The following is a 115,343-nucleotide window of genomic DNA, read 5'->3' as shown; positions in this document are numbered from 1 at the left end:
AGAGTGCAATTAATCCCTCATTTTTCTTCTTTATAAATGTATTTATAGCAAATAATGCTATGTAACTAACTGATAAAAATATCCCTATACTTATCATTTCATCTCTTTCCGTAAGTAGAGAAAGAAGCAGAAGGAGAATGAAATCATGAACGTATTGTAGTCGCATTTTCAAATGGTTCCACCATCCCTTCATGATGAATGAGAAAAGTAGGCTGCATTGTGAGAGGTACATGTTCCTTAGGAATACCGAGATAAATCATTGTTGAAGAACGCTCTCTTTTTCGCAGTATATAGTGAAGAAATCCTTGCTGTGGTAGTAACGTACTGTCATCTGAAACACGAGCTAGCTCCTCTAATGCTTTTGCATAGTGCATATGCCCCTCATTTACTGGTAAATGTATAGGGCCACCTTCTACTAAAACACTAATAAATAATTCAAACGGAATTTGATGTTTTGTCGCGTATTGACAAATGTATGTTGCAAAAGATATGAGATCTTCAATATTATGTTTCCAGCCAATTCCTCGTTCGGCAGCTAACGAAAGACAAATTGTCCAGCTATAATTTTTAACAAGTTCATATTGTTTTGCTTGTAAACTTTGCATTTTTGCAGATGCCTTCCAATGGATGGAGCGAAAAGATTCGCGTTCGTATTGCTTTACTCCAATAATTGATGTTTCATCTTGAAAAAAGGAAAAGTTTGTTTTATAAGATCCCGTTAATAATTGTTGAATTTCTTGTAAACCAGCTACCTTTTTAGGAGTCGGGTAAACGATAATTTCCATTTTTAATTTATCTAAAATTGGTAAATGTACAGATATGATTTGAAACGGATCTCCAAGAACACATTCAAATTGTTCAATTTGAAAGACTCCTCTTTTTGTAGCTGTTAATGTTAACTCCCAATTTTGCTGCGAATGAGCAGGTTGGGAAAATAGAAAAGAAAACAATGTCTTCGATATTTTTGTAATCCCTTGGTCCGTATGCGGAAGTAAGGATGGGTTCAAATGAAAATAACATGCGCCATTGACAAGTGGTAATTTGGCTCCATTCTTCAAACGGATATGTAATGTACCGGTCTCATTTGGAAAGAGACGAGTAGTTTGCTTATCATTTATAATTTGGAACCGGTTCTCAATATAAGTGACATATCGATAAACAAAAAATGCAAACAAATAATAAAAGAAAAATAGAAACATGAAAAATCGTTGCGGTAGCACAAATGTAAATAGTAAAGCGATTGGAATGGTTAATTGAATAATATGAGTTTGGAAAAATAAAGGAACAGTTACAACGCGTTGTCCATTCATGATTGCTCAATCTCCACAGGAACGTCTACTTCAGTTAAAATACTTTCAATTAACTTCTGCTTTGTTGTTCGAAGTGTCCCCTCCATTGATAAAATGAGACGATGTTTCCACACGTAAGGAAGTAAGAATTGTATATCTTCAGGTGTACAGTATTCACGATTATGTAAAAATGCTAGTGCTTGTATTGCTCGTACTAAGGCAAGTGTTGCACGCGGACTAACACCGTTGGCGATATAATCATGATTACGCGAAGCGTTGGCAAGCTGAATGATATAGTGCTCTAACGGTTCGGATACATATATTTCTTTTACTTTTTGTTGTACTTGTAAAATATCTTCTAAAGTGATAACGGAACGAATGCTATCTAAAGGCTTATTATTGCGAAAACGGCGCATCATTTTTAATTCATCCTCTGGAGAAGGAGAGCCAATTGAAATGGTCATTAAAAAACGATCTAGCTGTGCATCAGGAAGCGGGAAAGTCCCTTGTGATTCAATTGGATTTTGCGTTGCAACAACAAAAAAAGGTTTAGGTAGAGGCGTAGACTGCTTTTCGAGTGTGACTTGGCGCTCTTCCATTGCTTCTAATAAACTGGATTGTGTTCTAGGCATCGCCCGATTTATCTCATCCGCTAACAATATATTTGTCATAACTGGTCCAAATCTTAATTCGAATTCACTCGTTTTAGGATTGAAATATTCAATCCCTGTCACGTCACTCGGAAGGACATCGGGAGTGAATTGAACACGAGAAAATCCGCCACCAATACTTTTTGCAATTGTTTTAGCGAGTAACGTCTTTCCAGTACCAGGTACATCCTCAAGCAATACATGACCATCTGCTAACAAGGAAACTAAAAGTAAATCAATCACATTTTCTTTTCCAACAAAAACGGAACTTATATTTTCTTTTAATTTATTTATCATGTGTATCATCCTTTCAAAAAGTAGGAAATTGTATTTGTTATATTTTAACAAATATTTCTGAAAATTAATATAATAATATTTTTGTATAGAATAAATATAGAATTCCTAAAAAAATTTCGTTTCCAGTTGTATTTATTTGGAATACGATATACAATATCGATATACGATGTATCGCTAGTCGATATATCATATATCGATGTATCGGAGGTAGTTATAATGAGTGTGAAAGCACAGAAATATATTCCATTAACAGAGGCGACGTATTATATTTTATTGTCATTAGTAAAGCCTATGCATGGCTATGGGATTATGCAGATGGTAGAAGAAATGACGAATGGAGAAGTAAAACTCGGGCCTGGTACGTTATATGGAAACACAACAAAGCTATTAAAAGAAAAGTTAATTGTTGAAGTAGCATCTACAGATAGAAAGAAATGTTACGTGTTAACTCCATTTGGGAGAGAAGTGTTAGAACTTGAATTTAAAAGGTTACAACGTTCTGTTCAAAATGGGAAAAATATTTTAGGGGAGTGAAGACAGTATGGAGATTAAGAAGACATTAAAATTTTTTGCGGCGTGGAACCTAGAAAAAGAAGAGGCGTATTTAAGAAAAATGCACCAAAAAGGCTGGGCATTTCAAAACTACAATTTTATGTATACATTCAAGAAAACGGAGCCGAAGGATGTTGTTTATAAAGCCGATTTCAAACTAGATAATCGAAACTCACAAATGAATCAAAAAGAATACATTGAAATATATGAAATGTCTGGCTGGAAGCATGTCACAAGCTTTACGAAGTGGCATTATTTTTGTAAAGAAGTAGATGATGATAATGACTTACCTGATATTTATTCTGAAAAAGAGACGAAGATTGAAAAAATGATGGATTTAATGAGATTCCTTGCACTTATCTTTGCCCTTATGATACCAGGGATGTATGTGAATTACTTAGGGCCTTCGGTCAATAGTCCTATTTGGATAAAACTTATTCTAGGGATTTGCGGGTGTATAGATGTATATGTATTAATAAGGTTATTTTGGAAGATACGAGAATTAAAAAAAGAAGTTTTGTAAATAACTTAGTTTGTTTCATTTCATTGAGTGTTACTTAGAACGGGGGGAATGAGTGTATGTGATCATAGGATCCATTCATGCCACTACATATCATAATTGATTTACTTGTTCTTGGGCAATTGCCTGTATTTAAGGGGAAAGTAAATTTTATAGTAAGTTGTAATAGTATATTGAGGATGAAAAACGTTGCTTAGAAAACAAGTGACGTTTTTTTATTGGTTTCAGAAAGAGTTGTAAAAGTTTCTTATGGGAGTATATGTAAAAATGTTTTATTTTCCGAAAAATAAGATTATTTTGTTATATTGATATATAAATGGGCTTTGGTGTATGTGAATATGATAGGGGGAAAAATATGAAAAAACTTCATAAACTGACATTGATATGTATCATTTTTATTTTTTGTAATGCTTGTAGTACACAAACAGAAACAACGAAAACAGAGAACAAGAATATAAATCAGAAAGAGAGTAAGAAAATAGATAATGAAAAACAAGTTGCTCATTCTATTCCTGTTACGTTTGAAGAAATCGTGAAATATCCGAATGGAAAATATAACAGGAAGTATAAAGTGGGATTATTAGACATATCGAAAGAATCGGAACCGATTATGAAAGAGGTGGCTCATGATACGGAATCAAATATAAAGTCTGCTGATTTGAAGAATAAATCAAATAGCGAGCAAGTAGAACTATATGTACATACGATGTATAGCTTATTAAAGCAGGATATCACACCCTTTGACAAAATACCGTTACAAATTTTAGAAATAGGCGGATTTGAGGAGAAAGAAAAGAGTAGCACTGGTACGAAGGGAGAGCAAAAAAACAAAGAGAATAGTGGAAACTATAACATTGAAATACTATTAGATGCGAGTGGGAGTATGGCTGGTAAAATTGGCGGGGAAATGAAGATGGATATTGCAAAAGAGGCAATTCAGCAGTTTGTCTCCGGTTTACTAGAGAATGTTCATGTTTCGTTGCGAGTATACGGACATAAAGGATCAAATGATGAAAAGGATAAGGCGGCCTCATGCGGAGCGATTGAAAATGTGTATACAATACAAAAGTATGATCAAACAACGTTCCGTCAATCATTAGATGGGTTTCAGCCTGTAGGATGGACACCGCTTGCTGAAGCAATTAAAAAATCAACAGAAACGTTTCAATCTGCAAAAGAAAATGATAAAAATATAATTTATATTGTAAGCGATGGAGTGGAAACATGTGGAGGAAATCCAGTTGAAGAGGCTCAGAAAGTTTCGAATTCAAACATAAAACCTATTATGAATATTATTGGATTTCAAGTAGATCATGAAGCAGAAAAACAATTAAAAGAGATCGCGGAAGTAAGTAAGGGGAAATACGTACTAGCAAATAGTGCAAAAGAGTTACAAGATCAGTTTAAAGAAACAGGAAAAGATATTACGAGTCGTAGATTAAAGGCTGGTGGAGCTCAAGTAGATTTAAATATGGCTAGCGTCAGTGATAAAATGAAACTTGATGAATATGAACGGAAAACGAAAGAAAATATAAGAAGCGTTCAGATTGCTATGAAGCATACGGTTACAATTCTACATAAAGACGAAAAAATGAGTCAACAACTAGCTGATGAAATAGAGAAAAAGATAAACGATTTAACCGAGAAGCAAGGGAAACAAGTGGAAATGGCATATAGTCACTTCCAAGAAAAAACAAAAAAGCATTATGAAGAGATGAGTAGGTCGATTAAAAGCGAGTAATTGCTAGATAATCCAAAAGGTAATGAGGGATTTTATGTTACCTTTTGGATTAGGAAATATGAATCAAGTTTTCAAGTGTTAGAATGATTGGTTTTGCGCAGGTTTAATAAATTGTTCTGGGTTCTCAACAAGCCCGCATACTGCACATTGGACACGATAGGAAGGTCCTTGATATGCCATATGAAAAGCATTCATTGTTTCGTTTGTATATTCTTCTTCAATTTGACCAGTTTGTGGATTTAATTTTACTGGCTTTATTTGCTGCTCAAGAATATTAAAGCGAGTGCGATTTGTTTTACAACTTGGGCAAAGCATTGGTTCCATATGTATACACCTCCATTTTTAGCATCTCTTTATATGAAGAAATTTATTCAAAAGCAAAAGTTATTGATGTACAAGCAATTATATTTAACCATCCCTGTAAAAAAAGTTTCTCAACATAAATCGTTGATTATTATATTTAAAATTCAGAAAAGATAAAATATAATAAAAGTATGAACTGGTTATGTCCAAACCAATCTCCTGTTTTATGCCAATATGTTTGAGACCGAGAAATCGGTCTTCTTTTTTTTGTTTATAATTATAAATACTGTCATATAAACAAGGTTTTCTACGTCCTTTGTCGAATTTTTAGAAGAGAATTTGAAAGGGGGATTACAATGAACTTAAAAATGAAATATGTCATTTTATATGTGGAGCGATATGAAGAATGTCTTCGGTTTTATAAAGATCTTTTATGCTTACCGATAAAAGGCGAACATGGTACATACATTGAGTTTGATACCGGAGCAACAATTTTAGCGATGAATAGTAGAGAGGATGTACGAGAGTTAACGGGATTATCAATTCCAAAGGGTGAATCAGAATCCTCTAATTTTGAAATTGGATTTGTTGTGGAGGATGTTAACGAAACGATTTCGGGATTAAGAGAAAAAGGTGTAAAGGTATTAGTGGAGCCAATAACGAAACCATGGGGGCAAACCATTGCTTATGTGTCTGATCCAGATGGTAATTACATAGAAATTTGTAACTCATTAGAGTAGAGGGAGAAAAGAGAATGGGATTTCCAATCTTAGAAACTGAGCGTTTAAAATTACGGGAATTAACATTATTAGACGCTGAAACAATGTTTTATTATTTTGAGAAGGCATCTGTTATCCGTTACTTTGGTATGGACTCTTTTCAAAATATGGAACAAGTGAAAAATACGATTCAAACTTTTAGAAAAAAGTATGAAGAGGGAAATGTTTTACGCTGGGGGATAGAGCTAAAAGGAACAAATCAATTAATTGGTACATTTGGATTTCATTTAATCAATCCAAATCATAAGAGAGCCGAAATTGGCTATGAATTAGATGATACGTATTGGGGAAAAGGGTATGCATCTGAGGCTTTACAGGCAATTCTTACATATGGATTTGAAACACTACAGCTAATAAGGATTGCAGCAGTTGTTTATACAGAAAATGAGGCTTCACATCGATTACTGAAAAGAGCTGGTTTTCAGGAAGAAGGATTACTTCGAAAATATATGATTCAAAATGGTGTAGCTCATGATACTGTAATCTATTCATTATTAGAAGAAGAGTGGAAAAGATAATGAATTCAAACGAATTAGTAAAAGTGATTGCTGAAAATACAAGTAATCGTTTTATTCTAGGTATAGATGGTCTGAGTCGTTCGGGAAAAACAACATTAGTCAAGCAGCTAGAAGACGAATTGAAACAAAAAGATATTCCATTTCATATTTTTCATATTGATGATCATATTGTGGAGCGCAATAAGCGCTATGATACTGGATATGAAGAGTGGTATGAGTATTATCAATTACAATGGAATGTTGAATGGTTGCGGCAATATTTTTTTCATAAATTAAGAATCGAAAATCAACTAAACCTTCCGTTCTATAATCATCAAACGGATTCCTATGAAATGAGAGAGGTAATTATACCTAAGCCTTGTGTAATCGTAATAGAAGGTGTCTTTATCCAGCGGAAAGAATGGCGAGCATACTTTGACTATATGGTATATTTGGATTGCCCAAGGGAACAAAGGTTTCTTCGTGAAAGTGAGGAGATACAAAAAAATCGTCCGAAGTTTGAACGAAGATATTGGAAAGCGGAAGATTTTTATTTGAGGACGGAATTTCCGAAGCGGAGGGCTGATCTAGTTTTAAATGGATAGAGCCATCAATCTAAAAATGAGAAATATCTTAAAACGGGAATTAGCACATTTTCAACCTAATAATTCCATTATGGTTATATATAGAATTATTCATTATGGAATTTAGTTTAAGTGAGGTTTATATTATATGATTCGATTAATTATGGAAAGAGATGCAGAATCCTTTTTAGAATTATGCGAAAAAATTGATGGAGAAACGGAATTTATGTTATTTGAGGAAGGGGAAAGAGCTACTACAATTGAACAACAACAAAATTTTATCAACAAAATATCTCAATCTCCTAATTCAGCTATTTTTGTTGCTGAGATTGAAGATAAATTAGTAGGATATTTGATGGCAATTGGTAGTAAGCCTAAAAGAATTAGACATAGTGTTTATATTGTTGCTGGTGTAGCACATGAAAATAGCGGAAAAGGAATTGGGACCCAGTTATTTAAAGAACTTGAAAACTGGGCAAAAACTATTGGTGTAATTAGATTAGAGTTGACGGTAAGGATAAATAATACATCAGCAATTTCTTTATATAAGAAACTGGGTTATGAGATTGAGGGGATAAAAAGAGCTTCTTGTATTATTGATGGAAACTTAGTTGATAGTTATTATATGTCTAAGATTTTGAAATACATGTAAAATGAGATTTTTCTAAACATTCATTTTTAAAAATGGGTTTATTTTAGAAGTTGTGCTATTAAACTAACGATGCAGGTTAGTAAATGAAGAGACAAAGAAGTTATTATGCTACTTTTTAAATAAAAGTGTTCTTGTAAATTGAGAGTGTAAGGGGAAAGCAGGATGCTAGAAAATCGTGTTAGGTTGAATGGAGGATTTAATAACGACGTTTTTTATATTAAAGAGAAAGAAAGGGTAGTTAGAATTTCTGATAAGAGTAAAACAAAGGAGATGGTTTTACAAGAAATAGAGTGGATGAATTTTTTATATAAAAAAGGTGTACTTGTACCTAAGCCAGTAATTCCTTTAGAGTGTGAGGAAGAACGGGTTAAAACATATTTTGAATTTATTAAGGGCAATCAAATTGATGTTACAAATAAATCCCACTGGAATGAAAAGATTTTTAAAAAACTCGGTAAAAATTTAGGAAGAATGCATGCGCTATCCAAAGAATTTAAATTACAAACAATACAACGTCCTGAATGGAAAGTTGAAAGTCCTGATGTCTTTAATCTTAGAAGAAAGTTAGATCCATGGATTAAGGAAAAATATGAAAAGTTGGTACACAGTCTAACTTCATATATTATTACGCCTGATACTTTCGGACTTATTCATAATGACTACCATCAAGGAAACTTAATTATTAATGAGGAAGGTTGTATAACCACAATTGACTTTGATGAATGCGCATTTAATTGGTACGCTCAAGATATTGCAGTAGCTTTCTATCATGCTTATTGGCAACATAGTTCCTTCAATGGCAATACACATTCCTTTTGTGATATATTTATGAGTAATTTTTTTGCAGGATATAAAACAGAAAATATGCTTCATAAGGATATAATTATACAAATTCCTATTTTCTTAAAAATAAGAGAGATTTATTTGTATCAATTATTCATACAAAAATGGGATATGAATAATTTAGAAGAATGGCAAGCATACACCTTACATAGCTTAGAAGACAAAATCAAGAATCAAGTGCCATATGCAGGTATTAATGATTTTTCTATTTTTTTATAGGATGTCTCAATATGTACATTACATTTTATTAATGCACTAACGGGTGCTTTTCTTGAATATGCGACAAATATTATTCATCACCCTAAGTCTATTAAAAATCAAAAATCCCAACTTTTTATCTAGAAAGTAGTTTTTTTGTAAAAGGATTTGCCTTTTTCTTAAAGCACTACACCAAATTAAAGAAGATGGTATAGTATTGGAATATCATCTTCTTTAATTTCTTTGTATAATAAAAGAATATTTCGAGATTTGATTAATTAATAAAAGGTAAGTGTTAAGGAGGAACTGGAAATGACGGATTCGTTTAGAATATATACTAGCATGTCACGCTGTTTAAACTTTATGATTTATATTCAAAATATTTATCTTAATCAAAAAGAGGAAAAAGAAAACATGAGGTTTCCTTATATAGCAAGAAAATTAAATTTCTCCAATGATTTTGAAGTGAACTTTAAAGAATTATGGAGCACGCTTCGTAAGCAAATCGCTAATGAAAAAAATGAAATGCAGACTTTTTACGAGGGGAATTATAGATTTTATGAACAGCTATTTGAAGCAGATTTATCTAATGAGGAATCATTTAAGGAAATTGTTCGTGGCTTTGAAGTATGGTGGACAAGCTTAGCAGATGGCTTCTCATTAGAACGTTCTGTCGATGAGTATGGACAACAGCTTTATAATGATTTGGTTTTGTATTTTGAACAAAACCAAATAGAGCCTTTAAAGCAATTGTATATTAGTTTAATTTATGACGAATGTGTACTAGTAGATGAAGAAAATATTTCTCCTTACTCTGCCATTTTACCTACTCAAAATTTTTTTATGAATTATAAAGATATGGTTATTAAATTATCGAAATGTTTTAATGAAGCTTAAAAAGGGTGATTATTAATTATTGGCTTTCCGAAAATGAAACAACTTTATTATCTCTGCACAATAAATAGAAAAGAGACGCATGAATTCATAAATTGCATCTATGCGTCTTTTTGTTTAAGAATTCGATAAAAACAGAAGATAAAATATGGTATTTATAGAATTTAATACGTAACAAAATAAGGAGAGATACAATGGACGTCTTACATGTAACAAGTAGAAGAAGGGAAACGTATGACGTTCAAGTAAAGCATTCGATACTTTTCGAATGCGTTCTTGGAATTGCAGCCATTACGAATGCTAGACTGATGGATACGTTAGAAAAATCTCAAAGTGAATGAGAAGAGATAAGACAATCAGTAATGGGGAAATCTTTATCTTTATAGAATAATTAGAAATTTATGTTATGGTATTATAAAAGTTTCGGAGGGGAAAAGGATGAAAGGAAATAAAAAGGAGATACAAATAAACGACAAAGTGATTCGTTATACACATATAGAAATGGGTTTCAAAAAGATTTGCTTTATGTTTTCAGGTTCAGGTTACAATTACGATAAACCCTTGTTTTATTATTCGACGATGTTAATGCTCCAAAACAAAATCGATATTGTCCATATCCATTACTCTTATGATGAGAAAACAATGAAAAAAACGATTGAAGAAATAACAAAAATAATGATGGATGATATTAATCCTGTGATTTTAGATGTTTTAAAAAATGGGCAATACAACAATTCGATTTTTTTAGGAAAATCACTCGGAACAATTCCAATTGCGAATGACTTAATGAAGAGAGATGAATTCTTAAAGTCAAAAATGATTTTATTCACCCCTCTAATAAATTTTGATTCGATTTTTGACTCAATCTTGAATAGTCATCATGAAGGGCTTTTAGTTATCGGGGATAAAGACCATTATTACAATGCAAATCAAATTGACCAATTAAGTAAGTCAAATGTAACGATTGATGTTATCCAAAATGCAAATCATTCCTTGAATGTTGGAGAATTTGAAACAAGAAATTCAATTTTAGCTTTATCAAGGGTAATGGAAAAACTCCAAGAAACCGTTAGGGCAAATTAGTGATAAATTGACATTATCAAAAGTTCACTAATTTGGGTGCTAATTTAATTGCTAAAATAAATGCAAGAGAGGTGCTAATTGCACCTCTTTTTACATGGACGTTTTTAATTTTCATTTCAAATCCGATCCCGTTATGGAAAAAAGTGGCGTTTTCTATTGGGTTAAGAAAGGTATTTAGAAAAAGATATGAAGAAGGAAGTGTTATTCGCTGGGGGATCGAATTAAAAGAAACGAATCCATTAATTGGTACATGTGGAGTTCATTTAATCAATCAAAATCATAAGCGGGCTGAGGTTGATTATGAACTAGATGATACATATTGGGGAAAAGGCTATGCATCTGAGGCATTGCAAGCAATTCTTACATATGGATTTGAAACAATGCAGTTCATAAGAATCGTCCGAAGTTTGAACGAAGATATTGGGAAGCGGAGGATTTATAATTGAAAAAGGAATGCCAAAGCAAAATGCTGATGTAGTTATAAAAGGATTGCTCTTAATAATGAATATAATAATAGTTTCTAAAAAGCTAGCAAATGCTAGCTTTTTTTGTATTTATGATATCTATACCTTTTTAATACGACGAGACATAATACCAATTTTTCTCGATTTTCGTGATTTCTTTAAATTCGCTATTAAAATCAGATTTGTTTGGTTTTACATCATTTGGTGCATAAATAAATCCTGAAAAATTATCCAATATACCTCGGTAAGTAAAAAAGAAAACTAAAATACCATTTTCGCCATGTTGTATTCGTACATCTCCACCGCCTTTTGAAGTAGTTGCAAATTGTTTAGGTAAGTGAATTTGTCTATTATCATGATTAACATTAGGAGTTAATTCTTTGTGATTGATAAGCTCTACAACTTCTGTACGGTTTTCTTTGTGGATTATAAAATCTAACTTTAGATAGATTAGTGTAAATGGCGTGCACAGCCAAAAAACTATTATTATTATTTGAATAACAAATGGTTTCCAATTTTTATATTTGATTACATGTATAATCGTAAGAATAAACATTACGAAAAACCATCCATGGATTGTTAATGATAAAAATGGCATAGCGAAAGGTGTAAGTAATTCTACTAAATACCATTGTAAAAAATGATAAAGGATAAGAATGAGACCGCTTGTTATTGTAATTTTTGTTAAGTTTTTATTCATATTCTGTATGCCCTTTCAATTCCGAAAAACATAACTTTAGTGGGAATCTTTTGAATTATTCTATTTCTATTGTATTATATTATAAATTAAATATACAGTAAAAAAAGATAGATAAGGAAGAAATACTTTCTGCCTTATCTATCTTTTTGTTTTTATATACAGTGTAATATCTTGAAAATAATGTCATTAGCAAATGGTTTATGAATTTTCTTGAACTGTAGTGCAAGAATTAAATTCATGCGTTTTTTTCTTGAATTACTTAAAATTCTGAAATTATAGAAGGATAAATTCGATATTTATAGAATTTAAAATAATAACAAAATAAGGAGGGATACAATGGAAGTATTGAATTTGACAAGTAGAAAAAAGGAGACATATGACGTTCAAATCAAGTATTCATTACTGTTTGAGTGTGCGCTCGGGATTGCGGCGATCACTCATAAAAGGCTGATTGATACGTTAGAAAAATCTCAAAGTGAGTGGGAGGAGATAAGACAATCATTATCAGCGGAAATGATAGAGCATTTACGTTTCGTAGAGAAACATAACACGTGGAAAGCGTTGTTACAGCTATTATATCGAGAGGATTTTATGAATTTATCTGAGTTTATTCAGTATATTAACTCGTTATCAGAGGAGGAACTAAAGTATATATGCATTCCATTTGTCGGCTATACATATCAAGAAAAAAGAAGGAAGGCAGCAAATGGAGAGATGAAAGCAGTTCAGGACTTAAAAGAGTTAACAAGTAGCAATCCATTTTTTCCTGCTTATATTGATTTCATCTGTAAAGCGGATATAGAAATGCTTAAAGAGCATTTCATTACAGTGATGACAGGCTGGTATGAAGCTATTATTGAACCGGAAGCAGAAAAGCTATCACTTATACTAAAACAAGACTATGAAACGAAATGTAAAATGAACGAAAAGATGAAGGCCGAAGAATTTGTTGAATGGGCAACAGGCGGTGTTACCTATTCTCCAGAGCCAAGTGTACATCATGTTCTTCTTATTCCACAATACACGTATCGACCTTGGAATATCGAAGCAGATATAGAAGATACAAAAATATTTCATTATCCAATCGTAAATGAAAGTATACATCCAGAAGATCCATATCAGCCAAGTTATTTTTTAGTTCATAAACATAAGGCTTTAGGTGATGAAGCAAGATTGAGAATTGTAAAATTGTTATTTGAAAAAGATCGTACATTGCAGGAGATAACGGAACAATTAAATCTTGGGAAGTCAACAATTCATCATCATTTGAAAATTTTAAGATCTGCGAAGTTAGTTGATATTCAAGATGCAAAGTATATTTTGAAAAAGAAAGCACTAGAGGCTATATCGAAAGAGTTGGAATTCTATTTAAATCATTAATTATAAATTTGTACATCCAAAGGTAAAAGATAAAATAATTTTACTTTTATAGAATATGCACAATAGGAGGAGAACTAAAAATAAAAGTTGGTGCAAAATGGGGAGAAATATTTTAAAAAATCGATCGTTTTTCTTTATGTGGATTGGTAGCGCGATTTCTGAATTAGGCGGTGCATTTGGTACCCTATGTAATTCCATTCTTATTTATCAATTAACGGGCTCGAAAATGGCCTTAGGAAGTATGTGGCTACTTTACTTTATCCCATCGCTTCTTTTACAGCTTGTCATTGGTCCTTTCATTGATAAGTGGAGCCGGAAATGGATTATGATTGTATCTCAGTGGACACGTGGGCTAGCTTTTTTACTCCCTTTATGTATGATAATCATTGGAAATATAGAAACATGGCATATTTTTGTTGTACAAATAATCGTGGGGCTTATCACCCCATTCAATGTACCAGCCAATCAAGCGATTACACCAATAATTGTATCAAGGGAAGAGCTACAAACAGCGAACGCTTATATTGATGGTATGGTTCGTCTTATGATGTTTTTAGCCCCTGTATTAGGGGGAATTGTTATTGAGTTTATAGGCGTAAAGCTAACTTTATTTTTCGTTTGTTTATTTCTATTTATAAGTGGTACTTTACTGTTATTTATACAGGAACATAGAGTAGCTCAAACTGTTCGTAAAAGTTGGTTAAAGCAATCTATTGAAGGATTTACCTATTATTTCAAACAACCCATTATCGTTTGGTTAGGTATTTTTCTCACATTTGTTCAATTTGGAGTCGGTGTAACGATGGTTATCAACCTTCCATATATAATAGATGAGCTTTCGGCAAGTTATGCTGATTATGGATATTTTATGGCAGGTTTTCCCCTTGGATATGTAATTGGCTCTATACTTGTTGGGAAAGTTCAGTATCATAGTCGACGTCTTCTCATGCTTGGGGCGCTATTGGTAGGAGGAATCACATATATTTCACTAGGCCTAAATCATAGCATCATTTTAGCAGTTATGATTGAAGTTGTAGCGGGCGTATGCATGGCGTTTTTTAATGTCCATAACACGACAATATGCCAGCAAACTGTGCCAAATGATATGATGGGGAAGGTATTTTCGGTACGCTTATTTTTAATAAGAGGTGCGATGCCACTAGGTGTTTTAGTTGGAGGAGTATTGAGTGAGATATGGGGAGTAAGAGCGTTGTATATATTCATTGGATCTATCATATGTCTGACTTCTTTAGCTGGAATACTGTTTCCATATTTTAAATTTCTTGATGAATCCATCCGAGAAAAATCAGCTTGAAACATTTTAATTGAAAATGATTATCGAAATCAATTATAATAAAACGATAATATATTTATTTGCATACAAAGGGAGTGGGATATATGTTTATCGAAACGAAAACAATTACAGTTAAAGAAGGAACTTCAGACCTTGTTGTTCAGCGTTTTTCTGGAGAAGGTATTATTGAAAAATTTGAAGGGTTTATCGACTTAAGTGTTCTTGTTAAAAAGGTGAGAAGAGGGGACGAAGAAGTCGTAGTTATGATTCGCTGGGAATCTGAAGATGCATGGAAAAACTGGGAGACAAGTGAAGAGCATTTAGCAGGGCATAGAGCAAGTCGCGGAAAACCAAAACCAGATCATATTTTGAAATCGGAGCATGCGGTTTATTATGTGAAATCATCGAAGTCTGCTTATCAGCAGTCTTAATCAAAAAAGGAAATAAATTTTGTGAAATATAAGACATGAAGTGTCATAAAGTTTTTTAATATCAATGTTTTGTTTATAATATATGAAAAAAGTACATCACGCATAGTGGTGTACTTTTTTATTCACTTGGTATGTGTAAATGTGTAAGCAAACACAAATAATATAAAACATGTTAATAACAAGAGAGAAAATCCTTTGGAGACTCAATCTTAACTTGCCGTTGATAGGGTATTACCAGTATTTTTGAAAAGATAAGTTAAGCTAAATAGACATGAAATGATAATTTTATCCACATATAGTGTGAATGTACATATCTCCACATGATACAACCTGTTGGACGGCAATGGTAGATTCTATACAAGGAATTGGATATATGAGCACTTGAAAAAGAGAAGCAATTCGTATGTCAAATGTTAAAAGATTGCATACAAGTATCTTGGGATTTTGATGACAGAACTCTTCCGTATGATTTTTAATAGAAAATGGAACAAAAGAAACTTTTATCTTGTCTATATAAAGGAGTCAATTATAAAACATGAGGAAAGGTGTTTATGCTTATGCAAATAAGCTTGAGGTGTTGAGATGGAACATAAGGTTATTGAAAATTGCAATCATGATGAAATTGATAATGTTATAAGAGAACATTGGCAAGACGTATGGAATTATTCATTCATTATTACAAAAGATACACATTTATCAGATGATATAACGCAAGAGGTGTTTATAAAAGTATTTAAAAAGTGGGATTCATTTCGGAATGAGTCCTCTGTTAAGACATGGTTATTAAAAATTACAAGGAATACAGCTTTAAATTATTTAAAGTCCTCCTATTTTAAGAGGATTTCTTTAGTAAGTTTTTTTCGACATGATAAGGAATATCCGTCAGCAGAAAAACAATTTTTACAAAAAGAAACTATGAATGAAGTTTGGGACACCGTATTAAATTTGCCCCAAAAACATCGTGAAGTATTAATACTAGATGCAAAATATGAATTATCTTATGATGAAATTGCTGAAACATTAGGCGTGTCTATTGGAACTGTGAAATCTAGGCTACATCGCGCTCGTGCACGAGTTTCAAAAATATTATCGGAGGATGAATTATGAACAATGATAGAAAGCCGGATTGGTATAAAGAATTAAAAGGTGGGCCTATGAAACAGCCTCAAGACGAAGAGGAATTTATTTATAAAATAAAACAATCTATATACCAAAATAGGGAGGAAGGTTTCCCTAAAATTAGAAGGCCATTTCGTATAAAGACATTCACTGTTGCAGCTGTTCTAGTTTTTACGGCTGTGCTGTTTAACTTTCAACAATTCTGGTTTGGAAAAAATGAACCACCTGTGCAAAGTAGCACTCAAATTGAAGTTAAGATGAAAGATGAATCTAATCAAGATCAATCACTAAAACAATTTATGGATGAATTAAATCAAAACACAAGCTTAAAAAATAAGAACGATTTATATAGAGTATTGGATGAAGAATTTGTTTTTAAGGGAGAAAAGTATAGTAAAAATGAATGGAAGTTCGATGATGATATTTTTCATGATTTACAAGTAGCTCTTGCAATGGGGGGAGAATTTGTGAATGATACGAAAACATTATATAAGATACCAAGTGGATTGGCAGAAAGTAACCAAACGAAGCAAGAACGTTATTTATATGCTACTGTTGTTGGGGAAGAAACAAAAATTTTAACTCAACCAAAACATGATTCACGCGTTTTATATCGGGTATCTAACGAAACTGTAAAAGCATGGATTCCGGAGAAAGTGAAGAATGATGGATATATAAAAATAACTACAATGAATGGTTATACTGGCTACGTAAAAGAAGACCATGTATCAATAGATATCCAGTATTCTTTCATTTTTGAAAAACAAAATGATGGTATGTGGAAAATAAAGAGTATAGATTCTATATGGTAAAAGAGAAAGGTTCACTTTATTGAACCTTTCTCTTTATTTTTTATTCTCTTTTTGGAGAGTATCCCACTCCTTTAAAATTTCCGCTGCAACAAGTGCTGCACTATTTCTTTCAGAATTACCACCAGGAATAATGACAGAAATAGCAATATGCGGATTTTTAGTAGGGGCATATGAAATAAATAGAGAATGATTTATAACTTTCTCTTGTTCATTCGGCGAACCTGTTATTCCCGTTTTACCAGCAACGTCAAAGGGTAAGTTTTTAATTTCTTGTATGTTTTGACTCATTCCACTTTGTAAAACATTCCAGAATCTTGAAGGATAACGATTTGAACTTTCTAAAATTGGTTTAAATTCTTTTGTTTTTTTATCACCGTTTTCCATAATTGCATTCACGATTTGAGGTTTGTATTTGTCACCTTTATTTGCAAGAGCAGCCGCATATTGGGCGAGTTGGAGAGTAGTGTGTACTTCATTTGCGCCCCAAGAAGCATTCAATAAAGCAGAAATCCCACTTTCGAAATTACTAGATGCATGTAACTTATATTGTCCTTCTTCTTCAAAGGGCAAATCAATCCCAGTTTTTGAGCGAAGACCGAATTGTTTTAAATAACTCGTCCACACGGTTGCCACTTTTTCTAAATTTCCATTATTTTGATTGAATAATGGAATTGCTACTTTTGCTGTCATAAATGTATTTGATGAGTTAATGATAGCTTGACTCGGTGTAATTTCACCAGTTGGAGTTCCAGCAGCATTGGTGATGTTATTTTGATTATTATACTGAAAGCGACCTTTATCTAAATACGTATCTTCAGGCTGAAAAAGTTTTTCGTTTAACCCAATTAATATAGTAAGCGGCTTTATAGTTGATGCCATATTTACATAGGAATCACCATACTTTAATTTTTGGATTGTTTTATTTTGAGCAAGTAATTGGATGTTTTCTTTTTCAGACGATGATAAAGGTGTATTGAATATATTTGGATCAAAAACTGGCGAGTTAGCCATAGTTAATATTTCTCCTGTTTTAACATCTATCACCACAGCATAACCAGCAGTAGCATCAGGGGTTTTCTGAATTTGGGATCTTAGTGCTTTTTCAGTTTTTTGCTGAAGTTTATAGTCTAGTGCTAGCTGAATATCTTTTCCTCTTTGAGGACTTTGTATGTTCCATAAGAACTTTTTATTTTTTATTTTAAAAGTGAGAGTTTTTCCTGGTTTCCCTTTTAAATCGTTTTCATATTGAAGTTCAATGCCGTTTTTACCAACAGGAACATAATTAGAATCCGAGTTATTTTTTTCATAGTCAACATACCCAATTACTTGTGAAGCAATTTCATGATGTGGATAAACACGTATCCACTCATTTTTTACTTTTATATTTTTGAAGTTGTTTTCGTTTATAAATGCGAATTCTTTATCATTTAAGTTTGCATGTAATCGTATTTCATTTTTATCATGATGTTTATAAGATTTTTGTAATTGTGAATTTATATCATCTACTGAAATCTTATGGTTAAACTTGGATGAAAACTGATTTAGAAAACTTGATATCTTCGCTACTTCTTGATCGGCTGGACAATCAATATTATAGACATAATACAAAGATTTTACTTTTTTATTTGTGGCTAGTATGACTCCATTTTGGTCAATAATTTTTCCTCTTTCAGCTGCAGAAGTTTTGATAGTAAACGAAATAAAACTCGTTTTGAATAAAAACATCAAAATAACTCCTAAAATGAATAAAACTGCTAAAATTATCCACCTCTTTGATTTTTTATGTAACATAAAATCCTCCCTTACCCAGATTCTATTCTATATTAAAATTTATTATTTTTTTTGTAAATGTGGGAACAACTTTATCATTTGGATTGTCTATTAAGTGTAGTAGCGCTTTTAGAGAAGTAAGCTGCTAGGAAAGGAGCAATGAAAATGAAAAAGAAACTGATATTAAAAGTAGGTCTATGCGCAAGTATATTAGGGATTAGCCAATTTGCCAGTTCAATATTTCCAGTACAAGCTGCCGAAAAAGTAGAGCAAATAAAAAATAAAGATCAAGAGAAAGATGTATCCATTTCACAATTGTATCCAAAGGTCTGGATGCATACAAGCATTGGAGTGGTAAATGGAACACGTATTCCTGCAAATGGTTTAATTCTTGAAACGTCTAAAGGACTAGTACTAATTGATACACCTTGGAATGATGATCTTACAGATCAACTGCTTCAAATACTAAAAAAGCAATTTCCTACAAAAGAGGTCACAGAAGCAATTGTGACTCATGCTCATGACGATCGTATAGGAGGAATTAAAACGCTGACTAAAAAAGGCGTCAAGGTACACAGTACGGCTTTAACTGCTGATTTAGCAGAGAAACAAGGTTTTGATAAGCCTCTTGGAGACTTGAAGAAACGCGATAATATGCGATTTGGTGATATAAACGTGGAAACATTTTATCCAGGAAAAGGACATACACAAGATAACATAACAGTATGGTTACCAAAGTATAAAATCCTATTTGGAGGATGTTTAATAAAATCACTAGATACGCAAGAGATTGTACAAACTCCAGGTTCATATGTATCTAATTGGTCAAAGGCAATTAAAAAAGTAGAAAAGAAATATAGCGATATAAATATTATTGTACCAGGACATGGAGATCCCGGAGATAGTCGTTTATTTACTCATACGTTGAACTTGTTAAAAAATAATGAAAATTAATAGGGTGTGACGGCCACGTAATATAGAGGAATAGCCTAATTTTTGTTTTAGATATATTAATAAAAAATAAGGAGAACTGCTTATGATTGAATGCAGTTTCTCTTATTCTTTATCCCGCATTAACGGGTAGTAAGTCCCCACCTTAAGGGTCAGAGAGAAACGAGGAAGAGAGGTTGGGGATAACTGCCCGTAAAAGCCCGGTTAGTGAGGGCTAACCATCAGTGAGGGATGAAGAAAACGCCCACTGATGGAAGTTTCACTTTATGTAAATAGAGGAACGATTCCATTTTCATCTATTCAATTCATTAATTGAATGAACCGCTACCTTTTAGTTTTCTTTGTATAAAGATCGAATAACACATATGCGTGAATTTGTATATGAAACTGTAATCTGAATGAAACTCATTAAAAAATGGAGGATATATGAAAAAGCAAACAGGAAAGAAGCAGAAGACATCGATATCTATCCGATTAAACATCCTATTTTTCTGCGTATTTATACTATTTTCGGCTATTATTTTTCAGCTAGGAAAAGTACAAATTGTTGATGGAGAGACCTATAAAAATCAAGTAGAAAAAAATGAAAATGCAACAACGAGTATACCAGTTCCCCGTGGGAAAATTTATGATCGAGAAGGGAAACAGGTTGTTGATAATAGAGCACTTCGTACGATTACGTATACAAGATTGAAGGGTGTAAGCTCTGAAGACATTTTAAAAACTGCAAAAGATATTGCAAATATACTTGAAATATCAGAAGAAGAAATAAATAAATTAACGGAAGTAGATAAAAAAGATTTTTGGATGCAATTAAATAAAAAGCGTGCTAAAGCAAAGATCACGAAGCAAGAAGAGGAAAAATTTAGAGAAAAGGGTATAGAAGGGAAAGAGTTAGACAAAAGAATCGAAGAGTTAAGACGAAAACGCATTACAGAAGAAGAATTAGGAGAGCTCACGCCACAAGACTTACAAGTATTAGTTATTAAAAGTAAAATGAGTTCTGGTTATCAAATGACACCACAAGTTATAAAAAAAGACGTGACAGAGCAAGAGTATACGAGGATAAGTGAAAATTTAGCGAAATTTCCAGGGATAGATGCGACAGTTGATTGGGAACGAAACTATGTAAATGGTGATTTATTCCGTTCGGTATTAGGTAATATAACAAGTGCTGAAGAAGGGTTGCCAAAAGAACACTTAGATTCTTATTTGGTCCGCGGATATAATCGGAACGATCGCGTGGGGAAAAGTTATATTGAACAGCGATATGAAGATGTATTACATGGAACAAAAGAAGAAGTTAAAAATAATATTGATAAAGCAGGAAATGTTGTTCAAACGGAAACAGTCTCTAAAGGAAAAAGTGGTAACAATTTAACTTTAACAATTGATATGGAGTTACAAAAGAAAGTAGAAGAAAGTATAGAAAAAAATTTAAAAGCTTTTAAGAGTTCTGAACCATTAATGGATCGTGCTTTTGTTGTCATGATGGATCCAAAAACGGGACAACTTTTATCTATGGCTGGTAAGAGATTTGTAGAAAAAGATGGGAAAGTAGAAGTAGAAGATTTTGCATTAGGTAACATGGTAACTTCTTATGAGTTAGGATCAGCTGTAAAAGGTGCTACTTTATTAACTGGATACCAAACAGGAGCTATACAACCAGGGACCCAATTTTATGATGCACCTATGAAGTTTAAAGGTACGAGAGTTAAAAAATCATGGAATGTATCTGGATTTGGGAATATTAATGATTTAAGAGCTTTACAAGTATCATCTAATGTATACATGTTTCATACAGCGTTACAAATAGCTGGAGTGAATTATGTACCAAATAGTTCATTGGATATTAAACAAGCAGCATTTGATACAATGCGTTATTATTTTAAACAATTTGGTTTAGGGGTTCCAACAGGAATTAATTTACCGAATGAAATAACTGGACAAACAAGACAAAAAGATAGCCAACCTGGATTTTTATTAGATTTTTCTATTGGACAGTATGATACGTATACACCACTACAATTGGCACAATATATTTCAACTATTGCAAATGATGGATACCGAATGCAACCTCAAATTGTCCAAGAGATTCGAGAACAAACAACAAAAAAAGAAGAAATTGGAAAAGTTGTACAATCTATAGAACCTGTTGTGTTAAATCGAGTGGATGTGAAATCGGAATATATTGATCGAGTAAAAGAAGGGTTTAGATGGGTATTTCAAGAAGGCGATGGAACTGGTGTGAAATATTTCCAAAAGGCTCCATATAAACCAGCTGGGAAAACAGGAACAGCTCAAACAGTATATGGAGGAGATAGTAAAATTGGAAGGAATGAGAAGGGAGAACGTATTGAGTGTTACAATTTAACATTAGTTGGATATGCTCCATATGATAATCCAGAAATAGCATTTTCTATAGTAGTCCCTTGGGTTCACAATGATAAAGGCGGTATTAATTCATTAATTGGAAAGGATATATTAGATATATACTTTGACTTGAAAAAGCAACGTATGAATGGTGAAGCTACTAATATAGTGAATCCTAATCAGTAATAGTGAAATTTCGTTCTCTGTAGGGAAGGTAATGATTACTAGGATCCAAGTTATATTGTTTATCCAGTTATTCGCGGGCAGTAAGACTCTCACCTCAAATTTCGGCGAAAGCAAACAAGTTTAGGTGGGACTCAATTGTCCGTAAAAGCCTGGTTAGAGCGGGCTTATTAAGGTTGTACTTTATATTAAGAAGCTTTTTGAATAAAAGAATTAAGGTGAATTTGTGGAATAGCAGCTAGTATAGTTGCTATTCCACAGGTTTTTAATAATAACTTTGTTACCAAGATATAGAACATTATTAAATCTCAGGTTCATATTAATCAGTAGAAAACGAGCGGATGTACACTATTTATAGCAAGTTACTCATGTAAAAAGGATTATAAGAATTATTTAAGCTATTTTGATTTATTTAAAGGAGAAGTTTGAATTGAAAAAAATATGGATACTACTTTTCTTTTGTTTCACATTTATATTGGTAGGATGCAATAAAGGCGAAACTTCAGAACAAGCATTTGAAGCATATGTAAAATTATGGAATGACAAAAAATTTGCAGATATGTATGATCAACTGTCAAAACACGCAAAAGAATCCATTTCAAAAAAAGAATTTACAGAGAAAAATGAAAAAATTTACGAAGGTATTGGAGTTGAGAATTTAAAAATTAAAAGAGAGAAAGTAAGTAAAGATAAAAAGGAAAGTAAGGTCATTCTTTTTACCGTAAGTATGGATACAGCAGGAGGAGAAATTTCTTTTTCACATGAAGCAACACTTGTGCAAGAAAAAGATGGAGATAAGAAGTCTTGGAAAATAAATTGGACCCCAGACTTTATCTTTCCAGGGATGAAAAAAAATTATAAAGTCCGTCTGCAGACAGAGCAAGGAAAACGCGGTGAAATATATGATCGAAATGGAAAAGGGCTTGTAGTGAATGGAAAGGCAACTGAGGTTGGAATTATTCCAGAAAAATTAGGAGATACTGCAACACAAACGAAAGAAATAATAGCGCAATTACTTAATATGTCTATCGAAGAAGTCGATCAGAAGCTTACAGCGAAATGGATTAAACCAGATTCCTATGTACCAATTGGTATTTTACCAGAAGGACGAACACAAAGTGATTATATTTCGTTGGAAGGTGTTTCGTCTCGTCCAGTAAAAGTCCGTACATATCCATTAGGAGAAGCGGCAGCACACTTAACGGGATATATAGGAGAAGTAAATGCAGAAGAGTTAAAATTGCTTCAGAAAAAAGGATATCAAACGGATGATTTAGTAGGTAAGACAGGATTAGAAAAAGTCTTAGAAAATAAATTGCGCGGTGAAAAGGGTGGACGCGTATTTATGGAAGATGAGAACGGAAAAGAGATTAAAAACTTAGCAAAAACAGAAGCAAGAGATGGAGAGAATGTTACATTAACAATCGATGCCTCAATTCAAGAAAAAATCTATAATGAAATGAAAAATGAAGCAGGATCTAGTGCAGCGATTAATCCAAAAACGGGTGAAACAATTGCCCTTGTAAGTAGTCCAGCTTATAATCCAAATATAATAGTTAGAGGGGCATCAAAAGCGCAACGTGAAGTATGGAATAATGATTTGAAAAATCCAATGATAAACCGTTTCACACAGGCAGTTGTACCAGGATCTGTATTTAAAACAATTACAGGGGCAATTGGTTTGGAAGCAAACGTTATAAATCCAACGGAAGAGTTTAAAATTGAAGGATTAAAGTGGACAAAAGATTCATCATGGGGAAATTATTATGTAACACGTGTGAAAGATGCTAGTCCGATTGATTTCGATAAGGCAATGAAGTACTCTGACAATATTTATTTTGCACAACAAGCTTTAAAAATAGGAAAAGATCAGTATGAAAGCATGCTTAAGAAGTTCGGATTTCATGAAAAATTGCCGATTGAATACGAATTTCCTATGTCAATCATTGCAAAAGATGGGATGAAAAACGATATTCAACTGGCAGATACAGGATACGGTCAAGGACAAGTATTAATGACACCTCTTCATTTAGCTTTAACATATGCACCGATTGTAAATGAAGGGAATATTCCATCTCCACATCTGATACAAAAAAAAGTGAAGAATTGGAAAGAGAATGTGATTTCTAAAGAAAGTCAAAGAATATTAAAAAGTGCGTTAATAAAAGTAATTAATGATTCCGATGGTGCCGGAAAAATTGCTAGGATTGATGATATGACTCTTGCTGGTAAAACAGGTACGGCAGAACTAAAAGAATCAAAAGAAGCAGATGGAAAAGAACTCGGATGGTTTGCAGCTTTCGATGCAAATGCGCCGGATATGATTGTTACAATGATGATTGAAGATGTGAAAGGAAGAGGGGGTAGTAATGTTCCAGGTGAAAAAATAAAACATATTTTTCAGAAGTGATACTTAGATTTTATCATTAAAAAAGAACCCTTTTAATAAAGAGGGTTCTTTTTTTAGTAAAAATACATTATTTAATCAACTAATTTAATTTTTTACTTCATCATACAACTCTAGCCCTTCTTTCACATTCAAGCCATTTTTGACGATGCCATGAATCGCTTGAATCATTGCAGCTGGATGTTCTGACTGCCAAATATTTCGTCCCATATCAACTCCAATCGCACCCTCTTGCAATGCTTGGTATGTAATTGTTAAAGCGTCTTCGATCGAATCTAATTTTGGGCCACCTGCAATGACGACTGGGGCAGGGCATGTGCTCGTAATTTTTTCAAATCCTTCGCAGTAATACGTTTTAATAATATCAGCACCCATCTCCACACATACACGCGATGCAAGTGCTAAAAAGCGTGCTTCTCGTTTTTGTAGTTCTTTTGCAACGGCCGTAATACCGAGAACAGGTAAACCGTAATCATGAGCCTCGGAAACTACGTTTGCTAGATTTGAAACAGTTTGTGTTTCATATTCTGAACCGACAAAAACAGATACACCAACTCCGACTACATTTTGCCGCAGTGCTTCTTTAATTGGTGTCACAATGGTCTCGTTTGCTAAATCTTTACCAACGACAGTTGGACCGCCTGAAACACGTAAAACCATTGGTGTTTTGCAGTCTTTAGGAATGCAGGAATTGAGTACACCCCTTGTTAAAAAGAGAGAATCTGTATAGGGAAGTAAGTTTTTTACTGTTTCTAATGGTTGTTCTAATCCATGAATTGGACCTAAAAAGTAACCGTGATCAATTGCTAACATAACTGCTTTTCCATCAGGCAGAATCGTATTTAATCGATTTTGAAATCCCCAAGTCATTGTGAATCACTCCTTCGTTAATTTTGGATTTTCTGTTTGCACAGTATCTTTTTCTTGTAAATGTGGTGACTTAATAAAAACAGCCTTAAAGATTTGATCTGAGTGGTTAATAAGATAGTGAGATTCATGAGGGCGAACTTGCAAGACGTCACCTTGTTTTACAGGAACTCTTTCATTATCAATATAGAAATCAATTTCGCCTTCTAAGGCATAAAAAATTTCTTCACATATGGTGTGATAATGATTTTGAAATTCCTGCCCAGGTTGAATCACTACAACCCCAAGGTCAATGTTAGGACCCTTTATTAAATATTTTGGGCCGTTGTTACCAAAGCGATAGGAGAAATCCTCTTCATTTACTTTGAGCATATTGTTCACTCCTTTATGTAATGTGTTACAGTGCACCTGGTGCAATCCACATATGTGATGTAAATCCTTCATCTGCTAGCGTGAGTTGTTTTTCATAAACTGATTTCCATGTTTGATAGAATTGTTGATAGAGTTTGTGATGTTCAGTATTCGGTTCATATGTGCTTTCCCACTTTACAAACTCCCGAGAAGTTGTTTCCATAGAGTCATATATTCCTGCACCAACTCCAGCTGCGATTGCTGTTCCTAAAGCAGCAGCTTCTTTCACAACTGGTACCTTGACAGGAACTCCGAGAACATCCGCAACAATTTGGGGCCAGAGCTTGCCTTTGGCAGCACCCCCAGCAAATATCACTTCAGAAGGGAACTTTCCTGTTAATGATTCTATTAATTTTAAATTTCCAAGTGTTATAAATGCAGCATTTTCTTCGAGTGCACGGAACAGTTCTTTCTTTCCGCATTTATTAGCATCTAAGCTTAAATTAATGAAAGAAGGTGCGGCATGGCGCCATGAAATGTAGTTCATTACATTTGAGAATATAGGAATAATGCCATATGATCCGACTGGCACATGTTTTGCTTGTTCCTCTAATAATTCATAAGCATCTACACCTAGTTCAGTAGCAAGTTCTTGTTCTTCTTGGCAAAAAACATCTCGAAACCATCTCATCACAAGCCCCGGGAAAAAAGCGATTGTTTCATATTGCCAAAGTGTAGGGATAGCGTGGCAATTGACGCGAATACGAGCATTTGAATCTGTTTTTGGACTTGTTATATTTACTTCTTGTTGCCAAAAGCTCCCTCCGCAAATAAATGTTTGTTCAGGATGTACGACTCCCGAACCGAGTGAAGCCATCTGGGCATCTCCGCCCCCAGCAACTATCGGTGTTCCTACATGTAAACCTGTCAGTTCTGCACTTTGTTTTGTGACATTACCAATAACTGTCCCCGCTTCATTTACATTTGGAGAAAATGATAAGTTTAGACGACATTGCTCAGCGATTGAATTATCCCAAGTTCTATTTTCTAAATCAAAAATACCAGATGTACATCCATTGGAAGGGTCTATTTGTAATACCCCGCACAATTTATATAAAATCCAATCGTTTAACATTGTAAAGGAATGGATTTTATCATATATATCAGGTTGATGTTTTTGAATCCAAAGTAGCCTAGGCAGAGCGCCAAGTGCAAAAGTTTGCCCTGATTTCATATATAAATCTTCTTCAAGATGGGAGCGGATCTGTTTTAATTGACTTACTTCAGAAGAAGCACGGCCATCAACGTTCGCACATGCCCATATTTCTTGCCCACTTTTATCATATAAAACAAATCCTTCGCGCATACTTGTTGCACTAATCCCTTTAATAGAAGAAGGGGATATGTTGCTTTTTTGAAGTACATCTTTTGTGCATTCTTGAACGAGTTTCCAATTCTCTATCACATCAAAATTCATAGAACCAGGATAACGAGAGTCGGGTTTATGAACCCACTCTTTTTGACTCACAGCAAGCTGATTTCCTTGTAAATCGAAAAGGACGGCCCTGATACTACCAGTACCCGCGTCATAAGCTAATAGAGAAGACATTATGATTCACCTTCCTTTCTTAATAGGGAGAGTGCTGTGTCCTCATCGGTAATTAATGTATGAATGAATCTACCTTTTAAGGCTCCATAAATTGCATCTATTTTTTCTTCACCGCCAGCTACACCGACTACGTGTTTCATCTTTTGAAGAGCTGAAAGAGGTGTACCAATTAGGCGGTCGTGATGGGGAAGTTCTAGTAATTCTCCATGCGTATTATAAAATTGTCCTAGAATATCTCCGGCACCATTTTGACTTCGTATATAGGTCATTTCACGAAGCGTTAATTTTTCTTCTTTTACAATGGTTGCATCATGAGATAAACCACCAATACCAACTATTGCTGTATTAGCAAGTGAAGCGACATGTAGCATATCTTTAACAGCTGGTTCGGAAAGGATACTTTGTGCCATTTCGGTTGTGGATGCTAAAAATGGCGTAGGAATGATATGAAGTTCGCCTTGCATGTGATTGAGATAGTTTTGTTTTCTAGGAAGGTAATGATTTACACCACCTGTAAGAGTAACGATTGAAAGTTGTATAGATGCTTCAAAATGGATGTTTTCTAACATTTTTGATATCGTTTCCCCCCAACCAATGCCGAGTAAATCTCCTTGTTGTAAATGTGTTTCTACATATTGCGCTGCAGCTTTCCCTAAAGAAGAAGGGGAATTTTCCATTAGCGTAGGGATAATAAAAGAGTCTTTTAAATGAAATCTTTTAATTAGTTCACGTTCAATGCTTAAGCAATGTAAACCCGTACCTTTTACATGAAATGTAACGACACCTTCAGCTCGAGCTTTATCTAATAACCGAACGACCTTATTTCGTGAAATGTGAAGCAAAGAAGCGATTTCCTGCTGCGTTAAATGATCTTTATAGTAATACCAGGCTACTTTTGTTAACAAATTTTCTTCAAAGTTCAACTGTGACATCCTCTTCATCCCTTTCAACAATTGACCGATGCTTAAACATATGTGCTTATTTTTTTGTTTATACCGATAGAAGTAGTAATTGTGTTCAAGAAAAATTTGTTCTAGATATGAAAAAAGGGATATACAATGCTACAAAACAAGTAGAACAAAAAATCATTTTCTCAAAAATTGTTCTGTATAAAGGCAGGTGACAAGATGTGGAGAATGCCCCCTTATTAAAAGTGAGGCAAATGAGTAAATCATTCTCAGAACAAAGGGTACTAAAAGAAGTGAATTTAGAATTAGACTATGGCGATGTATATGCTTTAGTTGGCGGAAACGGTGCTGGGAAATCAACATTGATGAAAATATTAACAGGTTTATACTCTTATGATGCTGGGGAGATGTATGTAAAGGGAGTAGTGCAAAGTTTTTCTAATCCAGCGGAAGCACATTTAAATGGTATTTATTTAATTCCACAAGAACCGTTAATTTTTTCTCATATGACAATTGAAGAAAATATATGTATCGGAATAAAAGCAAAGAAGAAGGAACTTCGTACAAAGATAAAAGATTTCATAAAAAGTTTAGGGTGGAACATAGAACTGAGTGCAATTGGAAGTTCATTATCAATTGCACAGCAACAATTAGTAGAAATATTAAGAGGATTAATAAGAGAAGTAGAGATTCTTATTTTAGATGAGCCAACATCGACATTAACAACTCATGAAATAAAGAGTCTTTTTGTGCTGATAAAAGACTTAAAAGAAAAGGGAATCGGAATGATTTATATTACGCATCGTTTTCCGGAAATCTTTGAGATTGCGAATAAAGTAGCTATTTTGCGTGATGGAATGATAGTGAGTCAAGGGGATGTATCAGATTATACATATGACATGCTAATGGAGGGATTATTGCCAAAAGATTATAAACAAGAGGAGAAAAAAGTGGCACCTCAAGAAACGATGAAACTTTCTCAACAAGTATTAGAGGTAACAAATCTGTCGAGTTATGTATTTCAGAATATATCACTAAATGTACATGCTGGAGAGATTGTAGGGATTGCTGGTGTTGTTGGATCGGGTAGAACGGAATTAGCAGAAGTGTTATATGGGATAAGGCCCATACGGTCAGGGGATATTTTATTAGAAGGGGAGTCAATTGCAAAGTGTTCTACGAGCAAACGATTAGATAAAGGGATGGTATATGTTCCAGAGGATAGGGCAGGGAATGGTATTTTTTCAATTCGGTCTGTTAAAGAAAATATAACGGCAGCTTCTTTACACCGAATGAGCCCATTCTTTTTAAAGTGTAAAAAAGAAAGCGCTTTAGCAGAGTTGTATATGAATAAGTTTCGGATAGTTGTTTCCAATGTAGATGAAAAAATGACATCTTTATCAGGTGGAAACCAACAAAAAGTTGTATTAGCAAAATATCTTGCTTGTGAACCTAAAGTAATTATTCTTGATGAACCAACGCGCGGGATTGATGCAAAAGCAAGATTAGAAGTATATGAGGCAATTCAAAGTTTAAAACAATCAGGGCTTGCGATTTTATTAATCTCCTCAGATGTAGAAGAAATTGTTCAATTAGCAAACCGGGTATATGTGATGAGGAATGGAAAACTTGTTTCTCATTTAGAGAAAGGAGAAGTTTGTATAGATGAAGTTACACGCCTTGCATATGTGGGAAGGGAAGGTGTAACGGAATGAAACGTTTTTCAAATATAGTTAAAATGCATGAAACATCCATTATTATTTTATTACTTATTTACATAGCCCTCGTAGGAATTATTAATCCTAGTTTTGTTCAGTTTAGTTCGCTTTCTTTAATTATGAAATCAAGTCTTATTTTAGTCATACTAGCTATTGGTCAATCATTCGTATTATTTACTAAAAATATTGATGTTTCAGTCGGTTCTATTATGGGATTAAGCGCAGCAATTTGTGGGATGTTTTTGACAAATGGTAATAGCATCTTAATTTCAATCATTGTTGCAATCTTGCTTGGAGCTGTGATTGGAATGATAAATGGCGTTGGGGTTACGAAGTTTCGTGTACCGGCAATTATTATGACATTAGGAATGTTAGGGATTATTAGAGGAGCGATGTTGATCTATACAGGTGGCAAATGGATTGAAGATATTCCTAAGTCTTATAAACAGATGTCTTCTGTCATGATACTAGGGCTTCCAGTTACAGTATGGATCATTTTGGCTATTTTACTATTATTATATATCTTTTTAACGAAAGCACCTTTTGGAAGATATTTTTATGCTGCCGGAGATAACGAAGACGGAGCACGCCTCATTGGAATACCGGTAGACAAGGTGAAAATATATGCATTTATTATTTCTGGGATGAGCGCAGGGGTTGCAGGATGCATATTTGTTATGAATATCGGCTTTGTGCCAAATCAAACTGGTACAGGAATTGAGTTACAAGTAATTGCTGCCGCTGTTCTCGGCGGAATTCATCTAAAAGGTGGAACAGGTTCTATATTTGGAGCAGCACTGGGAGCGATTTTTTTAGAAGTTATAAGTAGTTCACTAGTCTTTTTAAAAATACCTGCTTTTTGGAATAGTGCTATATCAGGATTCTTACTGTTACTTATTATTATATTAGACAGCATCTTAAAAAAATGGAGGGGAATAAGACAGTTGGAAGAAAGAAGGATGAATCTATGAAGTATGCACATGGATTTTTAAGATGGGAAGGAGTTCTTATTGTATTACTTATTATAGAGTTCATTCTCTTTGGTTTGTTAAACAGTGATTTTTTAAATATTAGTAATTTACTTTTCAGTATGAATGACTTCGTTTTTATTACGATTGCCGCAATTCCAATGACTTTTGTAATTATAACAGGTGGAATCGATGTATCTGTAGGATCGATTATGGGGCTTACTTCAATTCTTATTGGTGTACTCTGGATGAATGGAATTCCGGTTATTTTAGCTGTAATTATTGCCTTGCTTATCAGTTGTCTAGCGGGTTGTATCAACGGGGTGATTATTAAAACGACAGAGGTAGAACCTCTTGTTGTTACACTTGGAACGATGTTTTTATATTCAGGAATTGCACTTGTTATCTCGGGTGGCTCAAATGCCAGTGGATATGAAGGGATAAGTGGTTTATCGGATTCTTACGTGCAACTTGCAAATGGAAGTTTTATAGGAATTCCTAATTTAGTATGGTTACTTTTCGTTTTGACTGTTTTGTTTACACTCTTACTTCATCGAACAAGGTACGGACGTTATGTCTTGTTGACAGGTGCGAATGAAAAGGCAGCACAATATTCTGGTATCAAAACAAAAAAAGTAGTTATTCTTGCCTATATTCTTTCTGGGTTAGGAGGTGGATTAGGAGGAGCTTTTTTAACAGCATATTTTGGCTCAGCTCGAGCTGATATTGGAAGCGAGACAATTCTGCCGGTTATTACGGCAGTTGTATTAGGTGGGACACTCATCACTGGGGGAAAAGGAAGTATTCTTGGAACAGTACTAGCAAGTATATTTATTGGAATGATGCAGTACGGTTTACAAATGACAGGTTTAACGAACGAACAGTCAAATGTAGTTATTGGTATTATACTTATCCTCTCTGTTATTATTAGGCATTTCAAATTACAGCAACTTACTATGTGGAAAAGAAGGAAATTGCATAAGGGGGAAATGTCATGAAAAGAAAACTGGGGATTTTTATCATTACATGTGTTTGTATCATCGGTTTAATCGCATGTTCTAGCAAAACAGCAGACAAGAAAAAAGTAGATGATGTGAAATTTGCATTCATTCCGAAATTGACAGGGGTTGGCTTCTTTACATCAGGTGGTGAAGGGGCAAAAGAAATGGGAGATAAATTAGGGGTACAAGTGAAATATGATGGGCCGTCAGAGGCTAGTGTATCAGGGCAAGTGAAATATATAAATAATTTTATTAATCAAAACTATGATGCGTTAATGGTTTCATCTACATCGGTTGATGGTCTGTCGCAATCATTACAGAGAGCAAAGAAAAAGGGAATGACAGTTTTAACATGGGATTCTGATGTGAATCCGAAAGATCGTTCATTTTATATAAGCCAAGGAACGCCGGAGCAATTGGCAAATCTATTAATTCAAATGACTTCATCACAAATTGGAGATAAAGGAAAAATAGCTTTCTTTTATTCAAGTCCAACTGTAACAGATCAAAATCAATGGGTAACAAAAGCAAAAGAGATGATAAAAGAAAAGTACCCGAATTGGGAAATTGTAACGACGCAGTACGGAGAAAATAACGCACAAAAATCATTATCGGTTGGAGAAAGCATTTTAAAAACGTATCCAGATATTAATGCGGTCATTTGTCCTGATGCAACAGCACTTCCAGCAATGGCACAAGCTGCTGAAAACTTAAAAATGGATAAAAAGGTAGTTGTGACGGGATTTTCAACTCCAAATGTAATGCGTGATTATGTAAAACGTGGAACTGTTCAGCAATTTGGGCTATGGGATGTAAAACAACAAGGCGCACTTGCAACTTATGTTGCAAATGAAATTGTGGTAAAAGGAAAGAAATTAAAAGTTGGCGATAGCTTTGAAGTTCCGAATATAGGTAAAGTAAAGGTGGAACCGAATTCTATTCAAGGTTATGACTACGAAGCAGATGGAAATGGAATCATTGTATTACCAGAAAGAGTTGTATTTACGAAGGATAATATTGATAAGTATAATTTTTAATGTTGAAATGAAAAACGTCCGGTATTTTTATCGGACGTTTTTATTATGCCAATCTTTTAGAATCTCTTCATCAATTTGTCCAACTACTTCTTGTGTACCATCACTTTTTTTAATTTTAACCTCAGCCCATTCTGTATTACTAACGACATACCAAAACCTTTTTGTTCCTTCAACAGTAATGATTTTTGCATTTTTGTTCCCGACATAAACTTTAGTAATAGCGTTATCACGAATTGTTCCAGCATAAATGTAAGGGATTTGATGCATGGAAGTCCATCTTACAGGGCTATTCCATTCAGTTCCTGTAGTTCTTATCCAATTCCACTTGTCACTTTCCTTTTCAAAATAAGCAATGAATATTTGTTCTCCTTGCTGATTTTGTTCTGTAAATATTGCTACGGCATCATTTTCTTGTGAAACATTCATTTCTGTATGAATGAGAGTGTAGGAATTGTTCTTTTGTCCAAAATGCATTTTTTGCATCTTTTCATGGAAGTACATATAAAAAGATTGCTCTTTTGAACAGCTAATAAGAAATGTGATTAATATGAGGAAAGTATAGGTTATATTTCTATTCAACTTGCTACCTCCTTTTACCTTGAAGGATAAATCTTTTTAGCAAAATAAGTACAAATGTCCTAATAATTGTATTTATGTTAAAATTATTCTGAATATTAAATTATGTGATTGGAGGAATCGATTTGCTTACACAAGGACAAATCTTCAACTTATTTAGAAATTTTTCTATAAAAGAATGTAAAGGATCGAGCGATTTATACGAACATTTATCATTGGAAATTTCAGAAGATGAGGAAATCCTTGCATTAGCGTCACACGCACAACTTGGTCAGCCAACTCCTAACTTATTACTTGGTGCCGTTCACTATTTATTACTGAAAGGGAATAATCATGTATTAAAACAATACTATGGTAGCCTTGTTTCGGCTCCAGAAAAAAATCTAGAACATTCTTTTCAACATTTTAAAGATTTTTGTCAGATTCATAGGGAAGAGATAATCAATATTTTAAAAACAAAGCTAGTGCAGACGAACGAAGTAAGACGATGTACATATTTATATCCGAGTTTTTGTTATATGTTTAATAAAGTGAATAAGCCTTTAGCGCTAATTGAAATTGGGACAAGTGCGGGCCTGCAGCTGTTCTGGGATCAATATAGATATTCTTATGGAACAGGAGAGGTGTTTGGAAATAAAGACTCTAAAGTTCATTTGAAATCAGAAATAAAAGGGGAGAATCAGCCATTTTTCTTACAACAAAGTCCACCTGTCGTAGAAAGAATCGGACTTGATTTACATATAAATGATTTAAATAATGAGGAAGATTATTTATGGTTACGCTCACTTATTTGGCCTGAGCATAAAGAACGACTTGAAATGTTTGATCACGCAGCAGCTTGTTTAAAAGAACAATCTGTAAAATTAATAGAAGGGGATGGAGTAGCTCTTCTTTCAGACATTGCAGAACAAATTCCAGAGGATTCGGTGATTTGTGTTTTCCATACACATGTAGCGAATCAAATACCAGAGAGTGTAAAACATAAATTAGTAGAAAAAGTTAAAGAAATTGGTGCGAAACGGGATGTTTTCCATCTTTATAACAATATGTGGGATAGAGATCTTCATCTTGATTATTTTATGAATGGGAAAGAATGCAATGAAACTGTTGGAGAAACGGATGGCCATGCGCGTTGGTTTAGTTGGAGGTTGGGCGATAAATCGCTTTGTTAGATTGATATTTTAACGGTGTATAAAGAAGGGACAACTTACATGAGTTGTCCCTTCTTTATTGTAATACATAAATTTTCATGTAAAATGAACCTTTTGTGAGAAACGAGCGAATATAGTGTGAAAGATTGTTTAAAACATGAGAGGGGAACGAGAATTGGATGAAATTGAACTAAAGGAATGGCTACAGAGAATGACCTCTGGAGATCAACAAGCCTTTCAGGTTATTTATGAATTTACATGTAAAGATATTTATAGAACAGTAGCTTTTTTAGTAGTAGATAAGCAGGATGTAGAGGATATTGTGAATGAAGTGTATATTCAAATATGGAAATCTGTAGTTAATTATGATGTGAATCGGTCTTTCCGTTTTTGGTTACACGGATTAATTGTAAAGCAAGTACAGGATTGGCGGCGTAAATCATGGCGACGCTTTCGTATTTTTGAAAAAAAGAAAATGTATGCGCAAGATCAGTTTTACATAGTAGATGAAGATATTTTACATAAAGAAACACGTAATGAGTTAGGAGAACTTGTACAAAAGCTTTCATATAAGCACCGTGAAGTGATTATTATGCGTTATTTTCATGAATACAGTTTGGATGAAATTGCAACGCTTCTTAATAAACCTGTTGGTACAGTGAAATCTCGATTACATACAGCATTGAAGCGTTTACGAATAGAAATGGAGAATGTACCAGCTATACAGGAGGGCGAAGTGAATGGATTTTGAAAAGCATTTGAGGGATGAATTACAAAGGAAAGCCGAAGTAATGGAGCCATCTAGTAATCTGCGAAAAAGGGTAAAAAGCTCTTTTGATACATACTATCAAGAAAATGAGAAGGGGAGACGATCAATGAAGAAAAGGCTGTTAGTCGGATTAATAGCTGCTGCTGTTCTTATACCGACGGGTACTTTTGCAGGACCTACTTTGGTTAGTAAAGTTATTGGTACTCCAGAAGAGGCAAAGGAACAATTTGGTGCAGTTGAAGAAGAATATAAAGAATTCAACGAAATATTTGAGATAGCAAGTCAATTGTTCACTAAAGAGGAATTTGAAAAATTTTCTAAGCTGTGGAAAGAATCACAAGCATTAAATAAAAAGGCAATTGTAGTTGATGGGGAAAGAACAAGTCGAAGCACAGCTCGACTTAGTAAAGAAGAGTTAAAAAGATATGATGAAGTAAATGAAAAGTTACGACCTTATGAGGAAAAAATATATGGAAAGTTCAAATATACGATAAATGAAGCGCAAAAATTGGTTAACTTTCCTATAAAATATCCAGCCTACATACCAAAAAATTATAGATTATATGAAGAAGAGGCAAGAGCGGAAATTACTTCTGGGAAGCCGAAACCGTTCATAATGCTGACTTATGTGAAAGGTGAATTAAGTTCAAAAAGTGGTAGTTTTGAAGATGTAGTCCAAATCAAACAGTCTGAAATTTTTGAAGTGAAAAAGACACCACATGAACAAAATTCAGATGATTTCGATGAACAACCTTTCGATCGATTATCAAACTATACAATCGATGGGTGTAGGGTAACATTGGGAGAATATAAATTTGGAAATATAATTGGTATGAGAATAATTGTACCAGCAAAAAATGATAGAAGTGAGTATCGAATTTTTGTCACTGATAGCAAGTTATCAAAAAAGGAGCTTGAAAAAGTATTATTTTCAATGGTGAAATGAATAGATATTGCAAAGTAGCTATTCAAGAGTGAATGAATTAAGAGTTCTATATTATTTTGCTACATAGAAGTAAATAAACAAAAATGAAAGTAACTAGTTACTTTCATTTTTGTTTATGATAATATGTTAGTAATCACTTACTTATATATTGGATGGAGGAATTAGAATGGGAAAACCAACAGCGAGAGAAAAAGTTATGGAAGCAGCGACTGTATTATTTGGTGAAAAGGGATATACAGCCACGACAATTCGTGAAGTTGCAGAAAAAGCAGGGGTAAGCGAGTTGACAATTTTTCGTAATTTTAAAAACAAGGAAAATTTATTTCGGGAAAGTATTATTTTGCGAACAACCCCAGTTGCTTTATTAGAGGAATTAGAAGAACAGTTTACAGGTGATTTAAATAAAGACCTTACAAAGATTGCAGAAACATACATTCAGGTAAACTTACCAAAATTAAATTATATTTGGGCAGCATTACTAGAATCTAGACAAAATAGTGAAATGAAACGATTACTTCATGAATTAAATTCACATTTAGTTGACCATTTAGAAACATATTTACAGCTACTTGGAGAGAAGGGACATATTATTACATGTAACTATCGTTTAATAGCGAACATGTTTTATGGACAATTATTCCTATATATTATGAATGTTAGTATAACGGAAGAGGATATTCAATTAGAAGAGTACATAGAGACATGTGTAACTCTATTTATTAACGGGATTTCAAATAAGAAAAATTAAGAGAGAGGAAATGGAAACATGAGAAAATTATTTGCGCTATTTGCATTAGTTGCAGGATTCTTCATGGCAATTTTAGATTCAAATATTGTAAATATTGCATTGCCGGAAATGACAAAAACATTTCATACGTCTATTGATACAATTTCTTGGATTGCAAATGGATATAATGTCGCTTTTGTTACTTGTTTATTAATAGCAGCTCGTCTTGCGGATCAATTTGGCCGCAAGAAGCTGTATGTTATTGGTTTATTAGGATTTTCTATTAGCTCACTCATGTGCGGAATAGCATCATCTTTTTATACATTGGTAATTTTTCGTGTGTTGCAAGGAGTATCTGCCGCTATCATTGTTCCTGTTGCGATGCCGCTTGGACTTGAACTTGTGCCAAAAGAAAAACAAGGTATGATAGGGGGAATTATAGGGGCTTTTGGCGGATTAGCTGCAGCGATTGGTCCATCACTTGGAGGTGTTTTAACAGATAAACTAAGCTGGAACTGGGTATTTTTTATTAATGTTCCAGTTGGTATTCTATCCTTACTCTTCGTCTTGCTTTTTATTAAAGAATCATATGATTATACAGCTAGTTCTAAAATAGATTGGGCAGGTATGGTTACTTCATCATGTGCATTGTTTTTACTTGTATACGCTCTGATACAAGTAAATAAATCGAGTTTAAGTCCGCTAAGTATAAGTCTTCTCTTTGTTATTTCTTTTATAAGCTTTATATTGTTTATCTTTATTGAAAAGAAAAGTAAAAATCCGATGTTACCCCCATATTTATTCTCATATAAGGAGTTTTCGTTTTCAAATCTTTCATTATTTTTTGTAGGCATGGGTTTAATGAACTTTTTATTTGTTTTTGCATTTTACTTAGTTCAAGTAGATGGAATGAGCGAGCTTCAATCAGGGATGATTATTAGTACACTTGCGATAGTATCAATGGTAGTTACCGCGATTATGACACCCATTGCTGCAAAACATGGAAGTAGTGTTATCGGTATTATAGGAATTATCGCATTTATAATCGCTTCGTATTTATTTGGTCATATGGAATCAGGCTTTTCAAATTGGGATTATATTTGGCGACTCGTGGTTGTAGGTTTTGGTGCAGGGTGTACGCTTGCTCCATTTACAACAACTGCCGTTTTAAGTGTTCCAATCGAAAAATCAGGTATTGCGTCAAGTATATCTAATATTTCTAGAACAGTAGGAAGTATAGTAGGTGTAGCGATATTAGTTGTGATTTTAAATCATCAATTATCTATCGAAAAAGAAGAAATAAAGCAACAAGTGAAAGCGATGATTCAAAAAGGCGATCAAACAGACTTTGAAAAACAAAAAATACTACACGTAATAAAAGCAATTGATGAGAAGAAATATGTAAGCATGGAATCAGAGGAAGGAAATAAACTCTACGAACAAATTAAATGGAAATATAAATACGGGGTTATTCGTAGTTTTAATAAAACTTTTTTAATAGGAGCATTTATTTTCTTTTTGGCACTTATTTGTAGTGTGCTAGAAATATATATGAAGAGAAAGAGGGGGAATAAATTAAGAGCCACATGTTAAAAGGAAGATATAATACAATAACACTATTTACATAATATAATTATGGTTAAGATGTTTAAGGATGCTATTATTTAATTGATAACCCTCATCTCAAGATAGTAAGAAAGAGATAAAAACAGTGTGTGAAAATGTTTGAAGTGAAAGTTTACCATAAAAAAACTTTAAAAAGAACGCTAGTTCGTATATACTTAATACAGTTGAAGTTGAAGTTGAAGTTGAAGTTGAAGTTGAAGAAGGGAAGAGAAGATGATGATTCATAAAGTTGGTCAAATTATGCTATATGTAAATAATCAAGATGAGGCTGTGCAATTTTGGACAGAAAAAGTAGGTTTCCACTTAGTTGCTGATGAAGATAACGGTCAAGGATTTAGATGGATTGAAATCGCGCCAACAGAGAAAGCAGAAACGAGTATGGTTCTACATAATAAAGAATTAATTGCGAAGATGCAGCCAGAATTAAATCTTAGTACACCATCCATGTTGTTTTTCACTGAAGATATCGATAAATTATATAAAGAGTTTGTAGAGAAAGAAATTACAGTTGGAGAACTTGTAAATATGCCGTCTGGTAGAGCGTTTAATTTTGCTGATCATGAGAAAAATTACTTTGCAATTATGGAAAAGAAGTAAGTATAAAATTGACTAACTTGATCTTTAAACGAAACAACACCATTTTATAGATGGTGTTGTTTTATAGGTTTTGAGCAATTATTTATTACAAAATGCAAATGATTATTTACATTTTATTGGTAATCATTTACAATGAGAGTGTTTGAAAAGGAGGGAAGTGAAGTTAGGATGCTTGAAAACAGAGTTAGAGAATTACGGGCAAGATTTAGGTGGACTCAGCAAGACTTGGCTGATGCAATTGGAGTGACGAGGCAGACAATTGGGTTAATTGAAAAAGGTGATTATTCTCCCTCTGTCACCATGGCGTTAAAAATAGCTGCCGCGTTTCAACTTACAGTAGAAGATGTTTTTTATTTAAAGGGAAAGGAATGATTATAATGAAACAGGTTTTAAAATCTCCGCTTATAGGGTCCGGTATATTTGTTTTGATTATTGCATTTTTACTATTTTCTCTTATGAGTACACAGGTCGTTTTAGCTAGATTATGTTTTTGGATTCTAGTGACGGTTACTGTTTTCTGGTTCATTCTCACAAAGTTTTATAATCGAAAGAATTCGGATGATAAGATTAGATTATTTAGCTTTATACTATCCGAATTTCGTGAAATAGATGAAGGGCAGCAGTGGGTAACTTATAAGGCTTGCCGAAATGTATATATTTACTATAGCGTTGCACTTCCAGTAACGGCAGGGATCTTCTTCTTCTTTTCTCAACATAATTTTGTTCCATTACTGTGCATTGGTGTATTAGGTGCAGGCCAATACATGGTCTATTGGTTAACTACTATTCTTATTTTAAATCGTATTTAATTTAAAGAAAAAAGGGGATGAAACAATATGCTAGAGTGGGCTCAAAATGCAGGTGAAATGTGGCAATATGTCGTTTTATTTCTATTAGCTTTTGCTCCATGGATGGATGTATCAATCGTTGTACCACTTGGTATTGCATGGGGATTGCAACCATTTGCAGTAGGGGTGACTGCATTTGCAGGGAATCTTATCTTGGTTCTATTATTGGGATTCTTCTTTAAGCAGTATGCAAAATGGCAAGCGGCAAGAAAGTTAAAAAAAGGTATAACAACACCTTCTAAAAAAGAAACTAGATCAAGGCGAATATGGGAACGATATGGTATTCCTGGTTTGGCATTACTTGCTCCCATTCTCGTAGGAACTGATATTGCAGCCGTATTAGCTTTAACATTTGGATCTAACAAGACACACGTCATAAGTTGGATGACAGTCAGTCTAGCGGTATGGACAATCATTTTTGTAGTTGCTTCGATGTATGGATTTAGCCTTTTACATATTATTTAGGATAATATAAAACTGTCTATGAATATAGTAATGAAGTAAGAGGGATGAAGAAAAAACGTCGTAGATTGAATATGGAAGTCAAAATAAGAAGAAGTGTCCAAATTAAGGTTATTAAAGTATGAATTTTTCGATTTATTATTAGTATCTAATAGGAATGGATCTTGGTTCTTCTTCGATTACACTGATAGAAGTGATTAAGGGAGAATAATGAAATATGAAAAAAACTGTATATATTGCATTAGAAAAGATCGCGTTAAAATATAAAAATTCACTATATTGTAAGGAGAGAAAATAATTGAACCTAGGTAATCCGATAGCTATTGGGAATACAGCAAAGATATATCTTTATGATAATAAAATTGTGAAAGTGTTTAAAAAGCATTTTCCAAATACAGAATCTTTATATGAGGAAAAGAAACAAGAATACGCTTATTCATGTGGGATTCAAGTCCCAAAGGTATTAGAAGTCACAAAAATAAAGGGTAGGCAAGCAATTATAATGGAATATGTAAAAGGAAAAACAGTAGGTGATCTCTTAATTCATAATATGGAACGAGCGGAGCATTACATAAGTATTTGTGTTAATGCACAACAAAAGGTGCATGCTGTTGTTGTTGATTCGGATTTACTTGAACCGATGTCAGAAAAGCTACGTCGTCAAATTGAATCAGTACAGAATCTAGATGAGAAACAAAAGGGTAAATTGTTAAGAAAATTGGATTCAATGGTATTTGAACCTAGGCTATGTCATGGGGATTTTCATCCATTTAATTTGATTTTGAGTAATGATAATGTGAAAATTATTGATTGGGTGGATGCTAGCGCGGGAGATATTCGTGCCGATGTCTACCGAACATATTTGTTGTATGCCCAGGCTTCAGTAGAGTTGGCTGAAATGTATTTACGTATATATTGCAAAAATGCTGGTTTATCAAGGGATGAAGTTATAAAGTGGGCTCCTATTATTGCTGGGGCAAGATTGTCAGAAAAAGTATCTTCAGAAAACATAGAATATCTAAAGAAGTTAGTAGATCAGTATTGTCATTAAGGAACACGATAGAACTAGCATTTCTGTAATAATCAAATTTTTAAATGCGACAGAATTAGATAATAAAACCGTTCAAAATTTTCGAACGGTTTTTGGTTGTTATATTATTTTTTAACTTATATATTGAAAAGTTATGCTAGATAGTTATTTCGATTTGATTTCCTTCTGGATCACTAATTACGCTCTCATAATAGCCATCTCCAGTGAAACGTGGTCCATTTAATACCGGATATCCAGCTTCTTTTAATGTTTTGGTTAGTTGATTCACATTTTCTTCACTACCAACAGAAAAAGCCAAGTGAGCATACCCGGTTATATTGGGATTAGGTTTATCTTCTATTCCTTTCTTTCGCATAATTTCAAGGCGTGCTCCAGATTCAAAAGTAATAAAATAAGATTCGAAGTGTTTAGCTTTATTGTGATATAAAGAATTCGCCTCTCCATTAAAGTATTGTGTATAGAAAGTGCGCATTGTATCTAAATCATTCACCCAAATTGCTATATGTTCAATTCTCATTTATTTCACCAGTCCTATTCCTATATAAATTTATATAAGTTAATTAAGTATTGTGGGCTAATAATCAGTGAAGATGAAAAGCAACGATTAGAGTTTCACTTTATGAAGTTTGAAATGATATGTCAAGAAATACGGATGACTGCTCAGACCCATCAAGCTAAAATTAAGTGATTTTCAAACGGTAGCACAAATTGCTACGCAAATGTTGATGGCTGCTAATACAGTTCACAGTGGAAAAGGTTTTAGTCACGCAAGTTTACAGCACCACTATTTTTATTTTTTCGAAATAAAATCTTGTCATTTTCCCTATGTCAATTTTATTTGTTGGTTTTTTTGAACATTAAATCAAAAAGAATCATATAAGTGTTTTTGCAAAATCAAAAGGAGCTATCTCATGTGAGAATAACTCCTTTTGAAAGTCATCAAATTATTTTTTGGATTTTGTTAGTTCTTTAGTCCCGCGTGTTCAATAATGCGCTTCATCGCTTGAATTTGCCCCAAATGATTTGCTTCATGCATTAATGTAAGGCCGGCTAATTCTCCAAAGGTTTCCAATCCCATAAATGATTTTTCCAGCGTTTCATTTAACTGTTCAGCAGGAATTTGTTGGAGACGAACTAATTGATCTTTCAACTCTATAATGAGTTTATCTACGGTAGGTACATCTCCCTTCCAATCAGCCGGCTTTGTACCGTTTCCAAATAATTCGATATAATTTGCAGGAAGATGCGTCGTTTTATGTGGAAAGCCGAGCATAAACTGTTCAGTAACCGTTAATACATGGCCGATATGCCATTGGATCGTATTGTTAAAACCGTCTGGCTGTACATTTGTTATTTCCTTCGAAAATGATTCTACGTTTTTAATAAAATAACTTCTTGTCATCGCAAATTGTTTAAATATTAGTTTATTCATACCTTACACCCCTTTCAAATCCCTCTCATTCATTAGCGTATTAAAAATCTGGATAAATTAGAAGTGACATGAGATAAAGATCGATTATATTCTATACGAATCATTCATATCGTGTAAAGCGGAATGACTTTATAAAAGTTACTTTATACTTTGGAATTGTATATAATGTAATTCTTTTTGGAATACCGTTGATTTCAACTTTTTTACTAAATCAATATGAGAAATTATTGTTTATAGATACTTTCTTGCATTCTTTTGGAATTTTAATGATGTTTAACTTGGTTGATTTACTCATTATAGATTGGCTTATATTTTGTTAGATTACCCCGAGATTTGTTGTTATTCCTAGTACAGAAGGAATGAAGGCGTATAAAAATTATAGGATGCATCTAAGAGGAGCTATAATTGATATGCCTTTCCTCATAATAGTTAGTTTATTCATTGCAGGAATTGCCATAAATATTTAGTATGAGGAATATATTATATTTTACTTAGAGGAGATAAGGATGGATATTTTTATTAGAAAACTAGAAATCAAGGATTTGAATAAAATTCCTGAAATTGATGATAGTTTTACGGTTGATTCTAAGTTAGTTCTTTCATTAGAAGCGAAGAATCAACGAATAGAATACACAGTACGGGAAATACCAAGCTATGAGAAAAATTATTCAGAAGATATATATAAAGAGGATCAAGAGAATGATTTAGATTATAGTGAATATGTTAATAATCTAGATAAGATAATTTATTTGGCGTTTATGAATCACCAAATAATTGGAATGATTATATTAAAAAGGAACTGGAACAGTTTTGCCTACGTGGAAGATATAAAAGTGGATAAGCAGTTTAGACAACGTGGAGTTGGTAGGAAATTAATTGAGCAGGCAAAGCATTGGGCGCAAGCTTGTGAAATGCCAGGAATCATGCTGGAGACACAGAGCAATAACGTTAGAGCATGCAAGTTTTATGAGAACTGTGGATTTGTTATAGGAGGCTTTGATTTTCTTGTATATAAAGGCATTCATGAGCAAAATGATGAAGTTGCAATATATTGGTATTTGAGATTTAAAGACAGTCCGATATAACCTATAGTGCTTCACGCGAACAAAGAGTGTCTTTAGAGCTTTTCATGGCACTCTTTGTTCGTTATCATGCTAAAAAAAATTCTAAAGATACAAGGAATAGGTTAGTTCACCGTATGTGAGAATTTCATCATCGGTAAACCCCTGATTAGAATAGAATTTTTGACCCGAATCATTTTCAGGATGCACAGTTAAGCGAATGCGATGGCAAGATGGATGAACGATTTTTAAATGGTTAATTAACGCTTTTATTGCCGCGGCTCCAAATCCTTTTCTTTGATGTCCTTTGTCGATAAAAAAATGAAACAGCCAAAAGTCCTTTTGACAATCTAGTTCGTAATGTAGATTAAAGAAACCAATCATTTTCTCGTTATGATAAATTCCAAAAGGTTCAATCATTCTATCATCCGGCCTAATATACGCTTTAGCAAGTGCAATAGCAACAGGTGGTGTAACTTCAGAAACAAACTTTTGTTGTTCAATATTTACAGAAAGCGTGAGAGCCTCTCGCCAGTTGTCAGAAGTTATTTTTTTCAGAGTTACTTGAGACATAAGTTGAAACCTCCAGTTTAAATAGGGGATATGGGAAGAGCTATTGAACAAGCGTATTTTGCCCAGCAGCAATTTTCCATGTTTCTTTTTCTTTAACCATCACATAAACAGCTAAACTGCCTTGTTCATTTTCTATTATTTTTCCTTCAGAGGTTGTTGGGTATTGTCTAATATGTGCGATAGCTACACCGGAACGTATGAATTTAATGCTTTCAATTGTATAACAAGCGTATGAATTACGAAGAGGTTCTGGTAAAAGAACTTTGTGTGCCTTATGGATTTGCTTCCAACCTGATAGCCGCTTGCCAAGCACATTGACCCAGGTGGCATTTAAGGTGAAGTGGCGATCTAATTCATCCGCATCATGTGTATTAAATGCAATTTCCATTTCGGTGATCGTTTGCCGGATTGCATGTATTTCTTCTTGTTGATGTTCTTTTGAATCATAACCTTTAGACATCTTGATTCCTCCTACGTTAGTTTGATATCTATAGATTACTAAAGTAAAGGTGCTATAACATCCAACAATAGTAGTATTTTTTGAGGAGAGACTTATACGAAGGTATGATGGAAAGATGGTTTTATATACTTATATTTATATTTTTCTCTAAATCGAATTCGTTATCTAATAAGAGGAGTTAACTCAATGAGTCTAGGATATTATAACGTTATGAATAAGGAGGTGAAATATGTTATTTCAAAAAGGGAGTTTATCGATTAGATATGTTATAGAAGATGATGTGAATACCATTTCAAAATGGTTAACAAATCCAGAAGTTTTACAGTATTACGAAGGCAGAGATAATCCGCAATCTCCAGAGCAAGTTCGTACTCATTTTATTCATGACCCAAAGAGTGCTGAGAAAAGATGTTTAGTAGAACATGCTGGAGAACCGATTGGTTATATACAAATTTACCCGATAGATTCAGAATGGAAAGAGCTGTATGGATATAAAGAAGCCCAAAATATATGGGGCATGGATCAGTTTATTGGAGAACCAACATATTGGAATAGAGGAATAGGAACAGAGCTTGTGCAAGTTGCGATTACATATATCACCGATGAGTTAGGGGCAGAAGCAATTGCAATGGATCCAAGAGTAAGTAACGAACGTGCTATTCGGTGTTATGAAAAATGTGGGTTTCAAAAGATAAAAAGGTTAATAAAACATGAACTTCATGAAGGGAACTTAGAAGATTGCTGGATGATGGAGTATAGACGATAAAGGTATGTAGTGATTTTAATTTTATTAAAGTCGCATATTATTAATATATATATATATATATATATATATATAAATCTATATAAATTTATATTAAAAAGGGGAGCGATGTGTGATGAAGAAAGCTTTGGTAGTAATAGATGTTCAAGAAGGTATATATACAGCTCTACCCTTTGGATTTAGTATTTAAAGGGGTGTTATTTATTTTTGATGGGTTTTATAAGGATTATAGCTATTTTTCAAGATTAAAAATTGCTTTCCATTTTGTAGATTAATTACAATTATACTACGCCCTCCGCTATGCTTCGGTTGTGACATAATAAGAGGGCGTTAATTATGAATAATAAAATTTAATTAGGTAGGTGTGAATGGTGGTATATAAAGTGGAAGGTTTTAACTTTTCTGAAAAATACGACTGTTGGGATGGGTCTATAAACGTAAATTGTTCCGTTTCGTTTTTTGAACAAAAAAAAATTGAGATAAAGGGGTATTTAGAGAGTAATCAACCTTTAACAAAAGAATCTTATAATACGCTATGTTATTTAAAGGAACACTTTGATATTGTTTATGAAAATATACTAAAGGGTCTATTTGAATTGCAATGTAAAGATTTAATGAGTCACGAGATATATAATGAAAATGATCATTCCTTTAGTCCCATTACTTTTAATAGTATGGAAGAAATCCATCCTTATATAGGAACTCCTACATTTGAGATTTTACCTGACTATACGAAGGATAACTATGCTTACTTTGCAATTTCATTTGATGAAGGTTGCTTGCTATCTATTGAACATGGTCTCATAGCTTTATTTTTTAAAAATGATATGATTCATATTCAGCCTTCTGATTCATATTGTATGCTTCAGATGCTTATGGATTACGAGGAAGATTGTACAAAGTGGCAAAAAGATTTTTGGTTAGTGTGTTATGAACTAGCTAAGAACAATTTATTAAACGATAGAGAATTGGTTAGAGCCAAGTGGTTGAAAAGTAAATAACCTTCTTAGTTTTTAAACAGAAATCTTAAAAACAAAACTGATGATAGTTTTTAGCGTTATAAAACCTAGCAGCATAGCGTTATGTTGCTAGGTTTTATTTTCTGTTATTGTTGCTTTGAATAAAGTCACGAAACTTCACCTCTTTCAATTAAAGAATTCTACGAAAGCTTCAAACAAACTTTTTATAAAATGGAATGTTTTTTGGTTCAAGTTATTGAAGTTCATGCAATTACTCCTGATATCCGAAATATTGAAGGATTACAAAAAAGATCAATCTTTTTATAAAAGAATAATCCGATTAAATACTATAAGAGCATGTTTTGATTAATCTTTTTTTCAAAACACGCTCTTTTCTTTTGTTCTTCTATTACGGTTAATAGCATTAATTTGATCAAACTTTATTCGAAACCTACAGTTTTAGATTTGGGAGGAAAGAGAAGTGTCATCAGATTTGATTAAAGGGAAATTAGTACATATGTGAGGTCATTTATGAAATGCTGCATTTCGAGAGTTTTTTCTCAATATTCAATTGCAGTTGGCTCTACAGGTAGCTTAGGCTTTCAAGTAATTGTACATATGTCAGTGGATGTAAAAGGGTGGAAGGAAGAATAGTTAGTGTAAAAGAAGGATGTCATTACCGGTGTAATGACATCCTTCTTTTTTATTTTTTCTTATCTTTATCTAAGATGTTTTGTTCTTCAGCAAACTCAGTTCCATACGCGAAGCGGCCATTCATATTAATTCGTTCATTGTTGAGCCGTTCATGCGTATGAGAAAAACGATGCACAAATACTTCAGATAATGTAAAGACAATAGCGGATAGAATGCTACCCCATGCAATCTGCATATAATTGTCCAATAAAATATTACCGAAAATCCACACACTTAAATATGTTAACAAAAAGTCAGCCATAATAGCGGCGGAATTGCCAATACGATTCAAAAGGATTTTATCAACAAACATATAAGAAACGATTGTTACAAACAGGCTAAAGGAAATAACATCAACAATTGTTGCATCAAAAAATAAATCAAGTCCGATAGCAAAAGCAATGATACACGATATAAATTTGATAAGCACAATCGTAAAATTACTCAAATTGCACACCTCCCGTTTTTTATATAGTTTTGGTATAAAACAAGAAGTTCATACATTTCTTATGTATGTACATAGTTGCAAATAAAATTTTTTCATGTTGAACATCTTGTCAAAATATTAAAAAAATAAACGAAAAATGTTATAGTAAAATGAGAGTGTATAACATTTTTAGGTAAGGGGGGATCCAAATGTGGATTACTTCAGAAGTAGAAATTCCAGATGAACTATTTGATAATCTTGAACAAGGAAGGCTTGTATTATTTGTCGGAGCAGGAGTTTCTATGAAAGGGAAATCAAACTTACCAAATTTCGATGATTTAGTTGATGAAATTGCGGAAGCTTTATATGTTGAAAAGCGTGAAAATACAGAACCGCATGATTATTATCTTGGAAAAGTTGCGAAGACGAAAGATGTACATCAAGTTGCACAAGATCTTGTTGATGTGAAAAATTCAAAACCGAATCCATTACACTATGCCATTCCACGGCTTTTTTCAGATGATATTGATGTTCGCATCGTTACTACAAATTTTGATCAGCATTTTACAAGTGTGATTCGGGAAATGAATCGAGATATCAATATATATTACGCACCTGCACTTCCAACAGGTAGAGCATTTAAAGGTTTAGCATATATACACGGCAATGTAGAACAGGAAAAAGAAAATTTAATATTAACGGATGGCGATTTTGGAAGGGCTTACTTAACAGAGGGTTGGGCAAGAAGATTTTTAGTTGATTTATTTTCAAATTATACGGTGTTATTCATCGGATATAGTCATAATGATCCTGTCATGAAATATTTAGCAACAGGTTTACCACCGAGTACAAAACGTTATGCATTTGTTGCGCAAGGAGATAATACATATCACTGGGAGCATTTAGGAGTAAGGCCCATTGTTTATCCAAATAAGGCGAATAATCATCAGGCACTTGTTCAAGCGGTGAAGCGCTGGGCTGAATTAATGGGAGATAACTATATTACAAAAAGAATGCGGATTCGTGATATCGTGACAGTTCCACCATCAGTTGAACAAGAGCAATTATCATATATAAAACAATCAGTAAAAAAAATTGAAACACTCCGGTATTTTATAGAATTTGCTCGCGATTATGGATGGGTAGAATGGTTAGAGGCAGAAGGCAAAATCCAAAATTTATTTTTGCTTTCCACTATTCATAGTGAAGAGGATGAATTGTTGGCCGAGTGGCTCGTCAAACAATTTCTTTTTAGCCACCAAAAAGAATTATTTCAGCTTATTTATAAAAATCACTCAAAAATTTCTCCTTTGTTATGGCGAACGATTTGTACGTATTTAAACGAAACAAAAGAGCCAATTGAACCGCTATTATTTGCAAAATGGACATTGCTCTTACTGGAAACAGCAGAAAAAAATAGTAGCTCTATAGAATTGGTTTCATATTTGTTACATAAATGTTCCTTTCCTGATCATAAAGAAATTTTCGTCTTATTGTTGGCGTTTATTTTGGATGGGAAAATTAAATTAAAGCGTGTCAGAAGATGGAAACACGATATGCAAGATTCAATTGAATTAGAGGAGACAAGCCGTTTACCAGTTCCCGTATTTGCATTTGTACAAAGAATCTGGGATGAAAGAATGAAACCGCATATCGCATATTTTGCTGACCCAATTATGGTTATGGGGTTAGAAAAAATCCAAATGTTATTTTTAAGGCAGACTGTACTGCAGAAAAAGGACGGTGTGACATATAATACAGTCGAATTTTCAGAGCATGATTTACAGCCGAAAGATTTTACATTTTTAATTCGTATTGTAAAAGAATGTCTCGCCTATTTATGTGAACATAATAAGAGAAAGGCAAACTACTATATCGCCCAAATGATAGAAACAGATAGTATAGTACAAAAACGGATTGCAATAGCTGCGATGAGTAAAATTTCATTTGTAACTGACGATGAAAAAATCAAATGGCTACTAGAACAAAAATTACTTTTACATGTTACATATAGGCATGAAGTATTTAAATTTTTAAAGAAGCATTATCCATTTACCTCGGAACAAAGAAAGCAAGAAGTGTTACAAAAGGTTATGAAACACCTTGTTAATGAGAGGGCTTTTGATGCTTGCCTTATTATGGATTTACTTTATACATGTGATCCAAATAGTAATTGTACAGTACAAGCATATAAAAAAATGAAACAAAAATATCCTCATTTTTCCCCAGAACGTTACGGTGAAAAGCGAGTAGAGGATGCTGTACAAAGTATTACATGCAACGTAACAGCCGATGGATTATTGCAGTTGAAAGACCATGAAATGATGAAACAAGTTAGGCTTTTTTCTCATGATGGTATTTTTGAACAGCGTCATTTTTTAGAAATGTTATCAAAAGCATGTAAATTGGATACAGAGTGGAGTATTTCGCTTGCGTATCAATTAGTAGGGGGAAGTAATGTAAGTAATGAAGTATGGTTTGTCTGTATTCGGGCATGGAGAAATAATCGTAAGCTGACAAATCAACAAATACAAAAAATCATTCCACTCCTGCAACAATTTGTAAGAAATACATCTTTTCATTGGTTAATTAGCAGTTTTCTTTATGAAATCAGCAATCGATTAGAAGAATTCCAAGAGAATAGTATACGTGTGGTGAAACGTTTTGCCTTTTCTTTATTTCCTCAAGTAATGAAAGGTGATCCGAATTTTAAGATAGAAGAGCATGATTTTTATAATGAATCTATTCAACATCCTATTGGAAAGATGACGTCAGTATTATTAAAGTTACTAGCATATGACCACTTATACGATCGGAATATTCACGAATACTTGTTTTTATTTGAAGAACAAATGCGAACATTTTCACAGAGTACAAACTTCATGTTTGCACGATTAACAGCAGATATAACATTTTTATATCATATTGAGAAACAATGGTGTAGAAAAAATTTGCTACCTTATCTCGATTTAAAAAAACAAGAAAAATCAATAAAATATGCATGGGCAGGACTTTGCTATACACAAATAAATTTACCGTTATTTACAGAGATAAAGCGACATATTAAATATGCAGTCGAGCATTTATATTTGTTACATCCACATACAAAAGAAGTATTCTTAAAGTGGCTCAGCTTTGTTTTTATTAAATGTGTATTATATTGGGAACAGCGAGCAGATTGGTTATATCCGCTTTTTATACAGGAAACGGAAAATGACAAAATTAAGTTTATGGAACATTTATGTTATTATGTGAAAACATTAAGCGTGAGAGAACAACAAAAATTTTGGGAAGCTTGGTTAGCTGGATTTTTAATTGAACGTCCAAAAATGAGTTCCGTAACTGGTAGGGAATATGTCATGTTTTTACGTTTTGTATTATGTATGGATGAAGTTGCCGAAAAAGGATTACAAACAATTCTTACTCGTTTCTCTCCACCATCAGAACGTTACGATCAAGCGGAAATGAAACAACTATTTTTGTCTATTTTGGAAAAGAAAAATAATATGAAATATCATGTAGAAGCCTATGGTGAGTTGTTTTTTTCGTTATTACAAAACCTTCATGAGGCAAATTCTTTTGAAAATGAAATCATTGAGATTAAACAATTGTTAACAGAGTACCAAGTGGAGAAACATTTGCTAATATCTATTCAAAACGAAATGATTCGTATTGGACTTGTGATGACAAATTTACAAGATTAATAGTGGGTAAAGAGTGGAATTTTAAAAAAATAACTAAAAAGGTGTTGACAGTATTTGAAAAAGCATTCTATAATACGAATCATAACTTATTCAATTTCAAAAACATTTGAATAAACAAAGTGCAATGAAGAGATCACAGTAGTGAGGATCTTACTGTAACAGAGAGCTGATGGTTGGTGTGAATCAGTACAGGGGTAATCATGAATTACAGTCTTGGAGCATCTTTTTCGTAGTAAAGATTTGTTTTCTTTATGAAGGAAAGGCGGTCAAATGATCGTTAACAGTGAAGAGAGGTAGACGAAATAAGTCTACAACTAGGGTGGTACCGCGATAAATATCGTCCCTACTGATTGGATCAGTAGGGACTTTTTGTATTTTTGTGGCCCAACTTGAAAATGGAATATAACATGCGGTGAAAGGAAAAGAAGTAGTAGTTGTTTCCCTGTAACAGAGAGCTGGTGGTTGGTGTGAACCAGTACAAAGACAAGTGCGAATTACAGTCCTGGAGCATCTTTTTCGTAGTAAAGATAATTGTCTTTATGAAGGGAAAGACGGTCAAATGATCGTTAACAGTGAAGAGAGGTAGACGAAATAAGTCTGCAACTAGGGTGGTACCGCGATAAATATCGTCCCTACTGAGTAGATCAGTAGGGATTTTTTGTACACATAAAAGGCGGAATCGATCTCATAATAAGTTTTTGTGGAGTTTCAATTCAGAAAATAGGGAATTTTTATTCTCTTCACATAGTTTTAAACATTAAAAGGAGGATTTTAAAATGGCAAATCATGAGTTAGAACAATTACGTAAACAGGTGGATAAAATCAATTTACAGTTACTAGAGCTTTTAAATGAACGAGGTAAAATTGTTCAGAAGATTGGGGAACAAAAACAAGTGCAAGGTACGAAACGTTTTGACCCAGTTCGTGAGCGTGAAGTACTGGATATGATCGCAGAACATAATGAAGGGCCATTCGAAACTTCAACAGTTCAACACATTTTCAAAACGATTTTCAAAGCGAGCTTAGAATTGCAAGAAGATGACAACCGTAAAGCATTACTTGTTTCACGTAAAAAGAAAAAAGAAAATACAATTGTTGATGTAAAAGGTGAATTATTAGGAAATGGAACACAAACATTCATCATGGGTCCTTGTGCGGTAGAAAGTTTAGAGCAAGTTCGCCAAGTGGGGCAAGCGATGAAAGCACAAGGATTAAAATTAATGCGCGGCGGTGCTTTCAAACCGAGAACGTCACCATACGACTTCCAAGGATTAGGGGTTGAAGGCTTACAAATTTTACGCCAAGTAGCTGATGAATTCGATTTAGCGATTATCAGTGAGATTTTAAATCCAAATGATGTAGAAATGGCTCTTGATTACGTTGATGTCATTCAAGTTGGGGCACGAAACATGCAAAACTTCGATTTATTAAGAGCTGTGGGTAAAGTAAATAAACCTGTATTATTAAAACGTGGTTTAGCAGCGACAATTGATGAATTCATTAATGCAGCTGAATACATCATCGCACAAGGAAATGATCAAATTATACTATGTGAGCGCGGTATCCGCACATACGAAAGAGCAACGCGTAATACGTTAGATATTTCAGCAGTACCAATTTTAAAGAAAGAAACACATTTACCTGTTGTTGTGGACGTAACGCATTCTACAGGACGCAGAGATTTATTATTACCTACTGCAAAAGCAGCGCTAGCAATTGGAGCAGATGCAGTCATGGCAGAAGTACATCCAGACCCAGCAGTTGCATTATCTGATTCTGCACAGCAAATGGATATTCCAGAGTTCCATAAATTCATGGAAGAGTTAAAAGGATTTAAAAATAAATTATCTTAATTTCATATTGAATATGCGTGGAAAGGGAAACAGTAGTGCTTATCTCCCTGTTTATAGAGAGCTGATGGCCGGTGAGAATCAGTACAAAGATAAGCATGAATTACAGCCCTAGAGCATCTTTTTCGTAGTAAAGATCATATCTTTATGAAGGGAAAGACGGTCTCATAGATCGTTAACAATGATAAGAGGTAGACAAAAAAATAGTCTACAATTAGGGTGGTACCGCGATATGAATCGTCCCTACTGAGCGCTCAGTAGGGACTTTTTTGTACAAAAAAATAATAAAGGGGTAAGAGAAATGAGATATATTACAGCCGGAGAATCACATGGTCCGCAGTTAACTGTTATTTTAGAAGGTGTACCTGCAGGATTATCGTTAGAAGCAGAACATATTAATAAGGAATTATTAAGAAGACAAAAAGGGCATGGTCGCGGGAGACGCATGCAAATTGAAACGGATACAGTAGAGATTGTAAGTGGTGTGCGCCACGGAATAACACTTGGTTCACCAATTACATTAATCGTAAAAAATGATGATTTCAAACATTGGACGAAAGTAATGGGGGCTGAACCTATTTCGGAGCAAGAAAGTAAAGAAATGAAACGTACAATTACAAAACCACGTCCAGGACATGCTGATTTAAATGGTGCAATTAAATATGGTCACCGTGATATACGAAATGTTTTGGAACGTTCTTCTGCAAGAGAGACAACTGTAAGAGTAGCTGCTGCTGCAGTTGCAAAACAAATTTTAAAAGAATTAGGTGTGCAAATTGCAGGACATGTTCTTGAGATTGGCGGGATACAAGCAAATCGTGTAGGCCGACTACTAATAGAAGAAATTCAAACAATTACAGAAAATTCACCTGTGCGTTGCCTAGATAAAGAGGTAGAGCAAAAGATGATGGATGCTATCGATACTGCAAAAAGCAGTGGGGATTCAATAGGTGGAATTGTAGAAGTAATTGCGGAAGGGATGCCAATTGGTGTTGGTAGCTACGTACATTATGATCGTAAATTAGATGCAAAACTCGCGGGAGCAATTATGAGTATTAATGCTTTTAAAGGCGCTGAAATTGGGATTGGATTTGAGGCGGCAAGGCAGCCAGGAAGCTTAGTACACGATGAAATCCTATGGGATGAAGAAAAAGGCTATACAAGAAAAACAAATCATGCAGGTGGATTAGAAGGTGGTATGACTACAGGAATGCCAATTGTAGTAAGAGGTGTAATGAAGCCGATTCCTACATTATATAAGCCACTTGCGAGTGTAGATATTGATACGAAAGAAACATTCCAAGCAAGTATTGAACGATCTGATAGTTGTGCAGTAGCAGCTGCAAGTGTTGTTGCAGAAGCTGTGGTTGCATGGGAGCTTGCGGACGCATTAGTTGAACAATTCGGAAAAGACCGCATGGAATTAATCAAGCAAAATATTACGCAGCATAACAAATATGCAAAAGAATTTTAAAAAGGATGGATGCCAGATGAAGGTAAAAGAGCAATTATCATCATTACAGCCATATAAACCAGGTAAATCAGCGCAGCAAATGAAAGAGATATATGGGGATCATTCATTTGTAAAATTAGCATCAAATGAAAATCCATTCGGTTGTTCACCACGTGTTATAGAAGAGTTGCAAAAAGCATGGCATGAACATGCCTTATATCCAGATGGAGGAGCTGTAGAACTTCGCCAAACAATTGCAGAAAAACTACAAGTTCAAAAGGAACAAATTATATGTGGAAGCGGACTTGATGAAGTCATTCAAATTATAAGCCGTGCGATACTTTGTAAGGGAGATAATGTAGTAACAGCAGGAGAAACTTTCCCGCAATATCGTCATCATGCAGTTATTGAAGGGTGCGAAGTGAAAGAAGTAGCTTTAAATAACGGTGTATATGATTTAGACGAAATTTCTTCAGCGGTTGATAACAATACAAAAATCGTTTGGATTTGTAATCCGAACAATCCGACAGGCACATATGTAAATGAGCGAAAATTGACTCAATTCATTGAGGGAATTAGTAAAAATACGTTAATTGTCATTGATGAAGCGTACTATGAATACGTAACAGCAAAAGATTTCCCAGAGACATTACCGCTTTTAGAAAAACATAAAAACATTCTTATACTAAGAACGTTTTCTAAAGCATACGGATTAGCATCATTCCGTGTTGGGTATTCGATTGGACATGAAGAGTTAATCGAGAAATTAAATGTTGTACGTTTGCCGTTTAACGTATCTTCATTGGCACAAAATGCAGCAACGATTGCCTTAAGCGACGAGTCATTTATTGAAAAGATAGTACGTGTTAATACAGAGGGGCTGCAACAATACGAAAGTTTTTGTAAGAGAAATGAAATTCCATTCTATCCGTCGCAAACAAACTTCATCTTCTTGCCGGTAGATGATGCTGGAGAAATTTATGAAGCTTGCGCGCACGCAGGGTTTATTATTCGTCCGTTTCCAAATGGTGTCCGTATTACAATCGGAACAAGGGAACAAAATGAAGGAGTGATTTCAGTGTTAAAACAACACTTTGAAAATAAAAAACATAAGTCTCGAGATGAGGCCAATGTGTAAAAAGGTAGTATTAATTGGAACAGGATTAATAGGAGGCTCTCTCGCATTAGCAATTAAGAAAGAGCACGATGTAACGATAACAGGTTATGATTTATTTAAAGAGCAGGTAGAGCGTGCGAAAGAATTACATGTAGTAGATGAAGTAGCAATAGATTTACAGCGTGCATGTGAAGAGGCAAATTTAATTATTTTTGCCTCTCCAGTTGAAGAAACGAAGAAGTTATTACACAAACTAGCGTCATTTCGTTTACGGGATGATGTAATAGTGACCGATGTTGGAAGTACAAAAGGAACAATTATGAATGAAGCGGAAGCTTTATTTTCAAAGAAAGTTTCTTTTATTGGCGGACATCCGATGGCAGGGTCTCATAAAACTGGTGTTGAAAGTGCAAAGGCGCATTTATTTGAAAATGCATTTTACATTTTAACACCGATGAATCATGTGCCAAATGATCAAGTGGAAGAGCTAAAAGTATGGTTGAAAGGAACAGGATCACATTTTCTCGTCTTAAATACAGAAGAACACGATTATGTAACAGGAATCGTTAGTCATTTTCCGCATCTTATTGCGGCAGGTTTAGTAAAACAAGTCGAGAAACATGCAGGAGATAATCCACTCATTCATCAACTAGCTGCCGGTGGATTTAAAGATATTACACGTATCGCATCTAGCAGTCCGAAAATGTGGAGTGACATTGTAAAGCAAAATCGTGAGCATTTAATGGTATTATTAAAAGAGTGGATCTCTGAAATGGAAGAGTTATATAAGATGGTTTCTATAGGAGATGCAGGCGAAATACAAAACTACTTTGCAGATGCGAAAGAATATCGTGATTCTTTACCAGTTCGTAAAAGTGGAGCGATTCCAGCTTATCATGACTTATATGTTGATGTTTTAGATAAAGTAGGGGCATTAGCTCATATTACGAGTATTTTAGCTCATGAAGAAATTAGTATTACAAATCTGCAAATTATAGAAGCGCGAGAGGGATTACTTGGTGTGCTTCGTATTAGCTTCCAAAGAGAAGAGGATCGCTTAAAAGCAGTGATCGCATTACAAAAAGAAGAATATCAAACATATGAAACAATGTAATAAGGAGAGGATGACACCGTGAAGGAGAAACCGATACAAAATGTAACAAGTGGATTGCGAGGAACAATTAGAATCCCCGGAGATAAATCTATCTCACACCGTGCTGTCATGTTTGGAGCAATCGCGCAGGGAAAAACAACAATTAAAGGTTTTCTGCCCGGTGCAGATTGTTTAAGTACAATTTCTTGTTTTAGAGAAATGGGAGTAGAAATTTCACAAAATGGTGATGAAGTAATTGTAATGGGAAAAGGATTAGAAGGGTTACAAGAACCTAAAAATGTTTTAGATGTTGGTAATTCGGGGACAACGATCCGATTAATGTCTGGAATACTTGCGAACACACCTTTCCATTCCTGCATCCAAGGTGATTCATCAATTGGAAAAAGACCAATGAAACGTGTAACGAATCCGCTTGGACTTATGAGAGCGAAAATTGATGGTAGAGAAGAAGGGACGTTTACTCCGCTTACAATACGAGGTGGAAGTTTAAAAGCAATCGACTATACTTCACCTGTAGCAAGCGCACAAGTGAAGTCGGCTATTTTACTTGCGGGACTGACTGCAAAAGGTGTAACAACTGTTACAGAACCTCATATTTCAAGAGACCATACAGAAAGAATGCTTGAGGCGTTTGGCGTTACGGTAACTCGTGAAGATAAAACTGTGAAAATTGCTGGTGGACAAAAATTAATAGGGACTGATATACAGGTACCTGGTGATGTTTCTTCAGCGGCATTTTTCTTAGTTGCGGGAGCGGTTGTTCCAAATAGTAAACTTGTATTACAAAATGTTGGAATGAATCCGACTCGTACAGGAATTATAGATGTTCTTACTAAAATGGGTGCTAAGTTAGAAATACAGCCTATTAATAAGGATGCGTCAGAGCCAGCTGCGAATATTACGATTGAAACATCTTCACTTCAAGGGATTGAAATTGGAGGGGATATTATCCCAAGACTTATCGATGAAATCCCAATCATTGCGCTTGCAGCAACGCAAGCAGAAGGAATTACAGTTATCAAGGATGCACATGAGCTGAAAGTAAAAGAAACAAATCGTATCGATACAGTTGTAGCTGAACTAACGAAACTAGGAGCTCGTATTGAAGCAACAGATGACGGAATGATTATTTACGGTAAATCAACTTTAAAAGGCAATACAGTACATAGTTACGGTGATCATCGCATTGGAATGATGCTTGCAATCGCCGGCTGTATAGCTGAAGGAAAAACAACGATTCAAGATGCAGAAGCAGTAGGTGTATCGTATCCTACATTCTTTCAGGAATTGAGCAAACTACAAACCGAATTGGAAAAAGCATAAAGTTTCACTTTATATGGTATACAGGGGACATGATAAAAGTGATTAGCTTAGTAAGCAAAGCTTTTTGTTTTATGGCAAATCTTTATTTGGAAGATAGTGTGTGTTATATCGAGATATAATAATTATAGAAAGGTCGATGTATATTTCATCGACCTTTCTAATTTTTTAGATAGGATTTTATATGTATGAGTACGAATGTAATAAAGGGAATAGGAGGAGAAAGTCATGAAAGTAATTGAATTAGCAGAGCGACAATATAGAGAAGCGATTGCTTTATCTGAATATGCATTTCAATATAAGGTACCGGAAGATCAAATTGAAAGGCGTCTTACATTAATGAAAAAGCACCATCAACTGTTTGGGATTTTGGAAGGAAATCAACTTGCAGCAAAATTGCACCTTCTTCCATTCGAAATAAATATTGGTGATGAAATGTTTAAAATGGGTGGAATTGCAGGAGTAGCGACATACCCAGAGTATAGACGGAGTGGGCATGTAAAAGAATTACTGAAGTATGTGCTGCGAAAAATGAAACAAGATGGATTTAGTGTATCAATGTTACATCCATTTGCAGTTTCATTCTATAGAAAGTATGGATGGGAACTATTTGCCAATCGTTTCATATGTTCCATGACGAAGAGTGATTTAGTGATGCAAAAGCATGTGAAAGGGAATGTGAGACGTTTTAATAAAGATTCACATCCAAAAGAAATAGAAGCAGTATATGAGCAATTTGCGAAGCGATTCGCTGGTATGCTAGTTCGAAGTACGGATTGGTGGACACAAGCAGTTTACCATGATTTGACGGCAGCGGTCTATTACAATGAAAAAGATGAAGCTACTGGTTATATGCTGTACAAAATAAATGATTCAAAAATGACAGTGGAAGAATTTGTACCGCTAAATAATGAAGCTCGAAATGGACTTTGGAATTTTATTTGCCAACATGATTCGATGATAAAAGAGCTTAAGATGATACTAAGTGAAACAGAGCCATTACGTTATACTTTACAAGAGCCTCGAGTTAAGGCTGAAATTACTCCTTATTTTATGGCTCGGATTGTAGACGTGGAGCAGTTTTTAAATCAATATCCATTTGTTTGGAGTAATCAACAAAATAATGTCATTTTACATATTTCAGACTCATTTGCCGCGTGGAATAATGTGACGGTTCAATTACAGAATAAAGAAATAGTGATTGTTAATAAAGAAGAAACCGAAAAACAAAATAGTAGCGGAATCCATTTAAATATAAATGCGTTATCAACAATGTTATTTGGATATAAGCGTCCATTAGAGTTATACGAAATGGACCATATTTTAGGGAGTGAGGAAGAAGTAAAAACACTTGAACAGTTGATTCCATTACATAGACCATTTATTTATGATTTCTTTTAAAATTTCAAATAAAAAGCACGATTTGAAAAGTGCTTTTTATTTTGTTGAAATAGAAAGATGATTAGATATACCTTTAGATGCCTAAGTATGTTATAGTAAGTGAAGTATGTATATAAAAGTATCGAAATTGGAGGAAACACATGATTACAGTTAGTAACGTAGGATTGCGCTTTGCAGACAGAAAATTATTTGATGATGTTAACATAAAATTCACACCAGGTAACTGCTACGGTTTAATCGGAGCAAACGGTGCTGGTAAATCAACATTTCTAAAGATTTTATCTGGAGAAATTGATCCATCAACAGGCGATGTAAACATCACGCCAGGTGAGCGTTTAGCAGTATTAAAACAGAACCACTTCGAATACGAAGAGTTTCCTGTATTAGAAACAGTAATTATGGGCCACACACGTCTTTACAAAGTAATGCAAGAAAAAAATGCAATTTACATGAAAGAAGATTTCAGTGATGAAGACGGTATGCGTGCTGCAGAACTGGAAGGTGAGTTTGCTGAGCTAAACGGTTGGGAAGCTGAATCTGAAGCGGCAATCCTTTTAAAAGGCCTAGGCATTGGAGAAGACGTTCATGACAAAAAATTGTCAGAGTTAACAGGGGCAGAGAAAGTAAAAGTATTACTTGCTCAAGCATTATTCGGTCAACCTGACATTCTATTATTAGATGAGCCTACCAACCACTTAGACTTAAAAGCGATTCAATGGTTAGAGAACTTCTTAATGAACTTTGAAAATACAGTTATCGTTGTATCCCATGATCGTCACTTCTTAAATAAAGTATGTACGCACATGGCGGATCTTGATTTCGGTAAAATTCAATTGTATGTTGGTAACTATGACTTCTGGTATGAATCAAGCCAATTAGCATTAAAACTAACACAAGATGCAAATAAGAAAAAAGAAGAGAAAGTAAAAGAGTTACAAAACTTCATTGCACGCTTTAGTTCAAACGCATCTAAAGCGAAGCAAGCGACTTCTCGTAAAAAATTATTAGATAAAATTACATTAGATGATATTAAACCATCATCACGCCGTTATCCATTCGTTGGCTTCACACCAGAGCGTGAAGTAGGAAATGACTTATTAACTGTAGAAGGTCTTTCAAAAACAATTGATGGAGAAAAAGTGTTAGATAATGTGTACTTCACATTAAATAAAGGTGATAAAGTTGCATTTATCGGACGCAATGATATTGCAATGACAACATTATTTAAAATTCTTATGGGTGAAATGGAGCCAGATAGCGGTTCATTTAAGTGGGGCGTTACAACATCTCAAGCTTACTTCCCAAGAGATAACTCTAAGTACTTCGAGAACAGTGAATATAACTTAGTTGAATGGTTACGTCAGTTCTCTCCACAAGATGAAACAGAAAGTTTCTTACGTGGTTTCTTAGGTCGTATGCTATTCTCTGGTGAAGAAGTAAAGAAAAATGTTTCTGTATTGTCAGGTGGAGAAAAAGTTCGTTGTATGCTTTCTAAAATGATGTTAAGCGGAGCAAACGTATTAACACTTGATGATCCAACGAACCATTTAGACCTTGAGTCTATCACAGCATTAAACAACGGTTTAATCGCATTTAAAGGAACATTACTATTTACATCTCATGACCATCAGTTCGTACAAACAATTGCAAATCGTATTATCGAAGTGACGCCAAACGGTGTAATCGATAAAGAAGCGACATACGATGAGTTCTTAGAAAATGTAGAACTTCAAAAGCAAGTAGATGCAATGTATCAAGGGAAATAATCTGTAAAAACAAAACCCTCGCACTTAGAATAGAGCGAGGGTTTTGTTTTTTTACTATATGTACATCAATTAAAAAACCGACATAAAATCCCTTTTTTTAGGTGGGGGAGAGCTTCTGGCCATGCATAGAAGCGGTCAGGGCCTTTTTCTGCCACGTGCGAAGTAAAAACAGAAAGAGCAAAAGCAAACGAGTGTAAGTTACTTTTTATTCTGCATAGCAGGGATTTAGATATCGAAAAATTAAAATGGATTTACATATAATGAAAAATTACATGTCTTTCCAAACGGAACCGGCCTGTTCAGATTAAATATATTCTTTTCGTATCACAAGGCTAATGTTAAATGAACAGGAGAAATAATGGAATTAAATGTTGTTTATAGAAGTTAATAATAAAAAATATGTATATAAATTATAATTTTTATACATATAAAGGATGCAGTAAGAAGAAGTTTTCTCAGAATGAATAAATTAGCAGCAATAAATCCAATTGGTAATTTTGGAAATAAGAATGTTTGCGGAGTAGCGTATAAAAGTTTATAGTAGGTATGTCTTGTTACACGGATAGTCTTTTAGGATTAGCAGTGAAAAATGTTACAAATGTATTTGATTAAATATATATCTAGGTCAATATATTTAATAAGAAATAGTTGAATAAATACAACCTTAAACTTATAATTACTAATATTCTTCATAAGGTTAAAGAAAAGTGAGGGCTGTTTGGGGAAAGTAAATTCAAAACAGAGATAGACTTATAAAAAATAAACCTTGGATGATTAAAAGAGGTGGAGAGATGAAACAATTATTATTAAAGAGCAAGCGTGTGTTAAGTAATCATTTTGGGTTCTTTATTTTTGCAGTTGTTTTATTCTGGTTAAAAACATATGCAGCATATGTTACAGAATTCGACTTAGGAATATCGAACACAATCCAAAAATTCTTGCTATTTTTTAACCCGCTAAGCTCAGCTGTCCTATTTTTAGGACTTGCATTATTTGCAAAAGGGAAACGATCTTATATTTGGTTAATTATTATTAATTTGTTACTGTCAATTATCTTATACTCAAACGTAGTATATTATCGCTTTTTCAGCGATTTTATTACGTTCCCGACATTAACACAAACGAATAACTTTGGAGATTTAGGTGGTAGTATTTTAGCGTTATTACATCTATATGATCCATTATATTTCTTAGACACAATTATCTTGCTTGTGTTGGTAATAACAAAATTTGCTAATCCAAAACCAATTCGTGTTGCAAAATATAAATTGTCACTTGTATTTATTATGGGGATTTTGATTTTTAGCATCAACTTAGGTTTAGCAGAATCTGATCGTCCTGAATTACTAACAAGAACGTTTGACCGCAACTACATTGTGAAATACTTAGGTGCGTACAACTATACAATTTATGATGGCATCCAAAGTATGAAAGCATCGACAGAACGTGCTTTAGCGGATGGAGATAGCATGACCGGTGTAAGAAACTATATTACATCGAACTATGCAAGCCCTAACCCAGAGTATTTTGGTAAGGGGAAAGGTATGAACGTTATCTATATTCATTTAGAGTCGTTCCAAAACTTTTTAATTAATTACAAGTTGAACGGACAAGAAGTTACACCATTCTTAAATTCATTTACACAAGATGCAAATACACTGTATTTTGATAACTTCTTCCATCAAACAGGACAAGGTAAAACATCTGATGCGGAGTTTATGTTAGAGAACTCACTATTCGGTTTACCACAAGGGTCTGTATTTACAAACAAAGCTCATAATACGTATCAAGCAGCACCAGCTATTTTAGGACAGCAGGGCTATACATCTGCGGTGTTCCATGGTAACTATAAAACATTCTGGAATCGTGATGATATTTATAAATCATTTGGATTTAATAAATTCTTTGATGCATCATATTATGATATGAATGAAAAAGATGTTGTAAACTATGGCCTGAAAGATAAACCATTCTTTAATGAGTCTATTCCAATGTTACAAACATTAAAACAACCGTTCTATGCGAAGTTTATTACGTTATCAAATCACTTCCCTTATCCAATTAATAAGGATGAAGCGACAATTGAACCAGCAAAAACTGGTGATTCATCTGTAGATACGTATTTCCAAACAGCCCGTTATTTAGATGAATCTGTAAAAAGCTTTATGGATTACTTGAAGCAATCTGGTTTATATGACAATTCGATCATTGTGATGTATGGAGACCATTATGGTATTTCAGATAATCATAATGCAGCGATGTCACAAATCATGGGTAAAGAAATTAATTCATTTGAAAATGCACAATTACAACGTGTACCTTTAATCATTCATGTTCCAGGAATGAAGGGCGGAGTTCAACACCAATATGGCGGAGAAATCGATGTTCTTCCAACGCTGTTACATTTACTAGGTACCGATACAAAGAATTATATCCAATTTGGTACAGATTTATTATCAACAGAGCATCAACAAGTTGTTCCGTTCCGTAATGGTAACTATGTAAGTCCGGCCGTTACTGCGCTTAATGGAAAGTATTATGACACAACCACTGGAAAACCAGTAGAAGCAACGGATGAAATCAAACAAAATGAAAAAATGGTTCAACAGAAACTTAAATTTTCTGATGAAGTTGTAAACGGAGATTTATTACGATTCTACACACCAGAAGGATTTACACCAGTAGATCGTTCGAAATATAACTATAATCATCGTGATAAAAATAAGACGAAAGTAAAAACTACGCAAGAAGGTTAAACGTAATAAAATAAATCAACGTTAGTCTCCTTATAAGGATAAATATCCTTGTGAGGAGGCTTTTCTATTTTGGAGACATTTGATAATTTCACATACCAAATTGATAGAGTATAATAAATGTATGAAAAGAGTACAATTATTGCACACTACAGAAACGATAATTTGGACTTAATTTAATGGGAGATACAAGATACTATATTAGTAGAAAGTGATTGAAACAATCTAATTTTGCAAAGTTAGTATCTATACTTGTAAAATTAATAACTTCTATTTTCTAAACAAATAAAAATAAAAAAAGACTTGATTTTCCTATAAAGAAAATCAAGTCTTTTTTTATTACATACGTTTATCATGCCAGAAGTTTAATGGGAAATGTTCATCTTCTTGATAACTTTCCAGTTCATAACCTTTTTCTTTTAGACCTTTAATGATCCCAGGCACAGCTTTTACTGATTGTGGGTGAATATCATGCATTAACACGACCTCGATTGGATTTGTAGCACCAGCAAGAACATTTTGTACAATTTGCGCCGAGGCAGCATCTACTGGCATTTTATTATATCTCCAGTCTAAAGAGTCAATTGTCCAATCCCAAACCTTAAAACCACCTTCAGCAACTTTATTGCGGAGCGCTTCATTCAATCCTGGCATTGAGCCATATGGTGGACGTGTTAAGATAGGGGATTTTCCGATAATCCCAGCAATTAAACTTTGATCTTCTTTCATTTCATCCACATAATGTCCTTCAGTATATAGCTTTTTGTAGTTATGTGTCATACTGTGCATACCAACATAATGTCCTTCGGCTAATTCTTGTTTCACAAGATCTGGAAATGCTTTAACGTTTGCTCCAATTAGGAAAAATGTAGCTTTCGCATCTTCTTTTTTCAACATTTCTAATAGCTCAGCAGTGTACTTTCCAGGACCATCGTCAAATGTTAAGTAAGCAACTTTTCTAACTTGCCCGTTATATTGTTTTGGAGCTTCTTTCGGAGCTAGAGCAGTTTGAATTTCACTTACAAGTTGAACAGATTTTGTTTCATCTCCCGTACTTGCCCGAGCAATATGAGTTGGACCGTACATTGCTTCGTATAAAAATAATACCCCGACGCAAATTAACAATGCCCTTTTTACTAAGGTTGTCATTCGAATTCCATTGTGCATAGTTTTCCTTCTCTCTATAATAGTTCTACTCTACTATATTAGCAATTTTAGGTAGGTAAATGCAAAAAAAGATTTTTACAAGTACAAAAAAGTTTGTAAAAAAGTATGTAAGATTTTGTTGTTCTTACTGTGATAATTATTCTTGCTTAGCAGGTTTTTGAAAATGAAAAGAGAAATGGATAAAAAACAGTAATGCGTTGGTTAAAAAAATCTAAATTCTATAATTGTACATATGCGTTTTTAAAATGAAAAAGGTGTGATAAAAGTGAAAAAAATAGCTTGTTTACATGCCCATCATTCAAATATTGAATATATAGAAAGAGCATTTGAAGTATTGGAGGTAGAATTAATTCATTTTGTGGATCCCATCTTGTCGAGGAGGATAGAAAGTGATAAGGGGTTTGGAAGAGCTCAAGCTCAAAATAAGTTGAAAAATCAGCTGAAATGGATAGCAGAAAGTAATATAGATGCAGTTTTAAGAGAAGTGAATGTCAGTTCCATAGTTAATCAGTTTTAATTTTTTTGCTACTGCTTGTGAAGCGAAATTATCCCAAGAAGTGCTATAAAGAGGAATACGACCTTCCTCTTGTACGGCTTTCGCCCAAGCTGCTACAACATTAGTGTCCTTTCCCTTGGAAGGACACTAATGTTTCTACACTTGCTTCAGCGGCTATAGTTGTACTTCTTGCACTACAGCATATAGAAGCAATCATTTCGTTTTCAAGAATTACAAAACAAGGTTGTCGCCATTTTAACTGATGTAATAAATTTGGAAAGCTGTATTGAAGAAGTTCTTTATTTGTCTCCGTAATCTTTATTGTTCGGATAGGATTATCTAGATTATTTGGAAATACAAAAGCAGGCCCTATCCAGATTTTATGTATCGGCTGTTCTCCGCTTAGTATGTGCATAATTTTTGCTAAATCTATGTGATTAGGATGATTGGTAAATAATTCTTCAATCTCATTTATTAGAACGTTGGGTAGATTAAAGCGATATCGTCTAATCGTACCATCTTTTGTATGACCAAGAAAAAAACGAGGTGCAACTGTTCTTTCAGGTTCGTTAATACTTGTTATTTTTCCAAATTGATTATGAGAAAATAAAACTTCAGTCTGAATAGACATTAATTCAAAATTCGAAAGCAATGTATCATTCACCCCCTTATTCATTGCATATGTGTAATATTATATAACATAAAAATCAAAATTCCTTCTTTAGTTAGGTAAGATATTTCATTGCATCTTTTTTTAGGTTTATTTAATTTCACATACCGTATTTAAAAATAAAAACTAGGAAAATAATAAATAATGTCGAATATATCGTAAGTGCGTATTTAAGGCAAGGAGAAATAACATAAAAACGAGGTGCCCAAATGATATTAGAAGAAGTCATGCATCAGCTTGAGGAATGTGGAACAGAACAAAATCGTAAAACATATAGGAACCATGGGGCAAAAGAGCCACTATTTGGTGTTAGTTTTGCAAACTTAAAACAATTAAAGAAGAAAATCAAAAAAGATCATGAATTAGCCATGTCATTATGGGAAACAAAAAATATGGATGCAATGACATTAGCTACAATGATTGTTGATCCAAAAAAATTCACGTCAGAGCAGTTGGATGAATGGGTACAAGAGGTTGATTATTATTGTTTGATGGATGTACTCATGTCTGCTGTAAGTTCGTCTCCAATTGCAATAGAGAAATTGAAAAAGTGGACAGCATCTCAAGATGAATGGATTGGTAGAGCGGGTTGGTCTTTACTCGCTCATGTTGCTATAAAGGATAAATCGTGAGAAGACGAATTTTTCCTACCATTTTTAAAAGAAATTAAGGCTCATATACATACTGAAAAAAATCGAAAAAAAGAAGCAATGAATAGTGCACTTATTGCGATTGGAATTCGAAATGATGAGCTTGAGCAAAAAGCAATCACAATTGCACGTGAAATTGGAAAGGTTGATGTTGATCATGGTGCCACTTCATGTAAAACACCTGAAGCAGAGGCATATATTATAAAAGCACGGGATAGAGAAAGAAATAAAAAAAGAAAATGAAAGAAGGAGAACAGCATGAAAGCAATTGACGCTGCACGAAAAATTATTGAATCACAATTTCCACATTGCGACGTCGCTTTATTAGGAGGAAGTATTGCAAGGGGAGAAGCAACCAAAACATCTGACCTTGATATTGTAATATTGGATGATAGTCTATCTCATTGTTATCGTGAATCTTTTTTTAGCAATGGTTGGCCAGTTGAAGTTTTTGTACATAATTTTAAAACATATAAAGAATTTTTTAAAAGTGATTGTGAGCGAGGACGACCTTCTTTACCTCAACTTGTTGCGGAGGGAATTGTTTTACAAGGAGAAAAGAAAATCGTGACGAACTTGAAGCAGGAAGCACAACAACTATTAGATAAAGGTCCTGAAAAGTGGACAGAAGAACTTATCAGACAGAAGCGTTACTTTATTACGGATGCACTAGACGATTTTATTGGTGCGACAAAGAGGGAAGAAGAATTGTTTATTGCTAATCTTTTGGCTGATTTAGTTCATGAATTTGTACTTCGAGTAAACGGACAATGGGTTGGAAATTCTAAATGGTTTATTAGGATGTTAAGAAAATATGATGAATTATTTGCAGAGCAATTTGTTGAAGCTTTTGATCATTTTTATATAACTGGAGAGAAGAAGAAACTTATTGCTTTTGTAGAGAACACTTTAGAAAACTATGGAGGCAGGTTGTTTGAAGGTTTTTCTATAGGGAAATAAAAGGGAGATGGAAAAATGAATGTACCAATTGTTCAATTAAGAGAACTTTCACTAGAAGATATAGAAGATCGATATCAATGGTCATTAGATAAAGAAGTAACAAAACATTTAGTTGTACCTGATCAATATCCACCGTTTACACGTGATGAGACAAAAAGATGGATTGAGATGTGTATGAATCGAGAAAATGGGTATGAACAACGAGCTATTGTTACTAGAGATGGTGTGCATATCGGCTGGGTCGATTTAAAAAACTTTGATACAACGAATAAAAATGCTGAATTAGGAATTGCAATTGGTAACAAAGAATATTGGGGGCGAAGATATGGTATTGCGGCGCTATACAGCATGTTACAAATTGGATTTTATGAATTTGGTCTAGAGAAAGTGTGGCTACGTGTTGATGCGGATAACATAAATGCGATAAAAAGTTATGAAAAGGCTGGGTTTGTTTGTGAAGGAATCATGCGAAATGATAGATTACGAGAAGGTGCATTTATTAATCGGTATCGTTTTAGTATGTTGAAAGAAGAATATGAAATTATTAATAAAAAAGTTTTGAACATATAATATTATTATGTAAACAAAAGTGGATTAAGTTTAGAAATTTAATGATGAGAGGATGCATACAAATGATTCGAGTTTTATCAGACTTAGATGCAGTACAATATTGGAACTTACGCTTACAAGCACTACAAATGAATCCAGAATCATTCGTGACAACTTATGAAGAAGCGATGCAAAAAGAAAACCCTGTTGAGGAAGTTGTTCGAAATTTAAATTCAAAAACTAGTTACACATTCGGTGCTTTTAATAAAGAGAATCAACTAATGGGTGTAGTAACGTTACTAACGGAACAAAAAGCAGCATATAAGCATAAAGGGCATCTTGTTGCCATGTATGTAGATCATCAAAGTAGAGGGAAAGGCTTAGCAAAATGCTTAATTCGAGCGTTAATTGAAAAGGCAAGAGAACTAAAAATAGAGCAAATTAGTTTAGGGGTTGTTTCAGATAATGAAGCAGCAAAAAAATTGTATCAATCAATGAGTTTTACAACGTATGGGATAGAAAAAAAGGCACTAAAAATGAATGGCATATACCGCGATGATGAACATATGGTTTTATTTCTCTAAAAATATATCCAAAAGGAGTATCTGATGTTTAAAAACAAGAAGCGTATTGTTTTGTTTATTGCGTTAATTGTTTTTATTGCTAGTGTACTGTATCAAGCTATTTGTGTAAATAATTATACGGAAGTACCTGGTAAGATAATTGAAGTTAACAATCATGATATGCACATTTTTGCAACAGGAAAACGTGAGGATAAACCAGTGATAGTTATGACAGCAGGAAGTGGAACGACTACACCGTATGCAGATTTTTATCCACTGTATAATAAGTTAGAAAAAGAAAATAGAGTAGTTGTGTATGAGCGACCTGGCTACGGATACAGTGAAAAAACAGAGAGAAGTAGGGATATTGATACAGTTATAAGCGAATTGCATGCATTATTAATAGAGTCTGATGAGAAACCTCCCTTTATATTAGTAGGACATTCAATGGGAGCATTAGAAAGTATTCGTTATGCACAATTATATCCAAATGAAATTGAGGGATTAGTTTTTATCGATGGAATTAGTCCGGAATACGCACAGAATTTTGAAATGGATATAGGTATGAAAGTTAGTTGGCACACAATGAATACAGCTAAAAATATCGGCATATTGCGTACGTTATCATTTTTTGGAATCATGGATAACGTATTTATAGATATCCCTAATTTACCAAAAGAATTACAAGAACTTAAAATTTCAATGGCTCTTAAAAATACAAATAATCGAAATATGAAAGAAGAATTAGAGTGGATGAGTAGAAATGGTAAAAAGGTAATAGAACAAGGGGATCTAGGAACTCTGCCAGTATTGCAATTTTCCGCAACAAATAATGGATATGAAAATTGGGAGAAAACGCAGAATGAACTGTTAAAAATATCTTCAAGAACGGAACAGATTATATTTCCAAATACAAATCATTATATTCATCATGAAAAGGCACATGAGATCAATGAAAGTATTAAGAGTTGGATAGGAGAATTGCAGTGAAAGATTTATATGTAGAAATGGATATGAACCCTCACGTTGCAGTGTTATATGCTACTGTAAGTGATACATTCAAAAGATTAAGAGAATTAGTAAAGGATGTAGGGAAAGAAGAACTACATTACAAAGGTTCTTCTAATGATGAAAATAACATTGGGCAGATTCTTCAACATCTAGCGGTTGTAGATTTACATTGGGTGTATCGCTTGAAAGGTGCGCAAGTTCCGCTATCATTACAAGAAAAATATGGTCCTATGCTTGATGAAAAAGGAGAATTACCTAATACAACAAAAGGTTCTTTGCGAGAAATCATGCGAGATTATGAAGATGTTCAAAATATGTTTTATGATGAATGTATGAAGCTAACAGAAGCAGACTTAACACGAGAAGTATATTATGAAGATGGTGAAACTGCTACGATTAGGTGGGGAATCTGGCATATAGCTGATCATAATCGGTATCATCAAGCTCATATAAGTCGATTGCGGAAATTGTACCGATATGATTCTAGATAAATGTACAAAGATATCACTTGTAGTATGAAATTTATTTTAAATTAATTGTGTTCTGTTATATAGTAGAAGAAAAAATGTATAAGGGGTTTTAGGATGAAAGCAATTGCAGCGGGGGTATTGGCATCGTTTTTCTTTGCCTTTACATTTATTTTAAACCGTGCGATGGATTTACAAGGCGGAAGCTGGATTTGGAGTGCATCGTTACGATATTACTTTATGGTTCCACTACTTTTAATTATTGTCATGTATAGAGGGAATTTAAAGCAACTCTTTCAATATATGAAAAGTAATCCGAAAGAGTGGTTGTTATGGAGTATTGTTGGCTTCGGTCTTTTTTACGCACCACTTAGTTTCGCAGGTGCATTTGGACCAGGATGGCTCGTTGCCTCAACATGGCAAATTACAATTATAGCAGGGATTTTATTAACACCATTATTTGCAACAAATTCGCTACATAAAAAAATTCCAATGAAAGAATTGATGATGTCTGCTGTCATATTATTAGGTGTGCTTCTTATGCAAGTGGAACATGCTTCTTCTTTAGGGATTCGTGAAACAGTTTTATGTGTGGTGCCCGTAATTGTAGCAGCATTTGCTTACCCGCTTGGAAATCGAAAAATGATGCAAGTATGTAAAGGAGAGTTAGATGTTTTTCAACGAGTTCTTGGAATGACACTCGCAAGTTTACCATTTTGGTTTTTGTTATCAGGCTATGAGGTTTCTACAAATGGATTACCATCAAGTGACCAAGTTTTTCAATGCTTCATCGTAGCAATTAGTTCTGGTTTAATTGCGACTGTATTATTTTTCTTTGCAACAGATCTTGTAAAGGATGATCCGCAGAAATTGGCAACAGTAGAAGCAACGCAGTCAGGTGAAGTTTTATTTGCATTACTCGGAGAATTAATCTGGCTATCTGCTCCATTTCCATCATCATTATCATGGACTGGAATGAGTTTAGTTGTTGTAGGAATGATTCTGCATAGTTATGTTGCAGTTGTTATGAAAAAGGAAGAAAAGATAACAGCATAAAAAATGAAAGATAGAAAAGGAATGGATTCGTAATTATAAGGGTCTGTTCTTTTTTGTTTCGTTTAAAAAATATGAATTGATGGAAACTAAAATTATAATATAGTTGTTAGTAAAGGAAGTAGATTTTTAAGTTTTGGTCGATAAGAAGCAGTGACTTTACAAGCAATGGATTACTCTAAAGGGAGAGACATGAATGATGAATATGGAAAAAGATATGAACTTAACAAATAATAACAAGGATAATACCGTTACGTTATATATTACTAGACATGGAAAAACAATGTTAAACACTAGTGAACGTGTACAAGGCTGGGCAGATTCTCCATTAGTAGAGAAGGGCATTGAAATAGCGAAGGGTTTAGGAAATGGACTACAAGATATACCTTTTGTTGATGCGTATAGTAGTGATAGTGGCCGTGCAATTGAAACTGCTAACTTAGTATTAAAGTATAGTGGACAATCAAAGTTAAAATTTGAACAACGGAAAGATTTACGTGAATTGAATTTTGGGATTTTTGAAGGCGATAAGATTGAAAATATGTGGAAGGCTATGCAAGATACTGCTGGTGTTAAAGCAGTATCTGAATTAATGAAGTTCTCTATTAAAGAAATTACGAATTTCATTGCAGAAGCAGACACTACGAAACAAGCTGAAAATTGGGAAGTATTTTCAACTCGTATAAAAAAAGAAATCGATAAAATTAGCGAAGACACCGCTAAAAATGGAGGAGGTAACGTTTTAGTCGTATCTCATGGACTGATGATCACTACATTAGTAGAAATGCTTGATAGTAGTAAAACAAAAATGGGAGTAGAAAATGCAAGTGTAACTAAAATTCTCTATAAAGATGGGGCATATAAAATCGAATCTGTTGGCGATATGAGTTATGCTGAAAAAGGAAGAGAAATTGTGGAATTATAAAAATGCACGCATACAGTCTTGATAATGCTGTATGCGTGTTTTCATTATCTTTTGTATATACTAACTAAATGATAAAAATAATATGATATTTTAGTTTGTGTTACAAAGGAGCATATGAAAATGAATGAGAAGTATTATAAAGGTTTGATTATGAGACCTATTAAGGAAAGCGAAGTGGATCAGTTTTCAAACTTAATGAAATATGTGTTTCAAGTTTCTAAAAAGATGATTAATGATGAAGAGAAGATGGTACAAAAGAAAAGCCATCAATTAAAGCCAGGGACTGCATTAGGCTGGTTTGATCATGATAAATTAATTTCTCAAATTGTTGTTTTGCCATTCCAAATAAATATCCATGGTGTGATTTATGAAATGGGAGGAGTTACTGGAGTTGGTACATATCCAGAATATGCAGGGCATGGATTAATGAACTCATTAATGAAAGAAAGCTTAAAAACGATGAGAGAAAATGGACAATATATTTCTTATTTGTTCCCTTACTCGATTCCTTATTATCGCAAAAAAGGCTGGGAAATTATTTCTGATATCATCGAATACCAAATTAAAGATACACAGCTTCCTAAGTATCGTGGAAACATTAGTGGCCGAGTAAGGCGAGTTGGATTAAAAAGTAAAGAAAAAGAAAAAGTTTATGATGAGTTTGCTAGAAAAACAAATGGAGCGATGGTTCGAAATACACTTGCATGGGAAGAACGATTTCGTGAGGAAACAATTGATTTGCAATTAGCAATTTATTATACAGATGAAGATATTCCACATGGCTATTTATTTTATCGTGTCCTTGAAGAGAAGTTTTATATAGAAGAAATGATTTACTTAAATGAAGAGGCGAGAAGAGGGTTATGGAATTTCATTAGTGCACACTTTTCAATGGTGTATTATGTTAAAGGAAAGACATGCGTTCATGAACCGGTTGCTTTCTTACTTGAAGATAGTGAAATAAAACAGACAATCGCCCCTTACTATATGGGAAGAATTGTCGATGTAGTTGGTTTTCTGAAACAATATCCATTTAAACATGTAAAAAATGAAAAGCTAATTTTACATATAGATGATCCAATGTTGGAGTGGAATAAAGGGACTTTTTCTTTAGAGTGGGATTATGACAAACAATTACATATAACATATGAGAAAGAACCAAATAATATGGAGGGAATGTCCTTAACGATTCAAACATTAACAACTATGTTATTAAGTTATAAAAGCCCTGCATTTTTGTATGATATCGGAAGAATAAAAGGAAGTCATGAAATGATAGAGGTGCTTGAGAATTTAATTCCGGATTCACCGCCATGCTTTTTTGATTATTTTTAAACGGTTGAAAGCCTCCTTCTAAAGTGAATACAAAAGGGGGCTTTTATCATATGTAGGTAATTCATACATGTTCAATTATTGCACTTTTAATGGGGCAAGAAAAATGTTACATGTTTACAGCATTCGTTTCATCATTCCCTAGCTTTTTACGATACCACAGTTCACAAGGATACAATAATAGGTGGAAAAGCATATGAACAATGATAGCGGCAATTAAACCATTCGACCAGAATTGCCAGCCACAAAAAATACCTACCCACAAATTTCCTAATACAGCATAAGAATATAGCCATCTTGATTTTTTCATTCCTTTTACGCCTAGAAAGTGTGTGACTGCAAATAGAATACTAGATAGGATAATTCCAAGAACTACAATAATCTGAGTGACAGCATGAAAAAAACTCATCAACGTGATGAAAAGTGACATAAGACCCCACCGGAAGATGATTTCTTCAACAACTCCGCCATATAAGACTCTGGCTCCTAATCCTACACTATGGCGCTGATATTCAATTTGTAGAAACGTTTCTTTATCAATAACTTTTCTAAAGAATCCATAATATATAATAACGTGTCCGAGGGAGCAAATTACTCCAATTAGAACTGCTTCACCAATGTTGCTCGGTAAAATAATATTTCCATCTTGGATCTTTGATAAGAAAAATGCACCCATTCCGGAAAAAAGTAAAACGAGTAGAGTATGGATAAAAAGACTTAGGTAGATAGAGGGTGTTTCTGGAGTATTTTCTAACTTTTTGTTTATTTTTTGTTCCGCTAAGCTCATTGTAACAATTCCTGGTATAGCAATGCTGAATACAAAGATCCAGTTGAACATATGGTTTCATCTCCCTTGAAAATAGACTAAGAAAGACCTTTTATGTATGTTGACGCTATGCAAGGTTGTGATAGTCTTTCATAATTCTTCTTTTTATAGACCGACCAGTCGGTTTTATTGTATGATATTTACCATAATAATACAAGTGTATATGGAGTAGTGCTATGGTTCAGTTGTCTAGGATACATAAGTCAGTATGAACAGAATTTTTTAGGAGGTCTCTTTGGCGTTTGGATTAAAAATTAAGAAAAATATGATAATATATTGATGAGATTTAAAATTCAATTTGATAGTTTATAAGCGTAGAGAGAACCTTATGGGGGAGTAATCATGAAAATAAACGACATTGTGGCAGAAACGCAATTACCAAATACAATTGAAACTATATCGAATGATTTACAGGCATTAGGACTTAAAACAGGAATGACAGTGATCGTCCATTCTTCTTTGAGCTCAATTGGCTGGGTATCTGGTGGGGCCGTCGCCGTAGTTGAAGCTTTAATGAATGTAATTACTGAAGAAGGTACGATTATCATGCCAACTCAAACGTCGGATTTGTCTGATCCGAAAAACTGGGTAAGGCCACCCGTTCCAGAAAACTGGTGGCAAATTATTCGAGACAATGTTCCAGCGTTTCATCCGGATATAACTCCAACACGCGCGATGGGGAAAGTTGTAGAATGTTTTCGTACATATCCAAATGTAAAACGTAGTAATCATCCGTTAAATAGTTTTGCTGCATGGGGGAAACATGCGGAGGCTATTATAGCGGAGCATTCACTTTCAATTAGTTTTGGAGAGTACTCACCACTAAAGAAAATATATGATTTAGATGGATATGTATTGTTGATAGGTGTAGGCTACGATTCTAATACATCGATTCACTTATCTGAAATACGTACAGGAGCACGTGAATTAATAAAAGTTGGAGCACCCATTATAGAAAATAACGTAAGGGCGTGGAAAGAGTTCGATGAAATGGACTATGATTCTGACCTGTTTGTTGAGATTGGAAAAGAGTTTGAACATATAAACGCTGTAACAATTGGTAAAGTAGGAAATGCAACGTGTAGATTAATGAAACAACGAGAAATTGTTGACTTTGGTGTACAATGGTTTCGTTCGAAAAACAAGTAAGGGATGGTTATGATGAAGGGGAAAAAGATTTTAATTACGAGTGGTGGCTGTTTAGAAAAATGGGATCAAGTACGTGGTCATACGAATTTAGCAAAAGGTACAATCGGAAAAATTCTTGCTGAAGAAGCGATGTCAAAAGGAGCACATGTCATATACTTACATGGTTATTTTTCTGAAAAACCGAATGCTACAAATAGCGAATTAGAATTACATCCATTTGAAGGTATTATTGATTTACAAGATAAAATGAAAAGTATCATTACACATGAGAAAATCGATGCTGTGATTATGGCGGCAGCTGGATCGGATTGGATTGTTGATAAAATTTGTGATCAAGAAGGAAATGAACTTGATAAGAATGGGAAGATTTCGAGTGATATAGCACCAATCGTTCATTTTCAAAAGGCACCTAAAATATTAAAACAAATTAAACAATGGGATCCGGAAACGATTTTAGTTGGATTTAAACTTGAAAGCGATGTCACAGAAGCTGGATTAATCCAACGAGCAAGTGAAAGAATGGAACAGGCAAAAGCAAATCTGATGATAGCAAATTCTCCGCATTCACTGTATTCACATGCAGCCATTCATCATGTGATTGGAGAAGATGGCAATGTTTGGGTTTGTGAAGGGAAAGATGAAACAGCGAAAGAGATTGTAAACAGGTTAGAAGATTTGTGTAATCGTGTAAACGAAATAAGTATGGTCATATGTAAATAGAAGGAGGAGCTTATGCTTTTTAAAAATATAAAAGTTATTGTATTAGATTTAGATGGTACATTATTAAATAACGAAAAGAAGGTATCAGAGAGAAATATAAAAGCGGTTATGGATTGCCATAGAAAAGGTATACATATCATTTTTGCGACAGCAAGAGCTCCTCGTTCTGTAAAGCAGTTTCTTCCCAAGGAATTACAGAATATTGGCATGATGGTGTATTACAATGGCGCCCTATTACGGGATCAAATAACAAAAATGAATTACCATTACCCAATTGATGCTATGTATACCGCAGAAATTATCAATTTTGTTACGCAGAAGGAACCTGATTCTTTCATCGCTATTGAGGTGGAAGATACATGTTACATTAATCAAAATATAAAAACAAATTTTATAACAGCAACAAAGCCTATTGTGATTACAAATGAAGAAATGAAGCAACGCTCTGTATCTAAAATACTGTTACACTCGTTTTCTCATCATGAGAAATTAGAAGAACAATTTCGACATAAAGTAAATGTAATTTGTACAGATCAAAATCAGCTTGTCCAAATTATGGGGCATAATGTTTCGAAAGAGAATGCTGTGTTAAATTGGTGCCAAAGGCATGAGATAAGTGCAGAGCAAGTCATGGTATTTGGTGATGATTGGAATGATATTGGTTTGTTTAAAGAATGTGGTTATCCAATTGCGATGGGAAATGCAATTTTAGAGTTAAAAGAATTAGCATATTGCATAACTGATAGCAATGAAGATGATGGTGTAGCATCTATTCTGGATCAAATAAGGAGCGATGCAGGTGAAACAGTTATTTGAGCAAGCGATTCAATTTCGGAATGAAAAAAAATATGCACAAGCAAGGGACATACTCATTGGGTTAACTAACTTTACTCAAAATCCAGAAGTCCTCTATGAATGCGCTTGTATACATGATGTAATGGGACTTGAAACAGAAGCTGTTCCATTTTACGAAAAAGCAATTGTAAATGGACTTAAAGGAGAATCATTATGTGGGGCATATATTGGACTCGGTAGCACATATCGCTGTATTGGTCAATATAATAAAGCGATTGTTACGTTAGAAGCTGGAATCAAACAGTTTCCAGACAATGATACCATGAAAGTATTTCTTTCCATTGCCAAATATAACATTAAAGAATATGAAGAAGCAATGAAATTATTGCTTGAAACTGTTGTAAAACTAGAAGGTGTAAAAGAATATGAACGAGCTATTTTGTTCTATAAAGATCATCTTAATGAGATTTTTAAATAAAAAGGTGGGATTATATGAGTAAATCCATTTCACGTAAAAGAAGAAATATTTCGATTGGTTTTATAGCTTTAATTGTAATATCAAATTACCTAGCATATACACTTCCTATTGTACCCGCTGTACCGAAGGAAATGGTGTTAGGGTCCTTGTTAGATTTTCTTATTGTCATTCCAGTCATTACGTATTTCTTTATTATACGTAAACGCTATTCGTTAACTTATATATTTCCAGTTGTAATAGCAGGCTATATTGCCGCAAGATTTGTTATTCCAAGCGATTATTTACAGTCGTTTTCGTTTGTTTCTTATATTTTAGTGGCAGGAGAAATTGCGTTTATAGGTTTAGAGTTATTTATGCTGTATAAGATTGCTAGAGCTTTGCCTACGGTTATACGATGTTATAAACAATATAAGAACGAATATCCATCATTCTCCTTTGCAATTGATAAAGCCTTTGATACTGTGTTGAAAAGAAATACTGTAGTAGATGTTATTGTTTCGGAATGTAAATTATTTTACTATGCTTTATTCTCGTGGCGTACAAAGATGCCGGAAAGTCAGCATGTTTTTTCATATCATAAAAAGACCGGAGCAATCCCGTTTTATATTATGCTGATTCACGCAACATTAATTGAATCAATTGGATTTCATTATTTACTTCATCAGTGGAATGAGGTAGTTGCTTGGGGCTTACTTATTGTAAATCTATATGGAATTCTTTATTTTTTAGCTGAGATACAAGCAATTCGTACGAATCCATATATGATGACGGAAACGGAAGTAATTATCCAAGTTGGATTTGGGAAGAAAATCATAATCCCATTTACTCAAATAAAGGAGATTACATTTTATAAAGGCGAGGTATTAACGAAGAAAGAAGGAAAAGAAGTATTCGAAGCAACGGTAATGGAATTTATAAAGGAACCGGCTACTTTTGAAATAAAATTAAAAGAGCCGTTAACAGCGCAGTTATTATATGGGTTTACCAAAAAGGTGAATCGTGTACATGTAAATGTGGATGATGAGCGGGAATTTTATGAAGCGATTGATGGAAAACTAGTGCAAGATAGAGAATAAAAGAATAGGAATCAGTAAAACCGGCAAGCGAGAGACTTGCCGGTTTTCATCGTAAAAGATTAGAAAATATGATAAAATTAAGAGGTAACTTATGGTATGGTTGGTTGTTCAATTATCACTTCTCCGGATAGAAGGGAGGTGATAATAAATGAGTGAAATTGCGTTGTTACTGCAAGGTGGATTATTTCTCGTTGCATTGTTAACGTTTGTTGTCGTATTAATTGACAAGCTCAAAAAATAACAACCCACCTATGCCAATAGAATGTGGGTTGTCTCGTTTGTAAGAAACAAATAGGATAAATGAACAATCCAATCTGCTAAGTTACATAGACTGGTGTGTAGCCGCACACTAGTCTTTTTTATTTATATACAATTTATAATTGTTTTATGTGATTGTATTGTTCTTTTCATACTCATTATAACATAGTGTCTTTTCATCAAGAAAGGAGACCGTATGTTCTGGTTTGTAATTAGATATGAGTTTTTGGGCTTTTTTGTTTAAATAACTTATCCATGTATTGTTTTAAATTTTCAATATAGAATTCTTGTTTTTCTATATCATTCACTCCAACAATTGGAGATGGAAGTTGATATTTTTTTCTAGAAAGATGGACAACAACATCAAAAATATCAAATAGACGAATGAAGCAGAATAGACCATCTTTGTCACTTAATAAGATAAAATAATGATTATCGCTAGTTGTATTAAGGGTATTCCACAATGAACTTTTACTTAAATCACGAACAATGCTTCGTTCTTTTAATTCGATAAAGTCAACATTAGATATAATAGTAGAAATATCAATCGCATCTGGATCATTAAAATAACCGTCAATTGTATGTACTGCGAATGTATAAGCCATTTTTAAGATACTCATTTTATATTTACGGTTATCTAAAAGTAATTCACGTTGAATTGAGCTTGCTACTTTTGTTACGCGCTCTTCTTTCCAAATTTCATTATGCAATGAAATATCATGTTTTTTACATAGTTTCATAATTAATTCATTAGAATAGTATATTTCATCGTTTGTTTCAACTTCTTCAGTTTCTGCCGCAGCTAATTCTTGACCATATTCATTCGTATAAAGAGGAGAATCAATTTGTTGCTTCATTTGTTCGATTTTATATTGAATCAATTTATGCCGAATTAATGGTCGATCCACGTTTATTGTGAGATGTTCATAACAAGTATCACAAATTGAATTTGTAAAATAATGTCCACATAAAATCTCTGGGATAACATGTTGTTCACTAAGTTCTTTCGTTTCTTTTCTGCAAATAATACATTGCGTCATATTTATCACCTTTTACCCTGCAAATTTGTATGTAATCTCATTGTAGTGTATTTATTCGCATTTTGGAACATTGAAGGTGAAAATAGCATGTAAAATTCATGGATGTTTTGATACAATATAGGGAAGTGCTAGTTTAAAGGAGGACGTTTTTTTGAAATCGAAAGTGCACTTTTGGACATTAGAAGTGCTAATGGTTGTAGGAATTATATTTATTTGCACAAAAATATCATTTTTATTTCAACCGATTGGCATATTCATTTCCACTTTATTTTTCCCGATTTTAATCGCTATGTTTTTATATTTCATCTTTAATCCAGTGTTAGTGTTTTTAGAGGCGAAAAAAGTTCCTAGAAGTTTAGCGATATTGTTGTTATATGTTTTTATCATTACACTGGCAGCAGTTGCAATTGGTGTAGTCGTTCCAACGATTTCACAGCAGCTAATGGACCTAGTGAAAAACATGCCAACATATATTAAAGAGGGGAAAGTATACATACAAGAATTATCTCATCATAGGCTATTTGAATGGCTGGCTACACAAGATTATGTATCAATTGAAACGATTGAAAAAAACGCAATTGAGTATTTAAAAGAGATACCAAATACAATAACGTCGAGTGCAACGGCTTTATTCGGTATTATTACAAACGTTGCATTAGTCGTATTTACAGTACCATTTATCTTGTTTTACATGTTTAAAGATGGTCATGCATTTCCAGGAAAAGCTGTTAGTTTTTTACCAGAATCGTATCGTGAAGAAGGACTTCGTATTATAAAAGAAACAGGTGAAACGTTGTCTGCCTATATTCAGGGGCAAGCGCTCGTTTGTTTATTCGTCGGTGCATTTACATTTATCGGATATGTCATCATTGATTTGCCATATGCTTTTGTTTTAGGTATTATAGCGGCATTTACAAATATTATCCCGAATTTAGGACCTTTTATTGGGGCAGCACCAGCTGTAATTGTTGGATTATTTGTATCTCCAATGCAAGCATTCTGGGTAATTGTTATCGTAACAATTGTACAACAATTTGAGAGTAACATCATTTCACCGCGTATTATGAGTTCGAAATTAAATATCCATCCTTTAACAATTATTGTGTTAATTCTTGGTGTAGGTAATTTCGCGGGTATTGTTGGGATGATTTTAGCAGTACCAGCTTACGCTGTGACAAAAACAGTTGTTTCAAACTTGGTGAGATTATTTAAGATGAAAAGAAATAATCGGAAATAAAAAGAATTCATATGAATCAAGAAGGATACATTGCTTGTTAAGCGATGTATCTTTTTTGATTTTATAGAGGAGAGATATCACGAGTGGCGTATTACCAAAAGAAGACTATGATGAGAAAGTGATAGCTTTTGTTCATTCCTGATCAAAATGGGAAGATCAAGAAGAAAAATATTTTTTGCATGATGACGCCAGTATTCATAATTTTTTGTTTCATCATGAAGTGTTGAATGGAATTATTGATCCTTCGCCGATGGTGGGGTCATTATTTTATGATTTTACATACGCATTTTGTTCCTCACCAAATAATCTAGACACAGAGACGTTATTTACGGCATTTTCGCAATTGAACGATTTGAAGGTCGAAAACTCAAGATTAATAGAAGAGGTAATTGCTCAAGTATATACCCGCATTGGGGTGGGGTCTGTGCGAAAGTTCATCCGCATGATTTAAAAGATTACTTGAAGGCGTGGGAATACTAGAGAAAATTACTACCTTGTTATAAATGAGGATGAAAGTTAACTTTAGGTATCACAATAAAAACACCTAGTTTCAAATGGAAATTAGGCGTTTTTATTGTGTGATCTTTTCGTGTTTATTTGAAAAAAATAACCTTTTAAAACATCATACATTGGACTATGTGGAATCCCTCTCAATAATCCAAATCATTTCTTTACACCGCGCCATTAACATCTTAATCCTCTCCTCTCATAAGATTTAAATCGCATCATTATAGATGTGTATAATATTTGCTTCTACGATCTCAAATGTCATCCATAATCTTTTTATATTGCTGTTCTTGCACAATTCCAGCTTCAGATAATCGCATCTTTTGAATGGTAATCGTTAAAAAGAAAACATGAAATTTCATAAATGAATTCTTCCTTTCGTAAAGGAATTATAGGTGACTACAATAAGGGACTTGACGTTCTTTCACTTCATCCATAGCATTTTTAATGTGTTGATCGTGTAACATTTCGAACTCAGAAAATTTGTTTTTGTGAATTGTAATCGTTAAAAAGAAAACTTGGAATTTCATAAGGTGATTGCTCCTTTTTATATAAATTTTTAGTACATATGGTTGTAATAAGAAACTTGACGTTCTTTCACTTCATCCATCATTTTTTTGATTTGCTGTTCTTGTAAAATTTCAGTTTCAGAGACTTTACTTTTGTGAACAGTAATGGTTAAAAAGAATACTCGAAATTTCATCAGAAGATTGCTCCTTTTATAAATTAATTTTTAATACATTTGATTATAATAAGAACTCTTGCGATCTTTTACTTCGTCCGTAATCGCTTTTAATTGTTGTTTACGTAAAATCTCAGTTTCAGATAAAGATTTTTTCTGAAGAGCAAACGTAAAAAAGAAAATATGAATCGTCATAAATGAATTCCTCCTTTCGTAAAGGAATTACAGGTGACTACTGTAAGGACATTGACGCTCCTTTATGTCATTCATAGTCTTTTGAATGTGTTGATCGTGTAACATTTCAACTTCAGATAATTGCTTTCGTTGGATTGTAATACTGAAAAAAAGTACGTGAAAAGTCATTGAATATTTGCTCCTTCCGAAAAGAAATAGTGTTAGAGATTAAAAAATCGCACAAAAAAGCCACAGGAAGATATAATTCTCCTGTGACAGGCATGAAAAAGCCACAGGAAAGTATACGACCTCCTGTGGCGAATTTGCTAATTAAAGAAAATACCGAACGATTTTCAATTCTCCATTAGGGTGGTCGAATTCATATTTAATTGTAAAATAGATGCAACATGTAATTGTAATTTCATCATTTTATTCGACCTCCTTTTAGAATTTTTTTCTTACGTTAGTAAGTATATACAATTAATGGATAATTGTAAACTAAAAAAGTGAAAATTTTTAATTTTGATTAAAATGCGTATGTTTTGTGATTAGTGGCATATGTATTCGAAAAATTTCTTTAGAACAAACGGTTTAATAAATTGTATAGCAGTGTTAGATAAAATATTTTAGGAGAGAAGGAAAACATATGGGAGATACATCTTCGTTAATAACGATGTTTTTATGTATTGCATTATTGATTTTATGGCGGCGTTACCGCTCTATGCATAGACCGATAAAGGGAAATGGTAAACGAATTTTATTACCACTGCTTTTTTTATCACCAGGAATTTTAATGTTTTTTGGTCCTATTCATCCGGCTGTAGTATACATTGGCTTTGCGATGTTATTTGGAATTCTTTTCGCGATTCCACTTATTATACTTACAAATTATGAGAGAAGAGAAGATGGGAATATCTATACGAAGAAAAGTGTAGCTTTTCTCATTACTTTTATCGGGATTGTAATTTTAAGGTATGTTTCTAGGCAATATATAATTGATTTGGATCAGCAAACGATAGGGTTATTGTTTTATGTTGTTGCGATTTCTTATATAGTTCCATGGAGATTTGCTTGTTATATGAAGTTTAGAAAAGTTTTTCGTGCAGTTTCATAGAGTTGAGTTTTTTTGTTTCGTTGGAGGGAGATTGGAGAATGCGCACTATTTTACTTTTTCTAGGTGAGGCGCAAATAGATGAAATTGAAGCGATTAGAAAAAAGCATGATCCTTTATTTGGATTCATTCAACCACATATTACACTTGTGTTTCCTTTTGAAGGTGAACTTTCTAATGATGAACTAAGAGCGCATATAGCACGAAAATTGCAAGGGATTCATCCGATAGAAATTGAGCTTATCAATCAAATAAGTCATGAAGGTGATTATTTGTTCGTATGTGTTGAAAAGGGAAGGGAACAGGTAAGAGAGTTACACGATAAGTTATATACAGGACCTTTAGCGGAATTTTTGCGAAGTGATATACCCTATATACCACATGTTACAGTTGGACGAAAAGAAAATGAAAAACGGGCAATAGAAATTGCGGAGAAGGTGCCGAAATTAAGCACGCGATTGCAATGTATAATTGAAAAAGTAAGTGTTGAACGTATTGGAGAAGATGGAGAATCAATAATAGAATTTGAAGTGGAACTTCCAAAATAAAAAGGAGATACAAATTTGTATCTCCTTTTTATTGATTTTTCATATATATGTGTTAAAATGGAAAAACGCTCATTGTTTATTTTTTGCGAAAACTCAATAATTACCCAATTTAATTATAACAAATCGATTACTTGTTTGTCAAACTTTTTATTGAATTTGTTATAACGTCAAACAATGAGCATCAGAACGATTAGTTGATAAGGAGTGGCGATATGGAGAAAACAAGTCAAGAGTGGAAACAGGAACAACATCGTGTGAAAGAAGTAGTTGGAAAGATTGAAAGACATATTGATACATTAGAGCAATATACAAGTGCAGCAACAAAAGATGTTGTCCGGATTCGAAAACATTTTTGGGACGATGTAACTGTGAATGTTGATAATACAGAAGAGGCTATCGAAACGGCAGCAAGTATCAAACAACAAGCAGAGTTATTATCTGAACGAGAGCAAAGTCACCGCCATGCTTATAATCAACTAAAAGGATTACGAAGATTACAGCAATCACCATACTTTGGAAGGGTAGATTTTTTAGAAGACGGTGAAAAAAGTGAGGATGCTATTTATCTTGGTATTCACTCATTCTACGATGAACAGACAGAACAATTTCTTGTGTATGACTGGCGAGCCCCTATATCAAGTTTGTATTATGACTATTCTGTAGGAAGAGCTAAATACGAAGCACCTAATGATACGATTTCGGGTGAAATGACATTAAAAAGGCAATATGTTATTCGGAATGGTCGAATTGTAAGTATGTTTGATACAGGAGTGACGATTGGCGATAAATTGCTACAAGAAGTATTAGGAAATAACGCCAATACACAAATGAAAAGCATTGTTTCAACAATTCAAAAGGAGCAAAACCAAATTATTCGGAATGAAAAAAGTCGTTTACTTGTTGTTCAAGGAGCTGCGGGGAGCGGTAAAACATCGGCAGCACTTCAGCGCGTCGCATATTTATTATATCGTTATCGAGAGACATTACACGCTGATCAAATCGTTCTTTTTTCTCCAAACTCGATGTTTAATAGTTATGTTTCCACAGTACTACCAGAACTTGGCGAAGACAATATGAAGCAAACGACATTCCAAGAATACTTAGAGCGTCATATTGATAAGAAATTTGAATTAGAAGATCCATTTACACAAATGGAATATGTACTGACAAGAATGGGAGAAAAGGGCTATGAAACACGATTAGAAGGGATTAGATATAAAGCAAGTTCTGATTTTATTGAAGTAGTAGATCAGTATGTATCTTATTTAAAACGAGAAGGTATGTTATTTAAAGATATAAAATTTAGAGGGGAAGTATTAATCTCTAAAGAACAAATAAAAGAACAATTTTATAAATTTGATCCTTCAATACGGATTCCAAATCGAATAAAGTTAATTTCTGAGTGGTTGTTAAAGGAGCTGAAGGAGCAAGAAAAAATAGAGAGAAAAAAACTTTGGGTGGAAGAAGAAGTACAGTTATTAGATAAAGAAACATACGCAAAAGTTCATCAGAAATTACAGAAAAGACAAGAATATTCCGATGGTACGTTTGATGATTTTGAACGTGAACAAAATATGTTAGCAGCTATCGTTGTAAAAAAATATTTTAAACCGCTCCAAAGACGTGTGGAAAAATTACAATTTATTCATACACCAGCACTCTATATGCAGTTATTTAAAGATCCGCAGTTTGCTAAGCAACTTGTAGAAGAAAATGAATTACCACAAAAATGGGATGAAATATGCGGAGAAACAATAGAAAAAATGCAAGGTTTTTATATGGCGTATGAAGATGCAACGCCTTATTTATACATGAAAGACCAATTGGAAGAATTACAAAAAAATACATCTGTGCAGCACATATTTATTGATGAAGCGCAGGATTATTCTGCATTTCAATATGCATTTTTGAAACGAATATTTCCGCATACAAAAATGACAATACTAGGTGATTTTAATCAGACCATTTATGAACATGCATCAGAGAATGAATTTTCACAGTTAAGTACCTTGTATGGGGAAGAACTAAGTGAAAAAATTGTTCTTACGCGTAGTTATCGCTCTACAAAGCAAATTATTGAATTTACGAAGCAGTTAATTGACGGTGATGAAATTGAACCGTTTCAGCGTGAAGGAAAACAACCGATTATAACAGAAGTGAAAGAAGGAGAAGCTCATCATAAAAAGATTGTGGACCAAATCGAACAATTGAAGCAAAGTGGTCACAGAACAATTGCGGTTATTTGTAAAACAGCGGAAGAAAGTGAAGAAGTGTACTATGCCCTACAAACATCATTACCAGTTCGCCTCATTAAGAAAGAAACGAGTTCGTTTGATGAAGGTATTTTGATTATCCCATCGTATTTATCGAAAGGGGTAGAGTTTGATGCGGTCATTATCTACGATGCATCAGAGGAAAAATACAGCCGAGAAAGTGAACGTAAGTTATTTTATACCGCTTGTACGCGTGCGATGCATGAGTTATATATTTATTCTGTAGGGGAGATGAATGAATTTTTACAGTCTGTTTCTCCAAAAACGTATTGTTACAAGAAAATGTAGAAGCGGAATAAAAGAGGTTGTTACATGTTAATGTACCTAAGTTTTCCTTAAAGGGGCGGATTACATGGAATTAATAAATATTAATGGGGATACTTATAAAATGGAATGTATACCTTTTGAAGACAAGAGTGAACAGGATGAAGAGGGATATTATGAATATTATTATAAGGGAATATATATATTGTTTCATTCGGACAAAGATATAATAAAAGCTAAAATTTATGATGGAGAAAAAACAATCTCGTTTTTGAAAAACCCTATTCCTTATTTTGGTGAAGGGATTGAAGCGATAAAATTATATGTAACGAAAGAATTTGGTGTAACTGGCTTTCAGTATCTCGGTGGAGAAAAAGGGTATGTAGAGCTATAGTTCAAATAAAAAAGCTGGTCTAAAAACCAGCTTTTTTATTATGTAAAATTTCGACTCATGTTTTTTCTTTCACAGAGGCTCTTTTCTTTGTAATATATTTATTTCGCTATACTCAGGAAGGCACCAATAGCCCCGCTAAAACCGTGATCTTCTAAGAAGATAGGTTTTTTATTTTGATACAAAGTATAACTACCTATAATTTCTTGTAGATGTGTATTATTTGATAGTGTAGATCCAATATAAACGATATGATCCATATCTTTTGCTTCTGCAAATTGAAGGCTTAATGCAGTAACTACTTCACCAACAAGACCTTGAAGGGTAGCAATTAAATCAGACTTGTTATAATCCGCTTCACTCATAGCAGCTTTTCCAAAATTACTAGCTGTTAAACTACTATCAATTGGGGAAAGAACGCCGTTATAAATATCTCTAACTGTTATATCGAGATTCTGTCTAGATCCTAGTTTTGTATGTTGAATGACTTCTTCAAAACAATCTATGTTTGTTAACAGCTTTGATAACCCCATGATTGTCCCTCCGCCAATGCCAGTTCCACCAGCACGGATATATTTTTTGTTATGGACATAGTGAATGGACGTTCCTGTACCGATATTTGTTAAAACAAAGTTATTGATAAAGTGTTTTTCTTTATTAATGAGGTAATGAACGCCTGCAAGTGTGGCATCGAATTCTGCAACATACTCTATAGTGTATTTTTCTAAAAATAATGTTTGTAATTGCTCAGCTTTACCGCCAGTTATAGATAATCTATTAATATGTGTATGATTATGTAACCAATCTTTAATTTTGTTTTGTTCATAGGAGTAAAATTTTTTAAAATGCAATGTATTGTTTTCATTAAAATAAGCAATTTTCGTTAATGTTCCACCAGCATCAATACCGACAGCGCTCTTCATTCTTGTACTCCTTGTCATTGTATAGTTATAATAAAACCTTTATTTTGTGATATAAACTAGTAATTTTTCGATTGTAACAATCGTTTTTCCGTTTACAGAAGCGATTCCTTTGCCGAGAATAAATCCTCGTTTGTTCCGTAGAACTTCATATTGTAAATCTAGCTTATCACCAGGAGTAGCAGTTCCATTAAATGTTACGCCGTCTAATGAGGAGAGAAACCCTAATCCATTAGACTTGCTTGTTCCCACGAATGCTCCAAGCTGCGCAAGTGCCTCTACAATTAGCATGTGAGGCATACTGTTTTGATTCTCATTTATAAACCATTCGTTAGTTGTTATTAATTTATATCCTTTTACGGATTTTTCATTTTCAATTTCTGTAATTCTATCAATCATTAAAAATGGGTGACGATGGGGAAGTGTATCGTTAATAGCTGTGATATTCATATGTACCTCCTAATTTCTAAATGAAAAGTGAATATAAAATAATAACCCCTGCTAAAAGGAAGCAGGGGATTTGTAATTAATTCTTGACTAATGCATCTGCTTTTTCAAGAGAGAAAATACCGCTATTTTTAATGTTTTCAACAACTTGTTGTAATACTTCTTTATCTTGGACAAGTGCGATGCGAACAAAACCTTCACCATGTGGTCCAAAAGCATGACCAGGGGTTACAACAACATGCGCACGATCCATTAGTGCATAGGTAAAGTCTAATGAGGTCCAGCCTTTTGGGGTTTCAGCCCAAACAAACATACTACCAGCTGGTCTATCAACATGCCATCCGAAAGAAGCAAATCCATCAACTAAAGTATCTCTACGTTCTTGGTAGATAATCCGATTTTTGGCGCAGAAGTCGGCACCTTGACGTAAGGCAACTGATGCAGCCTTTTGAATTGGTAAGAACACACCGTAATCTGTGTTGGATTTAAATTGCGCTAGTGCACCTACAATTTCTTTATTTCCAATCATATAACCAATGCGGCTACCAGCTAAGCTGTAGCTTTTGGATAGGGAATTAATTTCAACACCAACTTCTTTGGCGCCAGGAACAGATAAGAAACTGATTGGTTTCTTTCCATCATAATAAAATTCTGCATATGCGAAATCATGTACCACAATGATATTGTATTGTTTTGCGAAGATGATAACTTCTTTGAAGAAATCTTCATGAGCCATTGCCGGGACTGGATTTCCAGGGAAGTTTAATATCATCATTTTTGCTTGTTTAGCAATTTCTTCAGGAACGTCTTGTAAATTAGGTAAAAAATCATTTTCCTTCTTTAAAGGCATGAAGTAAGGCTTTGCACCTGCCATTTGAATACCCGTCTCATATGCTGTATATCCAGGATCAGGTACTAAAATAAGATCACCTGGATTTGCAAAAACCATAGGTAAGTGAACGAGTCCATCTTGGGAACCCATTAATAATAAAACTTCATTGTTTGGATCTAATTTAACATTGTGATTGTTATCGTAATATTCAGTTACTGACTCGTGAAATTCTTGAATACCTGTTAAAGTATAACCGTAATTTTCTTTTCCGCTTGCTGTATGTACCATAGCTTCTCTTACAATATCAGCAGGAGGCATATCTGGATTGCCAATACTTAAATCGATCATTTTGTGACCTGCTGCAATTTTTTCCTTTTTATAAGCTGCTAATTCACTGAATATAGAAGATTGAAATGCTTTCATTCTAGCTGCTAACGTATAAGTCATCAAAACCCCTCCTAAAAAACTGTGCTTTCATTTTTCTAACTTTTATATTCTTTTATTATTCTGAAAACACATGATTATATTTTATCACTTTTGAGTCAGAATTCAAAACACAGTTGTGTAAAAAGAAAAAGAAGGGAAGGCTAAAGAGTATGAATACTACCACATAATGAAGAGGTGTTAAAGGTGAAACAAATTCCAATTGGTGTATCAAATCGGCATATTCATCTGACAAACGAAGGGTTAGAAAAGCTTTTTGGGGAAGGATATGAGCTCCTGGTTGCAAAAGAACTTTCACAACCAGGAGAGTTTGCAGCGAAAGAAACAGTAACGATTAAGACTGAAAAGGCGGAAATCCCAAAAGTCCGTATCCTTGGTCCTATTCGAAAGTTTACACAGGTTGAAATTTCAAAAACAGATGCACGTAAATTAGGAGTGGATGCTCCGATTCGAGCATCAGGCAATATTGATGGAACACCAGGGATTACTCTTATTGGTCCAAAGGGTTCTTTAAAAATTGAAAAAGGTGTAATCATCGCTGAGCGCCATATCCATATGACACCTCAAGATGCTGAAAAATTTCAAGTGAAAGATGGACAATATGCAAGTGTGAAAGTAGAAGGAAGCAGAGGATTGATTTTTAATCAAGTGTTAATTCGTGTAAAAGATACATACGCCTTAGATATGCATATTGATACAGATGAAGCAAATAGTGGGAATATAACAACAGGAGACTTAGGTCATCTCTTACAATAAGAGAAAAATCCATCTCAATTTGGAGATGGATTTTACATGTTCGATACTTGGGAAGTGTTTTTACTTGCCTGCTTGTGCTTTGATAACGACATAAAAATAATTAATAATGAAATAGCGCCAAAAATAAGAACCATATATCGTAACCCAATTGTGTCTAAGAAGAATCCAGTTCCAAGTAAGACAATTTGGAACATTACCCTTTCAAACATATTACGGAATGAGAAAAGACGTCCATGATAACTTTTTTCAACTTTTGTTTGGAAAATTGTTGACATGATAGGGAAGAAACAGCCAACGCTAAATCCAAATAGACCAAATGATACAAGTGCCATCCATTTCACATCACTAAAGAACAATGAGAGATGCGCAAAAGCAGTACAGAAGGCGAAGAAATAAAGTAATTTATCAGGTGGGAAATGATCAGATAAACGCTTAATTACGAAAGCTCCTAACATAAAAGCCACACCTTCAATGGTATAAATAAACCCTTTAATTGTCGGATCATGTTGCATTTCGCTAATATTAATAACCATTAAATTGAAACCAGCGATGAATAAAAGGGGAATAATACTTAAAATAAGTGCCCGAAATGCAACCGGGATTCCTCTTAAAATCCGAAATACTTCCATAAAGCTATTATCTTTTGCTGCTTTTTTACTTGATGTATCTGATTTTTGATCTTCAAATTGTAGGAAAAAGGTCGAAAGGAATAATAAAGCGTATGCTGCCATTGAGAACGCGTACATGTACTGTAAACTCATAACGACAAGAAGAACACCACCTAGTGAGGTTCCTGCAATACGAGCGATTGTTCCGATATTCATATGGACACCATTCATCTGTAATAGTTCATGTTCACGAACAATAAGCGGAATAACAGACTGCAATGCAGGGAAATAAAAAGCCGCTGAAATTTGAAGGGCAATCATAAAGGCAATCATAAAGGCGATACTCTCATATTGAATAGCGAAGAACATAAAAATAACACTGATAACACGGCCGAAACCAGCATAAAGAAGGACTTTCTTTTTTTCGTATTGATCGATAACACGACCAGCCATCGGACCAACAAGAACACCGGCTAATAATCCAATAAATAAAATAACCGACTTCATAAAATCAGAAGGTACATACTTCTGCATAAATTCTAGATTGCCAAGAATCCCAAGCCACAAACCAAGCCCAGCGATAAACTCACCGATTAGAACAATCCAGACATTTTTATTACGCCACATAACAAAACCTCTCAGTCTTATAAAATAGGAAAAATCGTATATAAATCCTCCTCTTCATTCATACATTTGAATCATTATTTTTTAGAGTCAGAGTCTATATTACGTGTTTGATAATGAAAGTTCAATCTTTTTGATTTGGATAAAACTTTGCTTTTATAGAGCTAAAAAATCAAATTTACATATTAGAAAATAAATTGGAATAAATTTAAAATGTACGAGGGAGGGATACTTATGATTCAACAATTTTTCAAAAAATTGTTCGACCAGTTTTTAGAGAAGCAGGAAGAGGAGATAATAGCAAAGCTTTGTTTTTGGATTGTCTATTATTACATATCAGTCCCAAAATATATGGTGAATTCTAGTGGTATTTTAGTACATATGAATCAAACGCATGAAGGCTATACGTATGATACAATTGGAGATTTTTTACGCGAGTATAGTGGGAAAACAAGGGGAGCGTTCTATTTTGAAAGTAGAATATACTATATTAAATTTGAGGAAATGATTAGGGAGAAGTGTCGTGAAATGATTTATGCTTATTACTTTCCACGCTTTATTGATGGACATTCGTTATTATGTAAAGAGTTATTAAGAGAAATAGGTGTAGGTAAAACAGAAATTGAATGCGGAAGTTTCTATACGTTGATTTTTAATTATTGTGCAGAAACAAAGGATTGGGTTGATGAATACGAAGAGAATGTGTTAAAAGAACTATTTGTATTGTCACTTCCCTTCATTGTACAAGCATATGGTATAAATGTATGTAAATATATAAAACAAGAAGAAAATTGGAAGGAAATAGAGTGCTTAGTTCATTGAATAAAGAGGATATTTACATATTCTTGCTGAAAAAGAATATGTAAATATATGTAGAAAGAAGATGATTGAAATGAGTAACGAAGAACTTGTGAAAACACAATTTGGTAGTAATGCTGAAAAGTATGTGAATAGTCAAATTCATGCAAAAGGGCCAGATTTACAGTATGTCGTTCAACAAGTAAAAAATCGTAAAAATATTCGTCTTCTTGATATCGCTACAGGTGGCGGTCATGTTGCTAATTTATTAGCCCCGATATTTAAAGAGGTTGTTGCGCTCGATTTAACAGAAAAAATGCTAGAAAAAGCGAAAGTATTTATCCAGACAAACGGACATGAAAATGTATCATTTGTAGTAGGAAATGCAGAGGATTTACCATTTTCTAATCAATCGTTTGATACGATTATTTGTCGCATTGCAGCGCATCATTTTTCAAACCCTTCTCAATTTATTTTTGAAGTACATCGAAAGTTAGAAGAGAACGGATTATTTATATTAATTGATAATGTCTCCCCAGAAAACCTAGAATATGATACATTTTATAATTTTATTGAGAAAAAGCGAGATCCAAGTCACAGGAGAGCGCTTAGAAAAACAGAGTGGATTTCATTATTAGAAAAGCAAGGTTTACGAATGCAATCATGTTTCACATTTGAAAAACAATTTAATTTTGATTGGTGGTGTAACATGATGGATGTCCCATCGCCAACACGCTCCAAGTTAACGGATTGTATGATGAAAACGTCAAATGAAATGAAGGAGTTCTTCAACATACAATTTAACAATAATAAAGTAGAATCATTTTATACGGAGATGGCACTGTTTGTATGTCATAAAAGTTCAACGCTAAAAAGATAATTTTCTTGCAGTCTTTTCTCAGTACGCTATACTTAGTACAGAGAAATAGAGAATTGAGGAGTAATAACAATGATTCGTGTACGCGTTGAGGGAACGGAAAAAGAGATTGTTGAATTTTTGGAGAAAATGCCTGAAATTCCTGGGTTTGAAAAGACACATGTTAGAGAGCCGAAAAAAGGAAACAATCCTAAATATGATACAAGTAAGAATGTATTAGCATATTTGTCGTATAAAAAGATGGAAAATGCTGTTCACAAATAATAAAGTCCTTTAAAAACAATAAAATTGTTTAATGATAGAGAGCCGAAACGACACAAAATACAGTGTCGTTTTTTCTATTCATGTATAATAGAAATGTAAAAAATATAATTAACAGGGGAGAACTTTTTAGCGAAAAAGTATTTTGAATATTTCGTTCCTTCCTATATAAGTTATACATCTATATGGAAAAATAATTTAATAAATTGATTTTTATTTAGAAATACATAAGTTGAATCAGCACACAGAAGTTCTGTTTTGTGTGCCTATTTATTGTAAAGAGAGAATATGTTCCTGGAGTATCTAATTGTTATATTTGTCTTTTGACCAGTTATCGTGTGAAAACAACCGGTTATCGAAAATCCATTTACAGTAACTTAAATAGCTTTTATATTTAGAGCGAGTGAAAGGGAAGTGGTGAAGTGAAGTTTGAAGTGTCGATTGATCCATCTTATAAAGAGCCGAAAATTATCATTCTAACGGATAAAATGACAGATGAGATATCTGATATTATGAAGCGACTATCGGAGACTCATATGGATTCATTAGCTGTATTTTCAGAAAGAGGTGTTGAAATTGTTGAATGTAAAGATATCGTTAGAATCTATACAGAGAAACAGAAGGTATTTCTCCAAACCGCTGCTGGTATTTATACCGTTCGCTCAAGGTTATATGAACTGGAAGAGAAATTAAATAGTCAATTTTTTGTTCGTATTTCAAATTCAGAGATTGTTAACATTAAAATGATTACGAATATGGATATTAGTATGACAGGAACGATTGGCGTGTCATTAACAGGGAATATCAAAACGTATGCTTCTCGACGCTATGTTTCAAAAATTAAGAAACTGTTCGGAATATGAGGTGAAAATATCTTGAAAAATATAATTAGTCGAGTTGTTGGTGGTTTTGTTATCGGTGTGATTATTGGACAAATCGTACAACTCCTTATTTCGCTCCCATTAGGTCAAGGAGAATATATGCCAGTTGTGGAACAGTTTCGCTCTTTATTTGTTAGTGAGATGTCAGCTGTCACGGTACAAATACTGTTAACAGGGCTGATTGGGGTCACATTCGCTACAAGTTCGCTTGTTTTTGACATAGTGAAGTGGAGTCTACTAAAACAGTACATCGTTCATTTTTGTATAACAGCACTAGTATGGGGGCCGATTGTAACGCTACTGTGGATGCCCAAAACATCTATAGGCACACTGATTTTTTTTATTGGTTTTTTAGGTACGTATGTCATCACATGGACTATTCAATACATGATTTCAAAGAATGATATAAAAAAAATTAATGCTGCGATTCAATCAAGGCAATTTGAAGGGAGAAGTGATGAATAATGGCCATAATTATAAAAAATCTAACGAAAAAATTTAAAGAGCGCACAGCTGTTGACAATCTTTCACTGACGATTAAGAAGGGAGAATTCTTCGCACTTTTAGGGCAAAATGCTGCTGGAAAAACAACAACGATTAAAATGCTTAGTTGCTTACTTACACCTACAAGTGGCGATGCACTGATGTTCGGAGATAGTATCATCAAAAAACCTACGGCAGTAAAACAAAAAATAAACATTTCTCCGCAAGAAACTGCGGTAGCTCCGAATCTTTCTGTAAAGGAAAATTTAGAATTCATCTCGAGTATTTATGGAAGCAATAAGCAAGAGGCTAAGCAAAAAGCGGTGGAAATGATGACAAAGTTTGGACTTTCGGAGCGAGCAAAAAATAAAGCAAAAACATTATCAGGTGGGTTGCAGCGCCGGCTAAGCATTGCGATGGCACTTATTTCGTCTCCCCAAATCATTTTTTTAGATGAGCCAACACTAGGACTTGATATTCGTGCTAGACATGATCTGTGGAAGACTCTACTTGAATTAAAGGGTAAAATCACGATTATTTTAACGACGCACTATCTAGAAGAAGTAGAAGCACTTGCTGATCGCGTCGGTATTATGCATGGTGGTAAATTGCATGCACTTGGAACGATTGATGAGTTAAAAGAAAATACGGGACAATCTTCTTTAGAAGATATTTTCCTTACGCTAACTGAAGAGGGAGGCGGACTATGAGATATTTAGCATTTGCTTCACGTAATCGTAAGGAGATTTTACGAGATTCTCTGACGCTTCTTTTTGGGATTGTGCTTCCGGTTATTATTATGTGTCTTTTTTCAATCATGCAGAAAAATATGCCTTTGGACCTTTATCATATAGAAAACTTAACGCCAGGTGTAATCGTTTTCAGTTTTTCTTTTATTACGTTATTTTCAGGGATGCTGATTGGTAAGGATAAAAGCAGTTCGTTTTTAATGCGGATTTTTGCTTCCCCTATGTCTGCCTCTGATTATATTACTGGGTACACTCTTCCACTATTACCGGTTGCCATTCTTCAAATTGTTATTTGCTTTATTTCAGCATTCTTCTTAGGTCTATCATTTAATACGAATGTATTAGGTGCCACTATTCTACTCATTATCATTGCAATGCTTTATATTGGATTTGGTCTACTACTTGGTACGTATTTTACGGATAAGCAAGTTGGTGGGATTTTTGCGATTTTTGTTAATCTTACAACATGGTTAAGTGGCACTTGGTTTAAGTTAGATATGATTGGTGGTACGTTTAAAACAGTCGGTTATGCATTGCCATTTGCTCATGCGGTTGATGCTACACGATTTGCTTTATCTGGTGAATATGGTGATCTTGTTGTACCTTTATTATGGGTAGTTGGTTATATAATCATTATCTTCGTAATCACTGTTTTGGGCTTTAAGAGGAAAATGAAAAGGTAAATAAATTGTATTCATAGTGAAAAATACACGATAGTTGAATAAAATATAAACAATTTTATTATCTCCATATAACCGCCAGTAAATAGGCGGTTTTTTTATTTGATACTGTTTCACCGCCTTGTCTTTTTCGCATAATAATAATAGTAGAAAATGATGAGGAGGGTGAGAGGAGTTAATAAAAAATCTTTTTTGGAGATTTGGGTATCGATGATGCAGTTGCTTTAATTTATGCCGATAAAACATGCAATATTATTTCTTTTGTATCCAGATGTAATGGACCAAGTATGCGCTTATTATATAATGGGTGGCGCATTTTTATTTCCAGGTAATGTTACTCCTGTTTCAGAAGCTAACTTTTACCCCGCATTAACGGGCAGTAAGACCCCCACCTCAAAGTTCAGCGAAAGCAAAGAAGTTAGGTGGGGGATCAACAACTGCCCATAAAAGCCCGATTCGTTCAACTAATAATCAGAGGAGGATGAAGAAAACCCCCACTGATTAAAGTTTCACTTTATGGAGATCCAATTGCAACTAATATTGTCATGAAATATGCCAAGAATGTTAGTGTTTATCCGTTAAATGTAACGCAGCAGGCACTTATTACTCCTGAAATGGAAACATTATTAATGAAAAGGGAACAGGGCTAGCAAAACTAATTAAGCCAATGATTGATTTTTATTATGAGAACTTTTATAAAAAAGAATACCTTGGAATTGGTGGAAGTCCCATTCATGATTTATTATCGTTTATTTCATTAATGAATGATAATATCTTTGAATATAAAAAGTCTGCTGTATGGATAAGTACAACAAATGACGAAACTCGAGGACAAAGTGTAGCTGATTTTAGAAAGATTGCTGAACCCATAAGATTTGATAATCGGTCTGTACAAAGAATGGCCATTGATTTTAACTATCAAACGTTTTAAAAAAATTTATGAGAACAATGTTGAAACCAGATTGTTCTTAGGGAATAAGGCTATCAGATCATCGAGGAATAATATGGTTTGGAAAAATAATTTATTTTGAATGGATACAAAACTGTATTAATTCAATTGTATAAAAAGCTATACGTGGCATTTAAGGTATAACTTATCAAAAATAGTAGCATAACTAATGGTAAGCAATAATTTATAGGTATTATTTTTGTTTTGTAAAATTAAGGAGGTATAGTGATATGGCATTTATATGGTCTTTAATTGTTGGTGGTATTTTAGGATGGCTAGCAAGTTTAATCGTTGGTAAAGATGTACCTGGTGGTGTGATTGGAAATATTATTGCTGGGATAATCGGTTCTTGGCTTGGAACATTGTTATTGGGTACGTTTGGACCGGTTATCGGAGGGTATGCAATTATTCCAGCATTAATTGGTGCCATTGTTTTAATTTTTATTGTCAGCTTATTACTGCGTGCAATGCGAAAATGAAATTAGGTGGATCGCTGAAAATTGTCAGCGATCCATTTTTGTATTATTTGTCCTAATCTGTTATGCTACTGTTATACAATCAGGAGGTGTAAGCATTGAAATCATTTACAGTAAACTTTCATCAAGAAGACAATGCAAAAGCAACAACAGTACATAAGTTAAGTGAAGAGGACTTCAATAAAGTAACAGAAAACGGTACTCGTCATCTATTTGATCTAGATACAAATGTTGGTTTCTTTGTATTCTTTGATGCAGAAGATGCAGAAGGCAATGAACAATACTTAATGTTGCAATATGAAGGAGATCATGAAGAGCCAAGTGCTTGCTACGGATTTGATTTGAAATTATTCTATCAATTTTTAGCACTTTACTTAAATGACCTTGAATTCCAAGGTGAAACAGATGAAGAAGAGGAAGAATATGGTCCAATTCATCATTTAGCTCATTTACTTTACCACATCGTTGAAGATGGAAAAAGTATTGAAGTATAAATACATAGCTAAAGCTGCCTTTAATAGGGCGGCTTTTTTATTTTGGATAAATTTCACAAAAATGGTTATACAAATTGTTAGCAGAAATCTTAAAAAATAACAATTTATTAGTAGAGAAGGGGGATATCTGCTCAAAGGAGCACCCATACCATGAAAAAGTTTCTTCGGACATTTGAAAAGTGAAGCTTTTTACTTGTAAAAGATAAAAATTATCCAACATAACCGAGTGAAAGAGTGCACTAGAAGTCAGCCTTTATTGCAATTGTGTGCAAATTCATTCATGAGTTCAATAACCATATCTTCTGATAAACGTGGGTATGCAGAAGAGCCAATGATAAGAGTTCCCTCCATGTATTCATGATCTACTATGTGAATTAAAACAAAATTTTCTAGATAACGATTGGTCTTGATGAGTGGAAAGTTATAGGGATCATTTTTTTGATAAAGGTCATTTAGTTGTTCTTTCTTAGAGGAATAAAAAGGACTACAACTATCGTTAGAAATAAATTCATATAAGATATCATTATTTGTAGACAAAAAATGAACAGGAATTGAAAATGTTTGATATATTAAATGACACAGATATTGTATGTCGATAGCTTTATTCATTATACCTCTTCTTTAAAGTGAATAAAATGGTTATCAAACCCAGTAAAATTTTTCTATTATCTATTCAGTATAACAAATAAATAGGATATGTTTTAAGGAAGAAATTATGAATAAAGAATATATACATGTAGAGTTTTCCACAGAGGACAGTGTTAATAATATGGCAGGGTAGTTGATATAAGAAAAAGAGCTGTTCTGTTATAAGAACAGCTCTTTTGATTTATTACGCTCTACTGAATATACAAAATAAGTTTGAACAATTCCTCCGATTATTAACAAGCAGGCGCAAATATAAAATAGAGTGCCGCCGCTTACATGACTTAATATAACTGCACCTATAGCAGGACCGCACGTTCGAGAAATATCCCAGTGTATGCCGTAGATAGAAAAATATAATCCCCGCTTGTGACTTGGTGCTATTCTGGAAACAAATCGTAGTAAGTGATTTAAAGCAATACTTTCACCAATTGTCAGGAAAAGCAATGTGAAGAAGAGTGACCATAATGTTGTAGAATAACCATAACCAATAGCAGCGAATGTATAACAAATATATGAAATTACAATTATTTTAGGCATTGAAAATGGTTCAGACCATTTGACAAGACCAACTTGCAGGATGATTTCCATTACAGCTTTACAAGTCGAGATAAATGCGAGAACAAATAAGAAATTTGGAAAGATATCTTCTGCGAATACACGATAATTTGTTTCAGTTTGGGCATAGAAAAAGCTAATCGGAAGAGTAGATATCATGAGTCCAAATATAGCATAATGCTTAAAAATAAACTGTGTACGTGTTGTTACTTGTGCTGATTTTTCATTAGTTTGAATGATTGGAGCTGTTTCTGGCAGTTGTGTCCAAACGAGAATGGCATACAGCAGGAGAGTTACAGCTTGAATGACAAATAAGTATTCAGGGTGACTATTGTAAAAAAAGGCACCGATGAATGGACCAATCACAGCACCGATAGCTCCTACTGTTTGAAGAACAGCGAATATTTCAGCTTGTTGTTTTTGTTCAGTTAAATCGGCAATTTGTGCACGCTGAGCAGGAATATATAAGGAGCGGCCAATACCGTTCATTACATATAACAAAGCAAAGAATAGGACTGATTCAGCAAAAACAAATCCGCCTATTGCAATTGCTTGCACGAATAATCCGAGTAACATAATTTTCTTTCTACCGTAGCGATCTGTTACACCTCCAGCAATGATTGTGAACACAATATCAGAAAGTGGCTGCAATCCAAACAGAAGCATTGTCATAATCACATTACCTTCTAGTGCTTTATTGACATGGACAATAAAAATAATTGCTAACATGGCCTGAGTTGTTCTAGTTAACAACTCACCTAATAATCGAATCCGGATTGGTTTATTATAGCGTTTTATAAGATGATTCATTCTTCATTTCCCCTTTCTATATAGAAATCTTAAGATAGAAGCAAGAAATGAAAAAGGGTAGAATGAAAGAAGGAGATTTTTCATCTTTTAGGGGGAAAAGTATGGTTATTTTGGAGCAGTACATACAGCTGTGGGTCCAGTATGGAAAAGGGAGAACAGAGGAAGAAAAAATAGAAATATCATTACAAAATATATCGGAAACATTTTTTTGTACGGATCGTAATAGTAAATTTATTATAAAAAAATTAGAAGAGTTAGCGTGGATTTGTTGGTTTCCAGGATGCGGAAGAGGGAATCGATCAAAGTTATCGTTTCAAAAAAATCCTATTTCTTTAATTTTAGAACAGGGGAAAGAAATAACGAAACAAGGGGATGTAAAGGGTGGAAAAGCATTTGTTGAGCAATATAGCTCATATTTCCCCATATTAGAAAAACAATTCCAAGCTTGGATAGATTCGATATTTGGTTATCAAATTGAAATGACTTCTCGAGGAAGACAAGATGTACTGCGTTTACAAGTTGAAATGAACCTGAAAATTTCTTTAGATCCTGTATATGCTACAATGCGTTCGGAGTGTCATATGGTAAAACATCTATATGACACGCTTATTTATGTTAATGAGAGCACAAATACAATAGAACCGAGACTAGCTTTTCATTGGGAATATAATGACAATCTAAAACTATGGACTTTTTATTTACGAAAGGGGGTTCGATTTCATAATGGAAAACGATTTACAGCTCATGATGTTGTATATACATTTGGTAGGTTTATGAATAAAGAGGATAATCCGTATTCATGGATGCTTCAACATGTTGAAAGTGTTCGTATTGTAAATGAATATATTGTAGAAATGCACTTGCATACGGAAAATCAATTGTTATTACATGCTTTAAGCTCAGAACAGTGTTCTATTGTAATGGAAGATGAGGAAGACAAATTAATTGGAACAGGACCGTTTAAACTGTGTGAAAATAATGAGTCTATTTTTGTATTAGAAGCTCATGATTTGTATTTTCGTGAACGACCCTTTCTCGATCGGATTGAATTATGGAATGTACCACAAAGTATTGATACATATGATGTTTTCGTAAAGGCGCAACATAAAGAATTAGAAAAGTATCATAAGGAACTTTCTATACTGGAATCCAATGTAACATATATAACGTTAAACACTGAGAAACAAGGACCTATGCAAGATATTACATTTCGCAAAGCGTTGTATAAAATTATTCATAGCAGCAAAATAATAGGTGAGTTAGAGGGAGAGCGTGGCGAGGTAGCAGGGGAATTATTATTGACGAATTTTTTTATGCCAAGAATAAAAGAGGATATTCAAATCTTGGTTCAAAATAGTAAGTATAATAATGAAATATTAAATTTATACACATTTAAAGGACAAGATCATGTAGAAGATTCATATTGGATTCAAAAAGAATGTGCCAAATATGGAATTGTAATTGAAATAGCTTTTCTTGATACACAGGAATTATTACAGGTTCAAATGATAAAGCAAGCAGATATCATTCATGATAGTGCTACCATTAGCGAGCAAACAGAAAGCAGTTTTCTGTATATGTTTCTTTCAAAAAATAGTTTTATTTATCAGCATAGCTCTCTGGATTTTAATGAGCAATTACATTCATATTTTATTGAACCTAATTTTGAAAAGCGAATTACACTGTTACGCGATATAGAGGACACATTGTTACGTAATATTCATATTGTTCCTTTATATCGTAATAAACAACACATACGTACACATGAAAAAGTACAAAATATAATCATCAACGCTCAAGGTTGGATTGATTTTTATAATATATGGTTTAAACCTTAATATATAAGCATTTAATAAAGGTTCTGTTGAAAAATCAAAAGGGCCTTTTTGTATGGAAGTACATTTTGATTTTGAACATTGTTTCGCACATTTTTTATAAACACCCATTTACAGCGTAACAGTGTTATGTTACATTGTTATCAGGAAGGAGTGTTATACAGTTGAATACGGATTTAATTTCAAAAAAGGATTTATTAGAACTGACTGGTATTTCATACGGACAGCTATATAGGTGGAAAAGAAAGAATTTAATACCAGAAGATTGGTTTGTAAGAAAATCAACTTTTACAGGGCAAGAAACATTTTTTCCGAAAGAAAAGATATTAGAACGTATTGATAAAATTCAAACAATGAAAGAGGATTTGTCTCTAGATGAATTAGCGAATATGTTTTCACCAAGTGTAACAGAGGTTTCTTTAACGAAAGAAGACATGATACGAAAGGGTATTGCCTCCGAACCGGTTGTGCAGTTTTTTATAGAACAAACGAATAAACCGGTAGAATTTCAATTTGTTGATATTCTCTATGTATACATTTTAGAAGAATTACTGCAATCTGGAGAAATTAGTTTAGAAGAAGGTAAGATGATACTGCAAGTGCTGCATGAGCACTATGAAATCATGAAACAAAAGAATAGTGAATTAGTTGTGGTTCGAAAACTAGGTATTGCTACATGTTTCTTAGTTTCAAATGTGGAAGATCTATTTTTTGAAAAAGGTACGAAGATAGTCGTACGTTTAACAATCATGCAATATACAGAAGCATTAAAATCAAAACTATTGTAGTGGAGGAGAAATAATGCATACAGAAAAATTAATTATAAATGGCTATGGTTCTTCAAATGGTGGAGAGTTCCATAAAGTACAGTTAAATGGAAAAGGAACTGTTAATGGAAATATTGACTGTGATGAATTTGAATGTAATGGGTCAGGTAGTGTAAATGGTGATTTAAAAAGCGAGAACACAAAAATTAGTGGATCCGGTAAAGTTGACGGTACAGTAAGCACTGAAAATATGCGAATTGATGGAAAAGCAACGATTACAAAAGATGTAAAGGCTAACAACTTAAAGATTGCTGGAAAAGGAACAATTGGTGGTACTTTGACAGGAGAAGAGCTTAAAATCCGTGGGCAAGCGACTATTGACGGTAATTGTGAAGTAGATATCTTTTCGTCAGAAGGGCAATTCACAATTGGTGGCTTACTAAGCGCAGATGAAATTGACATCGATATTCATGGTACATGTAGAGTAAAAGAAATAGGTGGTCAAACAATTAAAGTAAGACACAGACCAACAGCATTTAGTGGGCTTTTTAAAACGGTGTTTGGATCACATTTAGAAGCTGAATTGTTAGAAGGTGACAATATTGATATTGATTACGTGCAAATTAAAACTGTAAGAGGTAACAATGTTACAGTGGGGCCGAATTGTGAGATTGGACTTATAGAATATACGGGAGTTCTTCATGTTGATAAAAATGCAAAAGTAAAAGAAATTCAGCAAGTTTAATTTTTTTATAGAGAGAGGAATGTAAATGGAAAAGCGAAATAGTCTTACATTGAATGGTTCTGGTAGTTCATCAGGTGGAATCTATAATAAGGTGAAAATTCGAGGAGAAGGAACAATTTCAAATGATGTGAACTGCAATGAATTTAAAGCATATGGAACGAGCGACGTTCGTGGTGATATGACGACAAATTCATATATTGTGTATGGAGATAGTGAAGTACAAGGTGGTTTGCATGCTGAGTATGTGAAAGTATATGGTAATACACAAGTGCAGAATGATTGTCACATTAACAAAATAAAAATTCGAGGAATGTTCGAAGTGAATGGAAAGTTATCCGGAAACTTTGTGGACATTAAAGGAGGGCTGACTGTAAAAGAAGATATTGAAGTTGAAGAATTTTTATTAACGGGTGGTCTTGAAAGTGAAGGGCTTTTAAATGCTGAAAATATTAACATTATCTTGCGTTATGAAGGAAGTAAAGTAAGAGAAATTGGTGGGAAAAAGATTACAGTACGAAAAAAAGCTAGATTTATTCCTTTTACAAGTCATACTGGTAATCTTCAAACATCAATTATTGAAGGTAATGACATTTATTTAGAGCATACAATAGCTGAAGTAGTGAGGGGGAACAATGTTACAATTGGCCCTGGCTGTGAAATAAGTGTTGTTGAATATCATACTAGCTTTAATCAAAAAGGCAAATCAGTTGTAAAAGAACATAAACAAATATAGTTGTAAGAGGGAGAGCAAGATATATGGTTGCAAAGAATAGTAAACTTAGCTTTGTAGTTGCTGGTTTATTGCTAGGGATTTTAATGGCATCAATGGATAATACCATTGTTGTTACAGCGATGGGAACAATTGTTGGCGATTTAGGCGGATTAGAAAACTTTGTTTGGGTTGTATCGGCGTATATGGTAGCAGAAATGGCAGGAATGCCGATTTTCGGAAAACTATCAGATATGTATGGTAGAAAAAGATTCTTTATTTTCGGCTTAATTGTCTTTATGATTGGTTCGGCACTTTGTGGTACCGCAGAAAATATTACGCAGTTAGGTATTTATCGTGCGATCCAAGGTATTGGTGGCGGGGCACTTGTTCCAATTGCCTTTACTATTGTTTTTGATATTTTTCCGCCCCAAAAGCGCGGGAAAATGGGTGGATTATTTGGTGCGGTCTTTGGATTATCTAGTATTTTCGGTCCTTTACTTGGCGCATATATTACAGACTACATTAGCTGGCACTGGGTGTTTTATATTAACTTACCGCTTGGTATTCTATCACTTATTTTTATTGTATTCTTTTATAAAGAATCGCGCGTTCATCAAAAACAAAAGATTGATTGGTTTGGTGCAATTACACTAGTCGGTGCAGTTGTTTGTTTAATGTTCGCATTAGAACTTGGTGGACAGAAGTATGATTGGGACTCTACTTTTATTTTAAGTTTATTTGCGGCATTTGCTATTTTAATTATTATGTTTATTTTTATTGAAAGAAAAGTGGTAGAACCTATCATATCGTTTGAAATGTTTAAACAGCGCTTATTCGGGATGAGTACAATTATCGCTTTATTTTACGGGGCTGCTTTTATGTCAGCAACTGTATATATTCCTTTGTTCATTCAAGGTGTATATGGCGGATCGGCAACGAATTCTGGCTTATTACTATTGCCAATGATGTTAGGATCAGTCGTTACAGCACAGTTAGGCGGATTTTTAACGTCAAAGCTAAGTTACCGTAATATCATGATTATTTCAGCTGTGATTATGCTTGGTGGATTGTTCTTATTAAGTACATTAACACCAGAAACGAGCCGTGTATGGTTAACCATTTATATGATTATTATTGGTTTTGGCGTAGGTTTCTCATTCTCTGTATTAAGTATGGCTGCAATTCATAATTTCGGTATGAACCAGAGGGGATCAGCAACTTCAACGAGTAACTTTATCCGTTCATTAGGAATGACCCTTGGGATTACAATATTTGGTATGATTCAAAGAACAGGTTTTCAAGATCAATTAGAAGAAGCATTTAAAGGAATGGATGGCGGAATAAATAGCAACGCTCTAGGGAATTCAAGAGCAATTCTTTCAGAAGGCGCAAGATCTCAAATTCCGCCACAAATATTAGATAAAATTATTGAAGCCCTTTCAAGTTCTATCGTTCATACTTTTATGTGGGCGTTAGTTCCAGCAGGTTTAGCATTCGTGTTTATTTTCTTTATGGGGAATGAACGAATGGTATACAAGAAAGAACAAGGTAAGATAAAGGCTGAAACATCAAAAGCATAGAAGAAAAAAGCTCCTTTCTCAAATAGAAAGGAGCTTTTTTGTATGTAACTTTACAAATTAACCTTCGATTACTTCATATTCTTCGTCTGCTAATAATAAAATCTGTGTTTTTTTACCTTTGTTTTGTACTTCAATTACATCGTATGTGCCTAGGTCTCTTACTTTATTTTGAGACACGTTTACCATTACTTCAATAGAATCGATTAAAATATCTTCTTCGATATATGATTCAGGCAATGCCATATCCTCAGTATCTAATACACATGTGTATAGAGTTTGTAAATGTTCAGCAGTTGGGTTTTCTTCTTGAACATCAATAATGTCTTTTACTGTTTCCATATGTTCTTCTTTTACTTGGTATACTTTAATTTTAGCCATTGTTTCATTCTCCTTTATAACATAATCGTAGAGGCTACAGTTTATTATAACGTTTTTTAGTGGAAAGATGAAATTGTTTCCTTATTATCATTCTCAATTATAATATTTGCATCCAAAAGTTCGGGTAGGAGAAGTGCTGTTCAGTGAAGGGAAAGGAAATCCTTGCTAATTCAAAATCAGTTCGAATTTATTACAAAAGTGTAAGGTTTTTGTAAGGAAAATAGATAAATAGATCATAAGGTTTCTGATAGTATACGAGGTGTCACATACTATTAAAACAAGAGGTTGAAAACATGAAGAAACTGTTAATAACTTTGATTGCTTTTCTCGTATTATTAGGTCTTTTAATGACTGCTTTTGTAAGCTTTGATTGGGATTTAGCTGAAATGAAGCAAAAATTGGGCAAAGATAAAATGTATGTTCATATTACGGAGAACGGAAAAGAATATCAGGTAGATAAAGATGATCCTACTTGGAAGCGTTACGAGTATAACGTAATTGCATATGATAAAGATGGAAATAAGACGAGTATTAAGTTCGATGCTAATAAAAATTTAAAGCTAAATGCTTTTTTACGTGTGTATGTATTTGATGAACCAAATAGTGAGGGATATAAAGGGATTTCAACATATGAAGAAGTCCAACAAAATGAAATTCCTAAAAAAGCACTAAAGCAGATGGATAAAAACTAATATATAAGGATTGTTCATAGATGAAAAGGCAGCATGTATAATTGTACATGCTGCCTTTTTGTTTGAAGAAGCAAATAATGGTATGAAATGAAGTTTGAATTCAAAAGTGCTTATAATTTAAACAACAAAACATTTTTATCATATTCCCGTAAACACCAATTATATTTATTTAATACAGTAGGATGAACACCCTCTTGATCAGTATTAATTTCTTTAAAACCATATTTTTTATAAAAAGCTGCCAGTTCTTCAAAAGGAATGCAATAAATATTAGGTACATTGGATTGCTTTGCTTCGTCTACTAAGAAAGAAAGGAGATCTCCTGCTAATTTATAGCCTCTGAATTTAGGAAGTATATAAATACCGCCCATTTCTAACGTACTTTGATCAATTTTAACTAAACGTCCAAGTCCAACATATTCTCCGTTGTATGTCACAATTGCCACTTTATCTTTTTTTAAATCACTTGGCACAAATCCAACTGATTTATACTGACTGTTAATCCATTCTAAATCCTCTGGTGAAGCAAATTTTATTTTCATAAAAATACACTCCTTGAAAAATTCTGATATTTCTATTGTATAGGAAACAAAATGATTTGTAATGAAATAATGGTACTTGGTTCAATTAGATATAACTCGTTTGAGAAATTGATTTGATCATGAAGTTAATTTCTCCACATTCCGCGCATAGAATATAGAATAGTTTAATAATACTTTCTCTTTCTTCATAAGTGTTTTACGTATATAATTTAAAGGTAATTGTTCTTATTTTAGTATACTTATAATAGAATAGAGGTTTAAAAATGAGCGTTAAAATCATTACGGATAGTGCTGCTGATTTACCAAAAGAATTGCTGCAAGCTTATGATATAGATTTGATTCCACTCCGTGTATATGATGAGGCAGAAACAGAGTATTTAGATGGAGTAACATTAGATTCGGTTCAATTATTACAAAAGATGAGAGAAGGCGAGGTATTTAAGACATCGCTGCCATCATTAGAAACATTCCAAGAAAAGTTCGTTACATATGCAAAGCAAAGTACACCTTGTATATATGTAGCTTTCTCTTCTGAACTTTCTGGTACATATCAATCTTCAGTAGTGATTAAAGAAGAAGTACAAGAAACATATGCAGATTTCGATTTGGAAATTATTGATACAAAATGCGCTTCACTTGGTCAAGGTCTTGTTGTATTAGAAGCTGCGAAAATGGCTAAAGAAGGTGCATCAAAAGAAGAAATTTTGAAACGAATTGCTTTTCTAACAAAACATATGGAGCATATCTTTACAGTTGCTGATTTGCAGTATCTTGTTAGAGGTGGTCGTTTAAGTAAGGTAGCTGGATTTATTGGTGGTTTATTAAATATTAAGCCGATTCTAAATGTGGAAGAAGGAAAGCTTGTACCACTTGAAAAAATTAGAGGTAGAAAGAAAGTTTTAGGCCGAATTGTCGATATAATGGAAGAGCGAGGAAAAGACCTTAAAGGTCAAACAGTTGGCATTACACATGGTGATGATTTAGAAACTGCGAATGCATTAAAAGCGTTAATTACTGAAAAATTTGGCTGTGATGTGTTTATTGTAAATACAATTGGAGCAGCAATCGGTGCGCATACAGGACCAGGTGTTTTAACATTGTTCTTCTTAAATGAAGTAGAGTAAAGGATTGATCTTTTTGATCAATCTTTTTTTTTACAATCATAGTTTTGTACGAAATAGATGAGGATAACATCGTAGGAGGAATTAATATATCAAATGCAATAAAGAATATATGTAATACAAACGATTTACAGTAGCAGACGTAACTTTTTTATTATTCACTAGCTTTTTTTCTAACAGGCAAGAAGGTAGAAAGGAAACTAGTGAGAACTAGTATGAAAGAAACTCTCTCAGTCGTATCAATCTCTAAACCGTTATTCCATTGATATATAAAGGATACTAGTATTAAAAGTATAACAAATCCTGCAACATATCTTACTGTTTTTCGCGCCTTTTTGTCATTTGTTCTCAAAATCATATTCGTCCCTCTTTCTTATTTAATAAATATTTTTGATTTCAATCATCGATAAACTGTAGTCTTTTTAGCTAGCAACTAAATATGTATAATTGCATAAAAAAATTGAAATATATAGGTTATTATTAAACTACATTTTTAATGTGGAAGGGTATTTTTGTTTAAAAGTAAAATCGTTTACGTTATTGATGAAATTGAAATTTAGGAGAATCGTATGAAAAAGAAATTATGTACACTAGCTTTTGTAACAGCAATATCTTCTATTGCAATGACAATTCCAACAGAAACATATGCTTGTGGAATTGACGAAGTAATGAAACAGGAAAACCAAGAGCACAAACGTGTGAAAAGATGGTCTGCGGAGCATCCGCACCATCCTAATGAAAGCACACATTTATGGATTGCACGAAACGCAATTCAAATTATGGGTCGTAATCAAGATAAGACGGTTCAAGCAAATGAATTACAATTTTTAAATACTCCTGAATATAAGGAGTTATTTGAAAGAGGTCTTTATGATGCCGATTACCTTGATGAATTTAACGATGGCGGTACAGGTACGATAGGCATTGATGGGCTAATTAAGGGAGGATGGAAATCTCACTTCTACGATCCTGATACGAGAAAGAACTATAAAGGAGAAGAAGAACCAACAGCTCTCTCGCAAGGAGATAAATATTTTAAATTAGCAGGTGAATACTTTAAGAAGGATGACCGAAAACAAGCTTTTTATTATTTAGGTGTTGCGACGCACTACTTCACAGATGCTACTCAGCCAATGCATGCTGCTAATTTTACAGCCGTCGACATGAGTGCTTTAAAGTTTCATAGCGCTTTTGAAAATTATGTGACGACAATTCAGACACAGTATGAAGTATCTGATGGTGAGGGCGTATATAATTTAGTGAATTCTAATGATCCAAAACAGTGGATCCATGAAACAGCGAAACTCGCAAAAGTGGAAATCGGGAACATTACCAATGACGAGATTAAATCTCACTATAATAAAGGAAACAATGCTCTTTGGCAAGAAGAAGTTATGCCAGCTGTTCAGAGAAGTTTAGAAAAAGCTCAAAGAAATACAGCGGGATTTATTCATTTATGGTTTAACACATTTGTTGGAAATACTGCTGCTGAAGATATTGAAAATACGATAGTAAAAGATTCTAAAGGAGAAGCAATACAAGATAATAAAAAATACTTCGTAGTACCAAGTGAGTTTCTAAATAGAGGTTTGACCTTTGAAGTATATGCTGCGAATGATTACGCACTATTATCTAATCATGTAGATGATAATAAAGTTCACGGTACACCTGTTCAGTTTGTATTTGATAAAGAGAATAATGGAATCCTCCATCGCGGAGAAAGTGTACTGCTGAAAATGACGCAATCCAACTATGATAATTACGTATTTCTTAATTACTCCAACATGACAAATTGGGTACATCTTGCGAAACAAAAAGCAAATACTGCACAGTTTAAAGTGTATCCAAATCCGAATAATTCAGCTGAATATTACCTATATACAGATGGATACCCAGTAAATTATCAAGAAAATGGTAAAGGGAAGAGCTGGATTGTGTTAGGAAAGAAAACGGATCAACCAAAAGCATGGAAATTTATACAGGCTGAATAGGATTTCCTAGAAGAGAGAAAGAAAAATTTATATATTTTAATAATACTTCATGTATTTAGAATGAGTTTTTTGTTCATTAACTAGCATCTAATTTTAAAGGGGATTTGTGTATATGCCATTTCAAAAAATAAAACTAAGTATGGTTGCTATTTCTTCATTCTTTATTTTAGGTTCCTCGTCCTTATCATTTACAGATACTACATATGCTGAAGTAGTGTCTGCGTCTCCGAAAGCAGAGATGATTTTAACACAAGAGGTTACTGTAAAAAATTATGATGATACATATTATAATAGCGCAAAGGGAAAAGCGGGTTCAGAATTAAAAAAGGAGCTTCATAATATTATTGATAATCATACAAAGATATCATACAGTGCGGTTTGGGAAGCACTAAGAGATACTGATGAAGATCCAAATAATAAAAACAATGTTCTTCTCTTATATACAGGACGTTCGCAAGGAAAATTTACAAATGGTTCAGGGGTCGATAATTGGAACCGAGAGCATGTTTGGGCAAAATCTCACGGTGATTTTGGGACAGCTGCAGGACCAGGAACGGACCTTCACCATTTAAGAGCTACGGATGTATCTGTCAATAGTTCACGTGGGAATTTGGATTTTGATAATGGCGGTGTGAGTCATTCAGAAGCAACAGAATGTAAATACGATAGTGATTCTTGGGAACCTCGTGATAGTGTAAAAGGGGATATTGCTAGAATGTTATTTTACATGGCTGTTCGTTATGAAGGAGACAATGGCGAAGTAGATTTAGAGCTTAATGAAAAAGTGAATAACAATAAAGATCCATATATGGGGAAACTATCTGTTTTACTAAAATGGAATGAACAAGACCCTGTCGATGATTTGGAACGAAAGCGTAATGAAGTTATTTTTACAAAATATCAACATAATCGTAATCCATTTATTGATCATCCTGAATGGGCAAATGAAATTTGGAAATAAATAAGTAAAATCATACCTGGGTAAATTTTAAAGTAGAAAGGAGTGATCATAAGAATCACTCCTTTTTTGGGGTTTACTCCACAATAACCGGTCTGTAAGGGATTGGTGAGGAGAGTATCATAGAAGTTTTTACTGTACCAAATGGAATTACAACATCGATTAATTCTTCTAATTCTTTCATTGATTGCACAGCTACTTTTAAGTAATAGCTACTTTCGCCAGTGACTCGGTGGCATTCAAGTATTCTGTGTTCGTTATATATTTTTTCTTCGAATTTTTTACAGGCAATTTTTAAGTTTTCTATTCTTAAAAACGCTTGAATGTCTTTGCCGACTGCATCGAGGGAAATACGTGCTGTATATTTTTCAATTATTCCTGCATCATGTAATCGTTTGAGTCTTTCGGTAACACTTGGACGACTAAGATGTAAATGTTCAGTCATTTCTTTAATTGTCATTCTGGCATCTTCTTGTAAAAGTGAAACTATTTTTTTATCGATTTCATCCATAATGTATACTCCTTTACGAAATTGAAAATAAATAATTAAAAAACCTTCATAATATAAAGTTTAGAAAAAGTTTATGTTCATTTTTGAATATAAAATAGATTAATAACTTTCTATAATTTAAATATAAATGGAGGTGCATTAAATGTCTAATGATTTTAAAGAAACGATTTCTATTCGAAAGGGAACAGCTTTATATGTCGGAGCTGTTTTAGGATCAGGAATTCTCATTTTACCGGGTATGACAGCAAGTATAGCAGGGCCAAGTGCTATTATCTCTTGGTTTATCATGATTTTGCTTAGTATCCCGCTTGCGTTTACTTTTGCCTTTTTGTCTATCGAGCATCCAAGCGCAGGTGGAATTGCAACGTTCTCTGAAAAAGCTTTTGGAAAACACATTGGGGCTATAATAGGATGGTGTTTTTTTATTGCTGGAAGTGTTGGGCAAATTATCGTTTCTCTAACAGGTGGGATGTATATCACTAAAGTTTTCAATTTGCCTGTTGACTTTGCATATGTAATTGCCTTTCTTATATTAAGTGTAGCTATTTGTTCAAATTTCTTCGGGTTAAAAATGAGTGGAGTATTTCAAGTATGTATAGGTGTATTAACTTTTCTTATCTTACTCATAACAATTGTTTGTTCATTGCCTTATATTGAAATGGAAAACATAAATATAAACATTTCATTAAATGAAATACACCCTATTTTACATGCTACATTATTAATATTTTGGTCTTTTTTTGGATGGGAAGCAATTTCAAGTTTAGCGCCTGAATTCAAATCTCCGAGAAAAAGAAATATCATTTTTTCAACAGGTGCTGCGATTATTATTATTGGCCTTATTTATATAGGAATTGCTATTTCAGTAATTGGGACAGGAGCATATTCTATAAAGTCTGATAATAGTACCGCTCTTGTAACCGTTATAAAAAATACATTAGGTGACCAATTTGTATGGTTAGTTGGATTAGTAGCTTTCATGATTTGTTTAGGTACAACAAATGCATTTATAGCAAGTATGAGTCGGCTGGGTTATTCTCTAGGAAAAGAAGAATTTGCACCTGAATATCTGGGGTATTTGAATAACAAAAGCAATACACCAACGAATGCTTTAATGATAGTAGGTTTCATCGCAATAACAGGGCTTTTAATAAGCTTCTTTTTTCATATTCGCGTAGATCAATTAGTGTTAATCCCTAATTCATTAGGAATTGTTACATATATTGTAGGTACTGCAGCGGGAATAAAGCTAATCAAGAATAGACTAGGAAAGATTTTTTCTGTAACAGCATTCACATGTTGCGTAATGGTATATCCGTTTATTGGTGATGTAATTGCCATTCCGATTGTAGTTGCATTGATGTGTTTGGTGTATATATATCAAAAAGAAAAGGTAGTAAATACACGCTATATAAATAAGAAGAAATAGAATAGGAAAGGAGTGAAAGTAATACTATTAAAATACCCACACAAAAGTCGGAATATTTCAAGATGTTAAAATTTAAGTGATTCATATATAATTAGCTAATGAATGCATTATTGTAACTATCTGTAAAAACAGGAGGCTATAAAATGAATCAAATGATCAATCATCCAACGCGATGGGATTTGGAAAGGTTATATCCTGAAACAAAAGATCCTACGTTTTCTACAGAAATAGAGATAATCGAACAATTAATAGGAACATATAAAGAAAATAGCGACCCAGCAATCCTCTCAAGAATTATACAAAGAATTGAAAAGGCAGAGTATTACTTTTATTGTCTTTCTGCTGAACACGCAGATGAATTTACAGCTGCTTTACCTCATACAAAAATAAATACGTTGAAAACAGAGGTTCGTTTATTACTACAAGAATCGAATCATGAAAAAAGTAACTTCTTCGAAAATCAAAATATCAACTTTATAGAAAATGAATTAAAAGCTTGGGAAGACATGTACATACAATTACGAAATAGATTAGAAGTACATCATAATAACGAGATATTATCATTTGGAAAAGCAAACTATCTTGCGATGAATG

Annotated in this window: 119 protein-coding genes, 7 pseudogenes and 3 other annotated features (2 of these 129 cut by a window edge); of the genes and pseudogenes, 91 read left to right on the top strand and 35 right to left on the bottom strand. The window is 33.6% G+C overall.

The window, feature by feature from the left end:
* The 3 genes in view from C564_RS0114240 to C564_RS0114230 are tightly spaced (each overlapping or abutting the next) and all read right to left on the bottom strand, a layout consistent with a single transcriptional unit that may run on beyond the window.
* Window positions 1-172, bottom strand: the beginning of a protein-coding gene (locus tag C564_RS0114240) for a DUF4018 domain-containing protein (protein WP_018765783.1). It extends 932 nt beyond the left edge of the window; the window shows 172 of its 1,104 coding nt (coding positions 1-172); its start codon is at window positions 170-172; its stop codon lies beyond the left edge, outside the window.
* On the bottom strand, window positions 144-1,310 hold the full coding sequence (locus C564_RS0114235) for a DUF58 domain-containing protein (protein ID WP_018765782.1): 1,167 nt from the start codon (window positions 1,308-1,310) through the stop codon (window positions 144-146). The genes C564_RS0114240 and C564_RS0114235 overlap by 29 nt, the downstream gene beginning before the upstream one ends.
* Entirely contained in the window at window positions 1,307-2,236 is a 930-nt protein-coding gene (locus C564_RS0114230; protein WP_018765781.1) for an AAA family ATPase, read from the bottom strand. The genes C564_RS0114235 and C564_RS0114230 overlap by 4 nt, the downstream gene beginning before the upstream one ends.
* Window positions 2,237-2,452: 216 nt before the next feature.
* On the opposite strand from C564_RS0114230, the gene C564_RS0114225 reads away from it, so the two are divergent.
* From C564_RS0114225 to C564_RS0114215, 3 genes are all read left to right on the top strand, one after another.
* Window positions 2,453-2,770, top strand: coding sequence for a PadR family transcriptional regulator (locus C564_RS0114225; protein ID WP_018765780.1), 318 nt, complete (start codon window positions 2,453-2,455; stop codon window positions 2,768-2,770).
* Window positions 2,771-2,777: 7 nt separating this feature from the next.
* Entirely contained in the window at window positions 2,778-3,311 is a 534-nt protein-coding gene (locus C564_RS0114220; protein WP_018765779.1) for a DUF2812 domain-containing protein, read from the top strand.
* Window positions 3,312-3,663: 352 nt separating this feature from the next.
* Complete coding sequence (locus tag C564_RS0114215; protein WP_018765778.1) at window positions 3,664-5,049, top strand: vWA domain-containing protein; 1,386 nt, start codon at window positions 3,664-3,666, stop codon at window positions 5,047-5,049.
* Window positions 5,050-5,127: 78 nt separating this feature from the next.
* On the opposite strand, the gene C564_RS0114210 is transcribed toward C564_RS0114215, so the two are convergent.
* Complete coding sequence (locus C564_RS0114210; protein WP_003198313.1) at window positions 5,128-5,373, bottom strand: hypothetical protein; 246 nt, start codon at window positions 5,371-5,373, stop codon at window positions 5,128-5,130.
* Window positions 5,374-5,708: 335 nt separating this feature from the next.
* On the opposite strand from C564_RS0114210, the gene C564_RS0114205 reads away from it, so the two are divergent.
* The 9 genes and pseudogenes from C564_RS0114205 to C564_RS37440 form a co-directional block, all read left to right on the top strand.
* Complete coding sequence (locus C564_RS0114205) at window positions 5,709-6,092, top strand: VOC family protein (protein ID WP_003198317.1); 384 nt, start codon at window positions 5,709-5,711, stop codon at window positions 6,090-6,092.
* 14 nt (window positions 6,093-6,106) lie between these two features.
* Window positions 6,107-6,649 (top strand): GNAT family N-acetyltransferase, encoded by a 543-nt coding sequence (locus tag C564_RS0114200; RefSeq protein WP_018765777.1) that lies wholly within the window; start codon window positions 6,107-6,109, stop codon window positions 6,647-6,649.
* Window positions 6,649-7,233, top strand: a complete 585-nt coding sequence (locus tag C564_RS0114195; RefSeq protein ID WP_003207558.1) for a kinase — start codon at window positions 6,649-6,651, stop codon at window positions 7,231-7,233. Before C564_RS0114200 ends, C564_RS0114195 begins: the two co-directional genes overlap by 1 nt.
* A gap of 127 nt (window positions 7,234-7,360) precedes the next feature.
* A complete protein-coding gene (locus C564_RS0114190; protein ID WP_018765776.1) occupies window positions 7,361-7,864 on the top strand; it encodes a GNAT family N-acetyltransferase in 504 nt (167 codons plus the stop codon).
* Window positions 7,865-8,026: 162 nt separating this feature from the next.
* The gene (locus C564_RS0114185) at window positions 8,027-8,926 is read left to right on the top strand and encodes a phosphotransferase enzyme family protein (protein ID WP_003198327.1); all 900 of its coding nucleotides are present in this window, start codon (window positions 8,027-8,029) and stop codon (window positions 8,924-8,926) included.
* 291 nt (window positions 8,927-9,217) lie between these two features.
* Entirely contained in the window at window positions 9,218-9,802 is a 585-nt protein-coding gene (locus C564_RS0114180; protein WP_018765775.1) for a hypothetical protein, read from the top strand.
* Between the two features lie 191 nt (window positions 9,803-9,993).
* Window positions 9,994-10,137 (top strand): annotated as a pseudogene (locus C564_RS36185) (ArsR/SmtB family transcription factor); the annotation flags it as partial.
* 100 nt (window positions 10,138-10,237) lie between these two features.
* The gene (locus tag C564_RS0114170; protein ID WP_003198331.1) at window positions 10,238-10,882 is read left to right on the top strand and encodes an alpha/beta family hydrolase; all 645 of its coding nucleotides are present in this window, start codon (window positions 10,238-10,240) and stop codon (window positions 10,880-10,882) included.
* Window positions 10,883-11,049: 167 nt separating this feature from the next.
* Window positions 11,050-11,280: pseudogene (locus C564_RS37440) on the top strand (GNAT family N-acetyltransferase); the annotation flags it as partial.
* A 175-nt stretch (window positions 11,281-11,455) separates the two neighbouring features.
* On the opposite strand, the gene C564_RS0114160 reads toward C564_RS37440, so the two are convergent.
* Window positions 11,456-12,046, bottom strand: a complete 591-nt coding sequence (locus tag C564_RS0114160; protein WP_003207433.1) for a hypothetical protein — start codon at window positions 12,044-12,046, stop codon at window positions 11,456-11,458.
* 336 nt (window positions 12,047-12,382) lie between these two features.
* Here C564_RS0114160 and C564_RS0114155 point away from each other — a divergent pair, with 336 nt between their 5' ends.
* From C564_RS0114155 to C564_RS0114135, 5 genes are all read left to right on the top strand, one after another.
* Window positions 12,383-13,426 carry an ArsR/SmtB family transcription factor gene (locus C564_RS0114155; RefSeq protein WP_018765773.1) on the top strand — a complete coding sequence of 348 codons (1,044 nt, stop codon included), beginning with the start codon at window positions 12,383-12,385 and terminating at the stop codon, window positions 13,424-13,426.
* Between the two features lie 97 nt (window positions 13,427-13,523).
* The gene (locus tag C564_RS0114150) at window positions 13,524-14,741 is read left to right on the top strand and encodes an MFS transporter (protein ID WP_018765772.1); all 1,218 of its coding nucleotides are present in this window, start codon (window positions 13,524-13,526) and stop codon (window positions 14,739-14,741) included.
* Window positions 14,742-14,824: 83 nt separating this feature from the next.
* Window positions 14,825-15,151, top strand: a complete 327-nt coding sequence (locus tag C564_RS0114145) for an antibiotic biosynthesis monooxygenase family protein (RefSeq protein ID WP_003198339.1) — start codon at window positions 14,825-14,827, stop codon at window positions 15,149-15,151.
* Window positions 15,152-15,733: 582 nt separating this feature from the next.
* Window positions 15,734-16,258, top strand: a complete 525-nt coding sequence (locus C564_RS0114140; protein WP_003198341.1) for an RNA polymerase sigma factor — start codon at window positions 15,734-15,736, stop codon at window positions 16,256-16,258.
* A complete protein-coding gene (locus C564_RS0114135) occupies window positions 16,255-17,082 on the top strand; it encodes an SH3 domain-containing protein (protein WP_018765771.1) in 828 nt (275 codons plus the stop codon). Before C564_RS0114140 ends, C564_RS0114135 begins: the two co-directional genes overlap by 4 nt.
* Window positions 17,083-17,093: 11 nt before the next feature.
* Here the strand turns inward: C564_RS0114135 and C564_RS33495 are convergent.
* A pseudogene (locus tag C564_RS33495) lies at window positions 17,094-18,873 on the bottom strand (peptidoglycan D,D-transpeptidase FtsI family protein).
* A 144-nt stretch (window positions 18,874-19,017) separates the two neighbouring features.
* Between C564_RS33495 and bla the strand changes: the two are divergent.
* The 3 genes from bla (at window position 19,018) to C564_RS0114115 (ending at window position 24,769) form a co-directional block, all read left to right on the top strand.
* Window positions 19,018-19,806: a subclass B1 metallo-beta-lactamase gene (gene bla, locus C564_RS0114125; RefSeq protein WP_018765769.1), complete on the top strand. Its 789-nt coding sequence runs from the start codon at window positions 19,018-19,020 to the stop codon at window positions 19,804-19,806.
* Window positions 19,807-20,229: 423 nt separating this feature from the next.
* Window positions 20,230-22,362: a peptidoglycan D,D-transpeptidase FtsI family protein gene (locus C564_RS0114120; RefSeq protein ID WP_018765768.1), complete on the top strand. Its 2,133-nt coding sequence runs from the start codon at window positions 20,230-20,232 to the stop codon at window positions 22,360-22,362.
* Window positions 22,363-22,789: 427 nt separating this feature from the next.
* Window positions 22,790-24,769, top strand: a complete 1,980-nt coding sequence (locus C564_RS0114115) for a penicillin-binding transpeptidase domain-containing protein (protein ID WP_018765767.1) — start codon at window positions 22,790-22,792, stop codon at window positions 24,767-24,769.
* 84 nt (window positions 24,770-24,853) lie between these two features.
* On the opposite strand, the gene lsrF is transcribed toward C564_RS0114115, so the two are convergent.
* The 4 genes from lsrF to C564_RS0114095 are packed head-to-tail and all read right to left on the bottom strand — an operon-like array spanning window position 24,854 to window position 28,543.
* A complete protein-coding gene (gene lsrF / locus C564_RS0114110; protein WP_003198352.1) occupies window positions 24,854-25,636 on the bottom strand; it encodes a 3-hydroxy-5-phosphonooxypentane-2,4-dione thiolase in 783 nt (260 codons plus the stop codon).
* Window positions 25,637-25,642: 6 nt separating this feature from the next.
* Window positions 25,643-26,005 carry a cupin domain-containing protein gene (locus C564_RS0114105; RefSeq protein ID WP_018765766.1) on the bottom strand — a complete coding sequence of 121 codons (363 nt, stop codon included), beginning with the start codon at window positions 26,003-26,005 and terminating at the stop codon, window positions 25,643-25,645.
* A gap of 25 nt (window positions 26,006-26,030) precedes the next feature.
* Window positions 26,031-27,593, bottom strand: coding sequence for an autoinducer-2 kinase (lsrK, locus tag C564_RS0114100; RefSeq protein ID WP_018765765.1), 1,563 nt, complete (start codon window positions 27,591-27,593; stop codon window positions 26,031-26,033).
* Complete coding sequence (locus C564_RS0114095; RefSeq protein WP_026008565.1) at window positions 27,593-28,543, bottom strand: sugar-binding transcriptional regulator; 951 nt, start codon at window positions 28,541-28,543, stop codon at window positions 27,593-27,595. Before C564_RS0114095 ends, lsrK begins: the two co-directional genes overlap by 1 nt.
* 179 nt (window positions 28,544-28,722) lie before the next feature.
* Here C564_RS0114095 and C564_RS0114090 point away from each other — a divergent pair, with 179 nt between their 5' ends.
* From C564_RS0114090 to lsrB, 4 genes are read left to right on the top strand one after another with little or no spacing between them, the layout of a single operon-like run.
* On the top strand, window positions 28,723-30,216 hold the full coding sequence (locus C564_RS0114090) for a sugar ABC transporter ATP-binding protein (protein WP_018765763.1): 1,494 nt from the start codon (window positions 28,723-28,725) through the stop codon (window positions 30,214-30,216).
* Window positions 30,213-31,190, top strand: a complete 978-nt coding sequence (locus tag C564_RS0114085; protein WP_018765762.1) for an ABC transporter permease subunit — start codon at window positions 30,213-30,215, stop codon at window positions 31,188-31,190. The genes C564_RS0114090 and C564_RS0114085 overlap by 4 nt, the downstream gene beginning before the upstream one ends.
* Window positions 31,187-32,185 (top strand): ABC transporter permease, encoded by a 999-nt coding sequence (locus tag C564_RS0114080; protein ID WP_018765761.1) that lies wholly within the window; start codon window positions 31,187-31,189, stop codon window positions 32,183-32,185. Before C564_RS0114085 ends, C564_RS0114080 begins: the two co-directional genes overlap by 4 nt.
* Complete coding sequence (lsrB, locus tag C564_RS0114075) at window positions 32,182-33,225, top strand: autoinducer 2 ABC transporter substrate-binding protein LsrB (RefSeq protein WP_018765760.1); 1,044 nt, start codon at window positions 32,182-32,184, stop codon at window positions 33,223-33,225. Before C564_RS0114080 ends, lsrB begins: the two co-directional genes overlap by 4 nt.
* Before the next feature lie 27 nt (window positions 33,226-33,252).
* Here the strand turns inward: lsrB and C564_RS0114070 are convergent, their stop codons facing one another.
* Window positions 33,253-33,804, bottom strand: coding sequence for a hypothetical protein (locus tag C564_RS0114070; protein ID WP_018765759.1), 552 nt, complete (start codon window positions 33,802-33,804; stop codon window positions 33,253-33,255).
* Between the two features lie 122 nt (window positions 33,805-33,926).
* Between C564_RS0114070 and C564_RS0114065 the strand changes: the two genes are divergently transcribed.
* From C564_RS0114065 to C564_RS0114010, 10 genes are all read left to right on the top strand, one after another.
* The gene (locus tag C564_RS0114065; RefSeq protein WP_018765758.1) at window positions 33,927-34,973 is read left to right on the top strand and encodes a DUF2332 domain-containing protein; all 1,047 of its coding nucleotides are present in this window, start codon (window positions 33,927-33,929) and stop codon (window positions 34,971-34,973) included.
* A gap of 154 nt (window positions 34,974-35,127) precedes the next feature.
* Complete coding sequence (locus C564_RS0114060; RefSeq protein WP_018765757.1) at window positions 35,128-35,703, top strand: sigma-70 family RNA polymerase sigma factor; 576 nt, start codon at window positions 35,128-35,130, stop codon at window positions 35,701-35,703.
* Complete coding sequence (locus tag C564_RS0114055; protein WP_018765756.1) at window positions 35,693-36,667, top strand: hypothetical protein; 975 nt, start codon at window positions 35,693-35,695, stop codon at window positions 36,665-36,667. The genes C564_RS0114060 and C564_RS0114055 overlap by 11 nt, the downstream gene beginning before the upstream one ends.
* A gap of 166 nt (window positions 36,668-36,833) precedes the next feature.
* Window positions 36,834-37,415 carry a TetR/AcrR family transcriptional regulator gene (locus C564_RS0114050; protein ID WP_018765755.1) on the top strand — a complete coding sequence of 194 codons (582 nt, stop codon included), beginning with the start codon at window positions 36,834-36,836 and terminating at the stop codon, window positions 37,413-37,415.
* An 18-nt stretch (window positions 37,416-37,433) separates the two neighbouring features.
* A complete protein-coding gene (locus C564_RS0114045) occupies window positions 37,434-38,987 on the top strand; it encodes an MFS transporter (RefSeq protein WP_018765754.1) in 1,554 nt (517 codons plus the stop codon).
* Window positions 38,988-39,236: 249 nt separating this feature from the next.
* A complete protein-coding gene (locus C564_RS0114035) occupies window positions 39,237-39,617 on the top strand; it encodes a VOC family protein (RefSeq protein ID WP_026008564.1) in 381 nt (126 codons plus the stop codon).
* Window positions 39,618-39,785: 168 nt separating this feature from the next.
* On the top strand, window positions 39,786-39,989 hold the full coding sequence (locus tag C564_RS0114030) for a helix-turn-helix transcriptional regulator (protein ID WP_026008563.1): 204 nt from the start codon (window positions 39,786-39,788) through the stop codon (window positions 39,987-39,989).
* Window positions 39,990-39,991: 2 nt separating this feature from the next.
* Window positions 39,992-40,426 carry a hypothetical protein gene (locus C564_RS0114025; protein ID WP_026008562.1) on the top strand — a complete coding sequence of 145 codons (435 nt, stop codon included), beginning with the start codon at window positions 39,992-39,994 and terminating at the stop codon, window positions 40,424-40,426.
* Between the two features lie 27 nt (window positions 40,427-40,453).
* Complete coding sequence (locus tag C564_RS0114020) at window positions 40,454-40,930, top strand: small multi-drug export protein (RefSeq protein WP_003198383.1); 477 nt, start codon at window positions 40,454-40,456, stop codon at window positions 40,928-40,930.
* A gap of 295 nt (window positions 40,931-41,225) precedes the next feature.
* A complete protein-coding gene (locus C564_RS0114010; protein WP_018765750.1) occupies window positions 41,226-41,978 on the top strand; it encodes an aminoglycoside phosphotransferase family protein in 753 nt (250 codons plus the stop codon).
* A gap of 136 nt (window positions 41,979-42,114) precedes the next feature.
* Here the strand turns inward: C564_RS0114010 and C564_RS0114005 are convergent, their stop codons facing one another.
* Complete coding sequence (locus C564_RS0114005) at window positions 42,115-42,495, bottom strand: VOC family protein (RefSeq protein ID WP_018765749.1); 381 nt, start codon at window positions 42,493-42,495, stop codon at window positions 42,115-42,117.
* 444 nt (window positions 42,496-42,939) lie between these two features.
* Window positions 42,940-43,410, bottom strand: coding sequence for a DinB family protein (locus tag C564_RS0114000; protein ID WP_006095154.1), 471 nt, complete (start codon window positions 43,408-43,410; stop codon window positions 42,940-42,942).
* Window positions 43,411-43,544: 134 nt separating this feature from the next.
* On the opposite strand from C564_RS0114000, the pseudogene C564_RS36180 reads away from it, so the two are divergent.
* Window positions 43,545-43,877, top strand: a pseudogene (locus C564_RS36180) (nitroreductase); the annotation flags it as partial.
* Between the two features lie 39 nt (window positions 43,878-43,916).
* Entirely contained in the window at window positions 43,917-44,495 is a 579-nt protein-coding gene (locus C564_RS0113990) for a GNAT family N-acetyltransferase (RefSeq protein WP_003198412.1), read from the top strand.
* 81 nt (window positions 44,496-44,576) lie between these two features.
* Here C564_RS0113990 and C564_RS0113985 read toward each other — a convergent pair whose 3' ends face one another.
* Both C564_RS0113985 and C564_RS0113980 read right to left on the bottom strand, forming a co-directional pair.
* Window positions 44,577-45,044 (bottom strand): GNAT family N-acetyltransferase, encoded by a 468-nt coding sequence (locus C564_RS0113985; protein WP_018765748.1) that lies wholly within the window; start codon window positions 45,042-45,044, stop codon window positions 44,577-44,579.
* Between the two features lie 40 nt (window positions 45,045-45,084).
* Window positions 45,085-45,504 (bottom strand): SgcJ/EcaC family oxidoreductase, encoded by a 420-nt coding sequence (locus tag C564_RS0113980; protein ID WP_018765747.1) that lies wholly within the window; start codon window positions 45,502-45,504, stop codon window positions 45,085-45,087.
* 229 nt (window positions 45,505-45,733) lie between these two features.
* Here C564_RS0113980 and C564_RS0113975 point away from each other — a divergent pair, with 229 nt between their 5' ends.
* The 3 genes from C564_RS0113975 to C564_RS0113965 all read left to right on the top strand — a co-directional run bounded on the left by C564_RS0113975 (window position 45,734) and on the right by C564_RS0113965 (window position 47,880).
* A complete protein-coding gene (locus C564_RS0113975; RefSeq protein ID WP_018765746.1) occupies window positions 45,734-46,270 on the top strand; it encodes a GNAT family N-acetyltransferase in 537 nt (178 codons plus the stop codon).
* A gap of 380 nt (window positions 46,271-46,650) precedes the next feature.
* Window positions 46,651-47,268, top strand: coding sequence for a DUF6985 domain-containing protein (locus C564_RS0113970; protein WP_231382321.1), 618 nt, complete (start codon window positions 46,651-46,653; stop codon window positions 47,266-47,268).
* Window positions 47,269-47,757: 489 nt separating this feature from the next.
* Window positions 47,758-47,880 (top strand): hypothetical protein, encoded by a 123-nt coding sequence (locus C564_RS0113965; protein WP_003198421.1) that lies wholly within the window; start codon window positions 47,758-47,760, stop codon window positions 47,878-47,880.
* 49 nt (window positions 47,881-47,929) lie between these two features.
* Here C564_RS0113965 and C564_RS0113960 read toward each other — a convergent pair whose 3' ends face one another.
* Window positions 47,930-48,367, bottom strand: coding sequence for a YndM family protein (locus C564_RS0113960; RefSeq protein ID WP_018765744.1), 438 nt, complete (start codon window positions 48,365-48,367; stop codon window positions 47,930-47,932).
* A gap of 188 nt (window positions 48,368-48,555) precedes the next feature.
* Between C564_RS0113960 and C564_RS0113955 the strand changes: the two genes are divergently transcribed.
* The 9 genes from C564_RS0113955 to C564_RS0113915 all read left to right on the top strand — a co-directional run bounded on the left by C564_RS0113955 (window position 48,556) and on the right by C564_RS0113915 (window position 64,827).
* Window positions 48,556-52,050: a DUF4020 domain-containing protein gene (locus tag C564_RS0113955; protein ID WP_018765743.1), complete on the top strand. Its 3,495-nt coding sequence runs from the start codon at window positions 48,556-48,558 to the stop codon at window positions 52,048-52,050.
* Window positions 52,051-52,165: 115 nt separating this feature from the next.
* Window positions 52,166-52,398 (top strand) — a binding site (T-box leader).
* A gap of 55 nt (window positions 52,399-52,453) precedes the next feature.
* Window positions 52,454-52,687: a binding site (T-box leader), on the top strand.
* 139 nt (window positions 52,688-52,826) lie between these two features.
* Window positions 52,827-53,903, top strand: coding sequence for a bifunctional 3-deoxy-7-phosphoheptulonate synthase/chorismate mutase (locus tag C564_RS0113950; protein WP_003198427.1), 1,077 nt, complete (start codon window positions 52,827-52,829; stop codon window positions 53,901-53,903).
* Between the two features lie 9 nt (window positions 53,904-53,912).
* Window positions 53,913-54,148: a binding site (T-box leader), on the top strand.
* 53 nt (window positions 54,149-54,201) lie between these two features.
* Entirely contained in the window at window positions 54,202-55,374 is a 1,173-nt protein-coding gene (gene aroC / locus C564_RS0113945; RefSeq protein ID WP_018765742.1) for a chorismate synthase, read from the top strand.
* A gap of 16 nt (window positions 55,375-55,390) precedes the next feature.
* Window positions 55,391-56,491, top strand: coding sequence for a histidinol-phosphate transaminase (gene hisC / locus C564_RS0113940; RefSeq protein WP_018765741.1), 1,101 nt, complete (start codon window positions 55,391-55,393; stop codon window positions 56,489-56,491).
* Window positions 56,484-57,584 carry a prephenate dehydrogenase gene (tyrA, locus tag C564_RS0113935; protein ID WP_018765740.1) on the top strand — a complete coding sequence of 367 codons (1,101 nt, stop codon included), beginning with the start codon at window positions 56,484-56,486 and terminating at the stop codon, window positions 57,582-57,584. The genes hisC and tyrA overlap by 8 nt, the downstream gene beginning before the upstream one ends.
* Window positions 57,585-57,602: 18 nt before the next feature.
* Window positions 57,603-58,907 carry a 3-phosphoshikimate 1-carboxyvinyltransferase gene (gene aroA, locus C564_RS0113930; RefSeq protein WP_018765739.1) on the top strand — a complete coding sequence of 435 codons (1,305 nt, stop codon included), beginning with the start codon at window positions 57,603-57,605 and terminating at the stop codon, window positions 58,905-58,907.
* A 225-nt stretch (window positions 58,908-59,132) separates the two neighbouring features.
* A complete protein-coding gene (locus C564_RS0113925; RefSeq protein ID WP_018765738.1) occupies window positions 59,133-60,305 on the top strand; it encodes a GNAT family N-acetyltransferase in 1,173 nt (390 codons plus the stop codon).
* 140 nt (window positions 60,306-60,445) lie between these two features.
* Window positions 60,446-62,071, top strand: coding sequence for an ABC-F family ATP-binding cassette domain-containing protein (locus C564_RS0113920; RefSeq protein WP_003198439.1), 1,626 nt, complete (start codon window positions 60,446-60,448; stop codon window positions 62,069-62,071).
* 791 nt (window positions 62,072-62,862) lie between these two features.
* The gene (locus tag C564_RS0113915) at window positions 62,863-64,827 is read left to right on the top strand and encodes an LTA synthase family protein (protein ID WP_018765737.1); all 1,965 of its coding nucleotides are present in this window, start codon (window positions 62,863-62,865) and stop codon (window positions 64,825-64,827) included.
* 336 nt (window positions 64,828-65,163) lie between these two features.
* Here the strand turns inward: C564_RS0113915 and C564_RS0113910 are convergent, their stop codons facing one another.
* Window positions 65,164-65,991: a peptidoglycan-N-acetylglucosamine deacetylase gene (locus C564_RS0113910; protein WP_018765736.1), complete on the bottom strand. Its 828-nt coding sequence runs from the start codon at window positions 65,989-65,991 to the stop codon at window positions 65,164-65,166.
* A gap of 265 nt (window positions 65,992-66,256) precedes the next feature.
* Between C564_RS0113910 and C564_RS0113905 the strand changes: the two genes are divergently transcribed.
* Window positions 66,257-66,508: a hypothetical protein gene (locus tag C564_RS0113905; protein WP_018765735.1), complete on the top strand. Its 252-nt coding sequence runs from the start codon at window positions 66,257-66,259 to the stop codon at window positions 66,506-66,508.
* On the opposite strand, the pseudogene C564_RS33490 reads toward C564_RS0113905, so the two are convergent.
* Window positions 66,467-67,163: pseudogene (locus C564_RS33490) on the bottom strand (GNAT family N-acetyltransferase). The gene C564_RS0113905 and the pseudogene C564_RS33490 sit on opposite strands and share 42 nt — an antisense overlap.
* 203 nt (window positions 67,164-67,366) lie before the next feature.
* Between C564_RS33490 and C564_RS33485 the strand changes: the two are divergent.
* The 9 genes and pseudogenes from C564_RS33485 to C564_RS0113855 all read left to right on the top strand — a co-directional run bounded on the left by C564_RS33485 (window position 67,367) and on the right by C564_RS0113855 (window position 74,670).
* Window positions 67,367-68,050 (top strand): annotated as a pseudogene (locus tag C564_RS33485) (DNA alkylation repair protein).
* A gap of 15 nt (window positions 68,051-68,065) precedes the next feature.
* Window positions 68,066-68,767, top strand: a complete 702-nt coding sequence (locus C564_RS0113890; protein WP_018765731.1) for a nucleotidyltransferase domain-containing protein — start codon at window positions 68,066-68,068, stop codon at window positions 68,765-68,767.
* Between the two features lie 15 nt (window positions 68,768-68,782).
* Complete coding sequence (locus C564_RS0113885) at window positions 68,783-69,337, top strand: GNAT family N-acetyltransferase (RefSeq protein ID WP_018765730.1); 555 nt, start codon at window positions 68,783-68,785, stop codon at window positions 69,335-69,337.
* 62 nt (window positions 69,338-69,399) lie between these two features.
* Window positions 69,400-69,900, top strand: coding sequence for a GNAT family N-acetyltransferase (locus C564_RS0113880; protein WP_018765729.1), 501 nt, complete (start codon window positions 69,400-69,402; stop codon window positions 69,898-69,900).
* Between the two features lie 24 nt (window positions 69,901-69,924).
* A complete protein-coding gene (locus tag C564_RS0113875; protein WP_018765728.1) occupies window positions 69,925-70,869 on the top strand; it encodes an alpha/beta hydrolase in 945 nt (314 codons plus the stop codon).
* Entirely contained in the window at window positions 70,866-71,381 is a 516-nt protein-coding gene (locus C564_RS0113870; RefSeq protein WP_018765727.1) for a DinB family protein, read from the top strand. Before C564_RS0113875 ends, C564_RS0113870 begins: the two co-directional genes overlap by 4 nt.
* A gap of 93 nt (window positions 71,382-71,474) precedes the next feature.
* On the top strand, window positions 71,475-72,413 hold the full coding sequence (locus C564_RS0113865; RefSeq protein WP_018765726.1) for a DMT family transporter: 939 nt from the start codon (window positions 71,475-71,477) through the stop codon (window positions 72,411-72,413).
* A gap of 193 nt (window positions 72,414-72,606) precedes the next feature.
* Window positions 72,607-73,335: a histidine phosphatase family protein gene (locus C564_RS0113860; protein ID WP_018765725.1), complete on the top strand. Its 729-nt coding sequence runs from the start codon at window positions 72,607-72,609 to the stop codon at window positions 73,333-73,335.
* A gap of 120 nt (window positions 73,336-73,455) precedes the next feature.
* Window positions 73,456-74,670, top strand: a complete 1,215-nt coding sequence (locus C564_RS0113855) for a GNAT family N-acetyltransferase (RefSeq protein WP_018765724.1) — start codon at window positions 73,456-73,458, stop codon at window positions 74,668-74,670.
* A 106-nt stretch (window positions 74,671-74,776) separates the two neighbouring features.
* Here the strand turns inward: C564_RS0113855 and C564_RS0113850 are convergent, their stop codons facing one another.
* Entirely contained in the window at window positions 74,777-75,505 is a 729-nt protein-coding gene (locus tag C564_RS0113850) for a CPBP family intramembrane glutamic endopeptidase (protein WP_018765723.1), read from the bottom strand.
* 330 nt (window positions 75,506-75,835) lie between these two features.
* Between C564_RS0113850 and C564_RS0113845 the strand changes: the two genes are divergently transcribed.
* The 6 genes from C564_RS0113845 (at window position 75,836) to C564_RS37435 (ending at window position 79,952) form a co-directional block, all read left to right on the top strand.
* Window positions 75,836-76,642, top strand: a complete 807-nt coding sequence (locus C564_RS0113845) for an aminoglycoside N(3)-acetyltransferase (RefSeq protein WP_018765722.1) — start codon at window positions 75,836-75,838, stop codon at window positions 76,640-76,642.
* Between the two features lie 3 nt (window positions 76,643-76,645).
* Window positions 76,646-77,362 (top strand): phosphopantothenoylcysteine decarboxylase domain-containing protein, encoded by a 717-nt coding sequence (locus C564_RS0113840; RefSeq protein WP_081621474.1) that lies wholly within the window; start codon window positions 76,646-76,648, stop codon window positions 77,360-77,362.
* Between the two features lie 12 nt (window positions 77,363-77,374).
* A complete protein-coding gene (locus C564_RS0113835) occupies window positions 77,375-78,178 on the top strand; it encodes a Cof-type HAD-IIB family hydrolase (protein ID WP_018765720.1) in 804 nt (267 codons plus the stop codon).
* The gene (locus C564_RS0113830) at window positions 78,162-78,635 is read left to right on the top strand and encodes a tetratricopeptide repeat protein (protein ID WP_018765719.1); all 474 of its coding nucleotides are present in this window, start codon (window positions 78,162-78,164) and stop codon (window positions 78,633-78,635) included. The genes C564_RS0113835 and C564_RS0113830 overlap by 17 nt, the downstream gene beginning before the upstream one ends.
* Before the next feature lie 14 nt (window positions 78,636-78,649).
* On the top strand, window positions 78,650-79,711 hold the full coding sequence (locus C564_RS0113825) for a hypothetical protein (RefSeq protein WP_018765718.1): 1,062 nt from the start codon (window positions 78,650-78,652) through the stop codon (window positions 79,709-79,711).
* Window positions 79,712-79,859: 148 nt separating this feature from the next.
* The gene (locus C564_RS37435; protein ID WP_001289320.1) at window positions 79,860-79,952 is read left to right on the top strand and encodes a putative holin-like toxin; all 93 of its coding nucleotides are present in this window, start codon (window positions 79,860-79,862) and stop codon (window positions 79,950-79,952) included.
* 229 nt (window positions 79,953-80,181) lie between these two features.
* Here C564_RS37435 and C564_RS0113815 read toward each other — a convergent pair whose 3' ends face one another.
* Complete coding sequence (locus C564_RS0113815) at window positions 80,182-81,009, bottom strand: HNH endonuclease (RefSeq protein ID WP_018765717.1); 828 nt, start codon at window positions 81,007-81,009, stop codon at window positions 80,182-80,184.
* Between the two features lie 151 nt (window positions 81,010-81,160).
* Here C564_RS0113815 and C564_RS0113810 point away from each other — a divergent pair, with 151 nt between their 5' ends.
* The gene (locus C564_RS0113810) at window positions 81,161-82,246 is read left to right on the top strand and encodes an AI-2E family transporter (protein ID WP_018765716.1); all 1,086 of its coding nucleotides are present in this window, start codon (window positions 81,161-81,163) and stop codon (window positions 82,244-82,246) included.
* 761 nt (window positions 82,247-83,007) lie between these two features.
* On the opposite strand, the gene C564_RS0113805 is transcribed toward C564_RS0113810, so the two are convergent.
* Genes C564_RS0113805 through C564_RS0113785 form a run of 5 tightly spaced genes read right to left on the bottom strand, consistent with a single transcriptional unit; the run spans window position 83,008 to window position 83,798 of the window.
* The gene (locus tag C564_RS0113805; RefSeq protein ID WP_018765715.1) at window positions 83,008-83,115 is read right to left on the bottom strand and encodes a YrzI family small protein; all 108 of its coding nucleotides are present in this window, start codon (window positions 83,113-83,115) and stop codon (window positions 83,008-83,010) included.
* 27 nt (window positions 83,116-83,142) lie between these two features.
* On the bottom strand, window positions 83,143-83,283 hold the full coding sequence (locus C564_RS0113800) for a YrzI family small protein (RefSeq protein WP_003198148.1): 141 nt from the start codon (window positions 83,281-83,283) through the stop codon (window positions 83,143-83,145).
* A 29-nt stretch (window positions 83,284-83,312) separates the two neighbouring features.
* On the bottom strand, window positions 83,313-83,456 hold the full coding sequence (locus tag C564_RS0113795) for a YrzI family small protein (RefSeq protein WP_003198150.1): 144 nt from the start codon (window positions 83,454-83,456) through the stop codon (window positions 83,313-83,315).
* A 30-nt stretch (window positions 83,457-83,486) separates the two neighbouring features.
* Complete coding sequence (locus C564_RS0113790; protein ID WP_003198152.1) at window positions 83,487-83,630, bottom strand: YrzI family small protein; 144 nt, start codon at window positions 83,628-83,630, stop codon at window positions 83,487-83,489.
* A gap of 27 nt (window positions 83,631-83,657) precedes the next feature.
* Window positions 83,658-83,798, bottom strand: a complete 141-nt coding sequence (locus C564_RS0113785) for a YrzI family small protein (protein WP_016115192.1) — start codon at window positions 83,796-83,798, stop codon at window positions 83,658-83,660.
* Window positions 83,799-84,255: 457 nt separating this feature from the next.
* Between C564_RS0113785 and C564_RS0113780 the strand changes: the two genes are divergently transcribed.
* From C564_RS0113780 to C564_RS0113765, 4 genes are all read left to right on the top strand, one after another.
* Entirely contained in the window at window positions 84,256-84,723 is a 468-nt protein-coding gene (locus C564_RS0113780; RefSeq protein WP_018765714.1) for a CcdC family protein, read from the top strand.
* Window positions 84,724-84,761: 38 nt separating this feature from the next.
* Entirely contained in the window at window positions 84,762-85,268 is a 507-nt protein-coding gene (locus C564_RS0113775; RefSeq protein WP_018765713.1) for a 2'-5' RNA ligase family protein, read from the top strand.
* 212 nt (window positions 85,269-85,480) lie between these two features.
* Entirely contained in the window at window positions 85,481-87,829 is a 2,349-nt protein-coding gene (gene helD, locus C564_RS0113770; RefSeq protein WP_018765712.1) for an RNA polymerase recycling motor HelD, read from the top strand.
* A 64-nt stretch (window positions 87,830-87,893) separates the two neighbouring features.
* The gene (locus tag C564_RS0113765; protein WP_003198167.1) at window positions 87,894-88,199 is read left to right on the top strand and encodes a hypothetical protein; all 306 of its coding nucleotides are present in this window, start codon (window positions 87,894-87,896) and stop codon (window positions 88,197-88,199) included.
* Window positions 88,200-88,297: 98 nt separating this feature from the next.
* On the opposite strand, the gene coaW is transcribed toward C564_RS0113765, so the two are convergent.
* From coaW to C564_RS0113750, 3 genes are all read right to left on the bottom strand, one after another.
* Window positions 88,298-89,119, bottom strand: coding sequence for a type II pantothenate kinase (gene coaW, locus C564_RS0113760; protein ID WP_018765711.1), 822 nt, complete (start codon window positions 89,117-89,119; stop codon window positions 88,298-88,300).
* 39 nt (window positions 89,120-89,158) lie between these two features.
* Window positions 89,159-89,566, bottom strand: a complete 408-nt coding sequence (locus tag C564_RS0113755) for a 3-hydroxyacyl-ACP dehydratase FabZ family protein (protein WP_018765710.1) — start codon at window positions 89,564-89,566, stop codon at window positions 89,159-89,161.
* Between the two features lie 76 nt (window positions 89,567-89,642).
* Window positions 89,643-90,842, bottom strand: coding sequence for an LL-diaminopimelate aminotransferase (locus C564_RS0113750; RefSeq protein ID WP_018765709.1), 1,200 nt, complete (start codon window positions 90,840-90,842; stop codon window positions 89,643-89,645).
* A gap of 183 nt (window positions 90,843-91,025) precedes the next feature.
* Between C564_RS0113750 and pduL the strand changes: the two genes are divergently transcribed.
* Entirely contained in the window at window positions 91,026-91,595 is a 570-nt protein-coding gene (gene pduL, locus C564_RS0113745; RefSeq protein ID WP_018765708.1) for a phosphate propanoyltransferase, read from the top strand.
* 32 nt (window positions 91,596-91,627) lie between these two features.
* On the opposite strand, the gene C564_RS0113740 is transcribed toward pduL, so the two are convergent.
* Window positions 91,628-92,830 carry an MFS transporter gene (locus C564_RS0113740; protein WP_018765707.1) on the bottom strand — a complete coding sequence of 401 codons (1,203 nt, stop codon included), beginning with the start codon at window positions 92,828-92,830 and terminating at the stop codon, window positions 91,628-91,630.
* A 231-nt stretch (window positions 92,831-93,061) separates the two neighbouring features.
* Between C564_RS0113740 and C564_RS0113735 the strand changes: the two genes are divergently transcribed.
* The 10 genes and pseudogenes from C564_RS0113735 to C564_RS0113690 all read left to right on the top strand — a co-directional run bounded on the left by C564_RS0113735 (window position 93,062) and on the right by C564_RS0113690 (window position 99,475).
* Window positions 93,062-93,649 carry a hypothetical protein gene (locus tag C564_RS0113735; protein ID WP_003198179.1) on the top strand — a complete coding sequence of 196 codons (588 nt, stop codon included), beginning with the start codon at window positions 93,062-93,064 and terminating at the stop codon, window positions 93,647-93,649.
* A 70-nt stretch (window positions 93,650-93,719) separates the two neighbouring features.
* On the top strand, window positions 93,720-94,505 hold the full coding sequence (locus C564_RS0113730; RefSeq protein WP_018765706.1) for a class I SAM-dependent methyltransferase: 786 nt from the start codon (window positions 93,720-93,722) through the stop codon (window positions 94,503-94,505).
* A 69-nt stretch (window positions 94,506-94,574) separates the two neighbouring features.
* Complete coding sequence (locus C564_RS0113725) at window positions 94,575-94,766, top strand: YvzF family protein (RefSeq protein WP_003198184.1); 192 nt, start codon at window positions 94,575-94,577, stop codon at window positions 94,764-94,766.
* 419 nt (window positions 94,767-95,185) lie between these two features.
* Window positions 95,186-95,626 carry a LytTR family DNA-binding domain-containing protein gene (locus tag C564_RS0113720; protein ID WP_003198186.1) on the top strand — a complete coding sequence of 147 codons (441 nt, stop codon included), beginning with the start codon at window positions 95,186-95,188 and terminating at the stop codon, window positions 95,624-95,626.
* A 12-nt stretch (window positions 95,627-95,638) separates the two neighbouring features.
* Window positions 95,639-96,109, top strand: a complete 471-nt coding sequence (locus C564_RS0113715) for a DUF3021 domain-containing protein (protein WP_018765705.1) — start codon at window positions 95,639-95,641, stop codon at window positions 96,107-96,109.
* Window positions 96,109-96,837, top strand: a complete 729-nt coding sequence (locus C564_RS0113710) for an ABC transporter ATP-binding protein (protein ID WP_003198191.1) — start codon at window positions 96,109-96,111, stop codon at window positions 96,835-96,837. The genes C564_RS0113715 and C564_RS0113710 overlap by 1 nt, the downstream gene beginning before the upstream one ends.
* Entirely contained in the window at window positions 96,834-97,559 is a 726-nt protein-coding gene (locus tag C564_RS0113705) for an ABC transporter permease (RefSeq protein WP_018765704.1), read from the top strand. The genes C564_RS0113710 and C564_RS0113705 overlap by 4 nt, the downstream gene beginning before the upstream one ends.
* Window positions 97,560-97,802: 243 nt before the next feature.
* Window positions 97,803-98,528: pseudogene (locus tag C564_RS37430) on the top strand (nucleoside hydrolase); the annotation flags it as partial.
* A 207-nt stretch (window positions 98,529-98,735) separates the two neighbouring features.
* Window positions 98,736-98,984 carry a GlsB/YeaQ/YmgE family stress response membrane protein gene (locus C564_RS0113695; RefSeq protein WP_003197984.1) on the top strand — a complete coding sequence of 83 codons (249 nt, stop codon included), beginning with the start codon at window positions 98,736-98,738 and terminating at the stop codon, window positions 98,982-98,984.
* A gap of 95 nt (window positions 98,985-99,079) precedes the next feature.
* Complete coding sequence (locus C564_RS0113690) at window positions 99,080-99,475, top strand: hypothetical protein (protein ID WP_003197987.1); 396 nt, start codon at window positions 99,080-99,082, stop codon at window positions 99,473-99,475.
* Between the two features lie 246 nt (window positions 99,476-99,721).
* Here the strand turns inward: C564_RS0113690 and C564_RS0113680 are convergent, their stop codons facing one another.
* Both C564_RS0113680 and C564_RS0113675 read right to left on the bottom strand, forming a co-directional pair.
* The gene (locus C564_RS0113680; protein ID WP_003207400.1) at window positions 99,722-100,084 is read right to left on the bottom strand and encodes a hypothetical protein; all 363 of its coding nucleotides are present in this window, start codon (window positions 100,082-100,084) and stop codon (window positions 99,722-99,724) included.
* A 198-nt stretch (window positions 100,085-100,282) separates the two neighbouring features.
* Window positions 100,283-101,488 (bottom strand): MDR family MFS transporter, encoded by a 1,206-nt coding sequence (locus C564_RS0113675; protein ID WP_018765701.1) that lies wholly within the window; start codon window positions 101,486-101,488, stop codon window positions 100,283-100,285.
* Between the two features lie 47 nt (window positions 101,489-101,535).
* On the opposite strand from C564_RS0113675, the gene C564_RS0113670 reads away from it, so the two are divergent.
* The 5 genes from C564_RS0113670 to C564_RS0113650 all read left to right on the top strand — a co-directional run bounded on the left by C564_RS0113670 (window position 101,536) and on the right by C564_RS0113650 (window position 107,127).
* Window positions 101,536-103,326 (top strand): SgrR family transcriptional regulator, encoded by a 1,791-nt coding sequence (locus tag C564_RS0113670; protein ID WP_081621473.1) that lies wholly within the window; start codon window positions 101,536-101,538, stop codon window positions 103,324-103,326.
* Between the two features lie 161 nt (window positions 103,327-103,487).
* The gene (locus tag C564_RS0113665; RefSeq protein ID WP_018765699.1) at window positions 103,488-104,111 is read left to right on the top strand and encodes a YhbD family protein; all 624 of its coding nucleotides are present in this window, start codon (window positions 103,488-103,490) and stop codon (window positions 104,109-104,111) included.
* A gap of 13 nt (window positions 104,112-104,124) precedes the next feature.
* Entirely contained in the window at window positions 104,125-104,835 is a 711-nt protein-coding gene (locus C564_RS0113660; protein WP_006095093.1) for a polymer-forming cytoskeletal protein, read from the top strand.
* Window positions 104,836-104,860: 25 nt separating this feature from the next.
* Window positions 104,861-105,568 carry a hypothetical protein gene (locus C564_RS0113655; protein ID WP_018765698.1) on the top strand — a complete coding sequence of 236 codons (708 nt, stop codon included), beginning with the start codon at window positions 104,861-104,863 and terminating at the stop codon, window positions 105,566-105,568.
* A gap of 23 nt (window positions 105,569-105,591) precedes the next feature.
* Window positions 105,592-107,127: an MDR family MFS transporter gene (locus C564_RS0113650; protein WP_003197998.1), complete on the top strand. Its 1,536-nt coding sequence runs from the start codon at window positions 105,592-105,594 to the stop codon at window positions 107,125-107,127.
* Between the two features lie 57 nt (window positions 107,128-107,184).
* Here C564_RS0113650 and C564_RS0113645 read toward each other — a convergent pair whose 3' ends face one another.
* Window positions 107,185-107,505: a hypothetical protein gene (locus C564_RS0113645; RefSeq protein WP_018765697.1), complete on the bottom strand. Its 321-nt coding sequence runs from the start codon at window positions 107,503-107,505 to the stop codon at window positions 107,185-107,187.
* Between the two features lie 293 nt (window positions 107,506-107,798).
* Here C564_RS0113645 and C564_RS0113640 point away from each other — a divergent pair, with 293 nt between their 5' ends.
* Window positions 107,799-108,197 carry a YxeA family protein gene (locus C564_RS0113640; protein ID WP_018765696.1) on the top strand — a complete coding sequence of 133 codons (399 nt, stop codon included), beginning with the start codon at window positions 107,799-107,801 and terminating at the stop codon, window positions 108,195-108,197.
* Window positions 108,198-108,307: 110 nt separating this feature from the next.
* Here C564_RS0113640 and C564_RS0113635 read toward each other — a convergent pair whose 3' ends face one another.
* A complete protein-coding gene (locus C564_RS0113635) occupies window positions 108,308-108,739 on the bottom strand; it encodes a GNAT family N-acetyltransferase (RefSeq protein WP_003198003.1) in 432 nt (143 codons plus the stop codon).
* Window positions 108,740-109,002: 263 nt separating this feature from the next.
* Between C564_RS0113635 and C564_RS0113630 the strand changes: the two genes are divergently transcribed.
* Entirely contained in the window at window positions 109,003-109,863 is an 861-nt protein-coding gene (locus C564_RS0113630) for a DegV family protein (RefSeq protein WP_006095090.1), read from the top strand.
* 151 nt (window positions 109,864-110,014) lie between these two features.
* Here C564_RS0113630 and C564_RS37425 read toward each other — a convergent pair whose 3' ends face one another.
* On the bottom strand, window positions 110,015-110,218 hold the full coding sequence (locus C564_RS37425; protein ID WP_018765695.1) for a hypothetical protein: 204 nt from the start codon (window positions 110,216-110,218) through the stop codon (window positions 110,015-110,017).
* Between the two features lie 211 nt (window positions 110,219-110,429).
* Between C564_RS37425 and C564_RS0113620 the strand changes: the two genes are divergently transcribed.
* Together C564_RS0113620 and C564_RS0113615 are read left to right on the top strand one after the other, a co-directional pair.
* Window positions 110,430-111,851, top strand: a complete 1,422-nt coding sequence (locus tag C564_RS0113620) for a zinc dependent phospholipase C family protein (protein ID WP_003198006.1) — start codon at window positions 110,430-110,432, stop codon at window positions 111,849-111,851.
* Window positions 111,852-111,963: 112 nt separating this feature from the next.
* Window positions 111,964-112,812: an endonuclease I family protein gene (locus C564_RS0113615; protein ID WP_003198008.1), complete on the top strand. Its 849-nt coding sequence runs from the start codon at window positions 111,964-111,966 to the stop codon at window positions 112,810-112,812.
* 73 nt (window positions 112,813-112,885) lie between these two features.
* Here C564_RS0113615 and C564_RS0113610 read toward each other — a convergent pair whose 3' ends face one another.
* Window positions 112,886-113,320 carry an Lrp/AsnC family transcriptional regulator gene (locus C564_RS0113610; protein ID WP_003198010.1) on the bottom strand — a complete coding sequence of 145 codons (435 nt, stop codon included), beginning with the start codon at window positions 113,318-113,320 and terminating at the stop codon, window positions 112,886-112,888.
* A gap of 142 nt (window positions 113,321-113,462) precedes the next feature.
* Here C564_RS0113610 and C564_RS0113605 point away from each other — a divergent pair, with 142 nt between their 5' ends.
* The gene (locus tag C564_RS0113605; protein ID WP_018765694.1) at window positions 113,463-114,749 is read left to right on the top strand and encodes an APC family permease; all 1,287 of its coding nucleotides are present in this window, start codon (window positions 113,463-113,465) and stop codon (window positions 114,747-114,749) included.
* A 143-nt stretch (window positions 114,750-114,892) separates the two neighbouring features.
* Window positions 114,893-115,343 carry the start of a M3 family metallopeptidase gene (locus tag C564_RS0113600; protein WP_018765693.1) on the top strand. The gene runs 1,190 nt beyond the window's last position, so only the first 451 of its 1,641 coding nucleotides appear in the window; its start codon is at window positions 114,893-114,895; its stop codon lies beyond the right edge, outside the window.

The organism is Bacillus sp. 105MF (genome assembly GCF_000374885.1).
Lineage (GTDB): Bacteria > Bacillota > Bacilli > Bacillales > Bacillaceae_G > Bacillus_A > Bacillus_A pseudomycoides.
The sequence above is the reverse complement of the archived record's forward strand: the minus strand, read 5'-3'. Positions and strand labels throughout refer to the sequence as shown.

Coding starts and splice junctions, on each gene's coding strand:
- C564_RS0114235 (WP_018765782.1), bottom strand. CDS start 1,310: ATGAATGGACAACGCGTTGTAACTGTTCCTTTATTTTTCCAAACTCAT.
- C564_RS0114230 (WP_018765781.1), bottom strand. CDS start 2,236: ATGATAAATAAATTAAAAGAAAATATAAGTTCCGTTTTTGTTGGAAAA.
- C564_RS0114225 (WP_018765780.1), top strand. CDS start 2,453: ATGAGTGTGAAAGCACAGAAATATATTCCATTAACAGAGGCGACGTAT.
- C564_RS0114220 (WP_018765779.1), top strand. CDS start 2,778: ATGGAGATTAAGAAGACATTAAAATTTTTTGCGGCGTGGAACCTAGAA.
- C564_RS0114215 (WP_018765778.1), top strand. CDS start 3,664: ATGAAAAAACTTCATAAACTGACATTGATATGTATCATTTTTATTTTT.
- C564_RS0114210 (WP_003198313.1), bottom strand. CDS start 5,373: ATGGAACCAATGCTTTGCCCAAGTTGTAAAACAAATCGCACTCGCTTT.
- C564_RS0114205 (WP_003198317.1), top strand. CDS start 5,709: ATGAACTTAAAAATGAAATATGTCATTTTATATGTGGAGCGATATGAA.
- C564_RS0114200 (WP_018765777.1), top strand. CDS start 6,107: ATGGGATTTCCAATCTTAGAAACTGAGCGTTTAAAATTACGGGAATTA.
- C564_RS0114195 (WP_003207558.1), top strand. CDS start 6,649: ATGAATTCAAACGAATTAGTAAAAGTGATTGCTGAAAATACAAGTAAT.
- C564_RS0114190 (WP_018765776.1), top strand. CDS start 7,361: ATGATTCGATTAATTATGGAAAGAGATGCAGAATCCTTTTTAGAATTA.
- C564_RS0114185 (WP_003198327.1), top strand. CDS start 8,027: ATGCTAGAAAATCGTGTTAGGTTGAATGGAGGATTTAATAACGACGTT.
- C564_RS0114180 (WP_018765775.1), top strand. CDS start 9,218: ATGACGGATTCGTTTAGAATATATACTAGCATGTCACGCTGTTTAAAC.
- C564_RS0114170 (WP_003198331.1), top strand. CDS start 10,238: ATGAAAGGAAATAAAAAGGAGATACAAATAAACGACAAAGTGATTCGT.
- C564_RS0114160 (WP_003207433.1), bottom strand. CDS start 12,046: ATGAATAAAAACTTAACAAAAATTACAATAACAAGCGGTCTCATTCTT.
- C564_RS0114155 (WP_018765773.1), top strand. CDS start 12,383: ATGGAAGTATTGAATTTGACAAGTAGAAAAAAGGAGACATATGACGTT.
- C564_RS0114150 (WP_018765772.1), top strand. CDS start 13,524: ATGGGGAGAAATATTTTAAAAAATCGATCGTTTTTCTTTATGTGGATT.
- C564_RS0114145 (WP_003198339.1), top strand. CDS start 14,825: ATGTTTATCGAAACGAAAACAATTACAGTTAAAGAAGGAACTTCAGAC.
- C564_RS0114140 (WP_003198341.1), top strand. CDS start 15,734: ATGGAACATAAGGTTATTGAAAATTGCAATCATGATGAAATTGATAAT.
- C564_RS0114135 (WP_018765771.1), top strand. CDS start 16,255: ATGAACAATGATAGAAAGCCGGATTGGTATAAAGAATTAAAAGGTGGG.
- bla (WP_018765769.1), top strand. CDS start 19,018: ATGAAAAAGAAACTGATATTAAAAGTAGGTCTATGCGCAAGTATATTA.
- C564_RS0114120 (WP_018765768.1), top strand. CDS start 20,230: ATGAAAAAGCAAACAGGAAAGAAGCAGAAGACATCGATATCTATCCGA.
- lsrF (WP_003198352.1), bottom strand. CDS start 25,636: ATGACTTGGGGATTTCAAAATCGATTAAATACGATTCTGCCTGATGGA.
- C564_RS0114105 (WP_018765766.1), bottom strand. CDS start 26,005: ATGCTCAAAGTAAATGAAGAGGATTTCTCCTATCGCTTTGGTAACAAC.
- lsrK (WP_018765765.1), bottom strand. CDS start 27,593: ATGTCTTCTCTATTAGCTTATGACGCGGGTACTGGTAGTATCAGGGCC.
- C564_RS0114085 (WP_018765762.1), top strand. CDS start 30,213: ATGAAACGTTTTTCAAATATAGTTAAAATGCATGAAACATCCATTATT.
- C564_RS0114080 (WP_018765761.1), top strand. CDS start 31,187: ATGAAGTATGCACATGGATTTTTAAGATGGGAAGGAGTTCTTATTGTA.
- lsrB (WP_018765760.1), top strand. CDS start 32,182: ATGAAAAGAAAACTGGGGATTTTTATCATTACATGTGTTTGTATCATC.
- C564_RS0114055 (WP_018765756.1), top strand. CDS start 35,693: ATGGATTTTGAAAAGCATTTGAGGGATGAATTACAAAGGAAAGCCGAA.
- C564_RS0114050 (WP_018765755.1), top strand. CDS start 36,834: ATGGGAAAACCAACAGCGAGAGAAAAAGTTATGGAAGCAGCGACTGTA.
- C564_RS0114045 (WP_018765754.1), top strand. CDS start 37,434: ATGAGAAAATTATTTGCGCTATTTGCATTAGTTGCAGGATTCTTCATG.
- C564_RS0114035 (WP_026008564.1), top strand. CDS start 39,237: ATGATTCATAAAGTTGGTCAAATTATGCTATATGTAAATAATCAAGAT.
- C564_RS0114030 (WP_026008563.1), top strand. CDS start 39,786: ATGCTTGAAAACAGAGTTAGAGAATTACGGGCAAGATTTAGGTGGACT.
- C564_RS0114020 (WP_003198383.1), top strand. CDS start 40,454: ATGCTAGAGTGGGCTCAAAATGCAGGTGAAATGTGGCAATATGTCGTT.
- C564_RS0114005 (WP_018765749.1), bottom strand. CDS start 42,495: ATGAGAATTGAACATATAGCAATTTGGGTGAATGATTTAGATACAATG.
- C564_RS0114000 (WP_006095154.1), bottom strand. CDS start 43,410: ATGAATAAACTAATATTTAAACAATTTGCGATGACAAGAAGTTATTTT.
- C564_RS0113990 (WP_003198412.1), top strand. CDS start 43,917: ATGGATATTTTTATTAGAAAACTAGAAATCAAGGATTTGAATAAAATT.
- C564_RS0113985 (WP_018765748.1), bottom strand. CDS start 45,044: ATGTCTCAAGTAACTCTGAAAAAAATAACTTCTGACAACTGGCGAGAG.
- C564_RS0113980 (WP_018765747.1), bottom strand. CDS start 45,504: ATGTCTAAAGGTTATGATTCAAAAGAACATCAACAAGAAGAAATACAT.
- C564_RS0113975 (WP_018765746.1), top strand. CDS start 45,734: ATGTTATTTCAAAAAGGGAGTTTATCGATTAGATATGTTATAGAAGAT.
- C564_RS0113965 (WP_003198421.1), top strand. CDS start 47,758: ATGAAATGCTGCATTTCGAGAGTTTTTTCTCAATATTCAATTGCAGTT.
- C564_RS0113955 (WP_018765743.1), top strand. CDS start 48,556: ATGTGGATTACTTCAGAAGTAGAAATTCCAGATGAACTATTTGATAAT.
- C564_RS0113950 (WP_003198427.1), top strand. CDS start 52,827: ATGGCAAATCATGAGTTAGAACAATTACGTAAACAGGTGGATAAAATC.
- aroC (WP_018765742.1), top strand. CDS start 54,202: ATGAGATATATTACAGCCGGAGAATCACATGGTCCGCAGTTAACTGTT.
- hisC (WP_018765741.1), top strand. CDS start 55,391: ATGAAGGTAAAAGAGCAATTATCATCATTACAGCCATATAAACCAGGT.
- tyrA (WP_018765740.1), top strand. CDS start 56,484: ATGTGTAAAAAGGTAGTATTAATTGGAACAGGATTAATAGGAGGCTCT.
- C564_RS0113925 (WP_018765738.1), top strand. CDS start 59,133: ATGAAAGTAATTGAATTAGCAGAGCGACAATATAGAGAAGCGATTGCT.
- C564_RS0113920 (WP_003198439.1), top strand. CDS start 60,446: ATGATTACAGTTAGTAACGTAGGATTGCGCTTTGCAGACAGAAAATTA.
- C564_RS0113915 (WP_018765737.1), top strand. CDS start 62,863: ATGAAACAATTATTATTAAAGAGCAAGCGTGTGTTAAGTAATCATTTT.
- C564_RS0113910 (WP_018765736.1), bottom strand. CDS start 65,991: ATGCACAATGGAATTCGAATGACAACCTTAGTAAAAAGGGCATTGTTA.
- C564_RS0113890 (WP_018765731.1), top strand. CDS start 68,066: ATGAAAGCAATTGACGCTGCACGAAAAATTATTGAATCACAATTTCCA.
- C564_RS0113885 (WP_018765730.1), top strand. CDS start 68,783: ATGAATGTACCAATTGTTCAATTAAGAGAACTTTCACTAGAAGATATA.
- C564_RS0113880 (WP_018765729.1), top strand. CDS start 69,400: ATGATTCGAGTTTTATCAGACTTAGATGCAGTACAATATTGGAACTTA.
- C564_RS0113875 (WP_018765728.1), top strand. CDS start 69,925: ATGTTTAAAAACAAGAAGCGTATTGTTTTGTTTATTGCGTTAATTGTT.
- C564_RS0113865 (WP_018765726.1), top strand. CDS start 71,475: ATGAAAGCAATTGCAGCGGGGGTATTGGCATCGTTTTTCTTTGCCTTT.
- C564_RS0113860 (WP_018765725.1), top strand. CDS start 72,607: ATGATGAATATGGAAAAAGATATGAACTTAACAAATAATAACAAGGAT.
- C564_RS0113855 (WP_018765724.1), top strand. CDS start 73,456: ATGAATGAGAAGTATTATAAAGGTTTGATTATGAGACCTATTAAGGAA.
- C564_RS0113850 (WP_018765723.1), bottom strand. CDS start 75,505: ATGTTCAACTGGATCTTTGTATTCAGCATTGCTATACCAGGAATTGTT.
- C564_RS0113845 (WP_018765722.1), top strand. CDS start 75,836: ATGAAAATAAACGACATTGTGGCAGAAACGCAATTACCAAATACAATT.
- C564_RS0113840 (WP_081621474.1), top strand. CDS start 76,646: ATGGTTATGATGAAGGGGAAAAAGATTTTAATTACGAGTGGTGGCTGT.
- C564_RS0113835 (WP_018765720.1), top strand. CDS start 77,375: ATGCTTTTTAAAAATATAAAAGTTATTGTATTAGATTTAGATGGTACA.
- C564_RS0113825 (WP_018765718.1), top strand. CDS start 78,650: ATGAGTAAATCCATTTCACGTAAAAGAAGAAATATTTCGATTGGTTTT.
- C564_RS37435 (WP_001289320.1), top strand. CDS start 79,860: ATGAGTGAAATTGCGTTGTTACTGCAAGGTGGATTATTTCTCGTTGCA.
- C564_RS0113815 (WP_018765717.1), bottom strand. CDS start 81,009: ATGACGCAATGTATTATTTGCAGAAAAGAAACGAAAGAACTTAGTGAA.
- C564_RS0113805 (WP_018765715.1), bottom strand. CDS start 83,115: ATGAAATTTCATGTTTTCTTTTTAACGATTACCATTCAAAAGATGCGA.
- C564_RS0113800 (WP_003198148.1), bottom strand. CDS start 83,283: ATGAAATTCCAAGTTTTCTTTTTAACGATTACAATTCACAAAAACAAA.
- C564_RS0113795 (WP_003198150.1), bottom strand. CDS start 83,456: ATGAAATTTCGAGTATTCTTTTTAACCATTACTGTTCACAAAAGTAAA.
- C564_RS0113790 (WP_003198152.1), bottom strand. CDS start 83,630: ATGACGATTCATATTTTCTTTTTTACGTTTGCTCTTCAGAAAAAATCT.
- C564_RS0113785 (WP_016115192.1), bottom strand. CDS start 83,798: ATGACTTTTCACGTACTTTTTTTCAGTATTACAATCCAACGAAAGCAA.
- C564_RS0113780 (WP_018765714.1), top strand. CDS start 84,256: ATGGGAGATACATCTTCGTTAATAACGATGTTTTTATGTATTGCATTA.
- C564_RS0113775 (WP_018765713.1), top strand. CDS start 84,762: ATGCGCACTATTTTACTTTTTCTAGGTGAGGCGCAAATAGATGAAATT.
- helD (WP_018765712.1), top strand. CDS start 85,481: ATGGAGAAAACAAGTCAAGAGTGGAAACAGGAACAACATCGTGTGAAA.
- C564_RS0113765 (WP_003198167.1), top strand. CDS start 87,894: ATGGAATTAATAAATATTAATGGGGATACTTATAAAATGGAATGTATA.
- coaW (WP_018765711.1), bottom strand. CDS start 89,119: ATGAAGAGCGCTGTCGGTATTGATGCTGGTGGAACATTAACGAAAATT.
- C564_RS0113755 (WP_018765710.1), bottom strand. CDS start 89,566: ATGAATATCACAGCTATTAACGATACACTTCCCCATCGTCACCCATTT.
- C564_RS0113750 (WP_018765709.1), bottom strand. CDS start 90,842: ATGACTTATACGTTAGCAGCTAGAATGAAAGCATTTCAATCTTCTATA.
- C564_RS0113740 (WP_018765707.1), bottom strand. CDS start 92,830: ATGTGGCGTAATAAAAATGTCTGGATTGTTCTAATCGGTGAGTTTATC.
- C564_RS0113735 (WP_003198179.1), top strand. CDS start 93,062: ATGATTCAACAATTTTTCAAAAAATTGTTCGACCAGTTTTTAGAGAAG.
- C564_RS0113730 (WP_018765706.1), top strand. CDS start 93,720: ATGAGTAACGAAGAACTTGTGAAAACACAATTTGGTAGTAATGCTGAA.
- C564_RS0113725 (WP_003198184.1), top strand. CDS start 94,575: ATGATTCGTGTACGCGTTGAGGGAACGGAAAAAGAGATTGTTGAATTT.
- C564_RS0113710 (WP_003198191.1), top strand. CDS start 96,109: ATGGCCATAATTATAAAAAATCTAACGAAAAAATTTAAAGAGCGCACA.
- C564_RS0113705 (WP_018765704.1), top strand. CDS start 96,834: ATGAGATATTTAGCATTTGCTTCACGTAATCGTAAGGAGATTTTACGA.
- C564_RS0113695 (WP_003197984.1), top strand. CDS start 98,736: ATGGCATTTATATGGTCTTTAATTGTTGGTGGTATTTTAGGATGGCTA.
- C564_RS0113680 (WP_003207400.1), bottom strand. CDS start 100,084: ATGAATAAAGCTATCGACATACAATATCTGTGTCATTTAATATATCAA.
- C564_RS0113675 (WP_018765701.1), bottom strand. CDS start 101,488: ATGAATCATCTTATAAAACGCTATAATAAACCAATCCGGATTCGATTA.
- C564_RS0113670 (WP_081621473.1), top strand. CDS start 101,536: ATGAAAAAGGGTAGAATGAAAGAAGGAGATTTTTCATCTTTTAGGGGG.
- C564_RS0113660 (WP_006095093.1), top strand. CDS start 104,125: ATGCATACAGAAAAATTAATTATAAATGGCTATGGTTCTTCAAATGGT.
- C564_RS0113655 (WP_018765698.1), top strand. CDS start 104,861: ATGGAAAAGCGAAATAGTCTTACATTGAATGGTTCTGGTAGTTCATCA.
- C564_RS0113650 (WP_003197998.1), top strand. CDS start 105,592: ATGGTTGCAAAGAATAGTAAACTTAGCTTTGTAGTTGCTGGTTTATTG.
- C564_RS0113645 (WP_018765697.1), bottom strand. CDS start 107,505: ATGGCTAAAATTAAAGTATACCAAGTAAAAGAAGAACATATGGAAACA.
- C564_RS0113640 (WP_018765696.1), top strand. CDS start 107,799: ATGAAGAAACTGTTAATAACTTTGATTGCTTTTCTCGTATTATTAGGT.
- C564_RS0113635 (WP_003198003.1), bottom strand. CDS start 108,739: ATGAAAATAAAATTTGCTTCACCAGAGGATTTAGAATGGATTAACAGT.
- C564_RS0113630 (WP_006095090.1), top strand. CDS start 109,003: ATGAGCGTTAAAATCATTACGGATAGTGCTGCTGATTTACCAAAAGAA.
- C564_RS37425 (WP_018765695.1), bottom strand. CDS start 110,218: ATGATTTTGAGAACAAATGACAAAAAGGCGCGAAAAACAGTAAGATAT.
- C564_RS0113620 (WP_003198006.1), top strand. CDS start 110,430: ATGAAAAAGAAATTATGTACACTAGCTTTTGTAACAGCAATATCTTCT.
- C564_RS0113615 (WP_003198008.1), top strand. CDS start 111,964: ATGCCATTTCAAAAAATAAAACTAAGTATGGTTGCTATTTCTTCATTC.
- C564_RS0113610 (WP_003198010.1), bottom strand. CDS start 113,320: ATGGATGAAATCGATAAAAAAATAGTTTCACTTTTACAAGAAGATGCC.
- C564_RS0113605 (WP_018765694.1), top strand. CDS start 113,463: ATGTCTAATGATTTTAAAGAAACGATTTCTATTCGAAAGGGAACAGCT.